Here is a 105336-nt window from a genome sequence, read left to right as displayed (position 1 = left end):
GTGAATCAATCATGGGATTCTAAAAATTCAATTTTGAATGTTTCTTTTGAGCAGAAAATAGATAGTAAAAAAAACAATGAAAATATTGAAATGGTTATTCCAATTCTTTATTCTTGTTATAGTAAAGAACAAAAAGTTATCCCTATAGTGGAAGATAATTTATTTGTTTTAGATAAAAATAGAAAGAATTTACAAATTAATACTATCCCAGGTGAAAAAGAACCTCCGGTTTTATCGATTTTCAGACGTTTCTCTTCACCTGTTGATTGGGAATCTGATTTATCTATAGAAGACTATCTTTTTCTTTTCTCAAATGATAATGATTATTTCTCCAGATGGGACTCTGGTCAATTTTTGATGCGTCAAATCATTAAAAGTAGGCTTTGCAATAAGACAGATCATGTTTTTGAAGAGAGGTTTATTAATGCTATTAAAAAATCTATAAAAGCCCTGGAAATAAAGGACCCTTTTTTCTTGGCAACACTTTTAACAATACCTGGATTAGCAGAATTGGAGTCTTTATGCAAAAAAGTGGATCCTATAAATATTTATAAAGAGTCTTTAAATCTTCAAGTTTTAATTGGTAATAAAACCCTTCAAGAATTAAGAATAATCTCTAAAAATTTATTAGTGAATATTAATCATGAATGGCCAATGGGCAAAGGAGAAAGAAAACTATTAGGTACTATTTGGTCCTTTTTAACTCTTACAGGTGATAGGACTATTCAGAAGAATTGTGTTAATTCAATTAGTCATTCTTCAATGACCATAGTAAGATTCGCTCTTGAGGCATTGAAGCCACTAGATATTCCTGAGACCGAAGAAGCTTCTAAATTATTTTACAACATTTGGAAAGAAAATTCAGTGGTTTTAGATTCATGGTTCGCTTATGAGGCCTCAAGACCTAATAAGGAAGGAATTGATGTTATTGAAAAATTATTATCACATTCTAAATTTGATTGGAAGGCTCCAAATGCATTAAGAGCTGTTCTAGGAGGGTTTAGTAAAAACGTTGAGTTATTTCATTCTCCTGATGGCGAGGGTTATTTATTTATGGCTGAAAAATTAATTGAGGTAGATAAAATTAATCCAATAACAGCTTCAAGAATGGTAAAAGTTTTCAGTAAATGGAAAACCTATATAGATAAAAATAAGGAAGGAATGTATACATCAATATTAAAATTAAATAAAGCAAATATATCCTCAAATACAAGAGAGGTAGTGGAACTAATTTTGAAATAAATTTAGGAAATCATCTGAACATTGAGCTGACAGAACTTTCTTCATGAATTCTCCATATGGCTTCTCCAAGCATATTTGCAACTGACAAGACCTTTAATTGAGAGAAATGTAGATTATTTGGTACGGGGATACTATTAGTGACAATCACTTGTTCAAAAAGGCCTTCTTTGGAAAGTCTTTCGTAAGCAGGAGGAGAGAAAACAGCATGAGATGCACATGCAATAACTTTTTTTGCGCCCTCTTTTCTAAGCAATTCAGCTCCTGCGCAAATAGTACCGCCAGTGTCAATCATGTCATCAATCAATATTGCTGTTTTGCCAGAGACTTCCCCAATAACGGTGAGGCTTTCAGCAACATTATGCCCTGAGCGACGTTTGTCAATAATGGCTAGAGGTGAATCTTTCATTTGCTTAGCAAAAGCCCTTGCTCTGGCTACACCTCCTACATCAGGAGAGACGACAACAATTTCATCAAGTTTCATAGTTGATAGATAATCAACTAAAACCGGTGATCCATAAATGTGATCGCAGGGAATATCGAAATAACCTTGGATTTGTGCCGAATGTAAATCCATTGCTAGTACTCTATCTACTCCTGATTTGACAAGAATATTTGCGGTAAGTTTTGCAGTTATTGACTCTCTCCCTGCTGTCTTCCTGTCTGCTCTTGCGTAACCAAAATATGGAATTACAGCTGTAATTTGTCGAGCAGATGCTCTTTTGCAAGCATCCACCATAATCATAAGCTCCATTAAACTGTCATTAACAGGAGCACAGGTTGGTTGTATGAGAAAAACATCACACCCTCTGATTGATTGCTGTATTTGAACATAGAGCTCTCCATCCGCGAACCTTTTTGAAACTAGAGGGACATTTGTTATGCCCATATAAGTCGCGATTTCTCTTGCTAATGCTGTATTTGATGTCCCACTAATTAATCTGAGTCTATTAGTGTCATGCTTGAGACTAGTAGGCTCAGGATGCGCTGCAGTAATAAAACTGGTCACGGTTCCACCGCAAGCAAGAAATAATATTTACCAATCTACCGTTATGTTGATCAATGATCATATAAAAGCTTTTTTAAATTTTTTCTTAAAAGTTTTTATTTTCTCTCTTGAAACGGTAAACCATTGTCCTGTCTTCTGTTTTGGGTGGTTGAGTAAAAGATATTTATCTGAAGAATTTTCTTTTGAAAACATTAATAATTTGACTTCAGGTAAAGGCTTAAAGATTTTTGACGGAGATTCTGTTGAAAACACACATTTAAAGGGAGCTTTATTTAGGTACTTGGGACTTTCGATCAAGAGTTGTTTCTGAAGAAAAAACATATAATCTTAGGAGAACCTTACCTAGTGGGGACTGTCTGGTTTGAAAGTTTATTAAGGTTTGCAAGTAGAAAATGCTATTCTTGGATATAAATTCATTTAGCAATTTATTTAAATGAAGAAGAAAATTTTGTTTTTTATATAAATGTTTAGATTGTTAATAGATTTGTTAATATCTAGTTACTAAATTTATTTTTTTGATTTTAAGAAAAAGATTTTCCTTTTTACAATGGAATCCATTTTGAATTTAATAAAAAAAAAAGAATTATTAGTATTTATTTCGTATTTTTAAGAGATAAAAAAAGTGAAATTGGAAAGAAATTCAGGAATCCTTCTTCATCCAACCTCATTACCTGATAGTCCTGTCTGCGGTAGTTTTGGTAAGCCTGCTCGAGTATGGCTTAATGAACTTGCTGTGTCTGGGATAGGAGTTTGGCAGTTTTTACCTCTTGCTCCCACTGATTCATTTGGCTCTCCTTATAGCTCTCCATCAAGTTTTGCTTTTAATCCATGTTTCCTTGATCAAAATGATTTGATTAGAGATGGCTTTTTAGCTAATCATCTAGAAAAGTTTTCTTCTGAAAATGAGTGTTTTGGCAATAGAGTTGATTTTCAATTAGCTAATTCAAGAGTTAGTTCCTTACGTTCTTCTTTGGTTGATTGTTGGGACGAACAGAATAGTACTATTCAAGAAGAATTCGAAATATGGTGCTCAAGGCAATTTTGGTTGGATGATCATTCTATATTTATGGAACTAAAAATTCAATACAATGATCTTCCATGGTGGCAATGGCCAGATAAATATGCAGTTCGCGATAAGAAAGAATTAGCAAATTGGAAAAAAAATAACCAGAGAGAATTGTTAGGTCATAATCTGCTCCAATGGCATTTGGATAGGCAATGGAAATCAATCAGAAAACTTGCAAAAAATCTTGGAATTTTTTTGTTTGGAGACGTCCCTTTTTATGTATCAAAAGATAGTGCTGATGTATGGAGTAATCGATCATTATTTTCTATTTTAAATAATTCAGATACATTCCTCCAAAGTGGTGTGCCGCCTGATTATTTCTCTGAGACCGGGCAGCTTTGGGGAAACCCTGTTTATCGTTGGAGCAGGCACAAAGCTAGCAAGTTTAGCTGGTGGAGAAAAAGAATTTCAAGACATCTAGAACAGGCTGATTATTTACGTCTTGACCATTTTCGTGCTCTTGAAGCTTTTTGGGCTATTCCTGGTAAAGATAAAACAGCTGAGAATGGTTTTTGGCTGCCTTCCCCTGGGAGAGATATACTACGTTTAATCAAAAAAGATTGCAGTGGTTCGCTCCCTTTAGTTGCGGAAGACTTAGGTCTCATAACATCAAAAGTTGAAAAGTTACGCGATGATTATGAGTTAGCAGGAATGAAGATACTTCAATTTGCTTTTGATGGAAATTTAGATAATCCCTATTTGCCAGAGAATATTAAAGATGAAAACTGGATTGTTTATACAGGGACTCATGATAATTCAACTTCTCAAGGCTGGTGGAGAGAAATGGGTCAAGATAGAAAAGAACTAATCAAAGAGAGAATTATTGATGATGAGAATTTTACATCTTGGGAATTGATTCGAATTGGCATGGAAACTAAAGCCAAATTATTTGTATCGCCTATGCAAGATTTGTTAAATCTTGATGATAGTGCTCGATTAAATAAACCTGGCACAATAGAAAACAATTGGTCATGGAGATTATCTGGAGATGATTCGAATATCCAAGAAGTTTTAAAAAGGTATGGTGATTTAGCTAAAGAAAATAGAAGATAAAGTTACTTTTATTTTTGATTATTAATTATATTCTCATTTCTTATAATAGTCTTCTCTATGATTATAGGTTCTGTCGAAACACTATTTATTTTTATAAGATATCTTTGCTGACTATTAAGAGCTAATATAGATAAAAACATAAAGATAATATACAACAAGCTTCCAACCCAGCTATTAAGAAAGTCTATATTTATAAAATTAAATTTAAACCCAGATATATTTTTGTTACTAACTTTTTGCACTAATAAACCCTTCAGACTTCCTCTTTCTAAATTAAGCTTAATTTCAAGACTTTTGATCATTGAAATTAAATAGGTTGTTTCTGGTAAATATTTTTTCCATCCATTTTCAATTGCTATAAGAACATTCCTCGAGATTTTTGTCTCCTTTGATAGTTGATCTAATGAAATTCCAGATTTCTCTCTCTGAGTTTTAAATAAATTAAGTGCCTCAGAAAAATCATTATTAGGATCAGGTTTATCAGCTTGATGTGATAATTCTGATGATGATTTTTTGAAGGGAAAATTTAATGACATAAAATGTAAATATTTTCAATTAATAATTGAAATCCATTCCTTTGTCTTTAATTCTCGCCATTTCCCTTCTTGTAGTCCATTTAAGTTTATATTTGAGATCGAGATTCTTTGCAAATCTTGAACTGGATGTCCAATTAGATTTCCTATTCTGCGAATTTGACGATTGCGTCCTTCTTTTAGAATCACTTTAAGAAGAGTCTTACGATTAAATTTATTCAAAACTTCTACTCTCGCCGGCATTGTCCTTTTGCCATCAAGTAAAATTCCTCTTCTCCAATTATCTAATATCGATTGAGTTGGCTGACCTCTTACCCAAACTAGATATGTTTTGGTGTGGGAGTACTTTGGATGTGTAAGTCTTAGCGTTAAGTCTCCATTATTGGTCAATAGAATGGCTCCTCTGCTATCAAAATCCAACCTTCCCACAGGATGTATTCCATAACGTAAGTGCGATGGAAGTAAACTTAAAACGGTTTTCCTTCCATGATTATCTTGGCAACTAGAGATGACTCCATAAGGTTTATTTAAAAGAAAAACTTTATGATTTAGCTTCTTAGGTAACTCTCTACCGTCAATTAATATTTGATCAGAGATAGGATCTGCTTTCTCTCCAAGAATAGCTTTCCTTCCATTCAAAGTTACTCTACCTTGTTTTATTAGTAAATCAGCTTTCCGTCTTGATAAAAGACCAGAATTAGATATTATTTTTTGTAATCTATTGAGTGACACTATCTCTTACTTTGTGGTCATTTATATATTAGATTAGTATAAAAAACACTATATATAATTTATTCATATTAGAAAAATTCATCTATTTCTTTAACTGTTCCCGCTTCTACTTGGGTTAATAAATCTTTAATAGCTTTCCACATGCTTACTCCGAAAATTATTGAGATTAACGAAGAAAATATTAAAGATTTAATAATAGAAAAGTTTATAATGCTTAGGGCACTTACGAAAATAATTGTTAGTCCTGTGAAGAATGAAAACCAACTTGATATTGTTCTAGGGTTCTCTAGGGGGGTAGGTGAAATCTTTTTTTCTGTCCAATTATATAGTTTTGATTTCATTATGTCGGCAAATATTAATCCTGACATAAGACAAATGAATGCACCAAAGGACAACCAAAAAATAGGATCCTCAATTGGCTTTATTCCTTGATACTCGGAAATGAATTCATCTATATTTGCATCATCTATGCTAATCAAAATAAATGTGATTATATTTTGAATATTGCTATTGATCATTTTTCAACTTCTATTAAAATCTTTGGTATTATATTTTATAAAAATCATCTACGCAACTTGTGTATTATTTTGTTTTTTTTGACTTGAAGCCATTTTTAGTGGATTGAATGTTTTTCTGACTAGTTTGATTAGTTGTTTCATATCTTTTGTATCTATTCTTTCATCTTTAATAATACTCATTAATAAGTTTTTCCTTATTAATGAACCTCTAGAGCTAGTTAAGAGCTTAAGACCTGCTCCTGCTACTGGAATTAGTTCTTTTGCAGGTGTGCTTGAGTCTTGAACTAGTACATCAAATAAATTTTCTATTCTCTCAACTCTAATGTGACCATTCTGATCAAATATAACGTCTAATAATATATTAACCATCTCATTAGTATCTGAAGTAAGTAATCTTTTCGCTACGTAAGGATAAGCTAAATCTATAATCTTAAAATCAGGATCTAAGCGAAGAGCAAGTCCTTCTTGACTGATTACTGCTCTTATAATCAAAGCAAATCTTGCAGGCACTCTGAAAGGGTAATCAAACATTAATTCGGAAAATTTGTTGGTAATTTCTTTGAAATTAAAAGAAGCAACATCTTTACCTATTGCACTTCCAAGTACTTCTTTTAATACAGGTATAAGAGGTTTAAGGTCTTCTGCTTCATTTAAAAATCCTAGCTTTTGAAAATCTTTTGCAACAGCATGAAAATCATTATTTATCAAGTGAACAATTGCACCAGTAAGAGTTAATCTATCTTCCTCTGAAATTGAGTCCATCATTCCAAAATCTACATAGGCTATATTTCCTAAATCACCATTGTCACCTTCAAGAGCAAACATATTTCCTGGATGAGGATCAGCATGGAAGTATCCAAATTCCAATAATTGTTGAATTCCACTTATAACACCAGTTCTAATAATTTTTGATGGATTTAAATTATTTAGAACTAATTCATCTCTATCTTTTAACTTTGTGCCATCAATCCAGCTTGTGGTTAAAACCTTTACAGAGGATAAATGTCTTTCTACTTTTGGAATCGTTACTGAGGCGTTATTATGGAACAGGTTAGAAAATTTTTCAGCATTATTAGCTTCCTTTTTGTAATCAACTTCGTCAAATAAACTTCTTCCAAACTCATCTATTATTTCACCTAATCCGAATCCAAGATTTAATGGAAGTATTGGTGCACTAAGAACTCCAAGTATTTTTATAATCACGAGATCTCTTCTAATGTTAAAAATTAGATGAGGCCTCTGGACTTTTACTGCAACCCAATAATTGCTAGTTAGTTTTGCTTTATAAACTTGACCAAGACTAGCTGAGGCTATTGGATTAGATGGGAATTCTTCAAAAAGTTCATTTGCTTGTCTTCCTAGCTCATTTTCAATAATTTCAAGTGCTTTCTCATGAGAAAATGAGGGTAAATTATCTTGTAGGTTTGTTAATTCTTCCAGCCAATCTTTTCTTATTAGATCTGGTCTAGTTGAAAGTGCTTGTCCTACTTTTATGAAACAGGGACCAAGACCAATAAGAGTTTTAAGTAGAAATTTTGCTAGATTCTTCTGAGTTTTTTCGTCTTTGCTTGTACCTTGAAAAATAAGTCTTGCTAAGAGAAGTGATATTGCACCAACTATCTGAATAAACCTAGGCACAAGAATCCATGGCCTTGAAATTAACCAGATTAAATCTCTTTTGAAATCGTATTTCATGGATACATAATAAGTTCTTTTAGCTGCCCACCTATGAAGATCTTTTGATTTGCTTACTGATTAATTTAACTAAATTGATTTTAGGTAATCCTTTTGCTCTATGGGGCTATTAAACTTGCTTTCTACTAATAGAAGCGAAAATCTTTTCTTGCCAGCCCATGGAAGAGGAAATGCTCTTCCAAAAAAGATAAAAAAACTACTGAAGCAAAGACCAGGTGTTTGGGATTTGCCTGAGCTTTTTGAGATTGGTGGCCCTTTGATTAGTGAAGGAGCAATAGCAGAAAGTCAAAAGTCTTCTGCTTATGAAGTAGGTGTTGATAGATGTTGGTATGGAGTTAACGGTGCGACGGGTTTGCTACAGAGTTCATTGCTTGCTCTAGCTCGCCCTGGTCAATCTGTTCTAATGCCAAGGAATATACACAAAAGCTGTATTCAAGCATGCCTTTTTGGAGGCTTAATACCGTTACTTTTTGATGTCCCTTATTTAACTGACAGAGGACATGCCTCAGTTTTTGATAGAAAGTGGCTTCAGAGGGTTTTACAAAAAGCAAAAGAACTTGATGAAGACATAGCGGGGGTGGTTTTAGTTAACCCCACATATCAAGGATATTCTGCAAATGTGGAATCTCTGATTCAGGAGATTCATTCACATTCTTTGCCAGTATTGGTTGATGAGGCACATGGTGCTTATCTAATCAGTCAAATAAGACCAGATTTTCCTAAGTCTGCTATTTTTTTTGGGGCAGATCTTGTTGTTCACTCTCTACATAAATCTGCACCAGGATTGGTTCAATGTGCAGTTTTATGGTCGCAAGGTGACAAGGTTGATCCATATAAAATAGAGAGAAGTATTGAGTTGCTTCAAACTTCAAGTCCAAGCTCTTTGTTGTTAGCTTCTTGTGAAAGTTCAATAAAAGAACTTATTGAATCTAAAGGATTAAAGAAATTGAAATCCCGCATAGAAGAAGCTGAGTTATTAAAAGAATTTTTGATTGATAAAGAAGTACCTCTTCTTGAAAACAGTGACCCATTAAGAATTATTCTTCACACATCAAAATTTGGTTTGAGTGGTATTGAAGTTGATAAAAGTTTTATAAAAAAAAGAATAATTGGTGAATTGGCAGAGCCAGGCACGTTAACTTTTTGTCTTGGGCTTTCATCTCACAAGAGATTAGGAAAAAGATTTGTAAGAATTTGGAATGAAATCCTTACATCATTTGGCCAACAAAAACCTTTTTCTTTCAAGAGACCACCCTTCAATATTGTTTCTAAGCCATACAAGCCATGTTCTTATTCTTGGGGATCGAATTTTGAGAAGGTAAATCTAAAAGATGCTACTGGAAGAATTTCTGTTGAGATGGTTTGTCCTTATCCTCCTGGAATACCTTTATTGATTCCTGGCGAGATTTTGGACGAAGCTCGTGTTGATTGGTTGATAGAGCAAAAATGCTTTTGGCCAGAACAAATTTCTGATTTTGTAAGAGTTATTTCTTGATTAATAAAATCTACTCATCAGCTATAGTAGAAATTATTATTAACAAAGCGTTTAAAGTATGTTTTTCAAAAGAAAGCTATATTTTTTTACTTAATTTAATGTTTTTAGCTGCTTCGAAAAAGAGATTATTAAGTGGACTTATCGTTGGGGCTTTTGGGTTTTTAATAGTCTCTCTTGGTGATTGGTGGTTTTCTATTTCAATAAGTTTAATTGTTCACTTGGCTCTTCTAGAGTTCTTTCGGATGGCAGAATTTACTGGGATAAGACCAGCGACTAAGACAACATTGTTAGCCTGTCAGATATTACTTTTCTTAACGCAATTATCGTCTCAAGGATATATATCTATTGAAATATCTGACGCTATTTTGCCATTATCTGGTGCTGCTATTTGTGGCTGGTTGTTACTCCAACCTGTTACTGGTTCCATTGCAGATGTGGCGGCATCAATATTCGGATTGTTTTATTTAGGTTTTTTACCAAGTCATTGGATTAAGTTAAGAAATCTTTTAGAGACTGATTTAACAAATAACTTCAGTTTGATTCCCATTGATTGGTCATCATCTATAACTTTTGGTATGTTGATAACTTTTTCTACATGTTTTATGATCGTTGGATTTGATATTGGCTCTTATTTTGTTGGCAAGAAGTTTGGCAATCACTCTTTATCCCCGATTTCACCTTCTAAAACTATTGAGGGTGTTATTGGTGGACTATTATTTTCAGTGTTAATAGGAGCTTATTTTGGATATCTACTAAGATGGGAATTTGGAATATTAATTGGAATATTTATAGGTGTTTTAGTAGCTTTGTGTTCTCTTGTTGGAGACCTTACGGAATCAATGCTGAAAAGGAATGCTGGATTGAAAGATTCAGGTAATTTTTTACCTGGTCATGGGGGAATTCTTGATAGAATAGATAGCTATTTATTTACACCAGCAATTGTATTCTATATAGTAATTTTATTATCACCATTAATTATTCCTTGAAAAATTAAAAACTAATGGATGAACTTCCAAGTATGTTAATTATATTATCTTCTATACTTGCCTTTTTAATATATATTTTTTCTTCAATTGGAATCTGAATAATTTTGTTATGTGTTTTATTTTTAAAATAGATTTTACCTTTATCTGTTTTGATCTCAATCATCGCACTCTCATTAATAGTTTTATTCTTTTCTGAAGATTCAATTACTAATTTCCCATCTTCTATTTTTATATCTTCTAATTTATCTTGATTTAATATTTCCTTGCTTATCATATCTCCTATATAATTCCATTTGTTAGATAATAAAACTTTTTTGAGTAAATCCTGAGATAAGGAAATCTTGAATTTTATTATCGGATTATTTTTAAAATATAATTCTTTGGTTGTTAATTTAAAATTGATTTTTAGATGATTAGATTCTAACTGAACTTTATCAAATAAGAAGTCTTTATAATTAATATGTTCAGCAATGATAGTAATTTTACGTATTTCACCTTTAATGATTTCAGTAGAAGTCGAGATGATGTCTATTTTAATATTGCTAATCTCTTTACACTCTTTTATCAGTAATATCCTTATACCTTGTTCTAATAATGTAGCAAGAATCCCTTTTTTTTTAATGTGGTTAGATCTCATTTGATTGCTTGAGTTTTTCCCAAGCTTCAGCAACCAATTTGGGCTCTTCTAAATGTGGAAGATGACCTGAATTATTAGCTATTTCTATGTTGGAGTTATAGTTCCTTTTGGTTTCTTCTTTTTCATCCTTAGGAATAATTCTGTCATATTTTCCTAAAATTATTTTTAGAGGTTGAGTTGGCTTTGGTAGTCCGCAACCTGAAACTCCTCCATCAGCCGCAAAATCAGCTAGAGATGATTGCCAGCCAGGGACTTTTAAATGTATTGAGGCGATTTGTTCTTCTGCGGGCCCCACATTATCGCTTGGCTCGGAGAATGCCTGTCTACACAATCCTCTGCGAACAAAAGGTTGACTAAGGAAAAAAGCCCCAAAATGATTTAATGGCCATGGAATCTTTGGGTTTTTACCTGCTAAGCCTGCTGGTGATAAAAGTAGTAAATTATTGACCTTTTTTGGATTTTTTCTTGCGAGCTCTAGAGCTAAAGCTCCGCCCATTGAGGCACCTATTAGTCCTATAGGTTTGTTGTTAAAATAATAGTTCAACACAGAAGTTAAATGCTTCATTAAATATTTAAATCCATATTTGTTCCCACTAGATCTAGGGCAAAAACCAAACCCATATAGATCTGGAATGATTAATTGATTATTATTTTTTAGAAAAGGTGTGAGACGTCTATATTCAAGAAAGCAGCTATCGAAACCATGAATGAGAATTATTTGTTCTCCTGTGCCTGTTAAAACTGTTGGGAACAAATCAGATTTATTTGGTGAAAAATCTTCTAGTTTTATCCATTTAAGATCTTCAAAAAGTTTACGTGCTTGCTTGTCAATAATTTGGTCTTTTATTTCATTTATATATGCTTTTGTAGCATTTGTTTTATCAATAGTTTTATTTATTTCTTTATTCAATTCTCTTAAGTATTGTTTATTCACATTTTATAGTTTGTAGACAAGGATTGTAAACTTTGAATTGCATTGAAAACATCTTCTTCACTTATTGGGAAGGGTAATTGATGAATATCAGAGTCATTATTACAGGCAAATTTACATGCCTTATATAGTTCATTCGAGGTTGTATTTCTAAGACAAATAGACTCAATTGAAATTGGAAGATTTAGTTTAGAGAAGAAATCTATAAGTTGTGACTTGGCTTGTTTAGGTAATTGACTATTTGAATTTTTCTCTTCTAGATGTAATTGTGCTAGCAACCCAAATCCAACAAGCTCTCCATGAAGTGGTTTGTTTGTGTATGCAAGTTGTGTTAATCCATTATGGATAGGATGCGCTGCGGCTGTTCTGCATTTGGCACCCCCAAGTCCTCCTATTATTCCCGCAGTTAATGCACATCCTTCTGCAACAGTTTCCCAAGAATTACTTAGTGGATCTAAGAATGCCTTATGACCATTTAAAAATAATTGATCGCGTAAGACCCGAGCCATCTGAACTGCTTGCTGTACAAATCCATCTTGGCTCTTATTGCTTGTTAAGGACGACTCGTACCATTTTGCGACAGCATCTGCCATTCCGCTAGCAAGTGTTCTTGGTGGGGCGGATCTAACAATTGTGTGATCAAAGATTAATAAGTTTGGACATCTTTTTAGAGTTACATCTTTTACAAATTTCCCATCAGGAGTATAAATATTAGATAAAGCAGTCCATCCAGCACATGTGGATGCACTCAATGGAACAGTTATACAATTGATATCAAGCAAATCAGCAATTAGTTTTCCTGCGTCAAGAACCTTCCCACCTCCTGCAGCAATAATCCCATCGCATTTGTTGTTTTTAGAGGTTAAGCATGCTTTTTGAATATCTAATTCACAACAATCATGATTTAACTCAAGAGATACTGATTGAATACCTTTTAAAAAAAGATCTTTTTTTAATGAAGTTCTTATTTTTTTTGTAGAGCTACTTCTACCTATTATTAAAGGCCTTTTGCATAATTTAGTTATTAGATCCAAAGATTTCATCCATGCCCCTTTCCCTCTAACGACCTTTGAAGGTGAAATGCTGTGGTTATTTATAGACATGAAACTTTGCTATCTAGTAAGTTATACGGCTGCGCTTGCTAATTCTGGTTTGGAACTATCTTTTCCAAGATGTTTAACAATTACTTTTTTGCTTTCATCAATATCCACCTCCGCTTTGTCTCCATCCTTTATTCTTCCAGATAAAACTTCTTCAGCAAGGCTATCTTCCAATAACCTCATTACCGCCCTTCTCAAAGGTCTTGCTCCATAAGAAGGATTGTATCCTTCTTCAACAAGCCTTTCTTTGAAATCATCTGACACCGTCAATGATATTCCTTTCTCTTTTATCCTCAAGAATACTTCTTTCAACATTATTTCTGCGATGTCTTTGACTTCGTTTCTTGAGAGTTGTCTGAAAACAATTATTTCATCTAATCTATTGAGAAATTCAGGACGGAAATATTGTTTTAGCTCTTCATTGACTAATGATTTAATTCTATTGTATTGAGTGTCTTCTAAATTCTCTCCTGAGAATTCAAATCCCAATCCGCCACCACCTTTCTCTATAACTTTAGAACCAATATTTGAGGTCATAATTATTAAAGTGTTTTTGAAATCAACTGTTCTTCCTTTTGAATCGGTTAATCTTCCTTCCTCTAGTAATTGAAGTAGAAGATTAAACACATCAGGATGTGCTTTTTCTATTTCATCAAACAAGACAACCGTATAAGGTCTTCTTCTAACAGCTTCTGTTAGTTGTCCACCTTCATTAAAACCTACGTAGCCAGGAGGAGAACCTATTAATTTACTAACAGTATGTCTTTCCATGAATTCAGACATATCTAGTCGAATCATGGCCTCTTCACTACCGAAGAAATAGGCGGCTAGTGCTTTAGTAAGTTCAGTTTTCCCCACTCCCGTTGGACCAGAAAAAATAAAACTAGCAATTGGTCTATTTGGATTTTTAAGGCCTACTCTCGCTCTCCTAATTGCTTTAGAAACAGCTTTAACAGCTTCATCTTGACCAATAAGTCTTTGATGCAATGTATCTTCCATGTTTAGAAGTTTGACTGATTCACTTTCAGTTAATTTCTGCACGGGAACGCCTGTCCAGGATGCAACAATATGAGCAATATCTTCTTCATTAACTGTTGGTTGAGAAACTTTTAAATCATTAGACTGAGAGATTTCTTGGTCAGAAGTTTCATTGTTTATCTCTGGATTATTATTTAGATCTTTGTTCTCATTTGATGAAGCTTTTTGTCTTATGTTCTGTAATAGGTTTCTAATTTTATCTCGCAATTCAACTTCTTTTTCTCTAAGCTCTCCCGCTTCGGTGAAATTTTGATCTCTTACTGCTTCTTCTTTACTCTTTTGTATTTTCCTTAACTCTTTATCAACTTCTTTAGCTTCAGGAGGCAATTTGGAGTTTAGTAACCTGACCCTGCTCCCTGCTTCGTCTATAAGATCTATTGCTTTGTCAGGTAGAAAACGATCAGAGATATACCTGTCACCAAGATTGGCTGCAGCGTCAAGAGCTTCATCAGTAATCTTCAATCTGTGATGTTGTTCATATCTTTCTCTTAACCCTTTAAGGATTTCAATTGTATCTTTGATTGAAGGCTCTCCAATCATTACAGGTTGGAATCTTCGCTCTAAAGCAGCATCTCTTTCAATATGCTTACGATATTCATCTAAGGTTGTGGCTCCAATACATTGAAGTTCTCCTCTCGCTAAAGCTGGTTTTAATATGTTTGCAGCGTCAATAGCTCCTTCAGCAGCGCCTGCTCCAATTAATGTATGAACTTCATCAATAACTAAAATTACGTTCCCAGCAGATTTAATTTCTTCCATTATTTTTTTTAACCTTTCTTCGAATTCACCTCTATATTTGGTTCCAGCTACTAGTAATCCAATATCAAGAGTTAAAACTCTTTTTTCCTCAAGTATGTCAGGTATGTTCCCTTGTTGAATTCTTTGAGCAAGTCCTTCAGCTATTGCTGTTTTTCCCACTCCTGGCTCTCCAATCAAAACAGGATTGTTTTTTGTCCTTCTTCCAAGTATTTGGATTACACGATCAATCTCTGAATGTCTTCCAACTACTGGGTCTAGCTTTGATTCACTAGCTAATTGAGTAAGGTTTGTTCCAAATTCGTCAAGTGTTGCCGTTTTAGCTGATCCTTTAGACGAACCTGCTCCTGTTGTGACTTCTGCGGTTTCACCAAGCATTCTTACAACTTGTGTTCTGACTTTAGTTAAATCAACGCCTAAATTCTCTAGAACTCTTGCTGCAACTCCTTCACCTTCTCTAATGAGTCCAAGCAAAAGATGTTCGGTGCCAATGTAATTATGACCCAGTTGACGGGCTTCTTCTAATGAAAGTTCTAGTACTCTTTTTGCTCTTGGAGTGAAGGGAATTTCAACAGCTACGAATCCAGAACCTCTTCCTATTATTTTTTCAACTTCTACCCTTGAATCTTTTAAGTTAACGCCCATAGATTTTAGAACTTTAGCTGCTACACCAGTACCTTCTCCTATTAGCCCTAAAAGGATTTGTTCTGTTCCAACAAAATTATGCCCAAGTCGTCGTGCCTCTTCTTGGGCAAGCATGATCACTTTTATAGCTTTTTCTGTAAACCTCTCAAACATTTAACTTTTACCATTAACTATTTAACCCAATTTATCAGGGTTAAGTGTGAAATGTGTATGGTTAGGTTTTTTTTTATAAAGGGTAAATATTATGTTTTCGTTGAAAAATAATTAAAAGTATTAATTGATGCAAAGAATGACCTATTTATTTGGTTTTCGATTTCGGTAAACCGTACTTAATTATTGATTTTGTGATTTGTTATTGGTTTCTTTATTAAAAAGAAGAGCATCACTTCCATCTTTATAAAAATTAGATCTATTTCCTATCGTTTTGAACCCCATGGATTTGTAAAAAGCTTTAGCAGGCTCGTTATTCTTTTTAACCTCTAAATGTATCTGATTTGTTTGAAGTGATTTTGAACGTTTGATTAAGTCTGATAAGAGAAATTTTCCTAGACCTTTCCTTTGATGTAAAGGATGAACCGCTATAAAAGTTACGTGTAACTCGTCTATTACTAGCCAAGCGCAACATATGCCTAAAATCTTTTTTGTTTCCAAATCTATGATCCCTAGACAAATTCTTTTAGGGTTAGTAAGTTCTTTTTCCCATTGAGATTTTGTCCATAGACCACTTAATGATTTTTGGTCAAGTTCCACGCAATCATTTAAATGGATAATCTCAAGTTGAATTATTGTGAGATTCATATCTAACTATTAATTAATCTCTCTTTCTTTAACAAGAATACTAATTGGTCGATTGATCTCTAGATTGGCTAAACATTAAATTAAAAAACTTCAATGCACGGATCAAAGGCTTTTGAACCCAATATCGATATAGATAGTCCAAATCGAAATATAGCCCCTATCTCTTCTGAAGTTAATAACGATAAAAAATTAGTTGTTGGGGGATGTCAACTTAGTGACCTCGCGAAAAAATATGGCACACCTCTTTATGTTCTTGATGAGTTGTCACTTAGGACTGCATGCAAAACTTATTTTTCTTCTTTGAAAAAACATTATCCAGGTGAATCACTTCCTCTTTATGCTTCAAAAGCGAATAGCTCTCTGGCTGTTTGTGCAGTTATTGCCTCTGAGGGTTTTGGACTGGATGCAGTATCAGAAGGTGAATTACTAACTGCCTTAAAGGGAGGTTTAAAAGGGAAAGATATGGTTTTTCATGGAAATAACAAATCTCAGAATGAATTGAATTTTGCCTACAAAAATAATGTGACGATTGTTTTAGATAATTATCATGATATTGAGCTATTAAAAAATATTGCCTCTGATAAAAAACCAGCAAAGTTAATGTTGAGGTTTACTCCAGGAATTGAATGCCATACGCATGAATATATTAGGACTGGACATTTAGATAGTAAATTTGGCTTTGACCCAGATGAGCTCAAGTCAGTTTTAGAAGAATTAAAAACATATGACTGGGCAAAATTAACTGGTTTGCATGCACATATAGGGTCTCAAATTTTTGAGGTACAACCCCATATTGATCTTGCTGGTGTTATGGCTGATGCTTTAAAACTTGCTAAGAAAATTGGTCATCCAATAACTGATCTGAATGTTGGTGGAGGTCTCGGGATCAAATATGTTCAAGAAGATAATCCTCCCTCTATTGAAAAATGGGTTGAAGTTATTGCTAATGCTGTTCTTAAGGCCTGCAGGGAAAGAAATCTAGATTTGCCAAGATTGATGTGTGAACCTGGAAGATCTCTTGTCGCTAACTCTGGACTCACTATATACAAGATAGGAGCAAAAAAAGTTGTTCCAGGTGTTAGAACTTATTTATCCGTAGATGGAGGAATGAGTGATAATCCTCGACCAATAACTTATCAGTCTGAATATAGTGCCTGTTTAGTAGATAAACCTTTAAAACCAAATTTTGAAAAAGTTACTATCGCTGGTAAGCATTGTGAGTCAGGAGACGTTTTGTTGAAAGATTTTCTTCTTCCGTCTTGTGATAGTGGAGATTTTCTTGCTGTGTTTGGAACAGGAGCGTATAACTATTCGATGAGTTCCAATTACAACAGAATACCTAGACCTGCGACAATTTTGGTTGGGAAAGGTTCGTCCGAATTGATTCAAAGGAGAGAACTTCCTGAAGATCTATTGCAATTAGATGTATTACCTGATCGCTTTATTACCAAGAATTAGGTAAGTTGAAATAACGTTGGGATACAGGAGTGAATTTCTGGTGGCTTGTAAACTTGCGTGTTCTCCTTGATGTATTGTTTGCTTCTTCTCTTGGAGTTCTTCTTTTTACAAGAGTTAAAGAGCAAAGGACGTTATGGCTTTTAAGGGGTTACCTCTTTTTGGTTTCATTAGCTTGGTTCGTTCAGAGGTTTGCAAACTTACCAATTACCTCAAAACTTGTTGATGCCTTAGTTTTGGCCTGCTCATTATCTTTGGCAATCTTATGGCAAGGTGAATTAAGGAGATTAATGGAATTATTAGGTACTGGACGACTAGCTGTGATTCTTGGAAATACTCAAAAAGAATTTAGAGCAAGTTCTAATACTTTTGCTCAATTAACTGAAGCCGCAGGTCGATTATCACAAAATAGAAAAGGAGCATTAATTGTTGTTGATATGGGAAGTGATTTACGCCCTGAAGATTTCCTTTTCCCTGGAGTTCCCATTGATGCTCAATTATCCTCTGAATTGTTATTAAATCTTTTTGCAGCTGATACTCCTCTTCATGATGGAGCTGTTTTAGTAAAGGGAAATAGAATTATTTCAGCAGGGGTGATTTTGCCTCTTTCAAGGCAAGGAATTAGTAGATACGGAACTAGGCACTTGGCAGCTCTTGGTATAACCGAACGATTTGATAGATGTATTTGTGTTGTAGTTTCAGAAGAATCAGGTACGTTATCCTTAGCTAGTCAAGGACGACTAGAGAGACCTATTACAAGCAGTCGATTACTTGACCTTCTGAAAGAATTGTTGGATCCTTCAAATGTAACTGGATCAAAGTCAACCAGCATTAATTCTTCATTGAAAACAACTTCTTCTACTATTGAAACTAAAGTTGCTCAATCAAGAGTTAATCTTGGCAAAATTAATGACAGCAAGGAGTCTTTGAATTGACATACCCTTCTGTAGTAAGCGCCGATAATTTTCGAAAGGTATCCCCATTGCCTAAAGATTTGGATCATCTTCGTATGCCCCATCATATTGCGGTAATTATGGATGGAAATGGTAGGTGGGCGAAAGCAAAGGGTTTGCCAAGGTCGCTTGGTCATACAGCTGGGGTTGAGGCTCTAAAAACCACTTTGCATTTGTGTGCTAATTGGGGAATAGGAGCATTAACTGTTTACGCTTTCTCAACTGAAAATTGGTCCAGACCTCGTGAAGAAGTAAATTTCTTAATGACACTTTTTGAAAGTGTTCTTAAACGTGAATTGACTAATTTAAAACTCGAAGAAGTAAAAATTAATTTCATGGGTGATCTTGACCCATTACCAATTGCATTGAAAGACTTAATAAAAGAGTCGGTTGAATCAACTTCTAATAATAAAGGCATTCATTTTAATGTATGCACTAATTACGGGGGACGGCGGGAATTAGTTCGAGCTGCCCAAAAGTTGGCAGAACGTTCAGTTAAAGGTGAATTAGATCCTTCTTTGATAGATGAAAATGTATTTGCTTCTGAATTGTTTACAGCTAATGAGTCCGATCCAGACTTACTTATTAGAACTAGTGGTGAAAAAAGAATAAGTAATTTTCTTTTGTGGCAATTAGCTTACGCTGAGATACATGTCACAGATGTATTTTGGCCGGATTTTAATCAGGATACTCTTACAAAGGCACTACTTGACTATCAATCTAGAAGAAGGAGATTTGGAGGAGTATAACTAATCTAATTGAATATCTTTAGATCTATGATTTTTTATAGATTATCAGCTAAAACTAAATAGCAATTAAATTTTTATATTCAAATCTTTTTATGACTCTAATTAATTCTAATGTTCAGGAATCAAATAAATCCACTTTAAAAGATGAATCATCTTTAGATTTTAATTCAATAAAAGGAGGAGATATTAGGCATGATTGGTCTTTAGCTGAAGTCAAAGAGTTACTTGATTTGCCATTGATGGATTTGTTGTGGAGAGCTCAAATAGTACATAGGTCTTACAATCCAGGTTATAAAGTTCAACTTGCTTCTCTTCTAAGTGTGAAGACAGGCGGATGCTCAGAAGACTGCGCATACTGTCCCCAATCTGTACACAACGAAACTAGTGTTCAACCTATTCCTGCTCTTCAAGTTGAGTCGGTCCTTGATAGAGCAAGAGCGGCTAAAGATTCAGGTGCAGATAGATTTTGTATGGGTTGGGCTTGGCGTGAGATCAAAGATGGAGCCGCATTTGATTCAATGCTTGAAATGATTAGAGGTGTTAGGGCACTAGGGCTTGAAGCATGTGTTACCGCTGGAATGATTACTGATTCACAAGCTCTTAGATTGGCAGAAGCAGGTTTAACAGCCTATAACCATAATTTAGATACAAGTCCTGAGCATTATTCGAATATTATTTCAACAAGAACATATCAAGATCGACTTGAAACATTGAGAAGAGTACGTATGGCTGGAATAACAGTTTGTTGTGGTGGCATAATTGGGATGGGCGAATCTGTGACTGATAGAGCCTCTTTACTCAAAGTTTTAGCAACTTTAGATCCACATCCTGAGAGTGTTCCCATTAATGCTTTGGTTGCCGTAGAGGGGACACTATTGGAAGGATTGTCTTCTATTGATCCATTAGAGATGGTTCGAATGGTCGCGACAGCAAGGATCATTATGCCTAAAAGTCGAATAAGACTTAGCGCAGGCAGACAACAATTAGGTAGGGAAGCTCAGATACTATGTCTACAATCCGGAGCTGATTCTATCTTCTATGGAGATACTCTTTTGACAACAAGTAATCCGGAGGTTGAGGCTGATCGACAGCTTTTAGCTGATGCTGGAATTAATACGAATTTCACTCAAGAATAACTAGTTATGAAAACGGAGGATAGCCTCAAGAAAGTTAAATACAAAGTTGCTGCGTTTTATAAATTTTTATCAATTTTGGATAACGATATTCTTTTAATTAAAGAAGAATTGACGAAAACAGCAAAGAATAAAGAAATAAAAGGTACTATTTTAATGGCCTCTGAGGGCTTTAATGGTACGGTTTGTGGACCTGAAAAGGCGATTACTGAATTTCTTGGAATATTAAAGCAATTATTAAAGATATCTGATATGAACGTTAAATATAGTTGGGCTGAAAAACAGGCATTCAGACGTTTCAAGGCACGTAAGAAAAAAGAAATCGTAACGATTGGGCTAAAACAAATTAATCCTAATAAATCTGTAGGTAAATATATAAAAGCTGAAAAATGGAATGAGTTTTTAGATGATCCTGATAGTGTCGTAATTGATACTCGTAATGAGTATGAAATCAAAATTGGAAATTTTACAGGAGCCCTAAATCCCCATACGAACTCATTTCGTGAATTTCCTGCATGGGTTCAAAAGCATTTAAAACCTTTAATAGAAAAAAATCCCTCTTTGAAAATAGGGATGTATTGTACGGGTGGAATAAGATGCGAAAAGGCCACTTCTTATTTAATTGAAGAAGGCTTTTCCGATGTACATCATCTTGAGGGAGGAATACTCAAATATCTAGAAGATGTTGCTCCTGAGAAGAGTTTGTGGGACGGTGAGTGCTTTGTTTTTGACCAACGTGTCTCTTTAGATCACGATCTATCCCCAGGTTCATACAGAATGTGTCATGCTTGTGGATTACCTATTTCACCTGAGGATTTGAAAAAACCAACGTATATTAAAGGCATACAATGTGAGGCTTGTGTCAATAAATACTCAGATAGCGATAGAGCTAGATTTGCAGAAAGACAATGTCAAATTGATGAAATAATGAAACGTCTACCTGAAAATTCTATATGGCCATCCTCATGATTAAACCTGAGTTAACTCTAATAGAAAAAGAAGCATCTGATAGAGGTTTGTTGCTGCGAATACAAGTTAGGAGACCCCTTAATATTTGGTCGTTTAGACTAGTTGTTGGTGAAGTAATTAGTAAGGATAGAATCCAACTTTTGGGTGAAATGAAAGGATGGGCATATCAAAATACTAAAGGACTTCAACTTGATACTATGAAGGTTGGCAAGACTTCAAATTCTAAAGTAGGTGATTTGGTTTGGACTGCAACCATGGCTTGGGCTTTAGAAGAAACTCCATGTCGAAGTGCAAGATTGTTGGCCATATATGACGAAAACAATCAACATGAAATTTTGCAACGATACTTTCGTAGGCGTGGATTTAATACTGTGCGTACAGTTGGATCTTCACCTTTGGACTTGCCATTGAGACTTGTATGGGGAGGTGCAGGTGCATTTATGGTAGGTAATTGTGAGACAGTACTTGAGAGAAGTTATAGGAGTTGGTCGAGTAATTAAAACTTTTTCAGGAGACTAATTTAATGTGTTATTTGCGTGGTAACTGCTTCTTACTAATGGACCGCTGTTTACTTTCTTAAAGCCTAATTCCTTTGCTATTTCTGCAAAATCATTGAATTTTGTAGGTGACCAATAATGAGAGACTGGAATGTGAGCAAGTGAAGGTCGTAAATATTGACCGATAGTCAGATATTGACAGTCGACTTCTCTAAGGTCTTTAAGGGTTTGAATTATTTCATGAAATTTTTCTCCGAGTCCAAGCATTATTCCTGATTTTGTGGGAATCTTTGGAGCAATTTCCCTGGCAGATTTGAGAAGGTTTAGTGAATGCTCGTAAGTAGCGCCTCTCCTGACTTCTCTTTGAAGTCTTTTGACAGTTTCAAGATTATGGTTGAAGCAAATAGGATCAGCTGAGAGAACCATTTCAAGTCGCTCTTTTTGTTTTTCGTTATTGTCATTGTTATTACCACCCCAGAAATCTGGTGTTAGAACCTCTATTGCGACATCAGGATTCAATGATCTAATTGCATCCATTGTCGTTGTAAATAGACTTGCACCGTGATCAGCTAAATCATCTCGCGCGACTGCGGTTAGCACCACATATTTGAGATCCAAAACCTGAACAGCTTTTGCAACTTTTTCTGCTTCAAAAATATTTACTTTCTCGGGTGCCTTTCCTTTCTCTACCTGGCAAAATGCACAGCTCCTTGTACAGATTGAGCCACCTAATAAAAAAGTAGCAGTACCGGCTGCATAACATTCACCTCTGTTTGGACATCTACCTTCCTCACAGATTGTATGTAATCTGTTTTCCTTCACGAGCTTTTGGACTTTTTCTAATTGAGATGCGTTACCTATAGATGGTTTGATCCAATTAGGTAAACGTTCTTCTGGAAGGAAGCTGCTGTACTTTGATGTTTTTTTTGTAGTTGTGGTCATTTTTTTCTGATGATTAATCTAGATCTCTACGTCCTTCTAAGGCACGCGAAAGTGTTACCTCGTCCGCATATTCCAACTCACTTCCAATAGGAAGTCCATAAGCAATTCGAGTTACTTTTGTGAAAGGTTTTAATAATCTTCCAACATAAAGACTAGTTGTATCGCCCTCAATACTTGGTGTTAAAGCAAGTATGACTTCTTTTATATTTTCTTTATCCACCCTTCTTATGAGACTTGATATTTCAAGCATTTCTGGTCCAATGCCATCCATCGGAGAAATTAGTCCACCAATTACATGATAAAGACCTTTGTATTCGCGAGTTCGCTCTAGGGCAAGTAAATCTCTTGACTCGGCAACAACACAAATGAGGTCTTGATTTCTTTGTTTGTTTAGACAGATTTCGCATTGTTCTCCTGCTGTCAAATGAAAACACTTCTTACATTGCCCTACTTGACTCTTCGCATTAACTAGAGCTTCAGAAAACAGTCTTATTTTGTCCTCTGGCTGACGCAATAGATGCAAAGCTAATCTTTGAGCAGTTCTGGGGCCGATTCCAGGCAATTGCTCAAATTGATCAATTAATTTTGATAATGGTTTTGTGAAGCCGCTCAGAGTTCAGAAGCAATTAACTTGAATTTAGTCAGAGTTTTATCTGGGTTGCAGTAATTTAAAAAAGATTATCGTCAGTTAAATTAGAAATGTATCAAAATAGTGATGCTTGAGTCTCTCAAAATGATCAAATTCCTCCGAACATCTTTTAAATCTCTTTTGGCTATAGCTCTAGTCTTGTCACTCGGAGCATGCTCTACAGGAGGAGCCGCAGGATTGGAACCATTCAAAAGTCAGGATGGAAGATATGGTTTCCTTTTCCCAACAGGATGGACAAGAGTGGCAGTCGATAATGGCCCAGAGGTTGTTTATCACGACTTGATTAACTCTGACGAAACTCTCAGTCTTGTTATTTCTAAATTGGAAAATGAAGTGGATTTAGATGATTTAGGTGGAGCAGATGCCGTAGGGGAGAGACTTTTTGGAGAGAAAAATAGTAATAATCCTATTCAATTAATTGATGCTTCAGAGAGAGAAATTGATGAACGCAAATTCTATAATCTTGAATACTCCGTTGCTTTAGAAGAAAATAGTAGGCACGAAATCGCAACTGTCGTTGTAGATAGAGGTTATTTATATACACTTGCAGCTAGCACTAGTGAACAACGCTGGTCGAAAATGCAAGAAACTTTTAAGAGAGTAGTAAATTCTTTTACTTTTTTCATCTGATTTAAGTGTTGTTTTCACCGGCTTGAATTTTCCAAAGGTAGTAATAGAAATCTTTATTTTTTAAAAGAGAAAGATGTTTTCCTTGCTCGATGATTTTACCTTTATCTAAAACTATAATTTCGTCAGCATCTATTACTGTACTTAAACGATGTGCAATAACAATTGTAGTACAACTATTTGTTATCTTCTTTAGAGACCTTTGAATCGCTGCTTCCGTTTCATTGTCTACAGATGCTGTTGCCTCATCTAATATTAATATTGGCGCATTTTTTAAGATTGCTCTTGCAATAGCAATTCTTTGTCTTTGTCCACCTGATAACTTTTGTCCTCTTTCTCCAACTATTGTTTTTAACCCTTGTGGTAGTTGATTAATAAACTCAGTTGCTTCTGCAATATCAGCAGCATGTTTAATTTTTGATTTATCAATATTTTGTGATCCATAAGAGATATTTTCTTCAATTGTTCCTTGGAATAAATATGTTTCTTGGCTTACTAATGCAATACAACGTCGTAGACTTTTTAAATCCAATGATTCAATTGACTTCCCATCAATTTCTATTGAACCTTTACTGATTTTATACAGCCTTAATAATAGTTTTACTAGTGTACTTTTTCCAGAACCGGTAGCTCCTACAATGCCTATTTTCTTACCAGGAGTAATATTTAAATTAAAGTTATTTATAACTTGAGCCCGACCTTGATATGTAAAATCAATATTTTTAAATTTAATTTCACCTTGAACATCGTAAGGATCTAATTTGATTTTTCCAGTTTTTATTTTAATTGGTCTATCTATGAGATCTAAGACTCTATTAGTTGATGCCATTGATCTTTGATAATCATCCAAAATATGCCCTAATGTCGTTAAGGGCCATAATAATCTTTGAGTAATAAATACTAAAAAACTATAGGTTCCCACTGGCATTAATCCTTTCCAAGTTTGAAAGCCGCCAGCAATTAATATTGCAAGGAATGCAAATAGTATTGCGAATCTAATTAATGGAATAAATGCTGCTGATAGCTTAATTGCCTTTCTATTACTTTCTTGATATAAATTGCTATCTAACCTTAATCTCTCAAGTTCCCAATCTTCGGTAGCGAAACTTTTAATAGTAAGCATTCCACTGAGGTTATTATTAAGTCTTGAGGCAAGATCTCCAGCTCTATCTCTGACTTCACGGTAACGAGGTGCTAGGCTTTTCTGAAAATTAATAGATCCCCAAAGAATAAATGGGATGGGGATGAAAGCTAGCAATGCAACGCCTGGAGCTAATAAAATCATTGCTCCACCAACAATAAAAACAGTAATTATTAATTGAATAATTTTATTGGCGCCTTCATCCAAGAATCTTTCTAATTGATTGATATCGTCATTGAGTACTGTCATAAGTCTTCCTGTATTATCTGATTCGAAAAATGTCATCTCTAATTTTTGTAAATGGTCATATGCTTTAATTCTTAAATAGTGCTGCGTTTTCTGAGCTAAATTTCTCCACATTAATCCATATAAATATTCAAAGAATGATTCAGCTGTCCAAATGAAAAATGAAATTATTGCAAGTGCAATTAATTGATCTGGTACAGTATTAAATCCAATTGAACCAAGCCATGAACTTTCTTTTCTTACTACTACATCAACAGATATACCAATTAAGACAGGTGGCGCAAGATCAAAAAATTTATTTAATATAGAGCAAGTAATAGCTGAATAAATTAAACGCTTTTGCCTTTTAAGATTACTTAGAAGTCTTGATAATGGGCTTTTATTTTTGTTTGAATTTGATTTAAACATTTTATTTAGATTTCTATTCTTTAGAGATTATATTTCTTAGAAGCTTTATCTTTACAGTAAGCTCGAGAGTTTTTTAGCGAACTGCCAGAATTATATTTTTTAAAAAAACACTCACATGTAAAATCACTAATTTCTTTTGAATTTTGTTTATTCTTGATATCAGGTTTTGATTTTAATGTTGCAATACATAATTTATTAATAAGACTATTTTTACTACTAATGTTTTTTTCCTTGGCCATCAAGACGATATCGATATCCATTAGAATCAATGTGATAATGCTGCTGAATAATAATTTACAAAGCATTTTATTGGGTGTTTCTTTTATCAGTTAGCTCTGTTTATCTGTAATTCTCTATTCATTACTTTAACTTTCTTTAGAGCTTGAAAAACATTATCAGGCATTTGTTTTGGCAAATCTACTAGGCTGTAATTTTCAAATATTCTTATTCTGCCTATAGATCTTCCTTTTAATCCAGCTTCGTTGGCAATTGCTCCAACTAGATTTCCAGGCTTAACTCTATCTCGGTGCCCAACTTCAACCCTAAACCTGTCCATCTCATCTTCAAGTCTGTTGTTATCAAAATCACTTCTTCGACGTTGTTTGAATTTATTATCTCTTCGATCAGTTCTTGTGTTTCTTTGAGCTGATTGTCTGATCCAATCCTCATTCCCATTCTCAAGGAGAGCATTAAAACCAACTGCTAAATTTAATGCTGCAAGTGTTAAGTCTTTTGGATCTATATCTAATTCTTTTTCAACATTTTTTATTAATTCTTCTAAAATATTAGCCTCTTCTGGGTTATCTCTTTCTGTTGAAGCGGCTTCTATTAATTTTGCTTGTAGCTTCTTTATTCGGTTGCTATTAATAAGTTCATTGTCTGGAATATCCATTTTCTCGATTGGTTGACCTACAGCTCTTTCAAGATTACTTAAAAATGATCTTTCTCTTGGATTAACAAAAAGAATTGCTTCACCATTTCTTCCTGCACGGCCAGTTCTTCCAATTCTATGAATATACGCTTCGCGATCAAATGGCATGTCGTAATTGATTACTAAACCAATCCGATCGACATCAAGGCCTCTTGCTGCAACATCTGTAGCTACTAAAATATTGATAGAACCCTGTCTTAATCTTTCAACAGTTCGTTCTCTTTGATTTTGAGGAATATCTCCGTTTAAAACAGCTACATTATATCCATATGATTCTAATTTTTCAGCTACTACAATTGTAATAGCTTTTGTTCTAGCAAATATTATTACTCCTTCTTCTGATACAGCTTCAAGTACTCTTTGAAGTGCATTAACTTTATAAACATTTTGAACGCTTATATACCTTTGCCTGATAAGTCTTTCTTTTAATTCAGTTGCTTTTATAGTTATTTCCGCAGGACTATTTAAATATTTTTTTGATAATCTTCTTATCTCGGATGGCATCGTTGCTGAGAATAAAACTAGTTGTCTCTCCTCTGGCAATTGTTCTAAAATCCACTCAACATCGTCGATGAATCCCATCCTTAACATTTCATCCGCTTCATCTAGAACTAAACAACTTAGATGACTTGTGTTGAGAGTCTTTTGACGCATGTGGTCCATGACTCGTCCTGGAGTCCCTACGACAACATCAACTCCCCTTCTAAGAGTATTGATTTGATTTCGGAAATCAGAACCACCGTATATTGCAAGTACTTTAAAATGAGGGTGACCTGCTGAGTATGTGCGAAATGATTCAGCCACTTGCATAGCCAACTCGCGAGTTGGAGCCAGAACTAAAACTTGTGGATGTCCAACATTCTTTTTCAGTCTTTCTAGGATTGGCAATGCAAATGCAGCTGTTTTCCCTGTGCCCGTTTGAGCTTGTCCAACTAAATCTCTACCAAGAAGTAATTCAGGAATTGCTGCTTTTTGAATCGGAGTAGGTGATGAGTAGCCTTTATCAGAGATTGTTTGAATTAGTTCTTCACTAAAGTTAAATTCAGAAAATCCATTCTCTGATTTTTGATCACCTTCATCCAATATTTTCTCAGTAGGTTCCTCGAGAACATCTTGTTCTACTGGACATGAGGAATCCTCATGTAGATTTTTATTTGTCATCTAATAATGGTTGCCTTTTTGTCCTTCAAATTAGGCAGACAACTTCCGATCGGTGTATAACCGTGCTTTGCTGACTCGCCTTGTTAAAGGGATATAAAATGAATTTTATCATCTCAAAAATCCTTTTTGGAATAATTGAACACATCTTTAAAAGTCTTCTTCTTTATTGGTAAATACCAGTAATTGTTTTTTTGCACGAGTTATTGCTGTGTAAAGCATTCTTGTTTCATAATCATCAGAATAATGTTTTTTGAGAGTATTCTCTCCTGAAACTTTTGAGGTGGTTGGCCAAAGTAAAAGAACTTGATCAGCTTCACTCCCCTGTGCTTTATGAATTGTCATTGCATATGCAGCATCATATATATTTAACCTTGATGGGTTTATTAATCGAGTTACTAGTCTTTGATCTTCAGAAAAAACATTAAATAAAAAACGTCGTTGTGTGCCGTTGCCAATAATTATCCCAACGTCTCCATTTGCTAAGCCTATTTCAGGTTGATTACTTTTTGCCATGATTGGTGTTCCAATCTCCCACCTATTTACTTCCTTCTCAAAGCTCTTTCCTAAAAGGAACTCGTGGATTTTCTCTACACCCCAAGGACCATATCTTTGTGGACAAAGGATAAGAAGGTTATCTATGAATTTAAAGAGTTTTTGCATCTCAACTGATTGTGGTACCTCAATCATGCTTGATTGCCATGCTTCAGTCGGAAAATAATTAATACAATTTTCTGTTAACTTTTTAAGCTTTTTTCTATGGCTGTAAAGAGTCCTTACTACGGGATCTGGAATACTTTTTAAAGATGAAAGGTAATGACGTGTATTTGATGAATCTTCTTTAATTGAAAGAAGGTGCCAAAAGGCATCTACTCCTTCATCTTTAAGTGTATTTCTTAATAAAGCGATATCTCCCTTATTTCGGTATGACTTTGTAAGTTTGACTGAGTTTGATTGAAAGTTTGTTTTCGTTTCTTTCTCTTGCAAGATTTGCCATATACCACCACTCCCTATTGGTAATAATTGGTCAGGATCACCTACTAAGATTATTTGACATGACTTTGTTAATGCATCAAGCAATCCATTAATGGTTGACAAGTCAACCATTGACATTTCGTCTATGACTATTAAATCTAATTTTAATAGACGTTTAGAGTTTCTTCTGAAGCCATTTGGTCCTGCTTCTAACCATTTATGTAATGTTTTAGAAGGGATATTAGAAAGCCTATCCTTTAAATGATCTTCAAAATCTTCAATACCTGCCTGAATAGTATCTTTTAGCTTTTTTGCAGCTTTCCCTGTTGGAGCAGCCATTCCAATATCAAGAGTCGGATTTCTTGTTAGTGCTTGTAAAAGCATTTGCAGGATGGTACTAGTCTTGCCTGTGCCTGGGCCACCGCTTAATAAGATGATTTGTTTTCTTATAACAAGGTTAACAGCTTCTATTTGTTGAAGATTTAGATGTTCTAGATTCTTAGCATCAATTCGAACCGCTAATTCTTTAGAGAGGTGATTAATAGGCTGATTCCTTACGAGTATTTTTTGAATGGTCTCAACTATCTCATTATGTGTTCGACGCCAACTGATCAAATCCCCATTTAAAACTATTGGGGAGTTATCTCCTTTAATCCAGCCACTTTCTAATAAGGCTTTCATATGATAGTCGGGCCAACCTTTGTATTTAAGTTCAAGATTCTTAGGGATTTCTTTAATATCTATATAAACATCACCTCTTGATAATCCATCCATTAATACACTAACGATATCGATTAAAGCTTCATTAAATTCTATGGGTGGGAAATAGCGAATTAGAGTAGCTAATAATGATTGATTTAAATCAGTTGAAAATATTTTTTTCAAGGGTTCTCTCATCTTTGTTGCCTTTTAATCAATAAATCAAATTTTTTAATTCTTTCAATAGGAGCAGGTTCGACAATTAAGCCTGGAGTCCTTTGAGGAAAATTCTCCTCTTTTAAATCTCCTTTATCTGGAAGCCCTCTTAAAAACACGTAAATGTAACCTCCAAGATGTTTTTGAGGTGAATAATTGGGAAGCCTCCAATTTAAAAATCTATGTAAAGCAAGTAAATATATATGGGCTTGTAGTGGATAGTGATGATGGTACATTTCTTCATCCATTTTGGAAATTGAATAATTTGAGGGACCACAAGAAGAACCATCCTCTTTTGATAGCGAATTTCCTATCCAGTTGCTTTTCCAATCTAAAACCCACCATTTAGCAATTTCATGATTTGGATGGTCTGCAAAAACTTGGTCTATGGATCCAGTTAGAAAACCACTACTATAGATATTTAGATTCATTAGCTTATTTATATAGTCTGAGCCATATTTATTTTGGATATCTTCTCTAAATATTGATGATAATTCGAGAGTATTAATTGGATTAGCTCCATGACAAATTGGAATATCAAATTTTAATTCTTTGATAGAGCTTTTAGAATTTAAATTTTTCATTTGAAATTTACCTAAAGGACCTCCTAAAGGTAAATTTGCAATTCTCTTTAATAAAATCTTGATTGGTTTAATAAATGAATTACTTATATTAACTATGTTTAATTCCTCTTCTATTATAGTTGAAATTTTAAGTTCATTTTCAATATCATTGAAATCTATTCTTTCAAGTATTTTATGAAGACAAGTACCTGCTATAGGACCTCTAGGGAAAGTAGCAATAGGACTATTATTAGCCTGTATCTGATCTTTTATATTTTCAGTTATTTGATCTTTTTCCATAAATACTTGATCAATTTCTTGGAGAGATTTAGGCTCAATTTCTTCTTTAAATGTATGATCTTCATTTAACTCATCTGAAAAGTCTGTAAGAATTAATTCGTCATTTTGTTGTGATATCCATTTTGAAAAACTATACCTTCCCCAACTATTATCAAACAAATGGTTAGGAATTTCTCCAAGTGATAATATGGCTTCACTTTTAGGTTGTGTCCATGTTTTATTAGTTTCAATTACTTTTATATCTTGAATATCAACTTTTAGTTTCCTTCTCTTGAAGGAATTTTCCATCATTTCTTTGGTATGTTCTTCTATATTTAGATTTATTGATTCAGATCCAAATAAAAATCCTGAAAGAGGGTTGCCTTCTTGATCAGCTGCCTTTGCCCACAGGACTATTAATTGTTTTTTAGCTCTTGTAAAAGCAACGTAAGCTAAACGCTCTGCTTCATTTAATGATTCTTTTCTAATGGATTCTTGATATGAACTATATTTTTTACGCCATTTAAATTTTTTAGAAATTAATAGATTTTGATTATCTTTCCATAAATGACTTTTTTTATCTGGGGGCTTTTGCCACAAGTATGGACAAATTACTATTTTAAATTGAAGTCCTTTACTCTTGTGGATTGTAATTATATTTACTGAGCTATTACTAATGACACTGTTAGGTTGATATTCTTCGGGTATTGATTCAATGGACTGAAATCGTTGACTACTAAGCCATTGTGAGGCTCTTAAAGCATTAAATTTCTGTCGATGGATCTGTTCGTCTACTAACTGAGAGCTTTGATAAAGATCAGCTAATAAAGTTCCTCTATTAGAAAGATCAGCTATTGATTTCCCTTCTAGAAAGTTTGATAAACAGCCTAATAATCCAATCTTTGAAAATAATTTCGAAAGTTCATTGAACTTCGAAGATAAAGAATCAAAATCGCCATTTATCTTTGATTCAATGAGTTTTTCCCTTTTCCATTGCATTAGATCAGAACAGGTTAGTAGGGCAAGTTTTTGTTGGTTAAACGGACTGACGATACAGTTAATGAAAATCTGTAGGATTTGAGCACCCTCTCTAGTAAATATATTTTCATTGCTTAGGAGTTGTGAAGGAATCTTTATTTTAGATAAATAGCTATGTATGCTTTTAGCTTGATCGTGCCTATTGACTAGTATGCAAATATCTGAGGGGATTAAATCTTTGGGATTATTACTTAACAGCTCTAACAAATAATTTCCAAGAACTTTCGGAATTTTGTCCTCTATTTTACTTTTTGATTCTAATTTTATTCTATGAATTTTTTCATCTTGATGATTGTCTATTAGATTTATTATCTTAAATGGTTCTTTTATTCCATTGAGTTTTAGTAGATCTTCCTGTGAACATGGATTAAGTTCTTGAGTTGATAGATTTGATCTTATTAAACCATTAAGAAATAATTTATTGAGTATTAAAATCAGAGGTTTTATACTTCTATAATTAGCATTCATTAAATGAATTTGATCACAAGCTTCTCTGGCTTTCATATATGTATCTAAGCTTCCACCTCTAAAACTATAGATTGCTTGCTTTGGGTCTCCAATCATTAGTAATAGATGTGTTGATCGATTACCAAAGGCCTCTTTTAGTAGTCTCAACTGGACTGGGTCAGTATCTTGGAACTCATCTATTAAGGCAACTTTATATCTAAGTTTTAAGTTTTTATAGATATTGTTAGGATTAACTTCATCTTTAATTCCATTACTATTTAATTTCTTGGGATCTAATAATTTAAGTAGATCAGAGTAATTTATTACACCTTTTTTAGATTTTCTTTTTTCAAGCTCCCTTTTAGTCCATAATAAAGCATGTTCCCAAACGAATTCACCTGGACTATCATACAAATCTCCTATAGTATCAAGTATTAACTTCATTTCTTCTGAACCATAATCAGTTTTATACTTCATATCTAATTGGTAAATATTTTTAGGATGAAAATATTTATTTATTAGGTTTTGATTTTGAATATCCTCATATGATGGTCGCCTTTTGTCTTTATATTCTTCAACCCAGTTACTTAAAAGCTCATAACGATTTATTCTGGGCTTGGATGAGTATGGCCTTGTCTCTTTAATACCTTTAGATCTTAGATCCTTGGCAATTTCTATGAAGCTATTTTCTAGCTCCTGGCCCTTTTCATTCCATATATTCGTAAATTCTATCCATAAAGATTCAAGATATTTGTTTAATTGAATTGAAAGACTTTGTTCTATGTTCAAATGATTAAATGTTTGCTTAAAAATATTATTTGGATCATTATCCAATGAAGAAAGAACTTGAATTAAATTCTTACGGTTGAAATTAGTTTTAAATATTCCTTTTAATTCTGAGACTTCTATTTCTAATATTTCTTTTTTCCAATATTCTTCAACAATTTCAGTTATTAGCGATTCTGAACTTTTTTCGATGGTAGGGTTTAAATTATTTCCATTTTCAATAGCATCTCTACGAAGCGTTTTACTGCAAAATCCATGAATTGTTGTTATGTCTGCATCGTCAATTCTCTCTAATGCTTCTAAGAGTAAGGAAGCTATATATAAAGCTCTTTCTTTAGATGTTATATTTAATTCGACCCATTCATTTAATACGTTATCAATTTTATATTGCTTTCCATCTGTATTAATTGATTCAATTATTTTTAATGCCAAAATTAATCTTTCAATAATTTTTGCTTTTATTTCTGATGCTGTTGCTTCTGTAAAGCTAACTACTAGTATTTCGTTTATTGAATATTCTTGTTCAATCAATAATCTTAATACAAGATGAGAAAGAGAAAATGTTTTTCCTGTTCCAGCACTTGCTTCTATTAGACGTATTCCATTGGTTAAAGGATACTTGTTAGCTTGAAATAATTCTATATTAGTCATATTTATTTCATAGTTAAATAATAAAATAAGAACTAATTTGTTTTTTATCTATTTTCGATCGAGGTTGATGTTTTAATTTGCTTATGATTAACATTTCAGGATCTCCAATCTAAATATTTTATTTGTTTTATAATAGCTGGTACTTCTTTTATATATCTTTTATATTCAGGAAATTTAATTTTCAGCCTTTCTTCTTCCTTTAAAGCCTTTATTTTTAAAATGTAAGCTAATGATATCAGTAGAGATAGATGTATTAAACTTAAAGACAAAATACATATTCCTAAAGAAATAAATAATAATCCCTTATATAGGGGGTGCCGAACATATTTGTATGAATTATTTTTTATCAGAATCGATTCATTCATTGGATAAGGAAGCGGTGTAAGATTTTCTCCTAAATCTATGAATGCTTTAATGACAATGAATAGACCTAGAAGTGAAATTGCCAATCCAAGAATTATACAAAAAGTAGTTATTGAAAATTCTATACGTGTTATTTTTGGATAGGGAGGTAATAAATGCAGCAAGATTATAATTATTTGAGAAAATAAATACCACTCTCCTTTTGAATTATTAAATAGTCCCTGCTTGCTAAATCCCCATTTTGATAAGATAGTTTTCATATCCATAAAGAGACTCCTTTTATTTAGCTTCATTTTAGTTTCTAGATTAGTTCGTGTTTTTTAGGAATGGTTCATATAGGCTCATTAATACGTCATTAAATGACTCAAAGTCTAAAAAAGTAGAGGCTTTGCATTTTTTGCCAAAGCAAAGTTCCATTATTAGAGTTTCACGTTCTCCTTGAATATATAAATCACCTTCCCATTTCTTTTGAAATAAATCTTGCTCATTATTCTTCTTGTCTTTTTTGGCAAGGGCATAAGCCAGCCCACTTTCTGGTGGTACGGGCCAACAATTATTTCTTCCTGCGGCGGCTAATTGATGTATTTGTATTAGAGTTTCAGACGCTTCTTTGGTATTGATTGGTAAAATCTCCTTGCTTACTTCAAAATTAATTTTTTTGCTATGGTCAGTTTTTTTAGAAATAATCAGTGTTTTATAATTAAATGAACTATTTGCAGATAAATATAAATGATTAAGCCATGAATTCATAAGGTTTTTATATTTTAAATTTCCAACTTCAATCTGTAATAAATTATCCCCTCTAAAGTAAAATTCACCTTCTAACTCTTGCATCTCAATAATTTTTTTCGTTATTTGCCCGTTAGCGTATATTGCGGATATTAAATTATTCCATCGTTCCTCAAGAAGATCCTCTTCTATTAATCCAGAGCCTTTTGGAGGGAAAACACCTTTGCCAGAAAAGGTCTCTTTCCAGTAGTTTGAATTATTGCGCGTGTCGTTAATTTTTGTGAGATCACTATTTTCTAGTCGATGTTTAAGAAGTTTATATCTTTCCAATTCTGAAAGCTCGAGTAAATCATTGTCTTCAATAAGATTGACAAATTCTTTTGATTGGATTTCATTTTCTTTTAACCATGTTTCTTGTGGATTGAGTAACCATTCCTTAGTTTTTTCGAAGGAATAAGATTTTAATACGCTTACGCTTGTATCTTTCCATTTTATCGGTAATGCTAATGAGACATTTTTAGTCGGGATTGCTTTTTCAATCCACTTTCTAGCTTCTAGATTCTTCCTGTCACAACTCATTATTTGTGAATTTTCTGTTTTTATAAAGTTGAAATGATCCAGAGGATTTGCTGGTGGCTCAATGAGAATCTCTTGAAAGGTGTTGTCTCCTAATTTGATTTTTAAGTAATTCAGCCATTGTTGAATAGGGCTTGGAGGCTCAAGATCTTCTCCTGTCTTTTCATCTTTGGAATTCCAAGAAACTAAAAGATTTTGACGAGTCGAGATTAAAGCTTCTAGCAATGAATAGCGGTCTTTGTCATATTGGTTTGGGTCTCCAAGCTCTCTTTTCCTCTCTAGGAGATTAAAGCTTCTTCTATTATCTATTCGAGGAAAAGTTCTACTTTCTAGCCCCATAATGATGATGATTTGATGAGGGATTGCTCTCATTGGTTCTAAGGCACTAATCGTAATTTTCCCTGTCCTATGACCAAATTTGCCATTTGTAGAACCTAGTGCTTTGGTGATAATGTCTTTGACTACTAAACAATCAATTTCTAGTTCAAAATCATCTGTTATTAGCCCCCAATTGTTAACAATAGTTAGTAGTTGTTGCTCTTCCCATGCCCATTCTCCACCATCCCCAAATAAATCCTTTATGAGCAATGTGATAAGTTCTATCCATTCTTTACACGAATGTTTCCTGCGAATTGCATCGATATAATTGCAAAGTTTTGAAAGTATGCCCCAAGCCTTAATAAATACTGTACTTGAAATATTTTCGGAATAAGGGGAGATATTGCTTACTCGATTAATTGGATCATCTGGTAAAACAAGACCAAGTAGAAATCTTTCTAAACACCAACATAGGCTATGAGCTTCTTCCCCAAATCTTTCTGAAGAATCAAGTCCCCAAGTAAAGCCGGCGGATTGAAGGCTTTTGTTAATCTCACTTACCTCGTCAATACTTATATTCTGTTGTGCTCGTAATGCTTGATTAGTTAATAAGTTTTCAAAAATTGATGCGGTTAGACGAGATGCAGAAATCTCTAAAAGATTTAACACAAAATGTATTAAACCTACTTTATCTTCTTGACTTCTATCTGTGATTACCCAGGGTATCTGAGTAGTATTATTATTTATATTGTTAAAGACTGAGGTAATTATTGGCGCATAGCTATCCACTTGTGGTGTCATTATTAAAATATCTCTAGGTTGAAGTTCCTTATCATTAGAGAAGATCTGTAATATATAATCCCGTATCAATTCCACTTGCCGATACTTACTTGGAGATTTAAGGAAAAGTAGTGATCTGTCAGATTTTTCTTTAGTTAAAATACTTTCACTTTCTGTGAATAACAATTCTTGCTGTAGTTGTTCTAATAAATTTGGTTTGTTCCCTTTATTAGTGGCGATATCTGCAGTAAGAGAAAAAATATCTTCCTCATTTCTTTCTCCCAATTGATATTCACCACTCCCCTCTAGCAACTGTTGAAATTCAGCTCCCATCCGTCCAAGGAAGGCTTCAAGTCTTGGAGAATTAAGTAGCCATTTCCTGTCAGGAGGAGTATTCCATGTGTTTCTAAATTGCAGTCTTCTTGCTTCACATCTTTGCCAAAGATCATTGCAAGGGGAAATTAAATAAATTTTTATATTTATTACTTTTGAAAATGCTTGAATTAAATCTATTTGCAATGGTGCCAAACTGTTAACTCCAAAGATATATAGATTTTTTGGATAATCTAATTGAGAAATATCATCTTTCTTTAAACATTTAATGGCTTTTTCAACTTGGATGCAGAATGGATCTATGTTTATCTTTTTATATAATAAATTAAATAATATTTCTTGCCAAAGGATATTTTTGTTAACATTAATTTCTTTAAAATTTTTCTTTGCTTTCTTACTCAACCATTGCTTGATGATTTCAGGTCTATAAAGTATGTAATCATCAAATATCTCTGCAATATTATTTGCTATGCTCCATAAATTTATATTAATTTCTTCATTTTCTTTTTCGCTTATATCTAGCCAAGATCGAATAACCTTTGCTTCTTCTTCTTTCATTAATTCTGGTAATAATTCTAAAATATTCCAAACAAGATGATTCTTTTCCCATGGATCTTTTTCACTAGGATCAATACCAATAATTCTCTTGACTAAACTTTTTAAATATGTACCAGGGAATGGGTATTTGACTAATGCATTGATATTATTAATTATTGAGAGTTTTTCGCCTAACCATCTGCTTGATGGCCATGTACTTACGATAATATTGACTTCTTCAGTTATTTCAGGAGGATTTAATTGTAGTTCGTGTGCCAGTATCTCTGCTAACCATTCAGCTTTATTACTTCGATAAATTGTTAGCAAGAGTCAAAATGCGATTTAAAGATATTTTTAAAGTAAGAAGTTGTCTTTTCTTGGATTGATTATTAGGCTTTTCATTTCTTTTACTGCCTGAGATAGACCTACTGAAAGGGCTCTACAAATAATTGTATGGCCAATATTTAATTCTTCAATCCCTTCTATAGCTGCAATCGCTTCAACGTTTTGATATGTCAATCCATGCCCTGCGTTTACTCTCAAACCATAGGATTTTGCTTTGGCTGTGCTCTCTTTAAGAATAGATAATTCCAAATCTCTTGTCTTGCTTTTTGTGATTGCATATTTACCTGTATGCAGTTCAATCCAGTCGGCCTTTACTTCGGCACAGTTTTCTAATTGAGCTTGGACTGGATCAACAAAAAGACTAACGGGAATATCCTCATCTGAAAGACGTTGGATTATTTCATTTAATTTGTTTTTGTTTTTAATGACATCGAGTCCTCCTTCTGTAGTGACCTCTTCCCTTTTTTCAGGAACTAATGTAACCATATCTGGTTTGAGATTAAGAGCTATTAAAGTCATTTCTTCATTTGCAGCCATTTCCAGATTTAGTCGAGTATGCACAGTTTCTTTTAGAAGATTTAGATCTCTATCTTGAATATGCCTTCTATCTTCTCTTAGATGAACTGTTATGCCATCAGCACCACCTAACTCTGCTAAAAGAACCATTTTTACTGGGTCAGGTTCAAATGTCTTGCGAGCTTCTCGGACATTTGCTATGTGATCAATGTTTACACCAAGACTTGCCATAGGTATTTAAAATATACTTCGATTGTATTCAACAAAAAGGAAAATAAGGTTTAGCCGCTGGAGTAACTGCCCAGTCCGACCATTAATAATAAAGCTTTCGGAGTTAACTTCATTACATAGCTTGTTAAAGAGGGATTTTTTTGCCCCTTCTTCTCAGAGAAAAAAAAATATGCCTCGGGGTTGATCCTTTCTGGAGTCGATTAGCTATGTTTGCTACGCAAGATTTTGCGTTGAATAATTTTTTTCGAAGAAGAATAGTTATTGGTAGTGAAAATTTACCTTTAAGTGGTTCTGTTGTACTGGCTCCCACTCATAGATCCAGATGGGATGCTTTGATGTTGACTATGGCTGCTGGGAGAAGGATTACGAGTAGAGATTGTAGATATATGGTGACCAGATCAGAGATGAGAGGGTTGCAAGGTTGGTTTTTAAACAGGTTGGGTTGTTTCCCTATTGATCAAGGAAGACCTTCTTTAACCACTCTTAGATATGCAGTGGATTTGTTGATTTCAAGTCAGCAATTAGTTGTATTCCCAGAAGGAAAGATAAATCGATTTGGCGAGCCTGTAAAACTGAAAAAAGGCTTGGTTCGCTTGGCTCAACTAGCTTCTAACAAAGGGTTGGAAATCAAAGTTGTTCCAGTCGGTTTAGCCTACAGCGATGTTATTCCTAAGTTTTATGGATCGGCATCAATTTGTTTCTCTAAACCAATAATTATTTCGAGGGATTTTAATCAATCTACAAATGACTTTAATATTGAACTTTCCAAAAGTATGAGAAGTGCCGAACATTCGGCTTTGTTAGCCGTTGGAAGAAGATAATATGATTTTACTTAGTTGAATCTTTAGCACTACATTGAATTTATCTTCCCAAAATTCACTTTAATTCTTTAATTGAAAATGATTACAGCCCAAGAAGTTACTCTTTTAATTAGGCAATCACTTCCCGATGCTCAAATTGAGGTAAAAGATATGGGTGGTGGTGATCATCTTGAAGTCAATGTTGTATCTGATGAATTCTCGGGCTTATCTCTTGTACAACAACATCAACTTGTTTATGGTGCGTTAAAAAATGAATTGAAAACAGAAACAATTCATGCTTTGGCCTTGAAAACCTCAACTCCTCAATAACTTTTCAGATATGGATTCCACAACTCGTTCGAAAATTGAAGTCTTAATTAATTCAAAACCAATATTTGTTTTCATGAAGGGTAATAAGTTGATGCCACAATGTGGTTTTTCCAATAATGTTGTTCAAATTCTTAATTCATTGGGAATGAGCTTTGATACTTTTGATGTGCTTTCAGATATGGAAATTCGAGAAGGTATTAAGGAATTTTCAAATTGGCCGACAATACCCCAGGTTTATGTGAAAGGTGAATTTATTGGAGGCTCCGATATTTTGATCAGCATGTATAACTCTGGGGAATTGAAAGAAAAGTTAGAAATTGCATTAGCTTCATAACTTGTCACTTTTTTGATTCTTATCCAGGTTCTTTTTGAAAAAAGAGGTTATTAATATCACCATCAGGACCAACAAAGCTTGAAGGATCCATGATCCATCTATCAATCAAAGATTCTAACTTTTCCTGATCTCTAGAGCATAATCTCTTGCAATTCCTGAGGGAATGTAAATACCCATCTGCATAGATCCTCAGCTCAGATGGACTGTGGTATCGACTTCTTAACTCTTGACAGGCATCACAAATTGATTGGAAGTGTTTTATGGCTTCTGGAGAATCAAAAGATGTCATGGTTTGCTAAGACACAGACTATTCTTGATAGTCAGCGAAAAGTTTGCTTTAATATCTTTTCTAGTCTAAGGGTCTACTTTTATAAGTTGTGACATTAATACCTGCAGATCAGCTTGCTACTGAGCAAATCCAAGGATCCTCCTCTTCCCCTGTTCAAGCAACCACGCAATCACCATCCAAGGTGCTTGTTGTTGAACCACATCCAACCCTCAGAACTGTTTTGGTTCAGAGGCTCAGGCAGGATGGGCAGCTAGCCGCAGCAGTAGGTTCTGCTGAGGAGGCAGTTGACCTTTGTCGAGACCAATCACCAGATTTATTAGTTAGTGCTGAATTATTGGAAAAAAGTTCAGCTCTTCGACTTGCACAACAATTGGGATGTTCAGTGATTGTTCTAACGGCAAGAACAGGAGTTGAACCCGTTGTTGGCCTTTTAGATGATGGTGCTGATGATGTCTTAAGGAAGCCTTTTGGTCTAGAAGAATTAGCTGCTAGGTGCAGGACTTTACTTAAAAGAGGAAGAATAGGTTTACAGGAACGTGTAGCGGTTGGCCCTCTTGAGGTTCACCTTCTCCTTAGGCAAGTCACATTGCGAGAGAAACCTGTCGAGCTAAGTCCACGGGAGTTTGCATTGTTATGTGCTCTGTTGATGCCACCTGGAATGGTAAGAAGCCGCCATGAGCTACTTCGAATGGCTTGGCCTCCATTTAGTGGTGGTCCTCGCTCTGTTGATACGCAGGTTTTGACACTTAGAAGAAAACTAGAACAAGCAGGACTTGGTGATGGAGGAGGAATTACAACTGTTCGCCAGCAGGGATATAGGTTTAGTCTTGATAATTTGCCTTCATAATTTCTAGTAAGTTTTTAATTTTTAATAAGTTATTTTGGAAGTTCCCATTTGTTCATTCCCAGCTTTGTGCCAATTATGTGAGCACAGGCATAACCGCTAAAGGCCACAGCATTTAACCCTTGACCTGGGAAACAAGAATCACCAACACAATAAAGCCCTTTTATTTTTGTAGTATTAAACGGCATAGGTAGAAGGCCTGGTAATCTCATTGATGGAATTGGCCCATAACTTCCTTTGTTTCTGGAAAGAAACCTTTTATGTGTTCTTGGGCTCCCTATCTCCTTGTGTAAAATATTTTGACTAAGGTTTGGAAATATTTTTTCTAACTTTGAAATAAGTTTATCTCCATCTTCTTTTTTCTTCAGAAGATATTCTTTGTTGCTTAATCCCTCCCAACAATCCATTGAAGAAGGAGTAAAAGTATGAACAATATGGCTGTCTGAAGGTGCTAATGATGGGTCTAATAGAGTTGGGATTGACAGAAAAGTAACTCCTTGTTCATCTTCCATCTTTTCCCATTCATCAAGAAGCAGGTGATGGCAATGTGTATTAGAAGGGATAGAATCTTTTTTTACTCCCAAATGTAGAGATAAAAATGAAGGAGAAGGGATATATCTATTTTTCCATTTAATCTCGGCCGGTGGAGTTTTATCTTGTTCTACAAGTGGATCATTTACTCCCTGGCCACCAAAAGTGTCCCATCTCGTGGCATTAGAGACGATTGTTTTACCAAAAATTTCTTCTCCATTATCTAGTAAAACACCTATTGCCTTTCTGTTTTCAAAAATTATTTTTTTTACTTTTGCTTTATATCTTACTTTTCCCTTAAAGTTTTCAATTCCTTTTACTAACTTTTCTGCAATAATACCAACACCTCCTTTTGGATAGTTAATACCTCCATAATGTCTATCAGAAAAGACCATTCCTGCATTTATCATAGGTGTTAAGTTGGCTGGCATAACTGACCAGCAAAAGCATTCAATATCTATAAATTTCAAGAGTGCGGGATCTTTGATATATCTTCTGGCAACATCTCCTGCATTAACTGGTAACCATCTGGCGAGCCCTAGACATGATAAGGGTGATTTAAAAAAAACTTTCATTAGATACCCTGGATCTTCTATTGAAAGTAGGGGCATCGAATCTAGACAATTAAAAACATCCCAGCATGTTTCGTAGAAATGATTTATTCCTTTCTCTTCATGAGGAAATAAATCAACTAGCTTAGAAATAAATTTTTGATAATTTCTATCAACTGTAATTTCTAATTGATTAGGTAGATGATATGCCAATTGTGTTGGGTCAGGAATAGTTTCACATTCTTGTCCAACATCTTTGAGTGCTCGTGTAAGTAAATTGGTGTATCCCTTATTTCCAAACCCAAAAATCATTGATGCGCCAACATCAAAAGTAAATCCTTTCCTCTTAAATGAGCCACCACTACCCCCAGGAATATTATATTGCTCAAGTACGAGAACTTTTGCACCCTTACTTGCTAATTGACTTGCCGTAACTAATCCGCCAAGACCAGAACCAATAACTATTGAATCCCAGTCATGATTTTCATCATTTTTATTCGTTAATTGAGTCATGATGTTTAAAAAAGAATTAAATGTATGGGCTAAAAAGATTTTTATCTATCAAAGATTCTTTTATTTTTTTAATTTGACTTAAAGCTCTATCTCTATATTTTTTATATCTTTCACGTTTGTTATGCACTCTATTATCGAGTTCAGGTAGTATTCCAAAATTAGCTGGCATAGGTTGAAAATTCTTTTTATTTTGAACTCGTAAACTTGCATGACTATTGCTGACAAAGTTTGTCAATGCCCCAATCATTGTAGACGATGGCAAAGATACTGTATTTAATCCTTTAGCTAATAATGCTGCGTTGGTGCCGGCTAACCAACCTCCGGCGATAGCAGCAGCATAACCTTCTGTGCCAGTGAGTTGTCCAGCGGCAAACAAAGTTTTCCTTTTTGTGAATTGGAGTGTTGGCTCTATGAGTTTTGGAGACTCAAGGAAAGTATTTCTATGCATAACTCCAAAACGAATAAACTCTGCTCTCGACAAGCCAGGAATCATCCTGAATATACGTTTTTGCTCGCCCCATTTTAAATTTGTTTGAAATCCAACGAGATTCCATAATTGACCAGCTTTATCTTCTTGTCTTAATTGAACAACAGCATGAGCTCTTTTAAGCCTCCGGAGACTTTTGTCATTCACGTCACCCCATCTTGGATCCCAAAGGCCTATAGGCTTTAATGGCCCGTAACGCATAGTCTCTAGCCCTCTTTTTGCAAGTTGCTCTATTGGAAGGCAACCTTCAAAAAATAGAGATGATTCTTTTTCAAAATTCTTTAATTCAGCCTGTTCAGCTTTAATTAATTCAGAGTGAAATTTAATATATGACTCTTCATTCATAGGGCAATTGACGTAATCAGCATCTCCTTTGTCGTATCTACTCGCTCGAAATGCTATTGAAAAATCAATGCTTTCGCCTGTAATTATTGGACTGGCTGCATCAAAAAAATGACATTCTTTTTCTCCTGTAAATTCTTTTATGTCTTTAGCTAGCAATTCGCTTGTCAGTGGTCCTGTTGCTAAGATTGTTATTTGTTCAGCCTTCGGTAGAGAAGGACACTCATCTCTAATGATTGTTATTAGTGGATGAGAAGATAATTCGTTTGTCACTGACAGACTGAATTCACTTCTATCAACTGCAAGTGCTCCTCCTGCAGGGACAGAGTGTTTATCAGCTTTGTTGATGATAATCGAATTTAATGTTCTTAACTCTTCTTGAAGAAGGCCTGCTGCTCTGTCACTACTAAGCGCTCCAAAGCTATTGCTGCAAACAAGTTCTGCGAATTCTGATGAGTGGTGAGCTGAGGATTTCTTCTTTGGTCGCATTTCAAAGAGAGTTACTTTCACTCCAGCACTCGCTATTTGCCATGCCGCTTCTGAACCTGCAAGGCCAGCTCCTATTACGGTTACGGAGGGGTATTCTTTCAAGCTGTGATGTTTTCTTTTTTAGAAGCTTAATTAAATATTATTCTTATGTCCCTCAACTATTTATTAAGACTTCAGAAATTTCTAAGAAATCAATGGTAGAGGAAAAAAACATTTTTTTTTATTGTTTTTTAGTCCTCAAAAAGGAACATTAAGGTCATTAATGCTTCGCCAACATGATATTTTTCATATTGAGCCACTATTATTGGTCTGATATGGGTCGCTAGCTCAGTGGTAGAGCATCCGGCTTTTAACCGGCTGGTCCTGAGTTCGAATCTCAGGCGACCCATTTAAATTCAAGATTATTGCTTCATAACCTGAAGTGCTTAATACTTCTGTATTTTGAAAAATTATTTTTTTTTGGCCTTTTTATTTTCTATTTCTACATCAGTTAACGCGGGTTTGAATAATTTTACTGAATTGATTTTTGTTGAAGACTGGCTTATCGAGAGAAAGATTGATTTATCTATTGATGAAATAAAATGTAGAGCTTCAATACCTACTCATGCAAATTGGTTCGGAGCTCGTGTAAGACTTGGACCCAATAATGAATTGATAAAACCTATGTGGATCTCTTTAGAAGCGGATCAATTGCTTGAATCAAAATTGGTTAAGGTTAAAGAATTACTTAATGATTGTAGTTCAGGACTTCTTTTTCTCTCTGATATATGAATCTCAACCACTAATGTGTTGATGAGAATATAAATACTTTCTCAAAACAAATTTTGTTGCTCAATTATAAATATAGTAAATTACCAGCATGAAAAAACTCACAGTAGGAGCTGCAATTGCATTAAATTTATGTTTGTATTTTTGGGCTTTAATAGAGCTACCCACAAAATTTTAATTGCTACACTAATAATATTATTTTCATATGTAGAGATAACTTTATATATTTTCAGGAGTTTTTTCTAGAGAGTTATTATATGTTTTTAATTGCAGTGAAAAATCATGGCCAAACCAATTTATTAAGTAGGTATTTGTATCCTTAGGCACTTTTTTAATTTTCATTTTTTTTTTAACTACCTATTCTTTTTTTTTGCCTGTAGCGGTTATGGTCTTTGTGGGGTAATTTTTGCCTCTTCGTCTTATGGAAATGGGGGTATGGTTAGAAAATCTTCTTCAATTACAAAATCCAAATCTAATTGGTTATGGAGGTGGGCAGAACCTGAAAGCGAACTATCAGTAATTCCTAAATCAAAAACTAAGCGTTTAGCACAACAGGCAAAGTTAGCAAATGTTGATGCTGAAAGAGCTGTTAGTAGGGCATACCAAATTGAATTATCCAGAACAAAAGCAATTGGAGAGGCAATGTTCAAGTCTGGCAAAGCTTTGAGATTTACTCTCTCTAGTTCTGGAAGGCAATTGATCTTAAGGACCCAAGCAGCAAGGAGGCAATTTGAACCTGGTTTTAGGAACAAAAATAATTCTTAGATAGAATATAAGCTCTAATTAAAACAAAACATGCAGCTTTATATAGTTACTTGGAAATTTGAATCCTCAGAGGACCAACTTTATTCATCTGAAGCATTTGTAGATTATGTTGAAAGTGGAAAGTCTGAGGAACATATTGATGGATATGAGAGAATTGCATGGGCTCATACTCCACAAGATGGCACAGGAGTGATAATTTGTAGAGCCTCAACTGCTTCAGCTTTATTTAAGGTTTTTAGCCCATGGAGAGATAAATTTGGAATGACCTGGGAGTATAAACCCGCTTTAACTACTGAAGAGTTTGTTGGATTAATAAAAGAAAGATAGATCTAACGATCTAAGCTCTTACTTTTTCTTAGAAATAATTTGTTTTTAATAAATTTCTCTCTAAAAGACTTTAAAGATTGGCCTATTCAACTTAGTCTTTCTGAAATTCATTTTGCACTTAATGTTGGTTAACTTTTTCTTTGCCTTAACTGCCAATGAAATGGGTCTTAGTCCAACAATACTGGCTTTAATTGCAGTCTCATCTATTGTTTTTATAGTTGGTTTTGCCAAAAGCTCAAGGGAGAATGAATACAAAAAATTGATGGATTCATTTATTGAGAGAAAAGAAGAAACTGATTGAGAATTGATTTATTCATATTAGTAAGAAGAATTTCTTACTAATATGAATTCTCATATCTCATAAGGCAGGATGGTAGAAGCGTAGTTTTGAAATTGAGCAATTTATTAGCAAAGGAGAGAATTCTCTCTCCTTCTCGTGATGTCCTCGCTGGTCTTGTCGTTGCATTTGCAATGATTCCAGAGGCGATTGCTTTCTCGGGTATTGCAGGAGTTGACCCACGAGTAGGCTTGTTTGGTGCTTTTTTGCTTTCTGTCACCCTCGCAATTTTCGGAGGCAGAATGGCCATGATTACTTCTGTCACTGGTTCAACAGCCCTTTTGATGACTGGGATAGTTCAACAGGGAGAAAATATTAGCCCTGGCCTTGGTCTTCAATATCTTTTAGCTGCTGGCTTGCTTACAGGAGTACTTCAGATCGTATGGGGGTATTTAAGACTTGCTCATCAGATGAGATTTGTACCTCAGCCCGTTATGGATGGTTTTGTGAATGGCTTAGCTATTTTGATCTTTCTAGCTCAATTACCTCATTTAGGAATCAATTTAGCTCACTCTGCAAAAGTTGTTACTGCAGGTCAATTACCTGCAGTTTGGGGATTGACCATACTTACTTTGCTAATTATCTATTTGCTGCCTAAAGTTACCAAGCTGCTGCCTTCAGCATTGGTTGCCATTTTTATTTGTACAGCAATTTCTATAGGTTTTAAATTAAACGTTCCAACTGTATCGAATTTAGGAGTTCTTCCAAATGGGTTGCCTGGCTTTGGTTTCCCAAAAGTTCCATTTAATTTTGAAACCCTTGGGCTGATATTGCCAACAGCTTTAGCAATTTCTTTGGTAGGCCTTATGGAGACATTTCTCACTCAAGATATTCTTGATGACATGACAGATAAAAGTACAAATAAAAATGTTGAAGCTAGAGGGCAAGGAATAGGAAATATTGTTAGTTCACTTTTTGGTGGTATGGCTGGATGCGCTCTGGTTGGACAATCGGTTATGAATGTGGGTTATGGAGGAAGAACTCGCCTTTCAACTTTAAGTTCTGGGATTTGTTTAATGGCAATGATTCTCTCGGCTAAAGATTGGGTTAATCAAATACCAATGGCAACATTGGTTGGAGTAATGATAATGATTGCTATTAATACTGCTAATTGGAATTCAATCAAAGATATACGACGTATTCCTCGAAGTGATAGTTCAGTTATGATTTTAACAGTATTTGTGACTGTCATTACACATAATTTAGCCCTTGGACTTCTTTCAGGCGTTGGACTTGCAGCTATATTATTTAGTAGAAAGGTAGCAAAAGTGATTAAGGTTGAGTCTTCTTTAATTGGAGAAAATCACAGAGTTTATAAAGTCAAAGGCCAATTATTCTTTGTTAGTAGTATTTACTTTAGACAGGGGTTTGAACTACATGAACATCCTAAGAAAATTACCATTGATATGTCCGAGGCTCATATTTGGGATCAAAGTGGCGTAGCGGTTCTTGATCAAGTAATCAGAAGAATAAAACTAGGTGGATCTGAGGTTGAAGTAATTAATTTAAATGATGAAAGCTTGAATTTATTTTCTCGAATAGGACAAGCTTCGGAAGCCGGAGGAAGAGGAGGAGAATTTAAATCTGCGCACTAAAAGTTCTTATCTCTTACTTAAAATTCCTGTAGATTTTTTGGATCGATTGTATTAAAGGCTTGTAAGGATTCATTTCCATTTTAACTAGATCAAGCAAGTTTTTATACTCATAAATGTATAAGCTAAAGCTGCAACTAATCAAGCCTCATATCTGATAATCATACAAGACATAAGTTTTGCTTATCTATTTCTTCCTTGCGGGTTCGTCTTTTGTTCGGTTCTTTTGTTGTTGTGGATATGAATTTTGGGGTGAATTATGAAGTAGCTTTTTAGAAAGTAAATTAATGTAAGACAAAAAAAATTTCACCAAGAAAAATAACCTGATGAAATTTGATTATTTTTAAATTGATTTTCAAATAGATTTTGAAAATCTTAAAGAAATTTATTTAAGGGATTTAGCTAATAGATTTGTCTATTGGCTATTTTTTAAGCTTCAGAATCAAATTTAGATAGATTTGGTCCTGCAATTACTCCAACAAGTCCAAATAGAACAAGGGATAAGACACCGACGATTGTTGCTGAGAGGCTTCCTCCTCCCAAAGCAAAGGTTAAGAATGGCAAATGAAGCATTTTTTTTTAGAAGCAGGTATGTATATAAACCCAAAATTGCCCAAATTTAATGAAGTTGTAGCACCTTGATAAATTCTGACACTTTTTAAAGGTTTTAGAGCAAGTTAAGCGCTAGGGAAATTGTTTGGAAACATTGAAGCAGAGTCGTCTTTAGTTGCTTTGGTTTCCCACTTGAGCCAGTCCTTTACACCGTTAGGCTTGACGGTTTGAGCACTACGCGCAGCAAAAATTATTACGTGAAATGGAATTACAATCGCAAAGAAGAATAAATGAAGTAAATACAAATCCCAAGGTATCCCTTGATAACCATAGTCAGGGAAAAATATTGCTGTAAGGAAAGGAAGCTCCATGTTGTTCAAATTTTAACTTTATTAATCATTATCCATAAAGCATGAATTTTTTCGATAAGGCTGGATATTTTAACTTCTAGAAATGGTATGAATTTTCTAAATGCATAATTTAGAGGAAATACTACTTAAAATTTCGAATGAAGTTAATATATGTAAATTTAATTCGAATACATCTTTTCGCTAGCAAAAACAATTTAATAATAAATTGAATGAATTTAACCAGACTAATCATTAACAAAAATATAATTTGCTAAATATTTAGAAAGTTATTCTTTAATCATTTTAATAATTAAATTAGAGAAAGTTTTATTAAAGACAAAACTAAAATTAAGAATTATTTTTCCAAATGACTTAAATATTTAATTAGTAAGGTTTTCAATTAATTTAACCAATCTAAAACTGAAATAGATACTTACTATTATCCATGCAGGGAGTATTATGTTCCATGCCTTTTGATATCTTAATAGGATTACCTTGTCAAGGAGATAAGCTCCTGAAATAGGAATGGAAATTAATAAAGTCATTTTTAAAAAAAACTCAATAAAGGCTAGAGCTACTATGGGGTTTATCAACCATGCTATTAATATTCCACTTAATAGGTAGCCACCATATTGACCGAGTTTTCTTGCCATAATTAAATGTTTGTCTTTTTCTTGTATTTACTTATTATATATAATATAAGAATGCTAATGCTAAAAGCTATTTATTTGATGACTTGATTTTTATATTGAAATAACAGTTAATATTATTTTAAAGAATAAATTATAATTCAAGATTTTATAGATAAGCTTAAAAAGTTATTTATGTGTTTAGAAATACTTTTTTATTATCTTAGTAAAGTCAATCTTTCGTTTTTGGGTATAGTTTTTTAATAGAATCAGATTGAATCTTTCTCTTTCTTTTAATCTGATTTGATTCATTCAACCTTCTAACTATAATTCCAGGAATAAACCATATTACTGTTATTAGTGCAAAAATGAAAATGGGATTATTGATAGTCATATTAAGTAAAGTAGTCTTTATTAAAACAAAATATGAAATATTAATGAACAATAATTGATAGTACATCTCTAAATGATTGAACTCATTATATTTTAAATTATAAATGAATAACGTTCTTTTAAGGTTTCGCTGTAATTTTTTGGTATTAATTTAAATTAATTGGGTTTATTCTTTCTCATGCTTAGACTTCTCTTGATCTTCTAAATAGATTTGTGATTCGTCTGCTATTCTTTTTAGAAAGTTATCATTATCTTTTGAATCTGAAGTTTGTTTTGATTTACTGTATTTTATTTTTATTTCTTTACCCGACCAAGCTGCTTGATCTTTGAAGAGATTTCTTTTTGCAGAATAGTATAATTTTTTGCTTATGAATAAAATCGTTATTATAATTGTTAAAAGGAGGATAAATATTTTCATTTTTTAAGGTCTAATTCTTTAATCATAACTGCTTATATACTCTATGAAGATAGATGAAAACAAAATATATAAATATAATCATTTCAATACCCTCTTTTTTGCACTTTCCGTCTGAAGAGGTGTGTGGTAAAAGAATTTCATAGATAGCTTGATTATTTGCAGGCTTAGATTTTTATCTTTAATAAATTTCATTGAAAATTGCCATCTAATTAATTTTCTGCTAAATATATATATATATATATTTATTTATTCACAAGTGCTCTCTTGGATAAATCCTAGCAGATTAATTTATATATTATCTAATTTGATAGTTCTGCCTGCTGTATTTATTCCACTTATTGACTTTGTCTCAAATATTTCTTTTTTTGTTTCCTTTATCTTATTATTTAATACAAATAGAATACTATTATTAGCGTTAAGTGTTGTGTTTATTATTAAAAATAATTCAAATTATCGATTTATATTATTATTGAAGCATAAAGGTGTGGAAGTCTCAAAGTCTGACTATCAATGTGTATATTTGTATGCTTGGTGTACATTATTAAGATATTTTTTGATTGGATTAGCAGCAAATCAAGTATTTCTATTTTTTAAATAAATTTTTGTTGTTCACAGATTTTTGAAAAAGTTCATAAGACCTTTTTTGTTTTTCTTTTCAGGAGGATTAATCAACCCTGTCGCTGCATTTATCCTTGTTTTGATATTTTGAATTATCTGTAAACGTTTAGTCTCATTTTTGTCTGGATCTAGAGATGAAAACCAATTTTTCAGATCCCAAGACTGATGACCATGTTTGTCTACTTCAACTTTAACAAAACCTTCTTCACCTGAAAAAAAATAAACGCCTTCAGGAAGTTTTTCTAAATCAAACGCACCATCCTTTTCCTTTTTGATGTACCCCATTCTTATTCAAAAAGGTTTTTAATCATATTCATATCCTATAACAGATATTCAACTGAACTCAGTTCTTTTTTTTGACTTAACTCTTCTTTCTAAATATTTAGGAATTATAATTTTTAGTTGCATTTAGCTTAAGTAGTGTGAATGATTGGAAAAATAACTAAATTCTATGTGCCCTTTTAGTAAAGAGTTTTCACTTCTCGCCAAAACATTTGAGTACTCTGATTATCTAGAAGATTCAGAATGGAAGTTTCAGAAATATAACTTGGTAAATGCATCCTGTTATTCTGATCTTCTGGAAGATACTGAGTGGGGAACGAGATCAGACGATTTAACTATTGCTTAAAGCCTGAGATCTTTTTTGTCTTAATCTTAGTGGAGTAATTCAGAAATGAACTCTTCGTTTATCCATTCAAGTTGATGATCCTCTTTTGGGTTTCTACCTAAAATAATCAAGGGTATGCGAAATTCTTTCTTTTCAATAACTTTTCTGTATCCCATTAGAAGTTCAGCATATTTTTTAAATGTCCATCCGTTGTTACCTTTTGATTTCCACTCTGAAGAGTTTCTGAGGGATCGATAAAAATCTTCAATTCCAAATTCATTCCAACATTCTTGAATAGCGAGCAAATGATCATGTCCATCTTTAAGTAATTGTTCATATTGAATTATCTCTGGTGCTTCTTGTGAATTATCTGGTCTAAGTTCTTTAGCTAAATTGTATAAGGTTACTTTCTTAAGTCTGAACCAATCTCTATTAAAAAGAAAAACGGGGAGATTCAAGGACCATTTATTTCCTTGTATGCTTTTGTATGTATTTCTAAATTCATTAATGTGCTTTTCGAGAAACTTATATCGTTTTTTCATAAATTCTTCCTTTTATGTAATTACTTTTGGTTTTTAAATTTTAGAATTAACGTTAAGCCTTAAAACTCAAAGTCAAATTTTAGTCATATTAAGTATATTATGTTTTGAATTGATTTATTAGTTTTGATGGCAAATAGTAATAGGAGGCCTGCTTGGCTTAACTGGGTTTATCTTTTAATATTCTTATATTCTTCTTATTTTCTGTTTAATTATTGGTTTGCAATTTTAGAAAAATAATAATAAATATTTAAATCTTTATAAAATTTATTTTAATATTAAATTATTCTCTAGCTTACTAGTAAGTTGTTTGATTTTTGTTTTTTGATCCATATTTTGATATTTAAGTGAATGAATATTTTTTTATGAGCGTTGATATTTATATATTTAAATTATCCAGCAAATACGGGTAAACCAATAGTAGCTGTGCTGACTAGTGCTGCTCCAAAAATAATGAATGGGAGCAAGGGGTACTTTTCGATCATTAGCTTCAGCCTAGAAATTCTTATAGGTAATTATACCACATTAGGTATTTATACCCCAACCAGGGCTGAAGATGGTCATAATTGCTTGTTCGTTCATGCGAGGAGTAGTTCGACTTTTTACGTCATCAATTGCCTTTTTGTAGTATCGATATTTTCTTTGATGGTCGCTAAAAATTTTTATTACACGCCACTGGTCAATAGGGAATCTCTTTTTTACTTCTTCTGCAAGTTGTCTTTCTTCGTTATTTAAATAGTTATTTTTTAATTTGTACTCTAAAGTTATCCATTTGAAAAGTTTTTCCAAGCTACATGTAATTTCGCCGTTTTTTATCCATTTTGCTATGTACTTTTCATCACCATGCTCAATAATAAAGCATTTTTCAGGAGATGGTAATTTAATCTCATGCAGTAATTCAGCAAAATTTGGTATGAGTTTCACTAAATGACTTAATTGTATATTCGAATTATGAAAGATTTTTATTCTTACCGTGAAGAAAAATTGATCGAACTATGAATATTATTTTAAATATGTTTTAAATATCTTATTAAAATATCATATGTTTAAATTTATTATGGAATGAAGGTAGTTTAAAATCAAATAAAAAAACTACCTTCATTTGTTTTACTGATAGAACAATTGAAAATTTTGTTTCGATTGTCCTTCCTCTTCTATGAATAACACCTCTACAATCTTTAAGTCACTAGCTATTTATTCTCAATAGTGTTTTCATATATTTTGGATAGATGTATTTGTTTAGATAAAATAAATAATTAATAGCTATTAAATTGATCAGGATTAATTATATTTTTTAATATTTAGATAAGCTTTTGAAAAGTAGTTTTCATAGAAAATGAAGTGATAAACATATTTAGCTCTTCCCTTATTCTAATTAAAGCCGCGCCATTTCATTGTACCTCCATTAGAAATCCAAAGGATAAGTAAAATTGATAAATATATCGAAATATGTATAAGGCATATTACATCTAGGTTTAAATCAGTAAAAAAACAGATCGAAAAAGAGAATTAATTCAACTAAATCTCCCACCTTTTTTTAGTATTTGAAGGTACAGAAATTAATGCAACGATAATCCCTTGAGACATTTCATCATTGTGCAGACAGATAAAAGTAATGAAAATAAAATTTTGGAATGTTTATTTGGTCTAAAGCTATTTCTATAGTGTCAATTGTTTTCATCTTTTATTAATTAAAAGAGGATGACCTTGAATGCTTTGATAGCAAGTTATTATTTTTGGTTTATATTTTTAAATGTATTAACCAAAAAGTCTACCTCTGATTTGGTCAAGGGAAGGACCTCTTTTTTTCTCTTCCTTTGTTAAAGGTATCCAGTTCCAGTCGCAACTAACGGTTAGAAGATACCCAACAAGGATGTGCCAAACTAATAACAAAATGGGGTGGTCTAAATGAGGTGCCAATAGATTCACTTTCAATGTTATGTATCTTAGCTATTGGGAACAGCTCCCACGAGTAAATAATTAAGAATGAAGAAGAGTTTTAATCACAATTTCTAACCAAGGCAGGCAAGAGGATGCCTTTGCATTTCTTTGCACTAGCTTTATTTTTCTTCTTTGAATGGTGTTCTTGCCTGAAAATTTATTGATGCTTGAGTTTTTAAGTGGTGATTACCAAAAATTAAACTTTTTATATATTTTGAATTTATTTGTAATTGTTAGTCAAACTTAAAAAAATTCAATAATTTTTTTATTAAGAATCCAATGGGCGTAAAGGATGATTCTCAAGAAGAAGGGTTTTCTCTGATAGAGCTTGTAGTTGTAACTTCAGTGGTTGTGGTCTTATCAGGGATTGGTATACCGACATTTATTTGTTTTCAGAGACAAGCAAAGGCAACTGCTGCTTTAGCAGCCATGAAACTAATTCAAAATGAGTGTTTAATCAATAATGTAAGCGAAGAAAACCCATATGAATTTACTCTAAGCAATTTAAATTCTTACCAGCTGCAATCAGATGGAATGAATAGTTGTAATGGCTCATTAGAAAGTGGATTGATTAGTGCCATTCCAAATGATACGAATACCTTGCCTAAATTTATTTTAGATACAAGTAATAATCAATTGATGTATGAATTTAAAGGACTTAGTGGTAGTGATATTAATACTTCTTTGCAAGCAGTTTGTGGCAATGTAAGGAATTCTATTGAAGGCTTAATAATGAAAAATAGTGATGTTGTGTTTGAAGGTAGTTTAGCTAAGCGAGGTTGTTCTGCTTATGCATTGGTGAGAGGATCATCCTGGACAGAAGCAAATGAAAATGCCCAAAAACTAGGTGGATTTCTAACAACACCAAATAATGCAGCTGAAAATCAATTTTTAAACGAGACTTACGGTGAAATGTTGTCTCATCCTGATCCTAACTGGAGTAATGGAATGCGTGCAGGAGCTTGGATTGGATTGATTTCAGATTCAGAGGGTAATTTTAATTGGGCAAATGGTAATGAATTGGATGAAGGTTATGACTCGCCATATGGTGCAGGGCAAGGTGGGTGGAATAATGAATATCATCAGAGTGGTCAGGCAGGAGGTTTTCATTTGTTAATGAAGGATCCCTCTGGTCATGCTGAGCGTCATGGTGGATTAAATGGATGGTGGCAAGAACCAGTTGACCCTAAAGAATATTACGGATTAACAGATGATGCTTATTGGCCTTATAACTGGGGGATTGCCGAGGTGCCTACATGTGATTAAAAAGCATATCTTTTGCGAAACATAAAAATAAGTATTCAAGAATTGTTTTCTTGTTTCCTAATAGATTTATCCTTTAAAAACTTGCGCATTTCACCCTTACCTTCCTGAATGGACCACCCTCGGTTTAGACTTCTCACATTGTCTTTTAAAGTTTCTTCCCACCTAGCTTTCTTTTTTTCTTAGATAAGGATTTGTGTCCTATGATTAATATTCATGCCTATGCATGACCAGTCAAGGTAAAGCACAAAGTTAGTGAAAAGCTTGAAAAGCAGTAACGGGGCGTGGCGCAGCTTGGTAGCGCGGGTGCTTTGGGAGCACTAGGTCGCAGGTTCGAATCCTGTCGCCCCGATCAGTAAGAGACAGGTTTCCCAGCCTGTCTTTTTTAATGTGGAAATGAGCCTGGGATCTAAGCGGGATCTCCTGAGTCTTGACTCGCTAGTGATAGCTTTATTTGTTGTTTTTCCAGCCGAACATCTCAGCCATTTTCCCAGTTGAAGCAAAGTATCCAATTGCTCCAAGGAACAAACCAAAAGCAATCAGATTAGGAACGATTCCACCAATAATTTGTGCTTCTCCAAAAGTCAGAAACGTAATCACAACAAAAACCCTGGACCAGTTATCAGCGAAATTCATTTTCCCATCATGATTCTTTTATGTAAGACCTGAGAAGAAGAAATACCAAATAAAGACTATTGCGTTTAAGCCAAAGGTCACTGAAATCCCAATTATCTTGAATTTCATTCCTACATCATCGGAACCAGAATTTAATTTCACATCAGGCATCATTGTTCTCCTTTGATTGATTTGAGGCCTTCTCAAGAAACTCGACAAATTCTTTTTGTTTTGGTGTAAGTTCCTCGTTCTCTTCCTTTCCTCTGTTGAACATTAGCTGAAGCTTTTTCACCATGCCAGTAATCTTCCAGCCTGCTAATGGAACTAAAACGAGAACTGAAAATAATAAGGCTATTTGATAATCATCGAAATTCACTCTTACTTAGACCCTGCTGTAACCAAGCTTGGTAGTAAAAACCTTAAAAGGAACGCCAGTTCCGTTCATGACTTCAAGACATTTATCTCCTACTGTTCCATATACCTCAACTGTAAAATCATCAGCAAGTTTTGGATGCTCTTGTAAATATTCGCCTACTGCTGGATTAGCTAGATGAGCAATAAAGGCTTCATCATTTTTATAAACTTCAGACCAAACAAAATTTAGTGGATTTTCAGGATCTTGATCGAAAGTATGGTGCAACATGCCTGGTTCTGAGACCTCTACTGCTGTATCAGTTTTGGCGGCAAGTAAAAGGTATTCCTGAACTTTGTCTGGTTTAATTTGGATACGAGCAATAAGGATGAAGGGAGTATCTGCTCCAAATGACATTAGTTTATTTCAATTGAAACAAGCTTTACAGATTTCTTGTTGATTCGTTGTATCCGGAAAACATATTTTAAGTCTCACTAACATAAGAAAACCCTCTCAGCGGAGGGTTAACTAAAAATTGTGTGAGGAAGTTTCTGAGGGGAAAAAGTTGAACATTCCACCAACAAAAGTTCTCAAAAAAGTGCAGACCTACTTTTACTGAGTTATAGAGCTAAGGGACAGGATTTCGGCGACTGTCCCCTTCTCTTTCTAGAGCTTGACCGCAACACAGCCTTGAACCCAGTTACTCGCTCTTGATGTATGTAAAGTAAAAGTTAGCTCCCAAAACTGAAGTTCGGTTGAAGTAGGGCTTTCCATTCTTTAAATAGGGGGCATTTAGCCCCTCTTTTAATTCTGGCTAAATAGCCATAAATGAAAAACCTAAAAAAGTTAGTACTAATGAAGAAAATAGCAAAAGTAGTTCAGTTAATTTCATATGAATCCTCCTAAAGAATTACTCGTCTGGGCTGAGGAAATGATTCTGGCTTAGAGCAAAATCCATAAGTGAGAAAATCCATTTCTTTTTCGTCTCTAATTTTCCATAGGGCAGGAGAATCAATCATCTCAATCAAAATATTTTTGAGCATATGGTTGAAGGGATTTCCGCAGGTCATAGCAAAACCTCCTAAATATCCTTAATTCATTTCTACTTCAAATGAATTTGAAAATCTATGTGGAGACCACATAAGTAATTACTATTATTTTTGCTAGTAATTAAATATGGATAGACCTTCATTTTTAAAATTCAGGCTTGGTGACGCTGTTCTATATGAAAAGGACCAAATTGGAAAAGTTCTTACTTTTGTTGGCGGCTCTCGTGATCCTGATGCATCCTCACTCTTTCAAATTGCCAACGTAGATTATGGCGAAATCCGTTGGATTCATGGGGAAGAAGTTACAGAAATAATTTGCGAATATCGGACAACAATCAAAAGCCTTCTTCGCTTTACTAGGAAATCAAGCAGCTGTAATAAGAGAGGCTATTTGCCCCTCTTCTGATTATTCCTTTTAATCCTGCAAAGGTCGCAGTTTTCCTTTTTGGGAATAGTGAAGGGAGTGAATAGTCTCATAAAACCTCCTTTCTTACACCTTTGGTCTAATTCATATTTTTATTGGTCGGGAGGAGGAGAGCACCACGTTTTTTTTCCTAAAACCGAACCTTTTTAATCCTTTATTCAGATAGGACTAGCAGCCAAATGTATGGGACACAGTGTTGGCGAACATATAAAAACTTATCATCGTTATCTAGAGCAAAAAGTTGTTGATGAAATCGCTACAATATTAAGTTGAGAAGTGTAAAGCCAAGAGCAATAAGCGTTAGTTAATAATTGGTTAATGTTCTTTGCAGAATATCTTAAGAAGCAATAAAAACAGTATTTGCAGCTTTTTACCTATATTACATAGTGTAATGATGAATGTAATTTCTTGAGAAAACCAGATGAAATTTTGCTTCTTTTTATGACGATGCCTTTGGCAATGCTAGGAACTTTTATTGGTTGTTTTGCTATTGCTACTTTGATTAATATTTAAATTTCTGACTCCGTTCAAAGGCAAAACCATTGTTCAAGTAAAAAAAATTAGCTATGTGTATATATGATCCAAGCTTCGACCAATGGATTTCCTACATAGATTATTTATTTGCAAGGACACTCATAAATACGCAATTGAGTTACTCAAAGCAGCAAAGAAAATGCCTGTGGATGTAGCAGAAAGGTTGCCACACTTAAAGAAAATTAGATCCAATTATCAAAAACGCTTTCTAAAAAATAGAACTAATCAAATATTCAACTAGACATATGAGACATAACTATGTATTTACTCTGCGATTAGCTTTTCTAGTCCCGCCATATCTATAGCCTTCTGTCCTAGAGAAGTATTGCCAACACTTTTTACAAGTAAAGATCCAATTTTTAGATTGGGTATTGGTTACCCGATATTGAACCAGGTAATCTTTTTTACAAATATCGCAGAACATATTTTGAATTAAAAAAAAAACCTGATGACCAAAAAAGGGGGTTCACTAATGTGTGAGGAGTTTTTTGAAGGGAAAAGGTTGAACATTCCACCCCTTCGGTTTTTCGAGAATTGGAACCAAAAGCATTTCTAATACATAAGTCCCAAACTCTGACCAGTGCCCACCGATCTGGAAATAACCTAAAAGTAAGTTCTCAAAAACAGCAGTTCGGTTGAGGTAGGGCTTTCCAATCTTTGCTTAACCTCTTGCCCGTATTGGACAGACTAATCCCATTGAGGATTAACACGCTTCCATCCACTAGCTAGAAGATCCTTCCAGAGGACAATTGCAAGACTCCTTCTCATCCTCTTTCTACTTTGAAGAAGAGGTATTCCGTTAGACATCAATCTTCCTCTATCAATTAGTACTTTTGGATTTTGTTCCCAACTATCCCAGTCATACCTAAACCTCAATATCCATACACCATCCGCATCCTTCACCCAACCATCACGCTTCATGTGTTAGAAGAGTAGTACAAAAATATTACTCTGTTTTTAGTGCAGCCTGTTCATGTTACTTAAAAAATGCAACCTCTTTAAAAATTTCAGATAAGAATGTATTCACTTCGACTTCAAATTCAATGACTTTTGCTTTGGCTACAGCAGAACTGGGATTCTCTACATATCTAATTCTTTTAGTATCTCTCTCAATCTGGTTAGGAGCAGCAGCATATTTCCTTTTTAAATCTGATAATCAAAAATCTGCTTTTCAGAGAAAGTAACGTATTTAAATATCTAAAACTCGACCACCCTCTAAAGCTTGTAATTTCTCCATCATTCCTTGGAGCATTTCTTTCTGTCTTCTCTCAGTAATACCTTTTTCGATAACACCAAAATAATCTCGAAACAAGTTTTTTATACTTCAATCCGATCAAAGAACTCTTATTATTTGTCCTGATCTAAATAAGACGATGGGAGAAGCCAAGAGAAGAAAAGAACTTGGATTACCACCAAAATCTTCAAAACAGAAAAAGATAAGTAGAGAAGAAAAGCTTTTCTCTTGGTTACCTTGGCCTACTAAATATCAAATGAGTCGATACCCTTATGCTCCAATTGTGACTATGGCTTTAGGTTTGATTTTTCTTATGTGGGGCTTTGAATTAAACAGTTGAATTGGGTAACAACAAAAAAGGGCTGATCTAGGTCAGCCCTTTTTATTGTTTAGTTTGAGATCTTAAATTTAATTAACCAGAGAATGGGCAAGCTCCTGACATTGCACTTGCAAGAAAATTCTTGAAGATTGGTGCTTGGCCTAGTCCATATAGGAAGAAGGTAGAAGAAGTCAAAGTAAGAGCAATCTTGGATACTCTGTTTAATTTGATGCCTTCGCCTCCTCTAGTAAGAGATGAATTCATTTGCTTTGTGAGAAGTCGTATAAATCTAACGGGTTAAAAAAGTTTCCGAAGTAAAAGAAGATACATTAATACTTAATGAACTTGTTCAGCTAGAAAGAGTGCTAAGAATTTCAAGAATAATGTTGTGTTGATAAATCAGTTTGAGCTTTAACGATCTTATTAATAGATTTGAGTATTAGTTTGGTATTGAGTCGTTAGAAGGAGTTAACCCGGAGCTATGTAGTAATAAGCGAAGTTAATTGTAGTACTAACCACATACCGATAAATTTCGAATCTTTTAGAACTAATAAGTTGTTATTTACATAATTATGAATCCAATTCCAGTTTACGAATTTCCATCATTTTCTCCAATATTAGTAGTTGGTTTTTTAGGTATAGCAGTATCTCTTTGCACGCTCTTTACAGTTAATAAGGCTTATTACAACTCACCTTTTAGAGGCGGCAACTAACCTAGGTAACTCCCTTCAAATAAAAAAGGAAAGCACTACACGAATCGAACATCCCGATTAATTATTCTTTCATAAATATCCTGACGTTGGTAGATATCGGAATCTCTACTAATCAGAGAAAGGAGGCTGTACTAGATGCCAGCCTCCTTTTCTCGCCATAGCTTTAAAATTTAGCATTTTCAAATAACCCACAATCCTCACGGAAAACTGAGTAGGAACAAAATTAAAACGCATTGCAAAGCCTCCTTTAATGTTGTGTCCATAGAAGATTAATATTTGTAGAACTTTGAATATTTCTCAATACAGGGCAATCTTTTATATCTTTTTTTAATGCATTCAATTGATCAGTGCTCAGATTTGATGGTGTGAAAATATGAATAAGCAAAGAATCGATTTTCCTGGGACCAAGCTTAGACATCTGTTTGTTTACTTCTAGTTTAAGACCATCTAATGACCACCTTTCCTTTTTCGCTTTCATACCCATCACTGTTAGTAGACAAGTCCCTAATGCTGTCGCTACTAGATCTGTAGGACAGAAATCTCGGCCTTTTCCTTCATGATCTAGGGGTGCATCAGTTCGTAAGACTGAACCAGATTGTTCATGAAGAGATTCTGTTTTTAAATCACCAAGGTATGTACAAATGATTTTGTTTACACTTCGTATGACTTACATGTTGAGTTGGTTGGGTGTAGATCACATTCATTTCTCCAAAACTCTTCTCTTGTTTCAGTAGGAATTTCGTAATTGAAATCATGCATCACTTGAATATCACTCAACGCATTTTTGAGGAAAGAGAACGGAGTTTTTAGTTTCATAAGCCCTCTATTCGAATATCATCGTCACACCTGACTTTTTCTAATTTAGATATCTCGGTTATTACTCAAGTATTACTCCCTACTCATTAGATTAGTCATAGAAAAAGATTAATTTTAATCAGCCTCTTGAGTCATGGCAGATACTAGGAAGTTCGAAACAAATTAAAAATGACGGTAAGAAGCACACTAATGGCAATACAGCTAACAACTGGGAAATAAAAAGTTGAGTTCTCACCTCTAAGAATAATGTCCCCAGGTAATCGTCCTAACCCTATTTGTTTTAAATAGGGATACAGAACGCCAATCGAAGCGATAACAAGTCCAAGTGTAATTAGTATCCTTTGCATTATTAGTTATTAATTAACCCAACTGTACTAATACTTGGGTGATAGCACCCTTTTCAACTATTACGCTTTCAATTAAACCTTTCCCAGGGCCTCTGCCCATACTTTGATTACTGGCTCAGGCTTTAGGGAGGTTTAAATACCTCCCGCAAAAAATACAAGATAAAACAGTAATTTATACTGATTTGATTTTTAGATCACTTTGATTAGAAAAGAATTATCAGAACTTTTATTTTAAGACTTGGTTCTGATAGTAGAGGGGAAGGCATTCAAAGTCATATTGGATGGAATGCCTCCCCAACCTTTTTAGGGGGAATCATTATGTCTTGTGGAAATCCATTTAATCATCTACTAAAGAATGTCAAAGGACCTTTCCTGAATCATGAGTTGTTTTCTACTTCTAAGCCCAAATATGATGATGATGTGATTGAGTGCATGCAATTTGGTATTTGCTCCTCTAATCCTCCTCGTCTCAAAGATATTCCGTATTTTCATTTTTAACTAGTTATATTTAAATTTCAAAGAGCTTTTAAAAATAGGAGTAGCTATAAATTAAGTGGACGGCATGTATTATAAATTGATAGCGCATACAGCTTAAATTTAGTGTAGGTAACATCCAAGAATGAAACACTTACTACTTCCTTTTATTTCTGCTTTTGTATTACCGCTCACTGTAAAGGCTGAAGTCTCAGAGGAGATTCACAAACATTGCCTAGAAGCTAGAGATTACTCAGGTTGCGTAATGACTAACCAGGGTAAAACTCCAAGTATCAAAAGAGAAATGACTGGTGTTGGTATAACGCTTTTTTTGAATAGTGATACAGCAGAATTAACAATTCAATCAGTTATTAATAGCTCTCCTGCCAGTAATGCCGATATGGAATCAGGTGATGTAATCCTAAAGATAGATGGAAAGTCTACGAAAGGAATGGGTTTAAAGGAGGCAATTAAATTAATCAAAGGTCCTAAAGATAAGCCAATTAAATTAATCATTGGTAGAACTAACGAAAAAGGTAAAAGAAAAAAAATTGAGGTGAACTTGATTCGAGATACATTTGTTATTCCTGAACGAGAATCTTTGAATCAATTAAACATAAGAGAATTTTTTAAGTATGGTTTTCCACGGGATCTACAGCCAATGAATCCACAAGGTTACCCTCCTGAGTCAAATAAAGAATTATTCCCTAATAACCAAATCTAATTCAATTGCTAACTCCATTTTGCACTTATTAATAGTAAATAGTTTTGTATAAGACTTACTATTGATCTATCGGCATACCCAACCAATCAGTAGTAGTAACCGATCTTGGTCGTAGAGGCCGTATTTAATTCTTCGGTTTAAACATTTTAAATTCCGTCTAGTCGAGTCAAAGTAGATATGTCCTTTGAAATAAACGTAATGTATTCCTCTTTATTTGACGCAGTATTCGCTGATTCTTTCTTCTCCCCTATGAGAACAGTTTATGTTGTCTCTGATAGTCAGTTAGAAGAAATCAAGCGTAACCAAAGAGAAGAAGAGCTCGAGAATATCGAGACTTCTCGTAAGAGGTTGGAAGAGAGTTATCAAGCTCGAGTCAAGTTGCTTGATAAACGTGAGCATGAACTTCAAGAGGAGATCAAAGCTCTTGCTCCTACTAAGAAGGAGCAAGAGAAAGTCACTGCTTAATTAACAACTTGAGGAAATTGTGTAAGCATAAATTTTTCGGTAGTCTCTTCCCTTCTATATAGGGAAGAGGTTTTTCTTTATCTGACTGATCTATTTAGACATCAACAACTTTTTCTCCCTCAAGAGCATTCAATGATTCTTTAATTCTTTTATATACCCAGTGTTCTCTCGATCAGTAATACCTTGATCAATAATCCTAAATAGGCTCTCAACAGCTTGTTGATAGGCAACCTTTGGTTTAATTACTTGAAGATATTTTTATGTGTATAACCGTGTTTTATGTACTTTATTAAGCCAACTTGTCAAACAAATAGTTAACCTCCTAATAACCGCTTAACACGACCTTAATTCATTTATATCAGGCTATTTGGTGTTAAAAGTTAAGCTTGTTAACCACTTTGAAAGCTCCTGCCTAGAAAGTTTTCGAGGCACGAATATACCCTCAAAGTAAATTTTGATAAGGACCCAGATCAAGCAATCAAAGCAACAGTATCTGCGAATCCATTGCCAGTTAAGTAATCAGTCATTTGCTGCAGATTTTGATAGTTGGCGTATTGTATATTGCCATCAGCATGCATAACGGCTCTTAAATATGCAGAGTTATCTACTTTGCTCCAATAAAGTTCTTGGAATCCATCACCGTCATAGTCTCCAACAGTTTTAAGGATGAGATTATCGAGTTTTAAATCATTAATAAAAGTTCTTGACCCATCAAAGACACTATCTTTTTCGACCGTTCCATTTGCTACTAGTGGATCTTGGTAGATACCAACAATTCTTGTTGTTCCTTCTGCTCCATGTTTGGAGTAATCAAATGCTCCTGTGATTGGGTCGATAGAAGCAGTGACCCATCGACCACTTATTTGGTTTGTATAGACTGCTTCTTTGGTTCCGTCATTATTGACATCTAAGGTGCCTTGATATTTATAAGCAGACTTAACAGTTGTAGGTGCTTCACCTAAGAATCCATGGAGATTTCCATCATAATCTTGAATTTCTGAGAGAACATATTTTTCTTCTTTGGTTAATCCATCTGTTGTAGTTGTAATTGATGATGAAAGGTTTAATTGACTTCCCATATAGGGATGGTTTTGACATTGATAAAAAATTTCGGTAGGTGCATTCTCAGATGTAAGAATTTCAGTGTATGCTCCTGATGTTCCTGCGATCCCTACTTGTTTTACATTTGTTTTATAAGCAACTGATTTATTTGCATCAACAAAAAACTGAATTTGATGATTGCTATTACTGGGGTCTGATTGATCGAATCGATATGTTATATTTTTTATTAAATTTAGTGAAGGTGATTCTATTTCATCAATAAAATATCCTTTAGATGAGCCTTGACTAAAATATGGATGATTTAAACTTTTAGAGTTAACTGTAACTCTTTTAGTTAATATTTTTTCCATAACAATTAATAGTTAGGGCCAACATGTAAAATAAATATAATATAATTCAGGTATGATTGTGGATCTGAGCAGATAAAAAACCGATAGAAATAGTAAAAACAATACAAAAAAAATGTAATACAATTACATTTTTAAAAGACTATCAAACTTTCATCTTGGAGGTCAAAATATTTTACTTTCCATCTCAATTCAATTAGGTAATCAAAGCAACCGTATCTGCAAATCCATTGCTAGTTAAGTAATCAGTCATTTGCTGTAGATTTTGATAGTTGGCGTATTGGATATTGCCATCACCATGCAGCATGGCTCTTAAATATGCAGAGTTATCTACTTTGCTCCAATAAAGTTCTTGGAATCCGTCTCCATCATAGTCACCCACTGTCTTAAGAATCAGGTTGTCTAGTTTGAGGTCATAGATAAAGGTGCGAGAACCATCTAGATCACTATCTTTCTCATTAGAGTCTGCCTGTTCCAAAGAGTTTTCGGAGAATCTGAAAAGCGAAGATAACCACACTAACTATTATGTTTTTTAATTTGCCAAGAATCCAGCTGGTTTCGCTACGACCCGGAGGACCTAAAACAAGCCAAGTATTAACCACCTTCTTTAACGAAAGGATATGTCAAATGATGCTACGGCATGAAAACGATAATTATTTCTCTCTGGCTATCAAAATATTTCGTCGTGCAATTACCGAGAACTACTTCTGGCGCAAGACCTCGTTGATCTCAAGAGTTGATTGGTCGATATACTTTTTCTCGCAAGAAACTTGATTAACGCTATGCAAACGATTATCATTTTCATGTAATTTTAGTGTGAGGACACTTTGAAACTTTTTCAGTGTTTGCTGGTAGCTCCTGCTGCCTTGGGCCTAATGGCTCCTGCTGCAGTTAATGCGGATACTGCATTCACATCAACCACAAATTTTGGTGGTGGTGCTGTTTTTACAGTTGGTTCTGTAGCGAATGGTGGAACATCCGCTACGGAAGAAGAGCTTTATATGCAATACGCATATGAGTTAGAAATCAGCTCTAGTTTTACTGGTGAAGATCTACTTTCCGCAGGCATTGAAGCAGGTAATGCTAGTGGTCCACTCGCAAGCATGGATAGTGCCGTAGAAGACGGTGCAACTCTAAAAATATCTTCACTTTTCTATGCTTTTCCCGTAGGAGATCTAGAAGTAACTGCTGGTCCTGTGGTTGCCCAGGATGATGTTCTTGCTGCCACAACTTCTGCCTACTCAGGAAGTTTCAGATTAGGAGCAATGCCTTTCTCTGAAGCGGGTGAAGAAACCGGTCCTGGAATTGGAGTCGCTTATTCGAACGACAACGGTGTTGTCGCTTCTGCAAGCTTAATATCCGTAGGTGGTACTGATTCAACAATTGGAATTGGTGCTGACAATGGTGATGATGTAACGACTGTCACTCTTGGTTATGACGGCGAAGGCTTTGGTGGTGGCCTTGTGATCGCTTCTAATGACGGTGAAGGCGGAACGACAGGATACGACACATTTGGAGGTGGTATCTACTACAGCCCAGAGTCAATTGATGCTATATTCAGCGTTGCTTATGACACAACAGATCCTGAAACTGGTGCAGACCAAACAGACCTGTTTGTTGGTGTTGACTTTGAAGTTGGCCCTGGAACATTGAGTGCTGCTTATAACTCAACTGATGTTGATGGTAGTGACTCTGAAGATTCGACAGGATTTGAAGTTTCCTACACTTATGCATTGAACGACAATGTATCAATCACTCCTGGATTCTTTTCTTTAGAAGATACGAGTACTGGTGATGATGACAATGGTGTTGTTGTTGAAACTGTATTCAGCTTCTAAGCACATAAAAACTTAAATTTCTCAAAAAAGCTCCTGTCCATTGGACAGGAACTTTTTATGTGATTCGCTCTGGCAAAAATTTGGGAAAAAGCAAACATATATTAGAATGTATTGGAAAGTATTAGAAAGTAAATATTGATATAATTGGAGTTATAGCCTTAAAGTCAAGATATAACTATGTTAAACCTATAACTTTGGGAGCACTAGGTCGCAGGTTCGAATACTGTCGCTCTGATCAGTCAGAGACAGGTTTCCCAGCCTGTCTTTTCTAATGGGATAGTGAGACTTGGATCTCAGCGGGATCTCCTAAGTCTTAACTTTCTAGTGATAGATTAAATTCTTAGGCAATTGCTGTTAGAAACAACTTGATTTAACAGACTTAGGAAGAATGGGCTTATGAAAGAACTCTTTTCTTTTGTTCTCGGTTTTCTTTTGTTTTTCTGGCCTTTTGCGGTTCAAGCAAAAGTGGGTGAAGCATCTGAACCAATTTCGAAAGACGCGCTCAACTACTTACTCAGCGAGGACATGTATCAAGGCACTCTTAGTTGGCAAGGAAATAAAGTTTCTACCAAATTTAATTACGACATGAGAAAGGAAAAAAAATAAATGGCAATTTTCACAGTTTTAGTTCTCATTGGATTTGCCCTGTCTTGGTATTTCCGAAGCTGGGGAGTTTTTAATCACATGCTTGGATATGGATTGATTTTTGCCTCAATACCTTTGGGGCTGAAATTTGCATCGGTGGCAGGATTAAATCCAATAGCAGTTTTCTTTATTTACCTAGCTGTCTTCTGGATTGTTTATTTCTTTATTTATATAAGGAAGCGTTAACCCGCAATCTATCGACTGATAGTTAATTTGAAAGCTCGGTTGACAGTCTATTTTTCAGGGGGCAGTTAGCTCCCTATTTTTTTGTTATAAATGAACTACATAACTTCGACTGACTGTTATTAAGTAAACAAGTATTCGTAATCGCTATGACTGAAGAATGGAAACCAACAGCCAATCAGATTAATGGGGTAATTAGCAGCAGTTGTGAATTTATTAAAGACGAAGCCAATGACTTGCTTGAAGAACTCCAATGCCCTCCCGACTACATAGCTGGAATTTTGAAATCAATAGCCAGCGATTTTGAGATTACGGAAAAGAAACATGCATGAAATAGAAGAAGATCCATTATTCCTTCAGGTCAAATCAAGAGACACTGTTTTAGTTGGTAAAGATGAAATTTGCAAAGTTCTCTCATTTGTTGGAGGGGCTAGAGATCCACTAGCTCCCACGCTTTTTCAAGTCGCAAATGTAGATACAGGCGAAATTAAATTTGTGCATGGTGAAGAAGTTAAAGAGATAGTTTGCACCTACGAGGCAGAAGTACAAAAAAGACTTGAATCTTCGACTGAAGGGCCAATAATTAATATCCTTCCAACGGTTGAAAACTATGAGAAAAAAATAGGCAAAAAGAAATTGAGTGGAAATTAGATGGAAAGTCCTACCCCAACCGAACTTTGGTTTGAGAAAACTTCCGTTTATTCTTATTACATGTAAGAGAGAGTAACTGGATTAAAGGCTGTGTTGCGTTCAACAAGTTCAAGCTAGATCAGGGGTTAGTTGGTGAAATCCTGTTCTATCATCGTAAAACTTCCTCACTAATTATTTGAAACCCTCCACAGCGAGGGTTTTCTTTTGCCTACTTATAAGCAACTCTTTTCCCATGGGAGTAGGGAAACACTACTTAAATTGTCGTAATGCCGGCTTAACTACTTATTCTTATTTGTTATAATTTTTACACGTTCGCCTCAGATTATGGGGTGCATGAGATGGAAGTACGGAACGGGATTTCCAGTAATTGAACAGGTCATGAACAACCTAGCTTTAACAAAAAAGCGTATTGAGAAAGCAGAAAGGCTTCACGCTGCTCAACTTGCTACATTTAAGAAAGGAGTATTTACTTCTTACATACCTTCAGTTTTTGAAGAAAGACAAAAGCTAGCTCGTGGAGAAGTTGCAGCAATGGATTCTTAATTCAGAATTGAATTGTTGACAGTTGATTTATCTTGGGGGCATTGGCCCCCATTTTTATGGATCAAAATACTGATAAATGCGAAATATGACTGAACCTGAAGTCCATCCAAAGAAATATTTTGACCAAGTAGAGGTGTTTGGCTCTATGGAAAAGCGTTCATGGATCCATGGTCCAAAGTCACCAAAGAGATTCTTTATAAATGAATCAAAATGCCCAGTAAGAAACTTCTTTGAAAGAATCGATGGAGTGGTTAGGGCAGAGGGAATAAAAATGTTTGATAGTTTGGTTTGGCAGAGTTGGCATGAAGATGGAAATATTCCAAAAGCAGCTAAAAAGTGGTTTGAAGCAAGAGTAAAAGAGTTTAAAGCTGGAAATGATATTGATCTTATTTGTAATTGTCGAAGATTTAGAGGGCAAGATGATGCTGTAGGTCTACAAGCTAAATACCCTTGTGATTGTCATGGCTATACATTGAAAAAATATATTGAATTTTTAGCTAACAATTAGGAACACTATTTTCTTGTGTCTATGGCTTAAAGAGTTAACTTTGTAATGGGGGTAGCTATAGCTATTCTCTTCCTTTAAATCAGCTTGGCAAAAGACAATACGTTCAAATGGTTCGTACTCACTTACTTAGCAATTCCAATCTTTCTTATAATTACTGTATACGGATATTTAATTCTTAAGTAATTGGATTTTTTATTTATATACCTAGCAGCTTAAGTTCTCTGGGTCATATCCTCTCTTCTTCATTAGACCTTTAATCCTGGTAATCCGACTTTCGCAATATCTTTTAGTTTCTTTATCCTCATTTAGATCAAGCTCTCTTATCCACTGATGGAGTTCGTTTTCCAAACTTGACCAACGATCTCCATGTTCAGGATCAGGAATATTGATAATACTTCCATCTTTATTTCTTCTTTGATGCTTTCTTAGCGTTGGAAGAGCTAGAAGAAGATTGTCATATCTCTGCGTTATTAAATCTAGTTGAGTCAATTTTGGCAATCTATTCTTGAAACCATCATGATATAGAGATGAACTTTGCAGGTAACTGGGCAAGCATTATCGTTTTGGTGATCAAAAAGTGATCGATATCGAGAAGTATCAGTTTATACATATATGCTAAAAATGTTCATTGTGAACTTTTCTTGTTTGAAATAATTAGCAATTATGTATCAAAGTGTACATTTTTTATTTTGCTGCGAACTCGTATTGGAAGGTTTGGAATAGCTCTACTTGCCGTTCCTGCCATTCAGCTCATAAGTGCTGCATTTTTTCCTGCAAATGCAACTGAATCAAATTTCTCGGCTGCAGACAATACTTTGATTTTGACTTCATCGGCTTTGGTTTTGTTGATGACACCAGGCTTAGCTTTTTTTTATGGAGGCTTTACTCAAGCTAAAAATGTTCTCAACACAATGGCAATGAGCTTTGTCATGATGGGAATAGCTACTCTTGTGTGGACAGCAGTAGGTTTTAGTCTGGCCTTCTCGGACGGAGGAGCCTCTAATGCTTTTATAGGTAATCCATTAACATATGCATTTTTTGAAAATCTTCCAAGTAATTGGGAGGGCCTTCAAATACCAGGACTGAGTTTTGCACTTTTCCAAGGTATGTTCGCAATAATTACTCCGGCTTTGATTTCAGGAGCATTAGTAGAAAGAATTAGTTTTCGTTTTTGGTGTTTATTCACGCCTATATGGATTTTATTCGTTTACGCACCTCTTGCTCACATGGTTTGGGGTGGTGGGTTACTTGGCAAAGATTTGGATTTTGCTGGAGGCACGGTTGTTCACATCAGTTCAGGAGTATCAGCTTTAGTACTCGCAGGATTAATAGGTTCACGTAGTAATTGGCCTAAAGGTATCAAGCCTCCCCACGACATTACTCAGATTCTTATAGGTACAGGTTTATTATGGTTTGGCTGGTTTGGATTTAATGGAGGAAGTCAACTAAGTGTTGGCGGTGCAGAACTTCCCTTTACTACAACTCATGTTTCAGCAGCAGCTGGATTGGTAGCTTGGGCGTTGATTGAAACATTTAGAGATGGGAAAGCAACTGCGGTAGGAATGGCTACTGGAGCTGTCGCTGGCTTGGTAGGCATCACGCCAGCGGCTGGCTTCGTAAGTCCAGCTAGTGGAATGCTGATTGGTGCTATTACATCTTCTTTATGCTACATCTCAGTTAAGGTTAAAATTAAATTATCTTTTGACGACTCATTAGATACCTTCGCTGTCCACGGTGTCGGTGGAACTGTGGGAGCTATCCTTACGGGATTATTTGCTAAACCAGAATTAATTTCATCTCATCCTGCTGGATTAGTTCTTGCAGAGCAAGGTCGTATTGGATTGGTTTTAGGACAATTTCAAGCAGTTTTAATTGCATATGGAATTGCCGCATTTGGAACTTTGATAATCGCTTTTTTATTGAAATCACTTGGATGTAATTATAGAGTTGAAAAAAGCGAAGAAGAAGCTGGCTTAGATATTTCCGAGCATGGTGAAGAGGCTTATGTGGAGAGAACAGGTTCTCCTAACGCCATATAGATTACAAAAATCAGGATCTTATCCTTCAATGATTTTTGGTTAACCCTCCTTAAAAAGAGGGTTTTCTTTTCCGTTGCTCAAAATATACAAATCGGAGAACCTTACGAATAGGCTTTCCTCGCTTGAAGATTAAAGTTGTTAAGTTTATTGTCTTCTTTATCTGAATCCATGACTTTTATTGGAAGAGCTTCAATGATGGCTTTCGTTTTTATGGCAGCTAGCTATTTCGTGACTGGGCAGATTGTTCCTGGTGTTGCATGAACTTAGAGAAACAACACGCCAAACTTTTAAAACTTCAAGCAAAAGCTGATGCTTGTACCTCAAGGAAAGAGGCTCTAAAAATATTAAAAAAGTCTAATAAGGCTCTCCATAAACTTTCTAATCCATAAATGACCGTCTCTACTCAAGACAAAACAAAGAAAAAGTCCAAATTTGACCTAGGTGAATTAATAGGTCAACTTTTGTTTGATTTTTACGCTCGTTACTAAGCAATAGACCACCGCCTAGCAGTAGTTGGAAAAAAATCGCTGAAATTTAGGTCTAGTAGTAAGCAGCGGTTCATTCAATATTTGTAAACTATTTCTTTGAATATTCTTAGCTTGTTTTTAGCAGGTTATTGTTTGCACCTTCAAGATTGTCTAAGGATAATTTCTGTATTTAAGCCTCCTGAGTAGATGCAATTATTTCTAGAGCATGATTGACAAATTTTTTCCCCAGAATCTCAGTTCAAGCAGGTAATTGTTCCACCTTTAGAAGATATTAAAAGAGGATTTTTGGTGATCATTGCTCTAACTGATTTTTAAGATGAACTTCAACACATTGTGTTATACATTGCATTCCTTCATTGCCTATTGAGCATGCCGTAATACATTCAAAATACTCATCAATAGCATCTTTTTCTATGACAACGTCTTGCTTGGGAAATGAATCTTTTATGGTCATAATTTACACCTCCTAATGGTCAACGAAGCTAGCATTAAAGTTTTAGAAAATAACCATTTAATACTGAATATAAAGTACCTATTTAATTATTTAAGCTGTGAATGAGAATATAAACCTAAGTAATTATTCATGTCTTATTGTGAAGAAAACTTATGAGAATTTATGGCATGATAATTTAAACTAAAAATATGTGAACTATGTATTAGCATTGAAATTATTTATTTTTTTGTTCTTGATCTTCTTGTTCCCATGCTTGAAATTGAAGATAAAATATTGCAGCTAACGCTACGAAAATTGAAAGAAGTCCAGCCCAGCCCCAAAATTTATGTTCAGTAAAAAGATTAGTCAAAGATGACTGTTCTACATATCTTGCATCCATCTCACTTTGAATACGCCCAAGCCATGGGTCAGCAGTAATTAAAAGATTTCCAATTAAATTATCTACCATTGCAATATTGAGTTGAGAAAAGTTAGAGTTGCACCAAGTAGGAAATAAACCTAGCGGCAAATATAATCTTTCCCAAAATAAGAAAAGGAAGAAACTTAAAAGTCTTCTTTTCGAAGGCTGCTTTGTCGGTGGAAGTTATATAAGAATTCCTCTCAGAGGAGGGTTAACTAAAATTAGTGGCAACACTTTATTTTTTCAGTCTATCGACGCAACTATTGGATTTGTATTTGGATTATCAATTTCTAAATTAGGAATAATGAATAGCAACGGCCAGATAATTGCATTCAAGCCAATAACAAAAGACCAAAATCTTGAACCTTTGTTGTAAAGATTACTTATCTTCCTGTATTTTTGCAGATCAGTAAGTGAGTTATCTTCAAAGATCCTTTTATATTCTGATTTTTTATTACTCATAGATCATTAGTGTGAGAAAGTTTTTTGAAGGTAAATATTGAACACTCCATCCCTTCGGTTACTCAAAAAAGTGCAGACCTACTTTTTATGAGTTAGCGAGCAAAGGGACAGGATTTCGACGACTGTCCCCTTCTCTGACTAGAGCTTGAACGCAACATGCCTTTGGCAGATGTTACTCGCTCTCGCTTAAATTAAATGTAAAAAGAATTTCAATATTCATGATGTTCGGTTGAGGTAGGGCTTTCCTACTCCCTACTCATTAGATTAGTCATAGAAAAAGATTAATTTTAATCAGCCTCTTGAGTCATGGCAGATACTAGGAAGTTCGAAACAAATTAAAAATGACGGTAAGAAGCACACTAATGGCAATACAGCTAACAACTGGGAAATAAAAAGTTGAGTTCTCACCTCTAAGAATAATGTCCCCAGGTAATCGTCCTAACCCTATTTGTTTTAAATAGGGATACAGAACGCCAATCGAAGCGATAACAAGTCCAAGTGTAATTAGTATCCTTTGCATTATTAGTTATTAATTAACCCAACTGTACTAATACTTGGGTGATAGCACCCTTTTCAACTATTACGCTTTCAATTAAACCTTTCCCAGGGCCTCTGCCCATACTTTGATTACTGGCTCAGGCTTTAGGGAGGTTTAAATACCTCCCGCAAAAAATACAAGATAAAACAGTAATTTATACTGATTTGATTTTTAGATCACTTTGATTAGAAAAGAATTATCAGAACTTTTATTTTAAGACTTGGTTCTGATAGTAGAGGGGAAGGCATTCAAAGTCATATTGGATGGAATGCCTCCCCAACCTTTTTAGGGGGAATCATTATGTCTTGTGGAAATCCATTTAATCATCTACTAAAGAATGTCAAAGGACCTTTCCTGAATCATGAGTTGTTTTCTACTTCTAAGCCCAAATATGATGATGATGTGATTGAGTGCATGCAATTTGGTATTTGCTCCTCTAATCCTCCTCGTCTCAAAGATATTCCGTATTTTCATTTTTAACTAGTTATATTTAAATTTCAAAGAGCTTTTAAAAATAGGAGTAGCTATAAATTAAGTGGACGGCATGTATTATAAATTGATAGCGCATACAGCTTAAATTTAGTGTAGGTAACATCCAAGAATGAAACACTTACTCCTTTCCCTTCTGTAATCTATCGGTATACCCAACCAATCAGTAGTAGTAACCGATCTTGGTCGTAGAGGCCGTATTTAATTCTTCGGTTTAAACATTTTAAATTCCGTCTAGTCGAGTCAAAGTAGATATGTCCTTTGAAATAAACGTAATGTATTCCTCTTTATTTGACGCAGTATTCGCTGATTCTTTCTTCTCCCCTATGAGAACAGTTTATGTTGTCTCTGATAGTCAGTTAGAAGAAATCAAGCGTAACCAAAGAGAAGAAGAGCTCGAGAATATCGAGACTTCTCGTAAGAGGTTGGAAGAGAGTTATCAAGCTCGAGTCAAGTTGCTTGATAAACGTGAGCATGAACTTCAAGAGGAGATCAAAGCTCTTGCTCCTGCTAAGAAAGACAAAGAGAAAGTCACTACCTAGAAAATAAGGTCAGTGGATGAGAGACAATTATAAGGGAGCAATTAGCTCCTTTTTTTTATTGCTTTCTTTGTGTGAATGCTCTGAACGGACCATTAAAGATTAAAGGTCTGCAGATCAATTATTCGTTATTAAGCCCTTATAAGATGATATAAAAAGGATTTAGGGTGATACGAAGTTAAAGAGCCTTGATTTTTAGGCATTAAGACTCATTGATATTCTGTAGTCGTTGATACAAAAATAAGCATCCTTCTAGAAATGGAGCATTTGCGATGCCCCTTAGAAAACCACTCCACATAACACCTCAGGGTGGATCAATTCTTTGCTTAGAGGGCTTGACTGGAAGAATTTTTAGAGCTTGTTTTTTGAATCAATGCACTTATACAGGTAATCTTCACAGTGCAAAATCGTTCTTAGATTTCATCGAAAACAAAACTAATAAATTTCTTCCTTCTGGAAAAAAGAACGAAAAGATCCCATCTCAACGTAAAACAACTCTTAAATGGAATGAAGACGGAAGTCTTTCTTCTATTGATATGGCAAGAATATTGAATCGTCTTGAAAAAACACATTTGACCGAATGTGATCTTTCTTGCGAATGGGGAACTTCGAATTTGTAGGTATTTAGCCTCTCTTTATCAATTAATCAACTAAAAGAAGTTTAGTTGCAACTTCTAGTCATCACGGAGGTGCAAGTTATGTCCGTCAGAGACCCCTTCCCTACACGTTTTATTGTCGTAGGCAAAGAGGCGATAGCTCGAATTTATACCGCATGTTCAATAGGTGATAATGGCTTGCGATGCACCTTTCATACCGTTGAAACAAGCCTACAAGGGAGGCGTTATGAAGATTTCCCAGAAGCTCGTTAAAAATCTGAAAAAAATAACGTGAGATTAAGAACAAGTTTTCTTTTATACAAGGTATTGCTCTTAGGATTTTTTGCCAATAATTTCTGAGCCTAATTACATAGGATAAAAGGTTCTCTCTGGGCATTAATACTCAAATTTATTTTGTACATAGACAAATAGTCATCTTTTTCGATTGAGTATTCATATATATCCCTTGCTTCGACCATGGGCTCTTCCATAAAGGACACTCATAGATATGCATTTGAGCTTGTAAAAGCTGCAAGAGAAATGTCGGTTTATAAAGCCGAAGAGCTAGACCATATAAAGGAATTGAGATCTAGGCATCAAGTAAAGGCTTTAGAAAGAAGAATCAATAAAAAGTTTCGCTAGAGCTAAGCAGCAACTCTTACTAGGAGTGAGGTTTCATCAAAAGCACTAGCAAGCTCTTCATCTGTAATATGTTTTGGTGTAGAAGGAACATCGAGACGTGAAATATCCTTTTTCCTGTTAATAGAGCGAAGCTCTGGTTGTTTCCCTTTCTCTACTGAAACTTCTTTTTCTATATTTGAATTTAAAAATGTGTTATTGACGTTCTTTTTTTATTTACGTTATTTAGTAGAGGTTCTTTAGTTTGTATAGTATTTGACTCTTTCAACTTGACGTTTTCAATTCTTTCAACTTGACCGACTCGATTCTTCCAACTTGACTGTTTCGACTCTGTCAAAGATGTCCCATTCTTACTACTTTCAGTAACTTTTATAGCATTATCAATACTGTTTTGGGTGCTTATTGACAGACTCGTACGCTCTTTTGGGACCTCATTGATACGATCTTTTTGCCGTTTAAGAGGGTAACTGACAGAGTCATCCTTTTTGCTATATGTCTCATTCTTTTTAACAGCTTGTTGATAGGCAACCTTTGGGTTAATTACTTGAAGATATTTCTTATGTGTATAACCGTGTTTTATGTACTTTATTAAGCCAACTTTATGAGGGACCTGAGATGACGACCAACTGTAGAAACTGAACAGAAATTTGCTTCAGCTAAATAGTTTTGACCTACGAATTTGAGCTTCTTAGCTATATCGCCAGATGTTAAACCTTTGTTAACATATAAATCTACTATATATATCTTCTTCTGCGGTAAATAGTTTCGCAGGCATCATCAATACCTCTTCTTCCCAGTCCAGGTATATAACAACCAGATCACAAAGCCAACTATAAACAAAGGCATAAAGCTATCAATGAAAATATATGCGGCATAAACAATTATGGGGAATAAGATGAGACGTTTAATATTTAAACGTCTACCTTTTGATGTTCTTCTCCATAGTTTTAAAAGAGGCATATAATCTATTTCTGTGTCGGTGATAATTTATCGATCTTTTCTTGTTGCATCATGAGTCGATCTTTTTCTTTTTTTGCAGCGCCATAAGTACTCCTAACGCTATAGGTAATGAAGATTGCATTAATTGCTCCAAATAAGATTATTCCTACAATAATCTTATTAATCCCCTCAGGTGAACTTAGATATTCCAATAGAGCGTCTTGATCAAACATTTAGTGCACAATTAATCTTTCTATCACTAAAGCTACAAATACTCCTTTGAAAAAAACAAGCCAAAGTAAGCAATAGTCACTCAGGCCAAGCTTCTTTTGATACCAAGCAATTAGTTGCTTGTGCTTTTCTATAAGTTTCATTCTTCTTCCTTAATAATTTCATAATAGGGACGGTCCCCGTAATCAGCATCAGAACAACAAACATCTGAATATATTTCTTCTAATAGATCGTATGCTTCGTCATAGCTGTTAAATGATTGTTGAGTAATATCGTCAGATTCTTTGTCATGCCTGATGATTTTATAAATCATTGTTTGTGCTTTCAAGATTATTTATGAGTAATAACGATCAGCCATCTCTTTGAGCATTTTTCTGATGTGCTCATCTTTGGCATTAGTTTCTTCTTTTAATTTCTCACATGCACCTTTAACTTGCATCCAAACTGCTTCCATCACTTCCCGTTCTTCTTCTGTAGGTTTCCACTTAGATGATTCCATACAAGAGATAATAAAAGAAATTGAACTCTTAAAACTCAATGAAAAGCAGATATGAAATATTAGATGAGATTATGTTCTACACACTTGAGAGAGCCAAGTGTGTAGAAGACACTGACAAGTACCTTGACATGTCCTCGACTACTGTAAGAAGGACTATCAACAGGCTTATAAGAAGCTGAATGGAGTTGAGCTAACTATGGATGAGATCAAACATAAGTATGAAAACGAAAGAACGAATAATTAGTCATCTCGAACTTTTTTTAGCCAATAAGGAATAAATGTCTTTTCTTTCTCTCCTGAATAATCAATCTCTAAAATTGCGTTTTTGGTTATTTGTTCTTGTTCTTCTGGTGTTAGTGGCATTTTAATTATTCCAATTTCTGCCCAGATCTATCAGGGAAACCAGCTTCGGCCCATTCCTCATATAAATCACTCAGTCTTTCTCCTTTATATGTCCAATACCGAGAGGGTCTCATATTTCTAGGAAGATCAAGCAATTCCTTCGTATACCTAGACAAAGAAACTTTTCCATCCTCGGGTTTATATCCCACTGGTTCAACCCAACCATCGTAAGCAATTTTTGTTGTAGTTGTTCCATCTCTAAAAACTATTTCCTCTCCCATTAGACCCATTGTCCATAAATTCAGTGCATGTCTTTTTTTCTGTTTGAATTTCTCAGTTGCAATATTGGCCTCCTTATCGACATTTTCGGCTTCTTGTTGAATTACTGGTGTTACATCTTCTAATGCCATCAATTTGAGCAAAGTAATTGCTGTGTTCTGGCTCGATATTAAAAAACTCTCTTCTTGGATTCACTCGATAAGGTCCAAAAGCTAAATGAAAAGCTGATTCAACCACATTTTGATCTTTGACTCTTGCTGCATATTCACATTCAAAAGGAAGTGGAACTCCAGTTGTATATAAATCAGATAATCGAGCACCAATCTTTCTTCCTTTCCTGCCAATTTTCACCATCCTTGGCATTGCAGGGTTAGTTAGTAAGTAGACAATTCCTTCGCTCATTAGTTCGTTATGCCTCCTCAAACATTTTTTCCCAATTACCTTAGTGCTTTTCTAACTCTTCCGCCGTTGGGATGAATTGACGCATATTGCTGTCTTTTCTCGCTTCCCCAATTTTTTGGTTTTGCTAACCATTCTTGCAGAAGGTAATGGTACCACTCTCGTTACGTCCCATGTGGCCGAAACTTATCGATTAAGCCGAAGGCAAGTAAGAAGAATTAATGCTGCAGCCTATAAATTACTTGTTCAGAACCTTGAAGATGTGGATTTAAGTAGACCTCAAATGACAGCTCAATTGGTTGCAAACTTGCAAGTGCTATTCAAAAAAGCTTGTCTTAGGGCGAACAGCTTCTGTTGCTAGTAATGCAAGAGTATTGATCGAGTTATGTGGTTTAGGTGCTGATTGAAAAAACAAGTATAGAAACTGAGTATTGATTTATTGGCAATAGAAAACCCCCTTTTTAAGAGGGGGCTAACTAACTTTAATAGTTACTCAAAGCGCCTGATCAATGTCTTGAAGAGACTGGTTATGCCCGGTATGTAGGAAATGCAAGGCTTAACCTGAGTGCTTGGTTACCAAAAAAAGTGCAGACCTAATGAACTTTTTATGATTTGTGAGCAAAGGGACAGGATTTCGACAACTGTCCCCTTCTCTGACTAGAGCTTGAAACGCAACACAGCTTTTGACTTTGTTACTCGCTCTTGCTTCTTAGGAATATAAAAAAGAAATATTTAAAACTGATGTTCGGTTGAGGTAGTGCTTTCCAAACTTTGCTTGTTTCTGGGTTGATGTCACCTATAAATTAATTGACGCCAAATCTCATCAAGACATAATTGACTTTATATAGTACGAGTTAATTAATAACCCCTTTTGTAATTGGAATTTCTAGAGGGGTTTCTTGTTTTAACCTGTTTTTACTTGATCCATAAAAATGGGAGCCAATGACCCCAAGATAAATCAACTGTCGACCTAGTAAGTGTTTAAGTCGAATTCTGATCCAGTAGCCATAACTGGAATTGGATTATTTGCTAAAGAATCATCTCCATAGGAGGCTTGAAAACAACTCCGGCCTCACCTATCAATAAAACTGTGAACATGATTACGTGATATGCAGTAAACATTTTCTAAACCCATACTCATAGATCTAATCAGTTGAGATATAGCAGTGATGTGATAAAAAGCGAATGTTTCTGTGGTGTTTCTGCAACTACTAGTCGGTGGTCGATTGCATAAAAACTATGAAAACTTAGAGTTGCACCAAGTAGGAAATAAACCAAGCGGCAAATATGATTTTTCCCAAAACAAGAAAAGGAAGAAACTTAAAAGCCTTCTTTTCGAATTCTGCTTTATCAGCTGAAGTCATTAGAAAGAAGCAACTGAATTTCTAGCGGGGTTAAATCACTATTTTCTATTCCCCAAAGCTCTCCTTTGTCTGAAGCTTCAAGAATGGACTCGTAAAAATCAGGTGAAAAATTTTTAGGCATTGTGCTAATTAAACGATTACATAAGTGGCAACATCAAATGATCCTGATGCAAGTAGTAGTGCAGGGATGCAGAAAAGAGCTAGGAACTTCGCTGCTGAAGAATTATTGATTGAAGTCATGGCAGGGATAGGGTGAAAAATTTTCGGTGATAAAGGGGTTGAACATTCCATTCACCGGTGCGGTAAATATAAAAAGTACTCTTGAAGTATTGATGTTCGGTTGAGGTAGTGCTTTCCTACTCCCATCTATTAAAAAGAAGGATTAGATCAAAGGTGTAAGAAAGGAGGTTTTATGAAACTCTTTACTCCCTTCACTATCCCAAAAAAAGATAACTGCGATCTTTGCAGGATTAGAAAGAATAATCACAAGGGAGGCAAATAGCCTCTCTTTTTTATGTACTCGGAGGATTAACCCTTCTCACCCTGATTTTTTAGGCGATTAATTTATTTACCTATCAAGTATTTCTATGCACTCTTAGCGTTATTCCTAATGCTTTGTGGATTTGATATTGATTAAAAACTAAAAATTTCCACGAAGAATTTTTAAAATATGCCTTAAGATGTTGATCCTAAATAGATCAAAATGAATAAGAATACTAAAAATACTATTATCACTATTGTCTTAGTTGCTCTGATTGGGATAATCCTCTATAAAGTTTTATTTGCTTTTATCTTGCCAATTATTCTTTTTGTTGTTCTAATGTTTATTTTAAAAGGATTGATTAAAGGCTTTGATCAAGATCAAGAACCAGCAAATTCCGAATTGCTAGATAATAATCTTAATGCAAACTCTGGTGGAAATGTTGTAACAATAAATCTAGAAGATTAAACCAATAAAAAAGGGGTTCTGCGTCTTCTAATTTGCTTGATGCTTTAAGACTTTTTATTTCCTATCCAGTCTTCTGGCTTTTTCATCATCCAATCCATAATTCCATCACTATCCATATTCTTAGAGCTAAGGCCAAAGGCAACGATAAATAAAAGACTAAACGAAATTATAATTACGAGTAAAAGAGGGCTTATGCCCATTTCAGAAAGAGTAAGACTAAAAAGATATTGCATAATTAGAAAGTGAAATTTTTTTAATTGGAATTTTAAAACTAAAGTTTGTTAGGTTGATTATCCATGCCACAAGATCTCAGATAATTCACTTTTATCCATGGCGATGAATTGTTGAAACATTGTTTCTTCATATAACCTTCTTAGTTCTATTTCATTAGCTTTTTCCGCCATAGTCTTAGCTAATTTTCTAGCTATTTCCTTATGATTAGATTCCTGTTCCATATTTTCAGAATTAAATTAATTAATTAGCCTTTTATAGAATAACTATCTCTTTTCTTTTGTTATTTTTTACATAATGTATTTCGTATGTATCAATATTAGCTAGTTAAATGATACTTCTTATATACGAAGAAAAAAAAGGTGGTCATAGACCCCAAGATAAATCGACTGTCAACCGAGCTTTTACATTAAATGTTCGACAAGGAAGTATTGGTTAATTCCAAGTTGAAAGATCTGTAGTTCCTTGTGATCTTTGCATCCAGGAAATTTTCCAAGTGCCATCTATTTTCTTGAAAATCAATGAATAACTAGATAAATCATTGTTTCGCTCACCTTTGTAGCTAAATGCTTCTTTCAAGGTGAATGCAGCAAAGCCCCAATCAGAATTAGCTTCTAATCGATGAATCTTTACTAATTCGGAGAGTTCAATAACCAAATCTTTACTGTCATACATTCCTGCAAGACCCTCTGCAGTTATGGGGTTGCCACTTGGCCTGATAGCCAAGAAATCATTTGTAGTGTTAGCTGGTAAAAATGTCTTGTTTTGAGCCCTATCCGTAAAACCTTGAATAAGTGCTTCTAATTGCTGTGAGTCTGAAGACAATGTTCTTAATGTATTTCTCTAGAGCATCTCACAATTCGAAGAATCTAGCTGTTTTATTTAATTTATTTGAGCAATCAAAAAAAAAGCCCCGTCCGTTAAATCCTTTAATTCAGCTTTATGAAAAGTTCTATCTCTTTAAGATTAACCAAAAGCCCACTGAGAGAGGGATCTTATTTTCCCTGCTCACTGATAACCAATGTGCGGGGAACATAACCAGAGATTTTTCATCTCCCTAGACTGGTTGATGTAGAGGTAACCAGTTCGAGTTAATCAGATAAGCTCCACCACCTAAAAATTGGGGCAAGTATCAATCCATGGAGTTATTGTTGTTGATTCATAAATATAACCTGATGCCTCAACAATTGTTTTGTCTCAGGGTTAGTGAAGATGTCGTATGAAACATCTTCGGGACCTTCAAACATAACGATTGCTCGTTTTGGATCGTCCTTGCATTGGCCAATATAAAAAGTCTTCACATCCATCTCCTTGAACATTGCTTGTTGTTCAGGAGCCTTTATATGCGTGCAGTATTCTTCAAATGTATTGCTCAACTTAAAGTCAAGAAATGTGATTTCAGTTACCATTGAGTCAGAAAATTTTAGAAATTAGAGTACAGAGCCTATCTTCATGACTTTTGAAGAAATAACAAAAAGAGTAATGATGGAAGTATAAACTTCGCTGATAGCAGGGCCAAGATTTTTGTTGTGATTATGTCTCTTAGTTTTGGAGAGGCTCAAATTATTGGTGGCATCGTTCCAAATCTGATTGCTTTTTTGTTCCTTAGAGCAATCGGATACTTTGCTTCAAAAGAAGAAATGGCTGAAATCTTCGGATGGAGAAACAAGGAGATATGTAAACCTCACTATGTCCGAATTGGATGATTGCAATGAAAAACTGGATCTAACTTAATCCTTTTAACCTGATCTTTTTCCCAAACCCAGTAAACAGGATTTTTCTTTTGAGCTTCTTGCAGATCTTTTCTGTCTCTTAAACTAACTGGTGTAAATTCATTTTCAGGATTAAATTTTTCATCTCTTACGGCTTGGTTTAAAACAATACTTCCTTCTTTATTAGAGATTGATCGATGATATGTTCCGACAGGAATTTGAAGTGCGCCCATTGCACGATTTAAATAAATAATGTGATGAGGTTCATCCCATTCAGGATTGATCAAAGTGAAAACACGACTACCTTCAATTACTAAATTGTGATCAATTTGATGTCGATGTACGTAATACTGTTCAAAATCACCATCGTTTGGAGGTGAAATGGCATTACCGTGATGAATGACTACATCAGAGCCATTACATCCGTTTACTCCTGCATCGAAGAAAGATACTTGAGGTGTCTCACGGAAAACATGAGTAGGAACAAAATTTAAACGCATTTGAACTCCTCCTTTACTACTGTGTTCAAGGTCAGTCAAAAACGAAATCGAATCTCTGCCTGTAAAGGTTTCTAAAAAGGTTATCTAATAGATGATTTTCAATTGCTTTTTTCTTTTGGTTGTTAATCCTGCAAAGATCGCAGTTGTCTTTTTGAGGGATAGTGAAGGGAGTGAATAGTCTCATAAAGACCTCCTCTTGCTACATCTTTGGTCTACTCCTCCTGTTTTTAAAAAGGAAGTGGGAAAGCCCTACCTAAACCGAACACCAGGTCTTAAGAAATTCTTGTTAATTTTCATACTAATAGGTGATAGGCAAGCATCATCAGCTAGATCGGGGGACGGTTGTCGAAATCCCAGTCCCCTATTCACTAATTCATTAAAAGTTCATTAGGTCTGCACTTTTTTTGTATCCAAAACCATTTGTTAATCCTCCCTAGTGGGGGTTCGATTCCCAGTTATCTTCTACGACTAAGAAAATGGACATGAATCCTTTCAAACCGTTAATTCAACATTGCGAAGAGTTTTACGGAAAAGTACTTTCCATAAAAGAGCCACTAAACAATTTTTATTTAAAACTACGACTAAGCAAAGCTAGCGCCAACGCTTAAAAATTATGTACGGAATCAACGAAGCAACAATTATCGCAAGTATGGCTATACCTGCTGGATTGTTTATTGGCTTTTCATCAATCCTTGTTAACAGACTTCGCCAGTGCATGTAATTAGCACACCTACTCTGGCACAACCAAAAAAGAAATCATTTTTCTGATTAGGTGAATTAATAACTTTGTTTGATGTTTACGCTCGTTACTAAGCAATTAGCTACCGCCTGACAGTAGTAGTAGAAACACCCCACAATCATTCGCTTTGTACTACAACACTGCCATATCTCAACTAATTAGATTTTGCTATGTCTGAATTATTGAAATGTTTACGGCATATCACGCAATTATGTTCGCCGTTTTATTAGTAGGTGGGGCTGGCGTCATTCTTAAAGCTTCTTCAGGAGAAGAGTCTCTAGCAAATAATCCAATTCCAGTTAAGGCCATTGATTCAAAATTCGACTTAAACACCTACTAAACAAAATCTAAAAATGCCAAGCCAAGTAATTGTAATTTGTTCAGCAGCTTTGCTTGCTCTTGGTGGTATATGGGTTTTAATCTCTGGTTTTGATGATGATGACAATGATGGAGATGGGATGACTTTTCCTGAGTTCCAAGGAACATTTTGATTCATAAGAAAAATTTATTCCACGGTTAGCCCTACCCCGATCTAATCACAAAAAAAGAAGGCAGCTTTTAAATTTAACGAATCAGTGTTTGGTCTGCGTTTCACTGAAAACATTCTCACCACCAATCAGAAATGACTACTACAAGTTACAAATCTACTGCTTTAAAAGTTTTGATTCTTTGGAATCTGCCCGCATTACTTTTACTTACTGGTGCATTTCAAGTTGGTTCCTCTGTAATCGTTTAAAAGATTATGAAATCGTTATTCAAAATATTTCGAACTAAATGGTTTAGATCAGCCCCAGTTGTTGCAACAATTTTTATGTCGATCACAGCTACCAACATCATTATTTTTAATTACTTTTTTCCAGATCTTTTATTCCATCCAATGTCCTAAAAGTGAATAAGCGTATACAGTTCTTTTTGATTTCAAAGATAACAATATTCACAGCGATTGCTTATTCAGGCGTAATAGCTTAAGGAGAAACATTAAAGCTTATCCACATATACCTACTGAGTTAAATAATAGGAAAACGTCTACTAATTATCCTTTGTCAAAAGAGACATAGTCTTCGTACAAAAGTTCAGTTCTAAGTGATTCTTCTGTTGATTCTTTTTCTTAAATTCTTTAATTGAACATTGAATCTTAATTGCTTTATGTGATCTAGTTTTTCTGCTCTATCCGCTGGCATTATCCTCGCTGCTTCAACCATTGAGAAAGCATACCTATGTGTATCTTTTGCTAAAGAACCCATAGTCGAAGCAGGGAATAGTTTTAATACGATGTCGAAACGATAATCATTTGTGAATCGAGAAAATTACTCAATTTGCCAAGCATGTAAAAAAAGTTACTAGTTTCATAAGTGATAAATACTTAAGTGATCTCCCTCATGTCACTCAGCATGTGGTTGGACTAAATATGGATAGAGATAGATAGGAGGTTAGCTATGTCCTGCGGAAATCCTTTTAATCATCTATTTCACAACGTAAGAGAATCTATTCTCAATTTGCCTAAACATGATCACGAGTTCATCAATGATGAGGAAATGGAGTGCTTGCAGTTTGGTTTCTGCTCCAAACCAATGAACTCGCCAAGACCAGATGAATTGTTCTTTGGTCACAAAGACTAATGAAATTTACTGAACTACTCTTAATCTTTACGTCGTTAGCACTAACGTTTATTGGATTTTCATTTATGTCTATCTAATCAGAATCTGTCTCGATGACTGCTAGTGGTAGTGGCTTGAAAAAACGTAAGGATTAATATGCGATAAGTTTCATTAATATAAAACTTATTACTGATAAGTTGATTAATCAACTTATCAGTTAAAGATAAAGTCTACTTTTTAAAATGCTTTATGAGAGTTTCTAATTCTTTGATTCTCTCTTCAGCTGCTTTTATTTTTTCTTGTCTCGTCATAACCTAACTCCTCATCATATAAATAAGAAATACAGAAAAGATTGATAATTTCGCAGCTATGCCGTAGGCAATCACTTTACCGAATCTTTTGTTACTTCTAGTAGTGTTCGTTGAAGTCATTTAATTTTTAGATAGTAGTCATATAAGTAAGGAAGCCAACAGGAATAAATAGCAAGGCAGCAATGGTAAAGCGAACAAATTTGCCTGTACCTGAATCTCTTGAATAATCAGTGAAATGCTTAGTGTTGTTCCACTCGGACCAATTTTTAGGACTTTTAGATAATGTCATTAATAATTAAGCAAATACGGTTGTACCAACTTCGAAAGCCCCAGCTAGTAAAAGAAGTGCTGGAAGATTCCAGAGAACGATTAGTTTTGCAGCAGTGGTTTTGTTGATTGCAAGAATGACTAAAAATTCGGGTTGACTTAGCATAAAAAAGAGGTCTCAGGTGCTGTAGGACGGTTGAAGTAGGGCTAACCAGTTCGGGCTATTTATACTTATTAGAGTCATTAACAGATCTAATCATGTGATAAAGATCTCTCTAATGAGTTGCTGTAGTTGGCTTTTGAGACTTATTACTATTGATTTTTAGAAGAAGCCGTACCTGACCGTATCTTTGATCAACAAAGTTAATACTTTATGTTTGTCACATCAACGCAATTCCAGTAATGACTCCAGAAGCAGAAAAGTTTAACGGTTGGGCAGCAATGCTTGGCTTCGTTGCAGCCTTCGGTGCATATGCAACAACAGGTCAAATCATTCCTGGAATTTTCTAAACCAATAACTACTAATTAATTAATTACTAAAAACAATGCAACCATCTAACAAAACAATCCTAGAAAGAAGCATCGGCAGACCAGCCATGATGGCATTCGTTCTACTAACAGGTATCTACCTAACAACCGGTCAACTTATCCCAGGTGTTGTTTAGTGAAAAACCAAAATACTGAAACTCCAAGAGTAGAAGAAGGCAAAGTAATTGCTGAAAGACTCAATGGCTACGCAGCATTCGTTGGATGTTGGGCACTCATCGGTGCATATCTAACAACCGGTCAAATCATTCCAGGTATCGTTTAATGACTACTCAAAACAACAACAACAGCAGAAACATTGATCCTGAAAAGGTAACTGCAGAAAGACTTAACGGCTATGCAGCATTGTTTGGATGCATTGCTCTTATAGGTGCATATGCAACAACAGGTCAAATCATTCCAGGTTTCGTGTAATGAACAAAGAAACTAACTATTGGAAAACAGCCGAGCAAATGAATGGCCGCCTTGCGATGATGGGATTCTTTGCAGCTGTGATTAACTACGGAATAACAGGCTGGCTCATCCCAGGAATTGTTTAAGCCTAGTTTTTAAATCTAATATAAAAAGCTCCTTCTCTGTCATTACGGAAGGGGCTTTTTTAGTGCTTTGGGAGCACTAGGTCGCAGGTTCGAATCCTGTCGCCCCGATCAGTGAGAGACAGGTTTCCCAGCCTGTCTTTTTTTATGGGTAAATGAGACTGGGATCTCAGCGGGGTCTCCCGAGTCTTTACTCGCTAGTGATAGCTTTATTTCTTGCCTTTCCAGCCGAACATTTCAGCCATCTTTCCCGTTGAAGCAAAGTATCCAATTGCTCCAAGGAACAAACCAAAAGCAATCAGATTAGGAACGATGCCACCAATAATTTGAGCTTTAGCTAAAAGAATCATTTTTATTGATGAGGAGGTACTTTCTCTCCTCGTCTGACTTTTGCTTTTCTGGTTTGATCAAAATAAATAATCACACCGCAGAAAATCGCTAACCCAATCAAATTAGGAATGATTCCACCAATTATTTCGAACTCATCAAAGAATTCCATTTAGGTATTCAGCTATTTAGCGAGAAACCCCATTGTAAAACTATTAAAACCAAAGCAGTAGTCACAAAAGGCGCTGCCGGATACTGATTCTTTAGTTTGTTAATCGATAATTGTGACCATGAGAACTGTTTTTCGTTGGTCTTTGTTTTCTTCTCTTCTTTTGACTTTGGAGGTAATCCGAGTTCTCTTCTTCTTTTGGCTTCTCCCATGCTTATCTGTTAAAAAAACGATATTAAAAGGAGAATTTTCTTACTGTGACCTTAAAAATTATTTGATTAAGTAATGATCTAAAAAAAGTAAACCGTAACTAGTTAGCCCTACCTCGACCGAACTATTTTTCTCAAAAGCTTTAAGTTATGCTCATTAGATGTTGATTCCCGTAGTAGTGAATCAATTAGAGTTAAGGAAGCTGTACTGCATAGCATCTTCCTTTTCTCGCTAAACATTATCTCCTAATTAACTGTATTTTTTAATCCAATAATGCCAAAATTCTCTGCTGATTTTTACGAATCAATTATTGAAGCTTCAGACAAAGGAGAACTATGGGGAATAGAAAATACTGATTTAACCCCATTAGAACTTCATTTGATTCTTTCTCATACTTCTATTAAGTGATCAATTTGAACAACAAATCAAAGTTCGGCAAATTAGCAAAAGAATGTAAAACGGATATTCAAAAGATCGATTTCTTTAACACTTATCAAGAAGCTTTTGTCCCTAATAAAACTGATGGTACATTTTCTCTTAAAAAAAATGTCTCTAAGGAAATTGATGATGCTCTTTACGTCTACGCAAATATGAAAAGAATGACGGAAGACGAATTAGATGAACTAAGAAAATTGGCTTGGAATAACTATCCAGCAAATTTTAAAATATTTCTTTTTGACTTTTGTTTTTTGAATACGAACTGAGTGAACTTTAACTTTGTTATTTGAAATGCTGTTGCCATGATTCCGATTCTCGCTACCTCTACTAAAGCAAACCTTCTTATTTATGTTGGTGGTGGTGGATTCATTTTGCTAGGAAGCTTTTTCTTTGGTCGTTTAGTAACTTTTTTCTTTCCAAAGAACCCATTGATCAGAAAAAATAGAGAGAAATAATCATGAACGATTATCTAATGATCGTACTACTAAGTTTTTTCTTCTGATAATTGATCTTTGTGGGTATTTGTTTTTGAGTCGATTAAATATTCAACCATATACAAAATGAAAGCCTCCTTATTAGGGGAGGCTTCCTTATGCTTAACCTGAGCTAGCAGTTGCTAGCAGAGCTAAGTCTTAACTTGATAGTTTGAGTTTAGCCTTTCAACTGAAGAACGCGGTTAGTCGAATACGAAATCGAATCTTTGCTTATAGAGGTTTTTAAATAGTCGATCTAATGAATGGATCCTCAACTACTTTTTGCTTATTCTTTTCAATCCTGCAAAGATCGCAATTGTTTTTTTGAGGAATGGTGAAAGGAGTAAAGAGTTTCATAGACCCTCCTTGCTACACCTTCGTACTACACCTCTTATTAGTAAGAAGGGAGTAGGAAAGCCCTACCTCAACCGAACATCAGTTTTAAAGAAATTCTTTTTATGCTTTATTCACGCAAGAGCGAGTAACTTCTACTAAAGACACGTTGCGTTCAAGCTCTAGTCAGAGAAGGGGACAGTCGGTGAAATCCTGTCCCTTTGCTCGCACATCATTAAAAAGTTCATTAGGTCTGCACTTTTTTTGGTAAACAAATACTCAGGTTAAGCTTTGCATTTCCTACATACTAGGCATAATCCTCTTAATCTTCGATTAGGAGCATTGAGTAATTATTAAAGCTATTAAACCCTCCTTAAAAAGAGGGTTTTCTAGTTTCTATGGGGTACTTTTGCTACAACAGAAGCTTGGAAAAATTAGTTAGGTTTACAAAAATTGGTCACTGGTTTGTTCACTCCCTATCACGCAATAGTGTTTGGAATAATGCTCATTTCTGGTGGAGCTTCACTCTGGCAACTGGGTGAAGGTAACGACTTTAGATAAAGATCAAAAACAATTGACTGCTACACGCAACCCAAAACAAAGGAAAAGCATAGGTTCGATCTTGGTGAGATTTTATTAGCTCTAAGACTTAAGGCTTGTTGTAGATAGTTAGCTCTTCGTGCTAAAAGTTAAGATACTTCGGCTTCATAAATTGACCTTTAGATTATTCAAAAATGTCTATTATTGCAGGCATACTCGCTAATGCACTTTTGTTCTCATCTTTGCTGTTAGTAGTAGGTGTTCCAGTTTTTTATATGACTCAAGATAGTCCAGAGGACAATAGAAATCCAAACATAAGAAAAATAGAAGCTCTTGGTGGTGTTTGGTTCGTATTGGTTTTTTTGAATGGATTAGTGGGTGGAATTGCACAAGGTTATTCTGGTTAAATTAAAAATCAATTTATAGAATCATTGTTCAAAAAATCACGGTTTTTTTTTATGCCAATTAAATTAATTTATAGTAAATATAAGGCCATGAAACGGTTGAATAAAACAAGTATGTTTTTGATCGTAATTAGTGTTGCTACTACTCTGCCCTATCAATTTCATTACTTAGCATCACTTAAATAAATACAGCTTAAGTTTTTTACTTCTATCCCTTTAAGGCTTCATACAGAACAATTCATCTCAATGAAAAGGTGAAATCAACTTGAAAAACAAGAAAAGATTGGAAAGCCCTACCCCAACCGAACTTTAGTTATAGAGAACTTACTTTTATATTAATATAATGCAAGAGCGAGTAACTACGTTAAAAGGTGTGTTGCGGATCGAGCTCTAGTTAGAGGAGGGGGTAGTTGTTGTAATCCTATCCTCTCTTCGCAAAACTTCCTCACACAGTTTTGAATCCCTCCACTGCGAGGGTTTTCTTTTTTATAGCTCAAAATATACAAATCGGAGAACCTTACGACTAGGCTTTACTCGCTTAAAGATTAAAGTTGTTAGGTTTCTTGTCTTCTTTATCTGAATCCATGACTTTTATTGGAAGAGCTTCAATGATGGCTTTCGTTTTTATGGCAGCTAGCTATTTCGTCACTGGACAAATTATTCCTGGTGTTGCATGAACTTAGAGAAACAACATGCCAAACTTTTAAAACTTCAAGCAAAAGCAGATGCTTGTACTTCAAGGAAAGAGGCTCTAAAAATTTTAAAAAAGTCTGACAAGGCTCTTCATAAACTTTCTAAGCCATAAATGACCGTCTCTCCTCAAGCCAAAACGAAGAAAAAATCCAAGTTCGACCTTGGTGAATTAATAACTTTGTTTGATGTTTACGCTCGTTACTAAGCAATTAGCTACCGCCTGACAGTAGTAGTAGAAACACCCCACAATCATTCGCTTTGTACTACAACACTGCCATATCTCAACTAATTAGATTTTGCTATGTCTGAATTATTGAAATGTTTACGGCATATCACGCAATTATGTTCGCCGTTTTATTAGTAGGTGGGGCTGGCGTCATTCTTAAAGCTTCTTCAGGAGAAGAGTCTCTAGCAAATAATCCAATTCCAGTTAAGGCCATTGATTCAAAATTCGACTTAAACACCTACTAAACAAAATCTAAAAATGCCAAGCCAAGTAATTGTAATTTGTTCAGCAGCTTTGCTTGCTCTTGGTGGTATATGGGTTTTAATCTCTGGTTTTGATGATGATGACAATGATGGAGATGGGATGACTTTTCCTGAGTTCCAAGGAACATTTTGATTCATAAGAAAAATTTATTCCACGGTTAGCCCTACCCCGATCTAATCACAAAAAAAGAAGGCAGCTTTTAAATTTAACGAATCAGTGTTTGGTCTGCGTTTCACTGAAAACATTCTCACCACCAATCAGAAATGACTACTACAAGTTACAAATCTACTGCTTTAAAAGTTTTGATTCTTTGGAATCTTCCCGCATTACTTTTACTTACTGGTGCATTTCAAGTTGGTTCCTCTGTAATCGTTTAAAAGATTATGAAATCGTTATTCAAAATATTTCGAACTAAATGGTTTAGATCAGCCCCAGTTGTTGCAACAATTTTTATGTCGATCACAGCTACCAACATCATTATTTTTAATTACTTTTTTCCAGATCTTTTATTCCATCCAATGTCCTAAAAGTGAATAAGCGTATACAGTTCTTTTTGATTTCAAAGATAACAATATTCACAGCGATTGCTTATTCAGGCGTAATAGCTTAAGGAGAAACATTAAAGCTTATCCACATATACCTACTGAGTTAAATAATAGGAAAACGTCTACTAATTATCCTTTGTCAAAAGAGACATAGTCTTCGTACAAAAGTTCAGTTCTAAGTGATTCTTCTGTTGATTCTTTTTCTTAAATTCTTTAATTGAACATTGAATCTTAATTGCTTTATGTGATCTAGTTTTTCTGCTCTATCCGCTGGCATTATCCTCGCTGCTTCAACCATTGAGAAAGCATACCTATGTGTATCTTTTGCTAAAGAACCCATAGTCGAAGCAGGGAATAGTTTTAATACGATGTCGAAACGATAATCATTTGTGAATCGAGAAAATTACTCAATTTGCCAAGCATGTAAAAAAAGTTGCTTAGTTATTACTAAAGAGGTTTAGAAAAGATTGGAAAGCCCTACTTCAACCGAACTACAGTGTTTAGGAATTTACTTCTATTCTTGTATTATGCAAGAGCGAGTAACTGGGTTAGAGGCTGTGTTGCGTTCAACAAGCTCAAGCTAGATCAGGGGGCAGTTGGTGAAATCCTGTCGTCTCTTCGCAAAACTTCCTCATTAAGTTTTTGAAACCCTCCACAGCGAGGGTTTTCTTTTATCTGCTCATAAGCAACCTTCTTCCCCAGGGAGAAAGAAAGCACTACTCAACCGAACTCCAGGATTAAATATTTTTTCTCAGATTTTTATCACTTTGGTAGTTATCGGAATTTCTACTAATCAGAGTCGGGGGGCTGTACTAGGTAACAGTTCCCTTTCTCGCAAAATCTAGAAAGAGAAGGTTAAAATAAACCAATCAAGTTAAGGCTTAGCTCTGCTAGCAACTGCTAGCTCAGGTTAAGGAGTAGAGAACCTCCCCTAAAAAGGAGGTTTTTCTTTTGCCTGGTTTTCAAGAGATTGACCACCGTCTAGCTGTTGATGGAGAAACCTTATGTATAGTTGCAATCTTTTTCCAACTCCAGCCGTAACTTCTATATCTGTTAATTCTGGTTTTGTGTATCCAATGCCCAGATAAACAGCATTAGTGGAACCATTAGCAAGGTACTCAATACTTGAAGACACCTTTATAAATTTAATCTAGATTGACTAGATGGAGCAAAATTTACAGCTAAAACTCTCAAGGAAGCTCTTGCGTAAGAAAGGTGAGGAAGGTTTTTCTTTAATTGAATTGGTCGTTGTTGTTTCTGTACTGGCAGTCTTAGCTGCAATTTCGATTCCCACGTTTACCTGCTTCCAGAGAAAAGCTCAAGCGACTGCTGCATTGGCAGCGATGAAACAAATTCAAACTGAGTGTGAAATTAATAAAGCTGGTACAGGTAATTCAGGTACGTTTACTTCAAGCAATTTAAATTCTTATCAAATCCAATCTGATGGATCTAATGGTTGTGATGGAGCATCAGGAACTGGATTGATTAGTGCAATACCTACTGATATAAATATATTGCCTACTTTTATATTGGCTTCTAATGGGAATGAATTAACTTATAGCTTTAAAGGGGAGACAGGGAGTAACTTTCAAGATTGCTTAGGGGCGATTTGCTTAGTTGGTAGTGGTAATTCATCTGGAGAAGGAGGAGGAGAAACAACAACAAAAAATGGTGTGTCAATAGATCAAAATGGAAAGCCAATAATACTGACAGACTCAGACGGGAATCCTCAGATTATGAATTATCAGATTGGATTTCAATTTAGTGATTCGTCTGGGTATAGAGGCCGTAATTGTGTGGTTCATGCAGGTTTAGTAAAAGAAGGAGATCCATCAGCAGATATTCTTGTGGGAAATACTTACAAACCAGCCTTAAGCGAAACTGAAGTTAATAGCTATGTAGCGGTGTATGGAGCAAATACAAATCCTCAGCATTCATGGGCACCACAAGTCGATCGATGTCCCTTGGTACGCGTGCCGGATGATTTTTTCCCTGAGGGGCCGCCTACTAAGCCTTTTGAAGTTAGAAGTGCTCACTATATTGGCGGTACGAATTTAGGACGTGCCCTCATAAGCCCAAGAACTATATTTGATGCAGAAGGTAATGCATTAATGAGGGTTCCTTCTGATCCTGTTTTGCTAGAAAGAGTAAAACAAATGCATCCATCTATTGATTGGGATACTTTGACAAATGGAATGGAGTAAGTAATAGGTTCTTTCTGGGGCTGCCTGAGTGGGTCATCCGAAGGTCGCAAGTTGTAGCAAGCGTTAGCCTAAATAGTTATGGAATAGGTTAATTATTAGTCATACCAAGCGTTTTCATGTCAACAGCTGGTTAATTTGTCAATAGTGGTTATTTATCACCCCATCAATTCTCCAGCGTAATATTGAGCCTAGATAATCCTTTAATTTTGGTTTTCCTACCGGCTTATAACCAAATGAGCACGCCCTTCAATGTGACTACATAATCATCAAGTTGACCTTCTTTTTTTAATTTGTATAGCGTCGAAGGGTTCTATAACCCAATAATTCGCTTGCTTCGAGGAAAGTTGCAATAGTCATTATGTAAATAGTTAAGTTGACGGTTAATTCTCTTAGTAATCTCTTTAATGTTGTCTATAACTCACTATTCGGCCTTAGAAAAGAGTTAACTTGTAAAGCATTCCATTAGTTTTAAAGCTCCTGCCTAGGAAATTTTCGAGGTGCGAACATACCCTCAAAGTATTCTTTAGGAAGAACCTACAAACCAAAATGGATAAGGAAACTCTTCTAAGGCTTGCGCAACCAGCAGCGACATTTGCATTAGCTCTTAGCGTTGCAACTCTGCCAATGACCGTTAAGGCTTATGGAGATGTGGTTACTGTTAGTGGAAGCGTCATTTGCTAGTTGATAAATCTTTCCTAGTTATCTATTGATTATACAGGGGGGTAAAAGTAGGAAAAATATAACCCCCCAAGTCAATGAAACTGGGCCATGTAAGTAAGTAGCTCTACACTTGGTATCTGTTTCACTTTTCGCTCTACTCATTAAACCCAGTTCAGACATCTCTGTACAAATACGTCTTATATACTCATGGGAAGTTCCAAGCTTTTCTGCGATTTCAGTTGATGAAATTGATTCAGGAAACTTTTAAAGTAAATACTGATCTTTTCTTCAAGAGATAATTTTTCATGTGGTTTTAGACCATCGCCTAATTATGAAATTAAGGTTTAAGGAATCCGTCCATGAGCCTGAAGCTCATCGGTAAATCCAAATGCTAATGAGCTCGTAAGACGGTCAGGGAAAAGAATACCATCCAAGTGATCTTTTTCATGCTGAACAACTCGTGCATGGAAGTCTTGCAGTTCTTCTGTATGGCAAGCCCCTTCTTGGTCTTGCCATCTCAGGTGAATATGTCTCCACCGCTTCACCTCCCCGCGTAAGCCAGGTATGCTGAGGCAACCCTCCCAACCAGCGATCAATTCTTTTCCAATTGATTTGATTACAGGATTAATCAGCACACGATCAGGCAACGGATCAGCATAGGGGTATCGAGGGTTTTGGTCCATGCCAACAACAAGAACCCTCCAAGGTTCATCGATCTGCGGTGCAGCTAGCCCTGCTCCAGAACAAGCCAATTTAGTATCGAACAAATCGTCTATTAGTTCCTGTAGACGTTGACTACCAAACCAGTCATCAGGGACTACTTCCGCGCGTCTACGCAATGCCGGATGACCAATTCGTAGAACATTCCGAATCCCCATATACAAATCATGCCGTCAGTAAAGCTTACCTCGACCAAGCGCATGTGAATGACATTAGTTTTGAAAAATACTTTTGTCAGAAGAGCCTAAAGAGATGGCCTTAGGTCTAGAAAATCTAGAAGATGTGTGCAAGGCTCTGATGACTTGTAATTATTTTGGATGGCTCTGGAGACAACTGTATTTACTTTCAAGATTTCTGTTCCATTTGCAAGTTGGGCTAAAGGTTTTGATAGTCCAGAGGTTGTTGCAATGCAAGAGGCTAACGCAATAAAACCTTTATACAGAGGTGTTAGTAAAGATGATCCTGAGTCAGTTATCGTGATCCATCAGGCAGAAGAGGGTGTCGCAAAAGCGTTTTTTGAAGTAAGTAGAGAAGCTGTTGAATCTACAGGATATATATATGATTCAACCGTGATTACCAGTTACCTAGCAGGTTAAGAGAAATGGAAAAGCTATTTATTGTATGTACTTTTGCCTGCTCCTTTGAGTACTACGAAAAAACTATTAAAAAGTTTGTTAAAGAATATGGAGATGGAATTGTTTTTGACTATGACCTAAACAAAATCAATGATCATAAATCACACTCTTTTTATAACGTCAAAAGTCTGGAAGCTTTTGCAGAAATCCTCGATAATCCTTTTGCTAGAGAATGGGACAAAGCTAACAACTGCAAAGATATTGTTTATAGGCTAGAAGGACCTTTGTAGAGTCTTGTTATTGAATAGGCTGATTGTAAATTTTCATAAGTGTCGTTATATTTCGGTATACCCAATTAATCAGTAGCAGCAACCGATCCTGGTCGTAGAGGCCGTATCTAATTTTTCGGTTTACTACATTTTAAATTCTAAGTAGTCGAGTCAAAGTAGATATGTCCTTTGAAATGAATGTTATGTATTCCTCTTTATTTGACACCGTATTCGCTGATTCTTTCTTCTCTCCTATGAGAACTGTTTATGTTGTCTCTGATAGTGAGCTAGAAGAAATCAAGCGAAATCAAAGAGAAGAAGAGCTCGAAAATATTGAGGCTTCTCGTAAGAGACTTGAGGAGAATTATCAAGCTCGAGTCAAGGTGCTTGATGAACGTGAGCATGAACTACAAGAAGAGATTAAAGCTCTTACTCCAGCCAAGAAGAAGGAGAAAGTCACTGCTTAGTAAATATGGTCAGTGGTTGAGAGATGATCATGAGGGGGCACTTTGCCCCCTTTTCTATTGCTTTCCCTCTGTGATACGGAAATTCCAGTTTGTATGAGGTTCCCGAATTGCTTTTAACCTTTGATATTGATCAGACTCGTAGCATTTAATTACTGCATCTTTACCTTTTGGATGTCTTGCAATAACAGTAAGAGGACCACCATCACCTTTTTTATTTCCTTCTCGGATGTCTGTGCTCCTATCTAGAACCAAGTTAGTAAGACCACATTCTTTGGTAATCTGATTGACGTTTTGAAAATATTCTTTAGCTGCTTCTCTATTTTTTGTAGTGCCCGTAATCACGACATATCCCGCAGTACCAGATTTAGGAAGTTGAGAACCTACAACAAGTCCTATCGCTGCAGCAGCAATCCCAACAATTGCAGTTGTTTTCATTCCGAACTTTATAAAATCTTTGTGAGGATAACTGATACCGAATCAACTGTCTAACTAACAATTGTTCTTGCTGAATCAAATAGAATCCGAGTTTTACTAGTAATAAAAGGCTATCAGCTTGACATTTGGGTCCTTAGTGATTTGGGAGCACTTGGTCGCAGGTTCGAATCCTCTTGTCCCGATGATTCATAGACAGGTTCCCCAGCCTGTCTTTTTTAATGCCTTTAAGTCTTTTATTTAATATTTATATCATAGGATGAATGAAAACCATTCCTAAAGCGGCGATTTAACTTGAGGCTGGTGTGTTGTGTGAGGAACGTGCGAGCTTCAGTGTTTGGTTTTCTGATATTTCTATCCAAACCAGATAGAGTATGTAAAAATCTTTTGAATTGATTTTTATTTAATGGCTAAGGGTTTTTGGCTCGTTACTACAACAGTTACGAATCCAGCTTTTGCTGAATATGTTGAAGCCTTTCAACCTTGGGTTGAATCAGTTGATGGTTCAGTTTTCGCGAAGGATATGGAGGGACAAACTGTCGAAGGAAAGGGTGGAAAGTTAGCTGTCATTATAGAGTTCCCATCAAAGCAAGCTGCCATTGATGCTTACAACAGTTCAGAATATCAAGAACTAAGCAAGTTACGCTGGGCTAATTCAATTGATACCAATATCACCATCATGGATGGAGATGTAACTCATTAAAGCTATATTTTTATAAGAAATGCATGCCAATTAACAAACCTAATTTTGATTCTGTTATTAATAACTGGAAAATGGTTTTTCAGAAGTTTAAAGCAAAATTCAGTGTCTAAAAAATCAGTTAGTGATGGTCGTAAGAAACAATAATTGAAGGCTAATTAACGACCTTGTCCATAACCTTTTAGCTCCTTGGCATCTTGATCTTGATGCAATATTGTTAATTAGATCTTTTACTTTGGTTTTCTTAGAATAAATAAGGCCGGTATCTCCTGGGAATACCAATCACTTTTTTCCATTGCAAATCTTGCAGTGGATGTAATGTTTTTCATATCACCTATTGGATGACTAGAAAATAAAAAATGAAAGATCCATTCCTGTCTACTAGAAAAAGCTAATGAATCAATTAAAAGCTGTTTTCCCATTTTTTGCGTCACTTGGTATTTATTTCTTGGCTCTTAATTCGCCAATGTATCAACAAATGAATCAACCCCACTCAGTCGAAAACGAAATCAAATCTATACCTGTAGAGAGTTATAAATAGTTGATCTAAAAATGTGTTTTCAGCTTCTTTTCTTTTATTAGTTTTGATTCTGCAAAGATTGCAATTGTCATTTTTGGGAATGGTGAAAGGATTAAAGAGTTTCATAAGCCCTTCCTGCATACCTTTGGTCTACTACTCTTGTTTGTAAGAAGAGAGTAGGAATGCACTACATCAATCGAACAGCATTATTGAATTAATCCCATTGTTTTGATCAGAGAGCTGGAATGTTCAATTTCGTTGCTCCGAGAACTTCCTCAAGAATCTTTAGTTAAACCTCCACAAAGAGGCTTTTCTTTTGCCTAATATTCGCTTATTCGGATTGTTAGAATGTTTGATTTAATTGGGAATTTTATAATTGCTGTTGATGCATGGACTGGGAATATTCAAAACGAGATGGATGCCAGATATGTTGAACAGTCATCGCTGACTAATCTTTTTACCGAGCATAAGTTTTGGGGTTGGGCTGGACTTCTTTCAATCTTCGTAGCGATTGCCGGAATATTTTATTTCCAATTTCAAGAATGGGAACAAGAAGATCAGGAACAAAAATGACGAATTCAAGCGAAGATCCTCAATATTTAACTGAATATTTTTCAGGCATAGAAAGGGGAGATTTCTATGAAGAACCAGTTCAAGGTGTGTATCCAGATTGGTAATTAAAAATAATTTTCCCTGTCCTATGGATTTAGTTAGAAAGTAATTATGGATGAACCTCTATTTTAAAAGTTAGACTTGGGGACGCTGTTCTCTATGAAAAAGATTAGATAGAAAAATTCTTTCTTTTATTAGTGGCCCAACAGATCCAGACGCACCGACTCTCTTTCAAATCGCAAAAGTAGGTTCTGGAGAAATCCGCTGGATTCATGGAGAGGAAGATATCGAAATAGTTAATATCGGACAACAATTCAAAAGCCCTCTTAAAGAGGGCTTTTGAAAAGATCAAGTTAAAGACTTAACCAATTGCAGGTGCAACAAGAGCTACAGAAGTAGACTCAGCAGCTGCTAGGTCAAGTGGGAAGTTGTGAGCATTACGCTCATGCATTACTTCCATACCAAGGTTTGCACGGTTAAGTACGTCACCCCAGGTTGGTACAACCTTGCCTGAAGTATCAACTACAGACTGGTTGAAGTTGAAGCCGTTCAAGTTGAACGCCATGGTGCAGATGCCCATAGATGTCAACCAAACACAAATTACTGGCCATGAAGCCAAGAAGAAGTGAAGGCTACGGCTGTTGTTGAAGCTTGCATATTGGAAGATCAAACGACCGAAGTAGCCATGAGCTGCAACGATGTTGTATGTCTCTTCTTCTTGTCCAAACTTGTAACCGTAGTTCTGTGAATCAAGTCCTGTGGTCTCACGAATAAGTGATGAAGTAACCAAAGAACCGTGCATTGCAGAGAACAAAGCACCACCGAACATACCTGCTACACCAGCCATATGGAATGGGTGCATCAAAATGTTGTGCTCAGCCTGGAAAACGAACATGAAGTTGAATGTTCCAGAAATTCCTAGAGGCATACCATCAGAGAATGAACCCTGACCGAATGGGTAAACAAGGAATACAGCGAAAGCTGCTGATACAGGAGCTGAATAAGCAACACAGATCCATGGGCGCATACCTAAACGGTATGAAAGCTCCCACTGACGTCCCATGTATGCAGAGATACCAATAAGGAAGTGGAAGATTACAAGCTGGTAAGGACCGCCGTTATATAGCCACTCATCAAGAGTTGCTGCTTCCCAGATTGGGTAGAAGTGAAGGCCGATAGCGTTACTTGAAGGAACAACAGCACCAGAAATGATGTTGTTTCCGTACATAAATGAACCAGCTACTGGCTCACGGATACCGTCGATATCAACTGGAGGAGCAGCGATAAATGCAACGATGAAACAAGTTGTTGCCGCAAGAAGGCAAGGGATCATCAATACACCGAACCAACCGACATAGATACGGTTGTTGGTGGAAGTAACCCACTCGCAGAATTGTGGCCAACCTTTGAGCAACGAAGAACGCTGCTGCTGAATGGTGGTCATGAATAAGAACGTTTGGTTTTTGCTCGGAGAGCAATAAGTAAGGTCAAAAAAAATTTGACGTGCAAAATGTAGCTTCTAAATCTGATATGCAGGATCGGTAAACTCACCAAAATCTGGTTAAAAAAATTAGTAGATCTGGTTAGTTAAATAATGTTTTCTTATTTGATAATCGAGATCTTTTCTTTTTCTGTGAATTCATAAGTTTAATGAATATAATTTATTCTTATCATTTGAATATAATTTTAAAGTTCAATCCAAATGTAAGAAGACTATTTATTACTAAGTTTGTATTCAAGATCGGATTGAATTGTGTGTTATTTTTTAACTTTTAAGCCACGTAGGTTTCTTTCTCTTATTTAAGTAATAGTTGGAGTATATTTATACTTTAATTGTTAATTATTTAGGTGTTTATATAAAGTAGTAAAATGAAATAATAGATTTATAAATTCTAGTAGCTGTAATTAATTCAAAAGTTTAAATCTGTAATATTATCCTTTGGTAGATAATATAATAATTTAAGATAGAGATGCTGTTGATTTATATTTGCTTGTGTGAAAACATGTTCACTTCGGGATGAGGAGGTGGAATTCAAGACTCGTTCTATTGATTTGCACTGGAGGACTTAAGCTTAATGGTTGTTAGGAGATATTATTTTTCCAATTTGAGCTATTATGAATTTAACTTGTATCAACTCTAAAGAATAAATTTCATAGTCAATTCTTCTTTGGGCTTCTCCCATGCTTATCTGTGAAAAAATAGTATTAAAGAATAATTTTCTCATTGTGGATTATTTTATCATTAATGATCTCAAACTAATGAACCGTAACTAGTTAGCCCTACCTAAACTGAACATCTGATAATGCTTTGTTTCTTATCTTTAGAATGAGGTTACCGATCTGCGTTTTACTGAAAAACTATCCACCCCCCAATTAGACATGACTGCTGCAACTTATAAATCTATTGCTTTGAAGGTTCTGTTTCTTTGGAATCTCCCAGCTTTGCTTCTTATGGCTGGTGCTTTTGAAATTGTAGCTTCAGTAATCGTATAGTATTAAAGAATGGATATGAATCCCTTTAAGCCTTTTACTCAGCATTGTGTAGAAATTTATTGAAAAATGCTTGCTTTGAAAGTGCTGCTAAACAAGCTTTATCAAATGAAACTCTTAACTAAAGCCACTACTTAATTATTCTTCAGTTAGGGTAGGTAGAAACATTGGAAATAAATCAATTTAATAACGATGGCTTAGATCCAATTGGAATCCATTGGATGCAATATCTATCAATGACGATGGTTTCTTTGTTGATATTCTTTATTTGTTTAGATAACGCTATTCCAAGTTTTCATCATTTCGTGTTATCTCTCTTATTCAAGCTTCAGTGCAGTGGCTTAAACTGCAATGGAGTAAATTTCGAAATATGATATTGAAACAAGGAAATAGAATTTAATCTATACCTAGTTATCATTTTTGGTAAGTAGGATAGATTTAGTAGATATTTAATAATCATTAAATCAAAACTCATCAAATTAAGTAGCTATGTCGTTAAGCTGATTATTGAATTCATGCTGTAATGTTTTCAGTAGGTCATTCTTCGTGCTAGAAATAAAATACTTCGGCTTCCAAATTGACCTTTATATGATTGATAAATGTCTATCCTTGCAGGCATTCTGGCTAATGCACTTTTATTCTCATCTTTATTGCTAGTAGTAGGTGTTCCAGTTTTTTACATGACTCAAGATAGTCCAGAGAATAATAGAAATTCAAATATAAGAAAAATAGAAGCTCTTGGTGGCGTTTGGTTTGTTTTGGTCTTACTTAATGGATTGGTAGGAGGAATCGTTCAAGGTTTTTCTGGTTAGAGTCACAATCAATTTATACAAAAAATACTTTTCTATAAAATCACACTTCTTATTTTTAAGTTCTAAAATGTCGTTAACTAAAAAATAGATATGAAGCGTTTAGATAAAACAGGAATGTTCTTGATTGTGTTAAGTGTCGCTAGCACTATTCCATATCAATTTCATTATTTAAGTAATTTTAGCTAAGAACAAGTTAAGCAAAAAAACATTGCCATCTATTTAATTAATTAAAATATTAATGAGACTAAAAATAACCTTTACCCATAAGTCTTACTAATACACGTAAACCCTACATTTAATCAGGTACATTTTTAAGCTTTTTCTTTTAGATTCCTTAACGTATGAATACAGGTTCAAATGGCTCAACGTATTAATGTTGCACTAAATTCAATCCCATCAGGATGTAGAGATTTAGTTGAATTTATTTTTTTCTGCTCAGTTGGTTTTACTGCTGGGAGTTTTGGATTAATATGACTTCTATATTTTTTCTAATTGCTTCTGTTGCTTTTTTATATATAATGGCTTGTCTGTGGAGAGATTTAAACAATAATCCTAAATACTATTATATAAAAAACTAAGTTGGGATCAAATTCTAAATTTAACACTCTCTATCTGAACTTTTTATTAGTTCTTGGCTTCAAAGATTTTTGTAGATAGTCCTTTCTTATTTCTTGAATATGAGGTTGCTTTTCTTCATGATCGATTGGCATTTTTCTTGGTGCCATTAATAGCTCGAAAGCATATTTATGAGTTTCTTTATGAGAATCCATAGTCGAAGTAAGGATCTGTAAATGCATATTGGACACAATCGGTAGCATTTGTCTATCAACAGAAAATAAATGAGTATTCATTCTGTTTCGCAAGTTAGTCTACTTTTCTAAATATTCAATGCCTTCTCAGACATGAAGGAATAATAAGCAAAATATTCCACGAATTGTTTAGAATCCTTCTAAGGTAAATTAGATGATTTTTCATATGTTCCCGTTAGCGACTGCTTTATTTTTTCCCGATTATGGAAGTTCAGGAGTTCCCTGGGATCTTCTATTATTGCATTTTTATTTCTTTGCAATAGCCATTCCATTCCTGATAATTTTTAATGCAGCTAGAAACTCTGATCGTGAAAATCCAAACAGAGTTAAAGATGAAACTACAAGGTACTCAGATTTACATCCGAGAGCTTAATTTTCACGTAATTTTTCTAGTAGAAACTAACTTAATCAATTAATTATATTGGTATTTCTTTTGGTTGATTTTGATATATTTGAAATTACTTAAAAATTGCTCTAATCCTAGAAATCCAATTACTAATTCTTGATGATGAAGTTAGAGAACTTGTTAGTAAGTCTAATTGTTCTTGTCTTGCTTTGTATCTAAGCTCGATTTTATCTTTTGTAATATCCTGGTTTTCTTCTTGAATAGAGAAATTTTTCTTCTTTTTTCTGTCGTCGATATTAGATATTGATTTATTAATCCTCTTTTCAGGAGTTTTTATTTTTTCTTGACTTGTCATGATTTAACTTTCATTATTAGATAAATATAACTGAAAAAATTGATAACTTAGCAGCTATAATTAAGGTTAAAGCTTTTATGAATCTATTTTTATTTTCTTGAGTGTTAGTCGAAGTCATCACTTATTAAATAGTAGTCATATAAGTAAGGAAGCCAACTGGAACAAATAGCAAAGCAGCAATAGTAAAGCGAACAAACTTGCTTGTGCCTGAATCTCTTGAATAGTCAGTGAAATGCTTGGTGTTATTCCACTCGGACCAATTTTTAGGGCTGTTCTTGGATGATGTCATTGTTAGTTAAGTAAATACGGTAGTACCAACTTCGTAAGCACCAGCTAATAGAAGTAAGGCAGGAAGATTCCAGAGAACAATTAGTTTTGCAGCAGTGACTTTAGTAATTGCAAGCATGACTAAAAGTTTGGTTTTGGGCGTTTCAAAGGAATAAAAAGAATATAAATAGGTTTCCTCAACACCTGTAGGACGGTTGAAGTAGGGCTAACCAGTTCGGCCTATTTATACTTATTAGAGTCATCAATAGATCTAATCATTGGATTTATATCTCTCTTATTAATTGCTGTATTTATTTTCTGAGGTTTAAAGCTCTTAATCATTAGAAGAAGCCGTACCAGACCGTACCTTCCCTAAAAAAATAAAATACTTTACATTTGTTCACATTGATATAACCCTAGTAATGACAAGTTCACCTTCTTCTCAAGTAATCACTGAGTACGGCAAGCAAAACATCTTTGGCCGTGAAACACAGCCTCAGCTTGTAGAGGACTACACCAGCTATCCAGAGGAAGCAGAAAAGACCAATGGCCGTTGGGCAATGATCGGCATGATTAGCCTTTTAGGTGCTTATTTCACAACAGGTCAAATCATCCCTGGAATTTTCTAAACCAATAACAACTACTAAAATGCAACCATCTAACAAAACAATTCTAGAAAGAAGCATCGGCAGACCCGCCATGATGGCATTCGTTCTATTAACAGGTATCTACCTAACAACCGGTCAACTTATCCCAGGTGTCGTTTAATGACTACTCAAAACAACAACAACAGCAGAAACATTGATCCTGAAAAGGTAACTGCAGAAAGACTTAACGGCTATGCAGCATTGTTTGGATGCATTGCTCTTATAGGTGCATATGCAACAACCGGCCAAATCATTCCAGGTTTCGTGTAATGAACAATCAAATCACTGAAACATCAAGAGTCGAAGAAGGCAAAGTGTTTGCTGAACGACTCAATGGCCTAGCTGCTTCTGTTGGCTGCTTAGCTCTTGTCGGGGCATATCTAGCAACCGGTCAAATTATTCCAGGTTTTGTGTAATGGTTAAAGAAACGAACTACTGGAAATCAGCCGAGTAAATGAATGGTCGCCTTGCAATGATAGGCTTATTTGCTGCAGTAATTAACTACGGCTTAACAGGCTGGATCATCCCAGGGATTGTATAGTCCTAAATTCAAATCTAATAAAAAAGCCTCTTCTCTGTCATTACGGAAGAGGCTTTTGTTATTTGGAAGATAATAACCATAGTTGAACTGGAGATATTGCCTAATTCCCTTTGCAAAATTCTTTTTCTTTACAAAGTTGCTCTAAGGATGGACGTCCAGTGAGAGGTAGACGCCACTGGGCCCATATCTTATAAACTTGATCTATTAATGAACCCAGTATTGGCCAATTTGTAGGAGCATAGATCCACCCGAGTCCAACTAATCGATATGCTTCTCTGA

Annotated in this window: 147 protein-coding genes, 2 tRNA genes and 1 pseudogene (2 of these 150 cut by a window edge); 76 read left to right on the top strand and 74 right to left on the bottom strand. The window is 34.9% G+C overall.

The genetic code is table 11. The features are described from left to right. A protein-coding gene (gene pepN, locus AC6EIZ_RS04125) for an aminopeptidase N (RefSeq protein WP_498512600.1) crosses the window boundary here: on the top strand, window positions 1-1242 show its final stretch. 1380 nt of this gene lie to the left of the window's left edge; the window shows 1242 of its 2622 coding nt (coding positions 1381-2622); its start codon lies off the left edge, out of view; it ends in the stop codon at window positions 1240-1242. 10 nt (window positions 1243-1252) lie between these two features. On the opposite strand, the gene AC6EIZ_RS04120 is transcribed toward pepN, so the two are convergent. Then, complete coding sequence (locus AC6EIZ_RS04120; protein WP_498512599.1) at window positions 1253-2248, bottom strand: ribose-phosphate pyrophosphokinase; 996 nt, start codon at window positions 2246-2248, stop codon at window positions 1253-1255. A gap of 622 nt (window positions 2249-2870) precedes the next feature. Here AC6EIZ_RS04120 and malQ point away from each other — a divergent pair. Then, entirely contained in the window at window positions 2871-4367 is a 1497-nt protein-coding gene (malQ, locus tag AC6EIZ_RS04115) for a 4-alpha-glucanotransferase (RefSeq protein WP_498512597.1), read from the top strand. Between the two features lie 8 nt (window positions 4368-4375). Here malQ and AC6EIZ_RS04110 read toward each other — a convergent pair whose 3' ends face one another. From AC6EIZ_RS04110 to AC6EIZ_RS04095, 4 genes are all read right to left on the bottom strand, one after another. Next, window positions 4376-4903 carry a helix-turn-helix domain-containing protein gene (locus AC6EIZ_RS04110; RefSeq protein ID WP_498512596.1) on the bottom strand — a complete coding sequence of 176 codons (528 nt, stop codon included), beginning with the start codon at window positions 4901-4903 and terminating at the stop codon, window positions 4376-4378. A 15-nt stretch (window positions 4904-4918) separates the two neighbouring features. After that, complete coding sequence (locus AC6EIZ_RS04105) at window positions 4919-5632, bottom strand: pseudouridine synthase (RefSeq protein WP_498512594.1); 714 nt, start codon at window positions 5630-5632, stop codon at window positions 4919-4921. Window positions 5633-5700: 68 nt separating this feature from the next. Beyond that, complete coding sequence (locus tag AC6EIZ_RS04100) at window positions 5701-6150, bottom strand: hypothetical protein (protein ID WP_498512592.1); 450 nt, start codon at window positions 6148-6150, stop codon at window positions 5701-5703. 48 nt (window positions 6151-6198) lie between these two features. Next, window positions 6199-7845 (bottom strand): ABC1 kinase family protein, encoded by a 1647-nt coding sequence (locus AC6EIZ_RS04095; protein ID WP_498512590.1) that lies wholly within the window; start codon window positions 7843-7845, stop codon window positions 6199-6201. Window positions 7846-7945: 100 nt separating this feature from the next. On the opposite strand from AC6EIZ_RS04095, the gene AC6EIZ_RS04090 reads away from it, so the two are divergent. Beyond that, window positions 7946-9340 (top strand): Orn/Lys/Arg family decarboxylase, encoded by a 1395-nt coding sequence (locus tag AC6EIZ_RS04090; RefSeq protein WP_498512588.1) that lies wholly within the window; start codon window positions 7946-7948, stop codon window positions 9338-9340. Between the two features lie 98 nt (window positions 9341-9438). Further along, window positions 9439-10326, top strand: a complete 888-nt coding sequence (locus tag AC6EIZ_RS04085; protein WP_498512586.1) for a phosphatidate cytidylyltransferase — start codon at window positions 9439-9441, stop codon at window positions 10324-10326. Between the two features lie 4 nt (window positions 10327-10330). On the opposite strand, the gene AC6EIZ_RS04080 is transcribed toward AC6EIZ_RS04085, so the two are convergent. The 5 genes from AC6EIZ_RS04080 to rimI all read right to left on the bottom strand — a co-directional run bounded on the left by AC6EIZ_RS04080 (window position 10331) and on the right by rimI (window position 16231). After that, window positions 10331-10963, bottom strand: a complete 633-nt coding sequence (locus AC6EIZ_RS04080) for a hypothetical protein (protein WP_498512584.1) — start codon at window positions 10961-10963, stop codon at window positions 10331-10333. After that, a complete protein-coding gene (locus AC6EIZ_RS04075) occupies window positions 10953-11897 on the bottom strand; it encodes an alpha/beta fold hydrolase (protein ID WP_498512583.1) in 945 nt (314 codons plus the stop codon). Before AC6EIZ_RS04075 ends, AC6EIZ_RS04080 begins: the two co-directional genes overlap by 11 nt. Further along, a complete protein-coding gene (locus tag AC6EIZ_RS04070) occupies window positions 11894-12997 on the bottom strand; it encodes an iron-containing alcohol dehydrogenase family protein (RefSeq protein ID WP_498512581.1) in 1104 nt (367 codons plus the stop codon). Before AC6EIZ_RS04070 ends, AC6EIZ_RS04075 begins: the two co-directional genes overlap by 4 nt. A gap of 21 nt (window positions 12998-13018) precedes the next feature. Then, window positions 13019-15586 (bottom strand): ATP-dependent Clp protease ATP-binding subunit, encoded by a 2568-nt coding sequence (locus AC6EIZ_RS04065; protein ID WP_498512579.1) that lies wholly within the window; start codon window positions 15584-15586, stop codon window positions 13019-13021. Window positions 15587-15766: 180 nt separating this feature from the next. After that, window positions 15767-16231, bottom strand: a complete 465-nt coding sequence (gene rimI, locus AC6EIZ_RS04060) for a ribosomal protein S18-alanine N-acetyltransferase (RefSeq protein ID WP_498512578.1) — start codon at window positions 16229-16231, stop codon at window positions 15767-15769. A gap of 93 nt (window positions 16232-16324) precedes the next feature. Here rimI and lysA point away from each other — a divergent pair, with 93 nt between their 5' ends. The 6 genes from lysA to AC6EIZ_RS04030 all read left to right on the top strand — a co-directional run bounded on the left by lysA (window position 16325) and on the right by AC6EIZ_RS04030 (window position 21990). After that, entirely contained in the window at window positions 16325-17689 is a 1365-nt protein-coding gene (lysA, locus tag AC6EIZ_RS04055; protein WP_498512576.1) for a diaminopimelate decarboxylase, read from the top strand. Window positions 17690-17718: 29 nt separating this feature from the next. Continuing rightward, entirely contained in the window at window positions 17719-18621 is a 903-nt protein-coding gene (cdaA, locus tag AC6EIZ_RS04050) for a diadenylate cyclase CdaA (RefSeq protein ID WP_498512574.1), read from the top strand. After that, entirely contained in the window at window positions 18618-19388 is a 771-nt protein-coding gene (uppS, locus tag AC6EIZ_RS04045) for an undecaprenyl pyrophosphate synthase (RefSeq protein ID WP_498512573.1), read from the top strand. The genes cdaA and uppS overlap by 4 nt, the downstream gene beginning before the upstream one ends. A 92-nt stretch (window positions 19389-19480) precedes the next feature. Next, a complete protein-coding gene (gene bioB, locus AC6EIZ_RS04040; protein WP_498512572.1) occupies window positions 19481-20524 on the top strand; it encodes a biotin synthase BioB in 1044 nt (347 codons plus the stop codon). Between the two features lie 6 nt (window positions 20525-20530). Beyond that, a complete protein-coding gene (trhO, locus tag AC6EIZ_RS04035) occupies window positions 20531-21490 on the top strand; it encodes an oxygen-dependent tRNA uridine(34) hydroxylase TrhO (protein ID WP_498512571.1) in 960 nt (319 codons plus the stop codon). Next, on the top strand, window positions 21487-21990 hold the full coding sequence (locus AC6EIZ_RS04030) for a hypothetical protein (RefSeq protein ID WP_498512570.1): 504 nt from the start codon (window positions 21487-21489) through the stop codon (window positions 21988-21990). The genes trhO and AC6EIZ_RS04030 overlap by 4 nt, the downstream gene beginning before the upstream one ends. A 15-nt stretch (window positions 21991-22005) precedes the next feature. Here AC6EIZ_RS04030 and lipA read toward each other — a convergent pair whose 3' ends face one another. Continuing rightward, the gene (lipA, locus tag AC6EIZ_RS04025) at window positions 22006-22929 is read right to left on the bottom strand and encodes a lipoyl synthase (protein WP_498512569.1); all 924 of its coding nucleotides are present in this window, start codon (window positions 22927-22929) and stop codon (window positions 22006-22008) included. A gap of 13 nt (window positions 22930-22942) precedes the next feature. Next, the gene (gene recR / locus AC6EIZ_RS04020) at window positions 22943-23542 is read right to left on the bottom strand and encodes a recombination mediator RecR (protein WP_498513173.1); all 600 of its coding nucleotides are present in this window, start codon (window positions 23540-23542) and stop codon (window positions 22943-22945) included. A gap of 120 nt (window positions 23543-23662) precedes the next feature. On the opposite strand from recR, the gene psbP reads away from it, so the two are divergent. After that, window positions 23663-24208, top strand: a complete 546-nt coding sequence (gene psbP / locus AC6EIZ_RS04015; protein ID WP_498512567.1) for a photosystem II reaction center PsbP — start codon at window positions 23663-23665, stop codon at window positions 24206-24208. 1 nt (window position 24209) lies between these two features. On the opposite strand, the gene AC6EIZ_RS04010 is transcribed toward psbP, so the two are convergent. From AC6EIZ_RS04010 to AC6EIZ_RS03975, 8 genes are all read right to left on the bottom strand, one after another. After that, window positions 24210-26000, bottom strand: coding sequence for an ABC transporter ATP-binding protein (locus AC6EIZ_RS04010; protein ID WP_498512566.1), 1791 nt, complete (start codon window positions 25998-26000; stop codon window positions 24210-24212). Window positions 26001-26020: 20 nt separating this feature from the next. Then, complete coding sequence (locus AC6EIZ_RS04005; protein WP_498512565.1) at window positions 26021-26260, bottom strand: hypothetical protein; 240 nt, start codon at window positions 26258-26260, stop codon at window positions 26021-26023. A 65-nt stretch (window positions 26261-26325) separates the two neighbouring features. Beyond that, complete coding sequence (locus AC6EIZ_RS04000) at window positions 26326-28092, bottom strand: DEAD/DEAH box helicase (RefSeq protein WP_498512564.1); 1767 nt, start codon at window positions 28090-28092, stop codon at window positions 26326-26328. A 147-nt stretch (window positions 28093-28239) separates the two neighbouring features. After that, the gene (locus tag AC6EIZ_RS03995; protein ID WP_498512563.1) at window positions 28240-29961 is read right to left on the bottom strand and encodes an AAA family ATPase; all 1722 of its coding nucleotides are present in this window, start codon (window positions 29959-29961) and stop codon (window positions 28240-28242) included. After that, the gene (locus AC6EIZ_RS03990; RefSeq protein WP_498512562.1) at window positions 29958-33743 is read right to left on the bottom strand and encodes a UvrD-helicase domain-containing protein; all 3786 of its coding nucleotides are present in this window, start codon (window positions 33741-33743) and stop codon (window positions 29958-29960) included. The genes AC6EIZ_RS03995 and AC6EIZ_RS03990 overlap by 4 nt, the downstream gene beginning before the upstream one ends. 95 nt (window positions 33744-33838) lie before the next feature. Beyond that, window positions 33839-34366: a methyltransferase family protein gene (locus AC6EIZ_RS03985; RefSeq protein ID WP_498512560.1), complete on the bottom strand. Its 528-nt coding sequence runs from the start codon at window positions 34364-34366 to the stop codon at window positions 33839-33841. 46 nt (window positions 34367-34412) lie between these two features. Beyond that, on the bottom strand, window positions 34413-37706 hold the full coding sequence (locus AC6EIZ_RS03980) for an exodeoxyribonuclease V subunit gamma (RefSeq protein ID WP_498512558.1): 3294 nt from the start codon (window positions 37704-37706) through the stop codon (window positions 34413-34415). 27 nt (window positions 37707-37733) lie between these two features. Beyond that, window positions 37734-38471: a pyridoxine 5'-phosphate synthase gene (locus AC6EIZ_RS03975; protein WP_498512556.1), complete on the bottom strand. Its 738-nt coding sequence runs from the start codon at window positions 38469-38471 to the stop codon at window positions 37734-37736. A 140-nt stretch (window positions 38472-38611) separates the two neighbouring features. Between AC6EIZ_RS03975 and AC6EIZ_RS03970 the strand changes: the two genes are divergently transcribed. From AC6EIZ_RS03970 to grxD, 3 genes are all read left to right on the top strand, one after another. Then, window positions 38612-39292 (top strand): lysophospholipid acyltransferase family protein, encoded by a 681-nt coding sequence (locus AC6EIZ_RS03970; RefSeq protein WP_498512554.1) that lies wholly within the window; start codon window positions 38612-38614, stop codon window positions 39290-39292. A 78-nt stretch (window positions 39293-39370) separates the two neighbouring features. Continuing rightward, on the top strand, window positions 39371-39601 hold the full coding sequence (locus AC6EIZ_RS03965) for a BolA family protein (RefSeq protein WP_498512552.1): 231 nt from the start codon (window positions 39371-39373) through the stop codon (window positions 39599-39601). Window positions 39602-39611: 10 nt separating this feature from the next. Beyond that, window positions 39612-39935, top strand: coding sequence for a Grx4 family monothiol glutaredoxin (gene grxD, locus AC6EIZ_RS03960; protein WP_498512550.1), 324 nt, complete (start codon window positions 39612-39614; stop codon window positions 39933-39935). Between the two features lie 19 nt (window positions 39936-39954). Here grxD and AC6EIZ_RS03955 read toward each other — a convergent pair whose 3' ends face one another. Further along, entirely contained in the window at window positions 39955-40224 is a 270-nt protein-coding gene (locus tag AC6EIZ_RS03955; protein WP_498512548.1) for a DUF6761 family protein, read from the bottom strand. Between the two features lie 88 nt (window positions 40225-40312). Between AC6EIZ_RS03955 and AC6EIZ_RS03950 the strand changes: the two genes are divergently transcribed. After that, the gene (locus tag AC6EIZ_RS03950; protein ID WP_498512546.1) at window positions 40313-41071 is read left to right on the top strand and encodes a response regulator transcription factor; all 759 of its coding nucleotides are present in this window, start codon (window positions 40313-40315) and stop codon (window positions 41069-41071) included. Window positions 41072-41100: 29 nt separating this feature from the next. Here the strand turns inward: AC6EIZ_RS03950 and crtH are convergent, their stop codons facing one another. Both crtH and trmFO read right to left on the bottom strand, forming a co-directional pair. Beyond that, on the bottom strand, window positions 41101-42663 hold the full coding sequence (gene crtH, locus AC6EIZ_RS03945) for a carotenoid isomerase (protein ID WP_498512544.1): 1563 nt from the start codon (window positions 42661-42663) through the stop codon (window positions 41101-41103). Window positions 42664-42679: 16 nt separating this feature from the next. Beyond that, on the bottom strand, window positions 42680-44083 hold the full coding sequence (gene trmFO, locus AC6EIZ_RS03940) for an FADH(2)-oxidizing methylenetetrahydrofolate--tRNA-(uracil(54)-C(5))-methyltransferase TrmFO (RefSeq protein WP_498512543.1): 1404 nt from the start codon (window positions 44081-44083) through the stop codon (window positions 42680-42682). 214 nt (window positions 44084-44297) lie between these two features. Between trmFO and AC6EIZ_RS03935 the strand changes: the two genes are divergently transcribed. From AC6EIZ_RS03935 to AC6EIZ_RS03910, 6 genes are all read left to right on the top strand, one after another. After that, window positions 44298-44369, top strand: a tRNA-Lys gene (locus tag AC6EIZ_RS03935). A 71-nt stretch (window positions 44370-44440) separates the two neighbouring features. Next, window positions 44441-44752, top strand: a complete 312-nt coding sequence (locus tag AC6EIZ_RS03930; RefSeq protein WP_498512541.1) for a hypothetical protein — start codon at window positions 44441-44443, stop codon at window positions 44750-44752. Between the two features lie 432 nt (window positions 44753-45184). Then, window positions 45185-45514, top strand: coding sequence for a hypothetical protein (locus tag AC6EIZ_RS03925; protein WP_498512539.1), 330 nt, complete (start codon window positions 45185-45187; stop codon window positions 45512-45514). 30 nt (window positions 45515-45544) lie between these two features. After that, window positions 45545-45841, top strand: coding sequence for a DUF3303 domain-containing protein (locus AC6EIZ_RS03920; RefSeq protein WP_498512537.1), 297 nt, complete (start codon window positions 45545-45547; stop codon window positions 45839-45841). A 121-nt stretch (window positions 45842-45962) separates the two neighbouring features. Continuing rightward, entirely contained in the window at window positions 45963-46142 is a 180-nt protein-coding gene (locus AC6EIZ_RS03915) for a hypothetical protein (RefSeq protein ID WP_498512535.1), read from the top strand. Window positions 46143-46228: 86 nt separating this feature from the next. Further along, on the top strand, window positions 46229-47773 hold the full coding sequence (locus AC6EIZ_RS03910) for a SulP family inorganic anion transporter (protein WP_498512533.1): 1545 nt from the start codon (window positions 46229-46231) through the stop codon (window positions 47771-47773). Between the two features lie 426 nt (window positions 47774-48199). Here the strand turns inward: AC6EIZ_RS03910 and AC6EIZ_RS03905 are convergent, their stop codons facing one another. The 7 genes from AC6EIZ_RS03905 to AC6EIZ_RS03875 all read right to left on the bottom strand — a co-directional run bounded on the left by AC6EIZ_RS03905 (window position 48200) and on the right by AC6EIZ_RS03875 (window position 52800). After that, window positions 48200-48343 carry a hypothetical protein gene (locus AC6EIZ_RS03905; protein WP_498507713.1) on the bottom strand — a complete coding sequence of 48 codons (144 nt, stop codon included), beginning with the start codon at window positions 48341-48343 and terminating at the stop codon, window positions 48200-48202. Between the two features lie 104 nt (window positions 48344-48447). Continuing rightward, entirely contained in the window at window positions 48448-48693 is a 246-nt protein-coding gene (locus AC6EIZ_RS03900) for a hypothetical protein (protein WP_498512531.1), read from the bottom strand. A 359-nt stretch (window positions 48694-49052) separates the two neighbouring features. Next, the gene (locus AC6EIZ_RS03895) at window positions 49053-49325 is read right to left on the bottom strand and encodes a hypothetical protein (protein WP_498512530.1); all 273 of its coding nucleotides are present in this window, start codon (window positions 49323-49325) and stop codon (window positions 49053-49055) included. Between the two features lie 535 nt (window positions 49326-49860). After that, on the bottom strand, window positions 49861-50112 hold the full coding sequence (locus AC6EIZ_RS03890; RefSeq protein ID WP_498512528.1) for a hypothetical protein: 252 nt from the start codon (window positions 50110-50112) through the stop codon (window positions 49861-49863). Between the two features lie 609 nt (window positions 50113-50721). Further along, entirely contained in the window at window positions 50722-51015 is a 294-nt protein-coding gene (locus tag AC6EIZ_RS03885; RefSeq protein ID WP_498512526.1) for a hypothetical protein, read from the bottom strand. Window positions 51016-51384: 369 nt separating this feature from the next. Next, window positions 51385-51879 (bottom strand): hypothetical protein, encoded by a 495-nt coding sequence (locus tag AC6EIZ_RS03880; protein ID WP_498512524.1) that lies wholly within the window; start codon window positions 51877-51879, stop codon window positions 51385-51387. A 522-nt stretch (window positions 51880-52401) separates the two neighbouring features. Then, window positions 52402-52800 carry a hypothetical protein gene (locus tag AC6EIZ_RS03875; RefSeq protein ID WP_498512522.1) on the bottom strand — a complete coding sequence of 133 codons (399 nt, stop codon included), beginning with the start codon at window positions 52798-52800 and terminating at the stop codon, window positions 52402-52404. A gap of 1296 nt (window positions 52801-54096) precedes the next feature. Here AC6EIZ_RS03875 and AC6EIZ_RS03870 point away from each other — a divergent pair. Further along, the gene (locus AC6EIZ_RS03870) at window positions 54097-55083 is read left to right on the top strand and encodes a lectin-like protein (protein ID WP_498512520.1); all 987 of its coding nucleotides are present in this window, start codon (window positions 54097-54099) and stop codon (window positions 55081-55083) included. A gap of 275 nt (window positions 55084-55358) precedes the next feature. Beyond that, window positions 55359-55432, top strand: a tRNA-Pro gene (locus tag AC6EIZ_RS03865). 98 nt (window positions 55433-55530) lie between these two features. On the opposite strand, the gene AC6EIZ_RS03860 is transcribed toward AC6EIZ_RS03865, so the two are convergent. The 4 genes from AC6EIZ_RS03860 to AC6EIZ_RS03845 form a co-directional block, all read right to left on the bottom strand. Next, a complete protein-coding gene (locus AC6EIZ_RS03860) occupies window positions 55531-55716 on the bottom strand; it encodes a hypothetical protein (RefSeq protein WP_498512518.1) in 186 nt (61 codons plus the stop codon). Window positions 55717-55858: 142 nt separating this feature from the next. Continuing rightward, window positions 55859-56071, bottom strand: a complete 213-nt coding sequence (locus tag AC6EIZ_RS03855) for a hypothetical protein (RefSeq protein WP_498512516.1) — start codon at window positions 56069-56071, stop codon at window positions 55859-55861. A gap of 6 nt (window positions 56072-56077) precedes the next feature. Continuing rightward, window positions 56078-56464: a putative quinol monooxygenase gene (locus AC6EIZ_RS03850; protein WP_498512514.1), complete on the bottom strand. Its 387-nt coding sequence runs from the start codon at window positions 56462-56464 to the stop codon at window positions 56078-56080. A 485-nt stretch (window positions 56465-56949) separates the two neighbouring features. Further along, window positions 56950-57117 (bottom strand): hypothetical protein, encoded by a 168-nt coding sequence (locus AC6EIZ_RS03845; RefSeq protein ID WP_498512512.1) that lies wholly within the window; start codon window positions 57115-57117, stop codon window positions 56950-56952. A gap of 106 nt (window positions 57118-57223) precedes the next feature. Here AC6EIZ_RS03845 and AC6EIZ_RS03840 point away from each other — a divergent pair, with 106 nt between their 5' ends. Then, window positions 57224-57502 (top strand): DUF3104 domain-containing protein, encoded by a 279-nt coding sequence (locus AC6EIZ_RS03840; RefSeq protein ID WP_498512510.1) that lies wholly within the window; start codon window positions 57224-57226, stop codon window positions 57500-57502. Between the two features lie 613 nt (window positions 57503-58115). Further along, on the top strand, window positions 58116-58295 hold the full coding sequence (locus AC6EIZ_RS03835) for a hypothetical protein (RefSeq protein ID WP_498512508.1): 180 nt from the start codon (window positions 58116-58118) through the stop codon (window positions 58293-58295). A gap of 15 nt (window positions 58296-58310) precedes the next feature. On the opposite strand, the gene AC6EIZ_RS03830 is transcribed toward AC6EIZ_RS03835, so the two are convergent. Then, window positions 58311-58478: a DUF8622 domain-containing protein gene (locus AC6EIZ_RS03830; RefSeq protein ID WP_498512506.1), complete on the bottom strand. Its 168-nt coding sequence runs from the start codon at window positions 58476-58478 to the stop codon at window positions 58311-58313. 263 nt (window positions 58479-58741) lie between these two features. Next, on the bottom strand, window positions 58742-58975 hold the full coding sequence (locus AC6EIZ_RS03825; RefSeq protein WP_498512504.1) for a DUF1651 domain-containing protein: 234 nt from the start codon (window positions 58973-58975) through the stop codon (window positions 58742-58744). 122 nt (window positions 58976-59097) lie between these two features. Between AC6EIZ_RS03825 and AC6EIZ_RS03820 the strand changes: the two genes are divergently transcribed. Next, window positions 59098-59238, top strand: coding sequence for a hypothetical protein (locus tag AC6EIZ_RS03820; protein ID WP_498512502.1), 141 nt, complete (start codon window positions 59098-59100; stop codon window positions 59236-59238). Window positions 59239-59243: 5 nt separating this feature from the next. On the opposite strand, the gene AC6EIZ_RS03815 is transcribed toward AC6EIZ_RS03820, so the two are convergent. Beyond that, complete coding sequence (locus AC6EIZ_RS03815) at window positions 59244-59366, bottom strand: hypothetical protein (protein ID WP_498512500.1); 123 nt, start codon at window positions 59364-59366, stop codon at window positions 59244-59246. Between the two features lie 61 nt (window positions 59367-59427). Here AC6EIZ_RS03815 and AC6EIZ_RS03810 point away from each other — a divergent pair, with 61 nt between their 5' ends. Beyond that, window positions 59428-59628 carry a DUF2839 family protein gene (locus AC6EIZ_RS03810; RefSeq protein ID WP_498512498.1) on the top strand — a complete coding sequence of 67 codons (201 nt, stop codon included), beginning with the start codon at window positions 59428-59430 and terminating at the stop codon, window positions 59626-59628. 72 nt (window positions 59629-59700) lie between these two features. Here the strand turns inward: AC6EIZ_RS03810 and AC6EIZ_RS03805 are convergent, their stop codons facing one another. Beyond that, window positions 59701-59871, bottom strand: coding sequence for a hypothetical protein (locus AC6EIZ_RS03805; protein ID WP_498463061.1), 171 nt, complete (start codon window positions 59869-59871; stop codon window positions 59701-59703). A gap of 308 nt (window positions 59872-60179) precedes the next feature. On the opposite strand from AC6EIZ_RS03805, the gene AC6EIZ_RS03800 reads away from it, so the two are divergent. Further along, a complete protein-coding gene (locus AC6EIZ_RS03800) occupies window positions 60180-60320 on the top strand; it encodes a hypothetical protein (protein ID WP_498512496.1) in 141 nt (46 codons plus the stop codon). A gap of 247 nt (window positions 60321-60567) precedes the next feature. Here the strand turns inward: AC6EIZ_RS03800 and AC6EIZ_RS03795 are convergent, their stop codons facing one another. Both AC6EIZ_RS03795 and AC6EIZ_RS03790 read right to left on the bottom strand, forming a co-directional pair. Next, window positions 60568-60963, bottom strand: a complete 396-nt coding sequence (locus AC6EIZ_RS03795) for an OsmC family protein (RefSeq protein ID WP_498513171.1) — start codon at window positions 60961-60963, stop codon at window positions 60568-60570. 316 nt (window positions 60964-61279) lie between these two features. Next, window positions 61280-61483 (bottom strand): DUF2905 domain-containing protein, encoded by a 204-nt coding sequence (locus AC6EIZ_RS03790; protein WP_498512466.1) that lies wholly within the window; start codon window positions 61481-61483, stop codon window positions 61280-61282. Window positions 61484-62102: 619 nt separating this feature from the next. Here AC6EIZ_RS03790 and AC6EIZ_RS03785 point away from each other — a divergent pair. Further along, window positions 62103-62681 carry a S41 family peptidase gene (locus AC6EIZ_RS03785; RefSeq protein ID WP_498512494.1) on the top strand — a complete coding sequence of 193 codons (579 nt, stop codon included), beginning with the start codon at window positions 62103-62105 and terminating at the stop codon, window positions 62679-62681. Between the two features lie 177 nt (window positions 62682-62858). Further along, window positions 62859-63146: a hypothetical protein gene (locus tag AC6EIZ_RS03780; protein WP_498512492.1), complete on the top strand. Its 288-nt coding sequence runs from the start codon at window positions 62859-62861 to the stop codon at window positions 63144-63146. A gap of 470 nt (window positions 63147-63616) precedes the next feature. Here AC6EIZ_RS03780 and AC6EIZ_RS03775 read toward each other — a convergent pair whose 3' ends face one another. Together AC6EIZ_RS03775 and AC6EIZ_RS03770 are read right to left on the bottom strand one after the other, a co-directional pair. Further along, complete coding sequence (locus tag AC6EIZ_RS03775) at window positions 63617-64558, bottom strand: hypothetical protein (protein ID WP_498512490.1); 942 nt, start codon at window positions 64556-64558, stop codon at window positions 63617-63619. 193 nt (window positions 64559-64751) lie between these two features. Continuing rightward, window positions 64752-65033: a hypothetical protein gene (locus AC6EIZ_RS03770; protein ID WP_498512489.1), complete on the bottom strand. Its 282-nt coding sequence runs from the start codon at window positions 65031-65033 to the stop codon at window positions 64752-64754. A 349-nt stretch (window positions 65034-65382) separates the two neighbouring features. On the opposite strand from AC6EIZ_RS03770, the gene AC6EIZ_RS03765 reads away from it, so the two are divergent. The 7 genes from AC6EIZ_RS03765 to AC6EIZ_RS03735 all read left to right on the top strand — a co-directional run bounded on the left by AC6EIZ_RS03765 (window position 65383) and on the right by AC6EIZ_RS03735 (window position 68923). After that, window positions 65383-66393, top strand: coding sequence for a porin (locus tag AC6EIZ_RS03765; protein WP_498512488.1), 1011 nt, complete (start codon window positions 65383-65385; stop codon window positions 66391-66393). 396 nt (window positions 66394-66789) lie between these two features. Further along, window positions 66790-66999, top strand: a complete 210-nt coding sequence (locus AC6EIZ_RS03760; RefSeq protein ID WP_498512486.1) for a hypothetical protein — start codon at window positions 66790-66792, stop codon at window positions 66997-66999. Further along, a complete protein-coding gene (locus tag AC6EIZ_RS03755; RefSeq protein ID WP_498512484.1) occupies window positions 67000-67224 on the top strand; it encodes a hypothetical protein in 225 nt (74 codons plus the stop codon). It begins immediately after the preceding gene. A 146-nt stretch (window positions 67225-67370) separates the two neighbouring features. Next, window positions 67371-67553, top strand: a complete 183-nt coding sequence (locus AC6EIZ_RS03750; protein WP_498512483.1) for a hypothetical protein — start codon at window positions 67371-67373, stop codon at window positions 67551-67553. Next, window positions 67546-67872: a DUF3104 domain-containing protein gene (locus AC6EIZ_RS03745; RefSeq protein ID WP_498512482.1), complete on the top strand. Its 327-nt coding sequence runs from the start codon at window positions 67546-67548 to the stop codon at window positions 67870-67872. Before AC6EIZ_RS03750 ends, AC6EIZ_RS03745 begins: the two co-directional genes overlap by 8 nt. Before the next feature lie 333 nt (window positions 67873-68205). Next, window positions 68206-68415, top strand: a complete 210-nt coding sequence (locus AC6EIZ_RS03740) for a hypothetical protein (RefSeq protein ID WP_498512481.1) — start codon at window positions 68206-68208, stop codon at window positions 68413-68415. A gap of 85 nt (window positions 68416-68500) precedes the next feature. Further along, entirely contained in the window at window positions 68501-68923 is a 423-nt protein-coding gene (locus AC6EIZ_RS03735) for a hypothetical protein (protein ID WP_498512479.1), read from the top strand. 204 nt (window positions 68924-69127) lie between these two features. On the opposite strand, the gene AC6EIZ_RS03730 is transcribed toward AC6EIZ_RS03735, so the two are convergent. Then, window positions 69128-69412: a hypothetical protein gene (locus tag AC6EIZ_RS03730; RefSeq protein ID WP_498512478.1), complete on the bottom strand. Its 285-nt coding sequence runs from the start codon at window positions 69410-69412 to the stop codon at window positions 69128-69130. Window positions 69413-69612: 200 nt separating this feature from the next. Between AC6EIZ_RS03730 and AC6EIZ_RS03725 the strand changes: the two genes are divergently transcribed. After that, window positions 69613-70962 (top strand): ammonium transporter, encoded by a 1350-nt coding sequence (locus AC6EIZ_RS03725; RefSeq protein ID WP_498512476.1) that lies wholly within the window; start codon window positions 69613-69615, stop codon window positions 70960-70962. 257 nt (window positions 70963-71219) lie between these two features. Continuing rightward, window positions 71220-71351, top strand: coding sequence for a hypothetical protein (locus AC6EIZ_RS03720; protein WP_498512474.1), 132 nt, complete (start codon window positions 71220-71222; stop codon window positions 71349-71351). Window positions 71352-71742: 391 nt separating this feature from the next. On the opposite strand, the gene AC6EIZ_RS03715 is transcribed toward AC6EIZ_RS03720, so the two are convergent. Together AC6EIZ_RS03715 and AC6EIZ_RS03710 are read right to left on the bottom strand one after the other, a co-directional pair. Beyond that, window positions 71743-71904: a DUF8642 family protein gene (locus AC6EIZ_RS03715; RefSeq protein WP_498512472.1), complete on the bottom strand. Its 162-nt coding sequence runs from the start codon at window positions 71902-71904 to the stop codon at window positions 71743-71745. 214 nt (window positions 71905-72118) lie between these two features. After that, complete coding sequence (locus tag AC6EIZ_RS03710) at window positions 72119-72352, bottom strand: hypothetical protein (RefSeq protein ID WP_498512470.1); 234 nt, start codon at window positions 72350-72352, stop codon at window positions 72119-72121. Window positions 72353-72380: 28 nt separating this feature from the next. Here AC6EIZ_RS03710 and AC6EIZ_RS03705 point away from each other — a divergent pair, with 28 nt between their 5' ends. After that, on the top strand, window positions 72381-72680 hold the full coding sequence (locus AC6EIZ_RS03705; protein ID WP_498512468.1) for a hypothetical protein: 300 nt from the start codon (window positions 72381-72383) through the stop codon (window positions 72678-72680). Between the two features lie 402 nt (window positions 72681-73082). Here the strand turns inward: AC6EIZ_RS03705 and AC6EIZ_RS03700 are convergent, their stop codons facing one another. After that, complete coding sequence (locus tag AC6EIZ_RS03700; protein WP_498512466.1) at window positions 73083-73286, bottom strand: DUF2905 domain-containing protein; 204 nt, start codon at window positions 73284-73286, stop codon at window positions 73083-73085. A 761-nt stretch (window positions 73287-74047) separates the two neighbouring features. Here AC6EIZ_RS03700 and AC6EIZ_RS03695 point away from each other — a divergent pair. The 4 genes from AC6EIZ_RS03695 (at window position 74048) to AC6EIZ_RS03680 (ending at window position 75570) form a co-directional block, all read left to right on the top strand. Further along, window positions 74048-74335: a hypothetical protein gene (locus AC6EIZ_RS03695; RefSeq protein ID WP_498512464.1), complete on the top strand. Its 288-nt coding sequence runs from the start codon at window positions 74048-74050 to the stop codon at window positions 74333-74335. A 269-nt stretch (window positions 74336-74604) separates the two neighbouring features. Next, on the top strand, window positions 74605-74952 hold the full coding sequence (locus AC6EIZ_RS03690; protein ID WP_498512463.1) for a DUF8633 family putative protein: 348 nt from the start codon (window positions 74605-74607) through the stop codon (window positions 74950-74952). A gap of 78 nt (window positions 74953-75030) precedes the next feature. Then, a complete protein-coding gene (locus AC6EIZ_RS03685; RefSeq protein ID WP_498512461.1) occupies window positions 75031-75201 on the top strand; it encodes a hypothetical protein in 171 nt (56 codons plus the stop codon). A 204-nt stretch (window positions 75202-75405) separates the two neighbouring features. Further along, complete coding sequence (locus AC6EIZ_RS03680) at window positions 75406-75570, top strand: hypothetical protein (RefSeq protein WP_498512459.1); 165 nt, start codon at window positions 75406-75408, stop codon at window positions 75568-75570. A gap of 962 nt (window positions 75571-76532) precedes the next feature. Here AC6EIZ_RS03680 and AC6EIZ_RS03675 read toward each other — a convergent pair. The 6 genes from AC6EIZ_RS03675 to AC6EIZ_RS03650 all read right to left on the bottom strand — a co-directional run bounded on the left by AC6EIZ_RS03675 (window position 76533) and on the right by AC6EIZ_RS03650 (window position 78259). Next, window positions 76533-76739, bottom strand: a complete 207-nt coding sequence (locus AC6EIZ_RS03675) for a hypothetical protein (RefSeq protein WP_498512457.1) — start codon at window positions 76737-76739, stop codon at window positions 76533-76535. A 137-nt stretch (window positions 76740-76876) separates the two neighbouring features. Then, window positions 76877-77065 carry a hypothetical protein gene (locus AC6EIZ_RS03670; protein ID WP_498513290.1) on the bottom strand — a complete coding sequence of 63 codons (189 nt, stop codon included), beginning with the start codon at window positions 77063-77065 and terminating at the stop codon, window positions 76877-76879. Between the two features lie 6 nt (window positions 77066-77071). Beyond that, a complete protein-coding gene (locus AC6EIZ_RS03665) occupies window positions 77072-77236 on the bottom strand; it encodes a hypothetical protein (protein ID WP_413678143.1) in 165 nt (54 codons plus the stop codon). A gap of 240 nt (window positions 77237-77476) precedes the next feature. After that, the gene (locus AC6EIZ_RS03660) at window positions 77477-77599 is read right to left on the bottom strand and encodes a hypothetical protein (RefSeq protein ID WP_498512455.1); all 123 of its coding nucleotides are present in this window, start codon (window positions 77597-77599) and stop codon (window positions 77477-77479) included. Window positions 77600-77604: 5 nt separating this feature from the next. Then, entirely contained in the window at window positions 77605-77988 is a 384-nt protein-coding gene (locus tag AC6EIZ_RS03655) for a hypothetical protein (RefSeq protein WP_498512453.1), read from the bottom strand. Next, complete coding sequence (locus AC6EIZ_RS03650; RefSeq protein WP_498512451.1) at window positions 77933-78259, bottom strand: GIY-YIG nuclease family protein; 327 nt, start codon at window positions 78257-78259, stop codon at window positions 77933-77935. Before AC6EIZ_RS03650 ends, AC6EIZ_RS03655 begins: the two co-directional genes overlap by 56 nt. A gap of 121 nt (window positions 78260-78380) precedes the next feature. Here AC6EIZ_RS03650 and AC6EIZ_RS03645 point away from each other — a divergent pair, with 121 nt between their 5' ends. Then, on the top strand, window positions 78381-78617 hold the full coding sequence (locus AC6EIZ_RS03645; protein WP_498512450.1) for a hypothetical protein: 237 nt from the start codon (window positions 78381-78383) through the stop codon (window positions 78615-78617). Window positions 78618-79606: 989 nt separating this feature from the next. On the opposite strand, the gene AC6EIZ_RS03640 is transcribed toward AC6EIZ_RS03645, so the two are convergent. Then, a complete protein-coding gene (locus AC6EIZ_RS03640; protein WP_498512448.1) occupies window positions 79607-79741 on the bottom strand; it encodes a hypothetical protein in 135 nt (44 codons plus the stop codon). A 582-nt stretch (window positions 79742-80323) separates the two neighbouring features. Here AC6EIZ_RS03640 and AC6EIZ_RS03635 point away from each other — a divergent pair. Next, on the top strand, window positions 80324-80569 hold the full coding sequence (locus tag AC6EIZ_RS03635) for a hypothetical protein (protein ID WP_498512446.1): 246 nt from the start codon (window positions 80324-80326) through the stop codon (window positions 80567-80569). A 44-nt stretch (window positions 80570-80613) separates the two neighbouring features. Here the strand turns inward: AC6EIZ_RS03635 and AC6EIZ_RS03630 are convergent, their stop codons facing one another. From AC6EIZ_RS03630 to AC6EIZ_RS03615, 4 genes and pseudogenes are all read right to left on the bottom strand, one after another. Next, the gene (locus AC6EIZ_RS03630) at window positions 80614-80802 is read right to left on the bottom strand and encodes a hypothetical protein (RefSeq protein ID WP_498512444.1); all 189 of its coding nucleotides are present in this window, start codon (window positions 80800-80802) and stop codon (window positions 80614-80616) included. Window positions 80803-80859: 57 nt separating this feature from the next. Continuing rightward, window positions 80860-81024, bottom strand: coding sequence for a hypothetical protein (locus AC6EIZ_RS03625; protein WP_498512442.1), 165 nt, complete (start codon window positions 81022-81024; stop codon window positions 80860-80862). A gap of 211 nt (window positions 81025-81235) precedes the next feature. Further along, a complete protein-coding gene (locus AC6EIZ_RS03620; protein ID WP_498512441.1) occupies window positions 81236-81625 on the bottom strand; it encodes a DUF3804 family protein in 390 nt (129 codons plus the stop codon). Window positions 81626-81913: 288 nt separating this feature from the next. Further along, window positions 81914-82209 (bottom strand): annotated as a pseudogene (locus AC6EIZ_RS03615) (DUF3764 family protein). A 126-nt stretch (window positions 82210-82335) separates the two neighbouring features. On the opposite strand from AC6EIZ_RS03615, the gene AC6EIZ_RS03610 reads away from it, so the two are divergent. Further along, on the top strand, window positions 82336-82506 hold the full coding sequence (locus AC6EIZ_RS03610; protein WP_498512439.1) for a hypothetical protein: 171 nt from the start codon (window positions 82336-82338) through the stop codon (window positions 82504-82506). Here AC6EIZ_RS03610 and AC6EIZ_RS03605 read toward each other — a convergent pair. Then, window positions 82488-83012, bottom strand: coding sequence for a hemagglutinin (locus AC6EIZ_RS03605; protein WP_498513170.1), 525 nt, complete (start codon window positions 83010-83012; stop codon window positions 82488-82490). The two genes, AC6EIZ_RS03610 and AC6EIZ_RS03605, sit on opposite strands and share 19 nt — an antisense overlap. 1092 nt (window positions 83013-84104) lie before the next feature. On the opposite strand from AC6EIZ_RS03605, the gene AC6EIZ_RS03600 reads away from it, so the two are divergent. Beyond that, window positions 84105-84242 (top strand): hypothetical protein, encoded by a 138-nt coding sequence (locus tag AC6EIZ_RS03600; RefSeq protein WP_498512414.1) that lies wholly within the window; start codon window positions 84105-84107, stop codon window positions 84240-84242. A gap of 251 nt (window positions 84243-84493) precedes the next feature. Then, window positions 84494-84637 (top strand): Photosystem I reaction center subunit IX, encoded by a 144-nt coding sequence (locus AC6EIZ_RS03595; RefSeq protein WP_498462994.1) that lies wholly within the window; start codon window positions 84494-84496, stop codon window positions 84635-84637. A gap of 193 nt (window positions 84638-84830) precedes the next feature. Here the strand turns inward: AC6EIZ_RS03595 and AC6EIZ_RS03590 are convergent, their stop codons facing one another. After that, window positions 84831-84995 carry a hypothetical protein gene (locus AC6EIZ_RS03590; protein WP_498512412.1) on the bottom strand — a complete coding sequence of 55 codons (165 nt, stop codon included), beginning with the start codon at window positions 84993-84995 and terminating at the stop codon, window positions 84831-84833. A 192-nt stretch (window positions 84996-85187) separates the two neighbouring features. Here AC6EIZ_RS03590 and AC6EIZ_RS03585 point away from each other — a divergent pair, with 192 nt between their 5' ends. Continuing rightward, window positions 85188-85370, top strand: coding sequence for a hypothetical protein (locus AC6EIZ_RS03585; protein ID WP_498512437.1), 183 nt, complete (start codon window positions 85188-85190; stop codon window positions 85368-85370). A gap of 417 nt (window positions 85371-85787) precedes the next feature. Here the strand turns inward: AC6EIZ_RS03585 and AC6EIZ_RS03580 are convergent, their stop codons facing one another. Both AC6EIZ_RS03580 and AC6EIZ_RS03575 read right to left on the bottom strand, forming a co-directional pair. After that, window positions 85788-85949, bottom strand: coding sequence for a hypothetical protein (locus AC6EIZ_RS03580; protein ID WP_498512435.1), 162 nt, complete (start codon window positions 85947-85949; stop codon window positions 85788-85790). A gap of 6 nt (window positions 85950-85955) precedes the next feature. Next, the gene (locus AC6EIZ_RS03575) at window positions 85956-86093 is read right to left on the bottom strand and encodes a hypothetical protein (protein WP_498512433.1); all 138 of its coding nucleotides are present in this window, start codon (window positions 86091-86093) and stop codon (window positions 85956-85958) included. 236 nt (window positions 86094-86329) lie between these two features. Here AC6EIZ_RS03575 and AC6EIZ_RS03570 point away from each other — a divergent pair, with 236 nt between their 5' ends. Genes AC6EIZ_RS03570 through AC6EIZ_RS03550 form a run of 5 tightly spaced genes read left to right on the top strand, consistent with a single transcriptional unit; the run spans window position 86330 to window position 87012 of the window. Beyond that, complete coding sequence (locus tag AC6EIZ_RS03570) at window positions 86330-86437, top strand: high light inducible protein (RefSeq protein ID WP_011125327.1); 108 nt, start codon at window positions 86330-86332, stop codon at window positions 86435-86437. A 35-nt stretch (window positions 86438-86472) separates the two neighbouring features. Beyond that, the gene (locus AC6EIZ_RS03565; protein WP_011294968.1) at window positions 86473-86592 is read left to right on the top strand and encodes a high light inducible protein; all 120 of its coding nucleotides are present in this window, start codon (window positions 86473-86475) and stop codon (window positions 86590-86592) included. Continuing rightward, window positions 86592-86738, top strand: coding sequence for a high light inducible protein (locus AC6EIZ_RS03560; protein ID WP_498512431.1), 147 nt, complete (start codon window positions 86592-86594; stop codon window positions 86736-86738). Before AC6EIZ_RS03565 ends, AC6EIZ_RS03560 begins: the two co-directional genes overlap by 1 nt. Further along, on the top strand, window positions 86738-86887 hold the full coding sequence (locus AC6EIZ_RS03555; RefSeq protein WP_413678158.1) for a high light inducible protein: 150 nt from the start codon (window positions 86738-86740) through the stop codon (window positions 86885-86887). The genes AC6EIZ_RS03560 and AC6EIZ_RS03555 overlap by 1 nt, the downstream gene beginning before the upstream one ends. Then, window positions 86887-87012 (top strand): high light inducible protein, encoded by a 126-nt coding sequence (locus AC6EIZ_RS03550; RefSeq protein WP_498512429.1) that lies wholly within the window; start codon window positions 86887-86889, stop codon window positions 87010-87012. The genes AC6EIZ_RS03555 and AC6EIZ_RS03550 overlap by 1 nt, the downstream gene beginning before the upstream one ends. A 206-nt stretch (window positions 87013-87218) precedes the next feature. On the opposite strand, the gene AC6EIZ_RS03545 is transcribed toward AC6EIZ_RS03550, so the two are convergent. Genes AC6EIZ_RS03545 through AC6EIZ_RS03535 form a run of 3 tightly spaced genes read right to left on the bottom strand, consistent with a single transcriptional unit; the run spans window position 87219 to window position 87717 of the window. Continuing rightward, a complete protein-coding gene (locus AC6EIZ_RS03545) occupies window positions 87219-87359 on the bottom strand; it encodes a hypothetical protein (protein WP_498512427.1) in 141 nt (46 codons plus the stop codon). Window positions 87360-87361: 2 nt separating this feature from the next. Continuing rightward, window positions 87362-87508 carry a hypothetical protein gene (locus AC6EIZ_RS03540; RefSeq protein WP_498512425.1) on the bottom strand — a complete coding sequence of 49 codons (147 nt, stop codon included), beginning with the start codon at window positions 87506-87508 and terminating at the stop codon, window positions 87362-87364. Window positions 87509-87516: 8 nt separating this feature from the next. Continuing rightward, entirely contained in the window at window positions 87517-87717 is a 201-nt protein-coding gene (locus tag AC6EIZ_RS03535; protein ID WP_498512423.1) for a hypothetical protein, read from the bottom strand. A gap of 271 nt (window positions 87718-87988) precedes the next feature. Here AC6EIZ_RS03535 and AC6EIZ_RS03530 point away from each other — a divergent pair, with 271 nt between their 5' ends. From AC6EIZ_RS03530 to AC6EIZ_RS03500, 7 genes are all read left to right on the top strand, one after another. Further along, a complete protein-coding gene (locus tag AC6EIZ_RS03530) occupies window positions 87989-88123 on the top strand; it encodes a hypothetical protein (protein ID WP_498463052.1) in 135 nt (44 codons plus the stop codon). After that, window positions 88120-88419: a hypothetical protein gene (locus AC6EIZ_RS03525; RefSeq protein WP_498512421.1), complete on the top strand. Its 300-nt coding sequence runs from the start codon at window positions 88120-88122 to the stop codon at window positions 88417-88419. The genes AC6EIZ_RS03530 and AC6EIZ_RS03525 overlap by 4 nt, the downstream gene beginning before the upstream one ends. Before the next feature lie 36 nt (window positions 88420-88455). Then, complete coding sequence (locus AC6EIZ_RS03520; protein ID WP_498512419.1) at window positions 88456-88608, top strand: hypothetical protein; 153 nt, start codon at window positions 88456-88458, stop codon at window positions 88606-88608. A gap of 1085 nt (window positions 88609-89693) precedes the next feature. After that, a complete protein-coding gene (gene psbZ / locus AC6EIZ_RS03515) occupies window positions 89694-89906 on the top strand; it encodes a photosystem II reaction center protein PsbZ (protein WP_498512417.1) in 213 nt (70 codons plus the stop codon). 670 nt (window positions 89907-90576) lie between these two features. Continuing rightward, a complete protein-coding gene (locus AC6EIZ_RS03510; RefSeq protein WP_269608801.1) occupies window positions 90577-90708 on the top strand; it encodes a hypothetical protein in 132 nt (43 codons plus the stop codon). A 372-nt stretch (window positions 90709-91080) separates the two neighbouring features. Next, a complete protein-coding gene (locus AC6EIZ_RS03505; RefSeq protein WP_498512414.1) occupies window positions 91081-91218 on the top strand; it encodes a hypothetical protein in 138 nt (45 codons plus the stop codon). A 251-nt stretch (window positions 91219-91469) separates the two neighbouring features. Next, window positions 91470-91613: a Photosystem I reaction center subunit IX gene (locus AC6EIZ_RS03500; RefSeq protein ID WP_498462994.1), complete on the top strand. Its 144-nt coding sequence runs from the start codon at window positions 91470-91472 to the stop codon at window positions 91611-91613. 193 nt (window positions 91614-91806) lie between these two features. Here AC6EIZ_RS03500 and AC6EIZ_RS03495 read toward each other — a convergent pair whose 3' ends face one another. Beyond that, complete coding sequence (locus AC6EIZ_RS03495; RefSeq protein ID WP_498512412.1) at window positions 91807-91971, bottom strand: hypothetical protein; 165 nt, start codon at window positions 91969-91971, stop codon at window positions 91807-91809. 591 nt (window positions 91972-92562) lie between these two features. Next, complete coding sequence (locus AC6EIZ_RS03490) at window positions 92563-92766, bottom strand: hypothetical protein (protein WP_498512410.1); 204 nt, start codon at window positions 92764-92766, stop codon at window positions 92563-92565. A gap of 28 nt (window positions 92767-92794) precedes the next feature. Between AC6EIZ_RS03490 and AC6EIZ_RS03485 the strand changes: the two genes are divergently transcribed. Both AC6EIZ_RS03485 and AC6EIZ_RS03480 read left to right on the top strand, forming a co-directional pair. After that, window positions 92795-93835, top strand: coding sequence for a prepilin-type N-terminal cleavage/methylation domain-containing protein (locus tag AC6EIZ_RS03485; protein ID WP_498512408.1), 1041 nt, complete (start codon window positions 92795-92797; stop codon window positions 93833-93835). A 546-nt stretch (window positions 93836-94381) separates the two neighbouring features. Further along, window positions 94382-94516 carry a hypothetical protein gene (locus AC6EIZ_RS03480; RefSeq protein WP_498512406.1) on the top strand — a complete coding sequence of 45 codons (135 nt, stop codon included), beginning with the start codon at window positions 94382-94384 and terminating at the stop codon, window positions 94514-94516. A 323-nt stretch (window positions 94517-94839) separates the two neighbouring features. Here AC6EIZ_RS03480 and AC6EIZ_RS03475 read toward each other — a convergent pair whose 3' ends face one another. Continuing rightward, on the bottom strand, window positions 94840-95373 hold the full coding sequence (locus AC6EIZ_RS03475) for a peptide deformylase (protein ID WP_498512404.1): 534 nt from the start codon (window positions 95371-95373) through the stop codon (window positions 94840-94842). 159 nt (window positions 95374-95532) lie between these two features. Here AC6EIZ_RS03475 and AC6EIZ_RS03470 point away from each other — a divergent pair, with 159 nt between their 5' ends. From AC6EIZ_RS03470 to AC6EIZ_RS03460, 3 genes are all read left to right on the top strand, one after another. Next, complete coding sequence (locus AC6EIZ_RS03470; protein WP_498512402.1) at window positions 95533-95811, top strand: DUF3764 family protein; 279 nt, start codon at window positions 95533-95535, stop codon at window positions 95809-95811. A gap of 5 nt (window positions 95812-95816) precedes the next feature. Then, window positions 95817-96080, top strand: coding sequence for a hypothetical protein (locus AC6EIZ_RS03465; protein WP_498512400.1), 264 nt, complete (start codon window positions 95817-95819; stop codon window positions 96078-96080). Window positions 96081-96241: 161 nt separating this feature from the next. After that, window positions 96242-96526 carry a hypothetical protein gene (locus tag AC6EIZ_RS03460; RefSeq protein ID WP_498512398.1) on the top strand — a complete coding sequence of 95 codons (285 nt, stop codon included), beginning with the start codon at window positions 96242-96244 and terminating at the stop codon, window positions 96524-96526. A gap of 54 nt (window positions 96527-96580) precedes the next feature. Here AC6EIZ_RS03460 and AC6EIZ_RS03455 read toward each other — a convergent pair whose 3' ends face one another. After that, complete coding sequence (locus tag AC6EIZ_RS03455; protein WP_498512396.1) at window positions 96581-96961, bottom strand: DUF1330 domain-containing protein; 381 nt, start codon at window positions 96959-96961, stop codon at window positions 96581-96583. Window positions 96962-97364: 403 nt separating this feature from the next. On the opposite strand from AC6EIZ_RS03455, the gene AC6EIZ_RS03450 reads away from it, so the two are divergent. Continuing rightward, window positions 97365-97661: a DUF1330 domain-containing protein gene (locus AC6EIZ_RS03450; RefSeq protein ID WP_498512394.1), complete on the top strand. Its 297-nt coding sequence runs from the start codon at window positions 97365-97367 to the stop codon at window positions 97659-97661. A gap of 227 nt (window positions 97662-97888) precedes the next feature. Here AC6EIZ_RS03450 and AC6EIZ_RS03445 read toward each other — a convergent pair whose 3' ends face one another. After that, window positions 97889-98080 (bottom strand): hypothetical protein, encoded by a 192-nt coding sequence (locus AC6EIZ_RS03445; protein WP_498512392.1) that lies wholly within the window; start codon window positions 98078-98080, stop codon window positions 97889-97891. Window positions 98081-98526: 446 nt separating this feature from the next. Between AC6EIZ_RS03445 and AC6EIZ_RS03440 the strand changes: the two genes are divergently transcribed. Together AC6EIZ_RS03440 and AC6EIZ_RS03435 are read left to right on the top strand one after the other, a co-directional pair. Further along, window positions 98527-98751, top strand: coding sequence for a hypothetical protein (locus tag AC6EIZ_RS03440; protein ID WP_498512390.1), 225 nt, complete (start codon window positions 98527-98529; stop codon window positions 98749-98751). A 220-nt stretch (window positions 98752-98971) separates the two neighbouring features. Beyond that, window positions 98972-99133, top strand: coding sequence for a DUF3104 domain-containing protein (locus tag AC6EIZ_RS03435; RefSeq protein WP_498513169.1), 162 nt, complete (start codon window positions 98972-98974; stop codon window positions 99131-99133). 18 nt (window positions 99134-99151) lie between these two features. On the opposite strand, the gene psbA is transcribed toward AC6EIZ_RS03435, so the two are convergent. Continuing rightward, complete coding sequence (gene psbA, locus AC6EIZ_RS03430) at window positions 99152-100234, bottom strand: photosystem II q(b) protein (RefSeq protein WP_011294225.1); 1083 nt, start codon at window positions 100232-100234, stop codon at window positions 99152-99154. A 1645-nt stretch (window positions 100235-101879) separates the two neighbouring features. On the opposite strand from psbA, the gene psbZ (AC6EIZ_RS03425) reads away from it, so the two are divergent. Next, complete coding sequence (gene psbZ, locus AC6EIZ_RS03425) at window positions 101880-102092, top strand: photosystem II reaction center protein PsbZ (protein WP_498512388.1); 213 nt, start codon at window positions 101880-101882, stop codon at window positions 102090-102092. 608 nt (window positions 102093-102700) lie between these two features. Here the strand turns inward: psbZ (AC6EIZ_RS03425) and AC6EIZ_RS03420 are convergent. Next, window positions 102701-102943, bottom strand: coding sequence for a hypothetical protein (locus AC6EIZ_RS03420; protein ID WP_498512386.1), 243 nt, complete (start codon window positions 102941-102943; stop codon window positions 102701-102703). A gap of 124 nt (window positions 102944-103067) precedes the next feature. On the opposite strand from AC6EIZ_RS03420, the gene AC6EIZ_RS03415 reads away from it, so the two are divergent. Then, window positions 103068-103274 (top strand): hypothetical protein, encoded by a 207-nt coding sequence (locus AC6EIZ_RS03415; RefSeq protein WP_498512384.1) that lies wholly within the window; start codon window positions 103068-103070, stop codon window positions 103272-103274. Window positions 103275-103359: 85 nt separating this feature from the next. Here the strand turns inward: AC6EIZ_RS03415 and AC6EIZ_RS03410 are convergent, their stop codons facing one another. Next, window positions 103360-103602, bottom strand: coding sequence for a hypothetical protein (locus tag AC6EIZ_RS03410; RefSeq protein ID WP_498512382.1), 243 nt, complete (start codon window positions 103600-103602; stop codon window positions 103360-103362). Between the two features lie 124 nt (window positions 103603-103726). Beyond that, window positions 103727-103891 carry a hypothetical protein gene (locus AC6EIZ_RS03405; RefSeq protein WP_498512380.1) on the bottom strand — a complete coding sequence of 55 codons (165 nt, stop codon included), beginning with the start codon at window positions 103889-103891 and terminating at the stop codon, window positions 103727-103729. 400 nt (window positions 103892-104291) lie between these two features. On the opposite strand from AC6EIZ_RS03405, the gene AC6EIZ_RS03400 reads away from it, so the two are divergent. From AC6EIZ_RS03400 to AC6EIZ_RS03385, 4 genes are read left to right on the top strand one after another with little or no spacing between them, the layout of a single operon-like run. Further along, complete coding sequence (locus AC6EIZ_RS03400) at window positions 104292-104498, top strand: high light inducible protein (RefSeq protein ID WP_498512174.1); 207 nt, start codon at window positions 104292-104294, stop codon at window positions 104496-104498. A gap of 19 nt (window positions 104499-104517) precedes the next feature. After that, entirely contained in the window at window positions 104518-104637 is a 120-nt protein-coding gene (locus AC6EIZ_RS03395) for a high light inducible protein (protein WP_011294968.1), read from the top strand. After that, window positions 104637-104786, top strand: coding sequence for a high light inducible protein (locus tag AC6EIZ_RS03390; RefSeq protein WP_413678158.1), 150 nt, complete (start codon window positions 104637-104639; stop codon window positions 104784-104786). The genes AC6EIZ_RS03395 and AC6EIZ_RS03390 overlap by 1 nt, the downstream gene beginning before the upstream one ends. Further along, entirely contained in the window at window positions 104786-104932 is a 147-nt protein-coding gene (locus AC6EIZ_RS03385; protein WP_498511008.1) for a high light inducible protein, read from the top strand. Before AC6EIZ_RS03390 ends, AC6EIZ_RS03385 begins: the two co-directional genes overlap by 1 nt. A 225-nt stretch (window positions 104933-105157) precedes the next feature. Here AC6EIZ_RS03385 and AC6EIZ_RS03380 read toward each other — a convergent pair whose 3' ends face one another. Next, on the bottom strand, window positions 105158-105336 hold the final stretch of the coding sequence (locus AC6EIZ_RS03380) for a thiol-disulfide oxidoreductase DCC family protein (protein ID WP_498513168.1). Its footprint extends 229 nt past the window's final position; 179 of the gene's 408 nt are visible here — the last part of the coding sequence; its start codon lies off the right edge, out of view — the gene reads right to left on this strand; the stop codon is at window positions 105158-105160.

The organism is Prochlorococcus sp. G4PB16 (assembly GCF_059772465.1).
The sequence above is the reverse complement of the archived record's forward strand: the minus strand, read 5'-3'. Positions and strand labels throughout refer to the sequence as shown.

What these genes read in the sequence shown, in the direction of transcription:
- AC6EIZ_RS04110 (WP_498512596.1), bottom strand. Translation starts at nt 4,903, where the DNA reads ATGTCATTAAATTTTCCCTTCAAAAAATCATCATCAGAATTATCACAT.
- AC6EIZ_RS04100 (WP_498512592.1), bottom strand. Translation starts at nt 6,150, where the DNA reads ATGATCAATAGCAATATTCAAAATATAATCACATTTATTTTGATTAGC.
- AC6EIZ_RS04095 (WP_498512590.1), bottom strand. Translation starts at nt 7,845, where the DNA reads ATGAAATACGATTTCAAAAGAGATTTAATCTGGTTAATTTCAAGGCCA.
- AC6EIZ_RS04090 (WP_498512588.1), top strand. Translation starts at nt 7,946, where the DNA reads ATGGGGCTATTAAACTTGCTTTCTACTAATAGAAGCGAAAATCTTTTC.
- AC6EIZ_RS04085 (WP_498512586.1), top strand. Translation starts at nt 9,439, where the DNA reads ATGTTTTTAGCTGCTTCGAAAAAGAGATTATTAAGTGGACTTATCGTT.
- AC6EIZ_RS04080 (WP_498512584.1), bottom strand. Translation starts at nt 10,963, where the DNA reads ATGAGATCTAACCACATTAAAAAAAAAGGGATTCTTGCTACATTATTA.
- AC6EIZ_RS04070 (WP_498512581.1), bottom strand. Translation starts at nt 12,997, where the DNA reads ATGTCTATAAATAACCACAGCATTTCACCTTCAAAGGTCGTTAGAGGG.
- AC6EIZ_RS04065 (WP_498512579.1), bottom strand. Translation starts at nt 15,586, where the DNA reads ATGTTTGAGAGGTTTACAGAAAAAGCTATAAAAGTGATCATGCTTGCC.
- rimI (WP_498512578.1), bottom strand. Translation starts at nt 16,231, where the DNA reads ATGAATCTCACAATAATTCAACTTGAGATTATCCATTTAAATGATTGC.
- lysA (WP_498512576.1), top strand. Translation starts at nt 16,325, where the DNA reads ATGCACGGATCAAAGGCTTTTGAACCCAATATCGATATAGATAGTCCA.
- bioB (WP_498512572.1), top strand. Translation starts at nt 19,481, where the DNA reads ATGACTCTAATTAATTCTAATGTTCAGGAATCAAATAAATCCACTTTA.
- trhO (WP_498512571.1), top strand. Translation starts at nt 20,531, where the DNA reads ATGAAAACGGAGGATAGCCTCAAGAAAGTTAAATACAAAGTTGCTGCG.
- AC6EIZ_RS04030 (WP_498512570.1), top strand. Translation starts at nt 21,487, where the DNA reads ATGATTAAACCTGAGTTAACTCTAATAGAAAAAGAAGCATCTGATAGA.
- lipA (WP_498512569.1), bottom strand. Translation starts at nt 22,929, where the DNA reads ATGACCACAACTACAAAAAAAACATCAAAGTACAGCAGCTTCCTTCCA.
- psbP (WP_498512567.1), top strand. Translation starts at nt 23,663, where the DNA reads ATGATCAAATTCCTCCGAACATCTTTTAAATCTCTTTTGGCTATAGCT.
- AC6EIZ_RS04010 (WP_498512566.1), bottom strand. Translation starts at nt 26,000, where the DNA reads ATGTTTAAATCAAATTCAAACAAAAATAAAAGCCCATTATCAAGACTT.
- AC6EIZ_RS04005 (WP_498512565.1), bottom strand. Translation starts at nt 26,260, where the DNA reads ATGGATATCGATATCGTCTTGATGGCCAAGGAAAAAAACATTAGTAGT.
- AC6EIZ_RS04000 (WP_498512564.1), bottom strand. Translation starts at nt 28,092, where the DNA reads ATGACAAATAAAAATCTACATGAGGATTCCTCATGTCCAGTAGAACAA.
- AC6EIZ_RS03995 (WP_498512563.1), bottom strand. Translation starts at nt 29,961, where the DNA reads ATGAGAGAACCCTTGAAAAAAATATTTTCAACTGATTTAAATCAATCA.
- AC6EIZ_RS03990 (WP_498512562.1), bottom strand. Translation starts at nt 33,743, where the DNA reads ATGACTAATATAGAATTATTTCAAGCTAACAAGTATCCTTTAACCAAT.
- AC6EIZ_RS03985 (WP_498512560.1), bottom strand. Translation starts at nt 34,366, where the DNA reads ATGAAAACTATCTTATCAAAATGGGGATTTAGCAAGCAGGGACTATTT.
- AC6EIZ_RS03975 (WP_498512556.1), bottom strand. Translation starts at nt 38,471, where the DNA reads ATGGCAAGTCTTGGTGTAAACATTGATCACATAGCAAATGTCCGAGAA.
- AC6EIZ_RS03965 (WP_498512552.1), top strand. Translation starts at nt 39,371, where the DNA reads ATGATTACAGCCCAAGAAGTTACTCTTTTAATTAGGCAATCACTTCCC.
- grxD (WP_498512550.1), top strand. Translation starts at nt 39,612, where the DNA reads ATGGATTCCACAACTCGTTCGAAAATTGAAGTCTTAATTAATTCAAAA.
- AC6EIZ_RS03955 (WP_498512548.1), bottom strand. Translation starts at nt 40,224, where the DNA reads ATGACATCTTTTGATTCTCCAGAAGCCATAAAACACTTCCAATCAATT.
- crtH (WP_498512544.1), bottom strand. Translation starts at nt 42,663, where the DNA reads ATGACTCAATTAACGAATAAAAATGATGAAAATCATGACTGGGATTCA.
- AC6EIZ_RS03925 (WP_498512539.1), top strand. Translation starts at nt 45,185, where the DNA reads ATGGTTAGAAAATCTTCTTCAATTACAAAATCCAAATCTAATTGGTTA.
- AC6EIZ_RS03920 (WP_498512537.1), top strand. Translation starts at nt 45,545, where the DNA reads ATGCAGCTTTATATAGTTACTTGGAAATTTGAATCCTCAGAGGACCAA.
- AC6EIZ_RS03915 (WP_498512535.1), top strand. Translation starts at nt 45,963, where the DNA reads ATGTTGGTTAACTTTTTCTTTGCCTTAACTGCCAATGAAATGGGTCTT.
- AC6EIZ_RS03905 (WP_498507713.1), bottom strand. Translation starts at nt 48,343, where the DNA reads ATGCTTCATTTGCCATTCTTAACCTTTGCTTTGGGAGGAGGAAGCCTC.
- AC6EIZ_RS03900 (WP_498512531.1), bottom strand. Translation starts at nt 48,693, where the DNA reads ATGGAGCTTCCTTTCCTTACAGCAATATTTTTCCCTGACTATGGTTAT.
- AC6EIZ_RS03895 (WP_498512530.1), bottom strand. Translation starts at nt 49,325, where the DNA reads ATGGCAAGAAAACTCGGTCAATATGGTGGCTACCTATTAAGTGGAATA.
- AC6EIZ_RS03890 (WP_498512528.1), bottom strand. Translation starts at nt 50,112, where the DNA reads ATGAAAATATTTATCCTCCTTTTAACAATTATAATAACGATTTTATTC.
- AC6EIZ_RS03885 (WP_498512526.1), bottom strand. Translation starts at nt 51,015, where the DNA reads ATGGGGTACATCAAAAAGGAAAAGGATGGTGCGTTTGATTTAGAAAAA.
- AC6EIZ_RS03880 (WP_498512524.1), bottom strand. Translation starts at nt 51,879, where the DNA reads ATGAAAAAACGATATAAGTTTCTCGAAAAGCACATTAATGAATTTAGA.
- AC6EIZ_RS03870 (WP_498512520.1), top strand. Translation starts at nt 54,097, where the DNA reads ATGGGCGTAAAGGATGATTCTCAAGAAGAAGGGTTTTCTCTGATAGAG.
- AC6EIZ_RS03860 (WP_498512518.1), bottom strand. Translation starts at nt 55,716, where the DNA reads ATGAATTTCGCTGATAACTGGTCCAGGGTTTTTGTTGTGATTACGTTT.
- AC6EIZ_RS03850 (WP_498512514.1), bottom strand. Translation starts at nt 56,464, where the DNA reads ATGTCATTTGGAGCAGATACTCCCTTCATCCTTATTGCTCGTATCCAA.
- AC6EIZ_RS03845 (WP_498512512.1), bottom strand. Translation starts at nt 57,117, where the DNA reads ATGACCTGCGGAAATCCCTTCAACCATATGCTCAAAAATATTTTGATT.
- AC6EIZ_RS03840 (WP_498512510.1), top strand. Translation starts at nt 57,224, where the DNA reads ATGGATAGACCTTCATTTTTAAAATTCAGGCTTGGTGACGCTGTTCTA.
- AC6EIZ_RS03835 (WP_498512508.1), top strand. Translation starts at nt 58,116, where the DNA reads ATGGATTTCCTACATAGATTATTTATTTGCAAGGACACTCATAAATAC.
- AC6EIZ_RS03830 (WP_498512506.1), bottom strand. Translation starts at nt 58,478, where the DNA reads ATGTTCTGCGATATTTGTAAAAAAGATTACCTGGTTCAATATCGGGTA.
- AC6EIZ_RS03825 (WP_498512504.1), bottom strand. Translation starts at nt 58,975, where the DNA reads ATGAAGCGTGATGGTTGGGTGAAGGATGCGGATGGTGTATGGATATTG.
- AC6EIZ_RS03820 (WP_498512502.1), top strand. Translation starts at nt 59,098, where the DNA reads ATGACTTTTGCTTTGGCTACAGCAGAACTGGGATTCTCTACATATCTA.
- AC6EIZ_RS03810 (WP_498512498.1), top strand. Translation starts at nt 59,428, where the DNA reads ATGGGAGAAGCCAAGAGAAGAAAAGAACTTGGATTACCACCAAAATCT.
- AC6EIZ_RS03805 (WP_498463061.1), bottom strand. Translation starts at nt 59,871, where the DNA reads ATGAATTCATCTCTTACTAGAGGAGGCGAAGGCATCAAATTAAACAGA.
- AC6EIZ_RS03800 (WP_498512496.1), top strand. Translation starts at nt 60,180, where the DNA reads ATGAATCCAATTCCAGTTTACGAATTTCCATCATTTTCTCCAATATTA.
- AC6EIZ_RS03790 (WP_498512466.1), bottom strand. Translation starts at nt 61,483, where the DNA reads ATGCAAAGGATACTAATTACACTTGGACTTGTTATCGCTTCGATTGGC.
- AC6EIZ_RS03785 (WP_498512494.1), top strand. Translation starts at nt 62,103, where the DNA reads ATGAAACACTTACTACTTCCTTTTATTTCTGCTTTTGTATTACCGCTC.
- AC6EIZ_RS03780 (WP_498512492.1), top strand. Translation starts at nt 62,859, where the DNA reads ATGTCCTTTGAAATAAACGTAATGTATTCCTCTTTATTTGACGCAGTA.
- AC6EIZ_RS03775 (WP_498512490.1), bottom strand. Translation starts at nt 64,558, where the DNA reads ATGGAAAAAATATTAACTAAAAGAGTTACAGTTAACTCTAAAAGTTTA.
- AC6EIZ_RS03760 (WP_498512486.1), top strand. Translation starts at nt 66,790, where the DNA reads ATGAAAGAACTCTTTTCTTTTGTTCTCGGTTTTCTTTTGTTTTTCTGG.
- AC6EIZ_RS03755 (WP_498512484.1), top strand. Translation starts at nt 67,000, where the DNA reads ATGGCAATTTTCACAGTTTTAGTTCTCATTGGATTTGCCCTGTCTTGG.
- AC6EIZ_RS03750 (WP_498512483.1), top strand. Translation starts at nt 67,371, where the DNA reads ATGACTGAAGAATGGAAACCAACAGCCAATCAGATTAATGGGGTAATT.
- AC6EIZ_RS03745 (WP_498512482.1), top strand. Translation starts at nt 67,546, where the DNA reads ATGCATGAAATAGAAGAAGATCCATTATTCCTTCAGGTCAAATCAAGA.
- AC6EIZ_RS03740 (WP_498512481.1), top strand. Translation starts at nt 68,206, where the DNA reads ATGAGATGGAAGTACGGAACGGGATTTCCAGTAATTGAACAGGTCATG.
- AC6EIZ_RS03735 (WP_498512479.1), top strand. Translation starts at nt 68,501, where the DNA reads ATGACTGAACCTGAAGTCCATCCAAAGAAATATTTTGACCAAGTAGAG.
- AC6EIZ_RS03720 (WP_498512474.1), top strand. Translation starts at nt 71,220, where the DNA reads ATGAACTTAGAGAAACAACACGCCAAACTTTTAAAACTTCAAGCAAAA.
- AC6EIZ_RS03715 (WP_498512472.1), bottom strand. Translation starts at nt 71,904, where the DNA reads ATGACCATAAAAGATTCATTTCCCAAGCAAGACGTTGTCATAGAAAAA.
- AC6EIZ_RS03710 (WP_498512470.1), bottom strand. Translation starts at nt 72,352, where the DNA reads ATGGTAGATAATTTAATTGGAAATCTTTTAATTACTGCTGACCCATGG.
- AC6EIZ_RS03700 (WP_498512466.1), bottom strand. Translation starts at nt 73,286, where the DNA reads ATGCAAAGGATACTAATTACACTTGGACTTGTTATCGCTTCGATTGGC.
- AC6EIZ_RS03695 (WP_498512464.1), top strand. Translation starts at nt 74,048, where the DNA reads ATGTCCTTTGAAATAAACGTAATGTATTCCTCTTTATTTGACGCAGTA.
- AC6EIZ_RS03690 (WP_498512463.1), top strand. Translation starts at nt 74,605, where the DNA reads ATGCCCCTTAGAAAACCACTCCACATAACACCTCAGGGTGGATCAATT.
- AC6EIZ_RS03685 (WP_498512461.1), top strand. Translation starts at nt 75,031, where the DNA reads ATGTCCGTCAGAGACCCCTTCCCTACACGTTTTATTGTCGTAGGCAAA.
- AC6EIZ_RS03680 (WP_498512459.1), top strand. Translation starts at nt 75,406, where the DNA reads ATGGGCTCTTCCATAAAGGACACTCATAGATATGCATTTGAGCTTGTA.
- AC6EIZ_RS03675 (WP_498512457.1), bottom strand. Translation starts at nt 76,739, where the DNA reads ATGTTTGATCAAGACGCTCTATTGGAATATCTAAGTTCACCTGAGGGG.
- AC6EIZ_RS03665 (WP_413678143.1), bottom strand. Translation starts at nt 77,236, where the DNA reads ATGGAATCATCTAAGTGGAAACCTACAGAAGAAGAACGGGAAGTGATG.
- AC6EIZ_RS03660 (WP_498512455.1), bottom strand. Translation starts at nt 77,599, where the DNA reads ATGCCACTAACACCAGAAGAACAAGAACAAATAACCAAAAACGCAATT.
- AC6EIZ_RS03655 (WP_498512453.1), bottom strand. Translation starts at nt 77,988, where the DNA reads ATGGCATTAGAAGATGTAACACCAGTAATTCAACAAGAAGCCGAAAAT.
- AC6EIZ_RS03650 (WP_498512451.1), bottom strand. Translation starts at nt 78,259, where the DNA reads ATGAGCGAAGGAATTGTCTACTTACTAACTAACCCTGCAATGCCAAGG.
- AC6EIZ_RS03640 (WP_498512448.1), bottom strand. Translation starts at nt 79,741, where the DNA reads ATGCCTAAAAATTTTTCACCTGATTTTTACGAGTCCATTCTTGAAGCT.
- AC6EIZ_RS03635 (WP_498512446.1), top strand. Translation starts at nt 80,324, where the DNA reads ATGAATAAGAATACTAAAAATACTATTATCACTATTGTCTTAGTTGCT.
- AC6EIZ_RS03630 (WP_498512444.1), bottom strand. Translation starts at nt 80,802, where the DNA reads ATGCAATATCTTTTTAGTCTTACTCTTTCTGAAATGGGCATAAGCCCT.
- AC6EIZ_RS03625 (WP_498512442.1), bottom strand. Translation starts at nt 81,024, where the DNA reads ATGGAACAGGAATCTAATCATAAGGAAATAGCTAGAAAATTAGCTAAG.
- AC6EIZ_RS03610 (WP_498512439.1), top strand. Translation starts at nt 82,336, where the DNA reads ATGTCTCTTAGTTTTGGAGAGGCTCAAATTATTGGTGGCATCGTTCCA.
- AC6EIZ_RS03605 (WP_498513170.1), bottom strand. Translation starts at nt 83,012, where the DNA reads ATGCGTTTAAATTTTGTTCCTACTCATGTTTTCCGTGAGACACCTCAA.
- AC6EIZ_RS03600 (WP_498512414.1), top strand. Translation starts at nt 84,105, where the DNA reads ATGCCAAGCCAAGTAATTGTAATTTGTTCAGCAGCTTTGCTTGCTCTT.
- AC6EIZ_RS03595 (WP_498462994.1), top strand. Translation starts at nt 84,494, where the DNA reads ATGAAATCGTTATTCAAAATATTTCGAACTAAATGGTTTAGATCAGCC.
- AC6EIZ_RS03590 (WP_498512412.1), bottom strand. Translation starts at nt 84,995, where the DNA reads ATGGGTTCTTTAGCAAAAGATACACATAGGTATGCTTTCTCAATGGTT.
- AC6EIZ_RS03585 (WP_498512437.1), top strand. Translation starts at nt 85,188, where the DNA reads ATGTCCTGCGGAAATCCTTTTAATCATCTATTTCACAACGTAAGAGAA.
- AC6EIZ_RS03580 (WP_498512435.1), bottom strand. Translation starts at nt 85,949, where the DNA reads ATGACATTATCTAAAAGTCCTAAAAATTGGTCCGAGTGGAACAACACT.
- AC6EIZ_RS03575 (WP_498512433.1), bottom strand. Translation starts at nt 86,093, where the DNA reads ATGCTAAGTCAACCCGAATTTTTAGTCATTCTTGCAATCAACAAAACC.
- AC6EIZ_RS03570 (WP_011125327.1), top strand. Translation starts at nt 86,330, where the DNA reads ATGACTCCAGAAGCAGAAAAGTTTAACGGTTGGGCAGCAATGCTTGGC.
- AC6EIZ_RS03565 (WP_011294968.1), top strand. Translation starts at nt 86,473, where the DNA reads ATGCAACCATCTAACAAAACAATCCTAGAAAGAAGCATCGGCAGACCA.
- AC6EIZ_RS03555 (WP_413678158.1), top strand. Translation starts at nt 86,738, where the DNA reads ATGACTACTCAAAACAACAACAACAGCAGAAACATTGATCCTGAAAAG.
- AC6EIZ_RS03550 (WP_498512429.1), top strand. Translation starts at nt 86,887, where the DNA reads ATGAACAAAGAAACTAACTATTGGAAAACAGCCGAGCAAATGAATGGC.
- AC6EIZ_RS03545 (WP_498512427.1), bottom strand. Translation starts at nt 87,359, where the DNA reads ATGATTCTTTTAGCTAAAGCTCAAATTATTGGTGGCATCGTTCCTAAT.
- AC6EIZ_RS03540 (WP_498512425.1), bottom strand. Translation starts at nt 87,508, where the DNA reads ATGGAATTCTTTGATGAGTTCGAAATAATTGGTGGAATCATTCCTAAT.
- AC6EIZ_RS03535 (WP_498512423.1), bottom strand. Translation starts at nt 87,717, where the DNA reads ATGGGAGAAGCCAAAAGAAGAAGAGAACTCGGATTACCTCCAAAGTCA.
- AC6EIZ_RS03530 (WP_498463052.1), top strand. Translation starts at nt 87,989, where the DNA reads ATGCCAAAATTCTCTGCTGATTTTTACGAATCAATTATTGAAGCTTCA.
- AC6EIZ_RS03520 (WP_498512419.1), top strand. Translation starts at nt 88,456, where the DNA reads ATGATTCCGATTCTCGCTACCTCTACTAAAGCAAACCTTCTTATTTAT.
- psbZ (WP_498512417.1), top strand. Translation starts at nt 89,694, where the DNA reads ATGTCTATTATTGCAGGCATACTCGCTAATGCACTTTTGTTCTCATCT.
- AC6EIZ_RS03510 (WP_269608801.1), top strand. Translation starts at nt 90,577, where the DNA reads ATGAACTTAGAGAAACAACATGCCAAACTTTTAAAACTTCAAGCAAAA.
- AC6EIZ_RS03505 (WP_498512414.1), top strand. Translation starts at nt 91,081, where the DNA reads ATGCCAAGCCAAGTAATTGTAATTTGTTCAGCAGCTTTGCTTGCTCTT.
- AC6EIZ_RS03500 (WP_498462994.1), top strand. Translation starts at nt 91,470, where the DNA reads ATGAAATCGTTATTCAAAATATTTCGAACTAAATGGTTTAGATCAGCC.
- AC6EIZ_RS03495 (WP_498512412.1), bottom strand. Translation starts at nt 91,971, where the DNA reads ATGGGTTCTTTAGCAAAAGATACACATAGGTATGCTTTCTCAATGGTT.
- AC6EIZ_RS03485 (WP_498512408.1), top strand. Translation starts at nt 92,795, where the DNA reads ATGGAGCAAAATTTACAGCTAAAACTCTCAAGGAAGCTCTTGCGTAAG.
- AC6EIZ_RS03480 (WP_498512406.1), top strand. Translation starts at nt 94,382, where the DNA reads ATGGATAAGGAAACTCTTCTAAGGCTTGCGCAACCAGCAGCGACATTT.
- AC6EIZ_RS03475 (WP_498512404.1), bottom strand. Translation starts at nt 95,373, where the DNA reads ATGGGGATTCGGAATGTTCTACGAATTGGTCATCCGGCATTGCGTAGA.
- AC6EIZ_RS03470 (WP_498512402.1), top strand. Translation starts at nt 95,533, where the DNA reads ATGGCTCTGGAGACAACTGTATTTACTTTCAAGATTTCTGTTCCATTT.
- AC6EIZ_RS03465 (WP_498512400.1), top strand. Translation starts at nt 95,817, where the DNA reads ATGGAAAAGCTATTTATTGTATGTACTTTTGCCTGCTCCTTTGAGTAC.
- AC6EIZ_RS03460 (WP_498512398.1), top strand. Translation starts at nt 96,242, where the DNA reads ATGTCCTTTGAAATGAATGTTATGTATTCCTCTTTATTTGACACCGTA.
- AC6EIZ_RS03455 (WP_498512396.1), bottom strand. Translation starts at nt 96,961, where the DNA reads ATGAAAACAACTGCAATTGTTGGGATTGCTGCTGCAGCGATAGGACTT.
- AC6EIZ_RS03450 (WP_498512394.1), top strand. Translation starts at nt 97,365, where the DNA reads ATGGCTAAGGGTTTTTGGCTCGTTACTACAACAGTTACGAATCCAGCT.
- AC6EIZ_RS03445 (WP_498512392.1), bottom strand. Translation starts at nt 98,080, where the DNA reads ATGGGAAAACAGCTTTTAATTGATTCATTAGCTTTTTCTAGTAGACAG.
- AC6EIZ_RS03440 (WP_498512390.1), top strand. Translation starts at nt 98,527, where the DNA reads ATGTTTGATTTAATTGGGAATTTTATAATTGCTGTTGATGCATGGACT.
- psbA (WP_011294225.1), bottom strand. Translation starts at nt 100,234, where the DNA reads ATGACCACCATTCAGCAGCAGCGTTCTTCGTTGCTCAAAGGTTGGCCA.
- psbZ (WP_498512388.1), top strand. Translation starts at nt 101,880, where the DNA reads ATGTCTATCCTTGCAGGCATTCTGGCTAATGCACTTTTATTCTCATCT.
- AC6EIZ_RS03420 (WP_498512386.1), bottom strand. Translation starts at nt 102,943, where the DNA reads ATGAATACTCATTTATTTTCTGTTGATAGACAAATGCTACCGATTGTG.
- AC6EIZ_RS03415 (WP_498512384.1), top strand. Translation starts at nt 103,068, where the DNA reads ATGTTCCCGTTAGCGACTGCTTTATTTTTTCCCGATTATGGAAGTTCA.
- AC6EIZ_RS03410 (WP_498512382.1), bottom strand. Translation starts at nt 103,602, where the DNA reads ATGACAAGTCAAGAAAAAATAAAAACTCCTGAAAAGAGGATTAATAAA.
- AC6EIZ_RS03405 (WP_498512380.1), bottom strand. Translation starts at nt 103,891, where the DNA reads ATGACATCATCCAAGAACAGCCCTAAAAATTGGTCCGAGTGGAATAAC.
- AC6EIZ_RS03400 (WP_498512174.1), top strand. Translation starts at nt 104,292, where the DNA reads ATGACAAGTTCACCTTCTTCTCAAGTAATCACTGAGTACGGCAAGCAA.
- AC6EIZ_RS03395 (WP_011294968.1), top strand. Translation starts at nt 104,518, where the DNA reads ATGCAACCATCTAACAAAACAATTCTAGAAAGAAGCATCGGCAGACCC.
- AC6EIZ_RS03390 (WP_413678158.1), top strand. Translation starts at nt 104,637, where the DNA reads ATGACTACTCAAAACAACAACAACAGCAGAAACATTGATCCTGAAAAG.
- AC6EIZ_RS03385 (WP_498511008.1), top strand. Translation starts at nt 104,786, where the DNA reads ATGAACAATCAAATCACTGAAACATCAAGAGTCGAAGAAGGCAAAGTG.